109 protein-coding genes and 5 pseudogenes (2 of these 114 cut by a window edge) are annotated in these 115,343 nt (G+C 32.5%); 9 read left to right on the forward strand and 105 right to left on the reverse strand.

Annotated features, from left to right (window positions below; translation table 11 throughout):
- Positions 1 to 128, forward strand: partial view of a selenium metabolism-associated LysR family transcriptional regulator gene (locus HMPREF0391_RS00240; RefSeq protein WP_002834761.1) — the 3' portion only. It extends 772 nt beyond the left edge of the window; 128 of the gene's 900 nt are visible here — the last part of the coding sequence; its start codon lies beyond the left edge, outside the window; it ends in the stop codon at positions 126 to 128.
- 271 nt (positions 129 to 399) lie between these two features.
- Here the strand turns inward: HMPREF0391_RS00240 and HMPREF0391_RS00245 are convergent, their stop codons facing one another.
- From HMPREF0391_RS00245 to proC, 8 genes are all read right to left on the reverse strand, one after another.
- Positions 400 to 1,062, reverse strand: a complete 663-nt coding sequence (locus HMPREF0391_RS00245; protein WP_002834763.1) for a TVP38/TMEM64 family protein — start codon at positions 1,060 to 1,062, stop codon at positions 400 to 402.
- Positions 1,063 to 1,162: 100 nt separating this feature from the next.
- On the reverse strand, positions 1,163 to 2,590 hold the full coding sequence (gene purB / locus HMPREF0391_RS00250; protein ID WP_002834765.1) for an adenylosuccinate lyase: 1,428 nt from the start codon (positions 2,588 to 2,590) through the stop codon (positions 1,163 to 1,165).
- On the reverse strand, positions 2,590 to 7,482 hold the full coding sequence (locus HMPREF0391_RS00255; RefSeq protein WP_002834766.1) for a phosphoribosylformylglycinamidine synthase: 4,893 nt from the start codon (positions 7,480 to 7,482) through the stop codon (positions 2,590 to 2,592). The genes purB and HMPREF0391_RS00255 overlap by 1 nt, the downstream gene beginning before the upstream one ends.
- Positions 7,483 to 7,497: 15 nt before the next feature.
- On the reverse strand, positions 7,498 to 9,003 hold the full coding sequence (purH, locus tag HMPREF0391_RS00260) for a bifunctional phosphoribosylaminoimidazolecarboxamide formyltransferase/IMP cyclohydrolase (RefSeq protein WP_002834767.1): 1,506 nt from the start codon (positions 9,001 to 9,003) through the stop codon (positions 7,498 to 7,500).
- Complete coding sequence (locus HMPREF0391_RS00265) at positions 8,991 to 9,545, reverse strand: phosphoribosylglycinamide formyltransferase (protein WP_002834768.1); 555 nt, start codon at positions 9,543 to 9,545, stop codon at positions 8,991 to 8,993. Before HMPREF0391_RS00265 ends, purH begins: the two co-directional genes overlap by 13 nt.
- 8 nt (positions 9,546 to 9,553) lie before the next feature.
- Positions 9,554 to 10,900 carry an amidophosphoribosyltransferase gene (purF, locus tag HMPREF0391_RS00270; protein WP_002834769.1) on the reverse strand — a complete coding sequence of 449 codons (1,347 nt, stop codon included), beginning with the start codon at positions 10,898 to 10,900 and terminating at the stop codon, positions 9,554 to 9,556.
- Between the two features lies 1 nt (position 10,901).
- Positions 10,902 to 11,600, reverse strand: a complete 699-nt coding sequence (gene purC / locus HMPREF0391_RS00275; RefSeq protein WP_002834770.1) for a phosphoribosylaminoimidazolesuccinocarboxamide synthase — start codon at positions 11,598 to 11,600, stop codon at positions 10,902 to 10,904.
- Between the two features lie 324 nt (positions 11,601 to 11,924).
- Complete coding sequence (proC, locus tag HMPREF0391_RS00280; RefSeq protein ID WP_002834772.1) at positions 11,925 to 12,731, reverse strand: pyrroline-5-carboxylate reductase; 807 nt, start codon at positions 12,729 to 12,731, stop codon at positions 11,925 to 11,927.
- 126 nt (positions 12,732 to 12,857) lie between these two features.
- On the opposite strand from proC, the gene HMPREF0391_RS00285 reads away from it, so the two are divergent.
- A complete protein-coding gene (locus HMPREF0391_RS00285; protein ID WP_002834773.1) occupies positions 12,858 to 13,865 on the forward strand; it encodes a potassium channel family protein in 1,008 nt (335 codons plus the stop codon).
- A 204-nt stretch (positions 13,866 to 14,069) separates the two neighbouring features.
- On the opposite strand, the pseudogene HMPREF0391_RS09710 reads toward HMPREF0391_RS00285, so the two are convergent.
- From HMPREF0391_RS09710 to HMPREF0391_RS00410, 26 genes and pseudogenes are all read right to left on the reverse strand, one after another.
- Positions 14,070 to 14,950: pseudogene (locus HMPREF0391_RS09710) on the reverse strand (NADH:flavin oxidoreductase).
- 330 nt (positions 14,951 to 15,280) lie between these two features.
- Positions 15,281 to 16,120 (reverse strand): alpha/beta fold hydrolase, encoded by an 840-nt coding sequence (locus HMPREF0391_RS00295; RefSeq protein WP_002834777.1) that lies wholly within the window; start codon positions 16,118 to 16,120, stop codon positions 15,281 to 15,283.
- A 54-nt stretch (positions 16,121 to 16,174) separates the two neighbouring features.
- Positions 16,175 to 16,654, reverse strand: a complete 480-nt coding sequence (locus HMPREF0391_RS00300) for an NAD(P)H-dependent oxidoreductase subunit E (RefSeq protein ID WP_002834778.1) — start codon at positions 16,652 to 16,654, stop codon at positions 16,175 to 16,177.
- A gap of 4 nt (positions 16,655 to 16,658) precedes the next feature.
- Positions 16,659 to 17,642, reverse strand: coding sequence for an aromatic acid exporter family protein (locus tag HMPREF0391_RS00305; RefSeq protein WP_002834779.1), 984 nt, complete (start codon positions 17,640 to 17,642; stop codon positions 16,659 to 16,661).
- A gap of 96 nt (positions 17,643 to 17,738) precedes the next feature.
- Positions 17,739 to 18,644 carry a hypothetical protein gene (locus HMPREF0391_RS00310; RefSeq protein WP_002834780.1) on the reverse strand — a complete coding sequence of 302 codons (906 nt, stop codon included), beginning with the start codon at positions 18,642 to 18,644 and terminating at the stop codon, positions 17,739 to 17,741.
- A gap of 12 nt (positions 18,645 to 18,656) precedes the next feature.
- Positions 18,657 to 18,965, reverse strand: coding sequence for a hypothetical protein (locus HMPREF0391_RS00315; RefSeq protein WP_002834781.1), 309 nt, complete (start codon positions 18,963 to 18,965; stop codon positions 18,657 to 18,659).
- 4 nt (positions 18,966 to 18,969) lie between these two features.
- Positions 18,970 to 19,098, reverse strand: a complete 129-nt coding sequence (locus tag HMPREF0391_RS09645; protein ID WP_002834782.1) for a hypothetical protein — start codon at positions 19,096 to 19,098, stop codon at positions 18,970 to 18,972.
- Between the two features lie 81 nt (positions 19,099 to 19,179).
- Entirely contained in the window at positions 19,180 to 19,641 is a 462-nt protein-coding gene (locus HMPREF0391_RS00320; protein WP_002834784.1) for an MgtC/SapB family protein, read from the reverse strand.
- Between the two features lie 255 nt (positions 19,642 to 19,896).
- The gene (locus HMPREF0391_RS00325; protein WP_002834786.1) at positions 19,897 to 21,354 is read right to left on the reverse strand and encodes a restriction endonuclease subunit S; all 1,458 of its coding nucleotides are present in this window, start codon (positions 21,352 to 21,354) and stop codon (positions 19,897 to 19,899) included.
- A complete protein-coding gene (locus HMPREF0391_RS00330) occupies positions 21,354 to 22,823 on the reverse strand; it encodes an HsdM family class I SAM-dependent methyltransferase (RefSeq protein WP_002834787.1) in 1,470 nt (489 codons plus the stop codon). Before HMPREF0391_RS00330 ends, HMPREF0391_RS00325 begins: the two co-directional genes overlap by 1 nt.
- A gap of 1 nt (position 22,824) precedes the next feature.
- Entirely contained in the window at positions 22,825 to 25,167 is a 2,343-nt protein-coding gene (hsdR, locus tag HMPREF0391_RS00335; protein WP_002834788.1) for an EcoAI/FtnUII family type I restriction enzme subunit R, read from the reverse strand.
- A gap of 342 nt (positions 25,168 to 25,509) precedes the next feature.
- Positions 25,510 to 26,514 carry a hypothetical protein gene (locus tag HMPREF0391_RS00340; protein WP_002834789.1) on the reverse strand — a complete coding sequence of 335 codons (1,005 nt, stop codon included), beginning with the start codon at positions 26,512 to 26,514 and terminating at the stop codon, positions 25,510 to 25,512.
- A gap of 422 nt (positions 26,515 to 26,936) precedes the next feature.
- Positions 26,937 to 27,428: a methyltransferase family protein gene (locus HMPREF0391_RS00345; RefSeq protein WP_002834790.1), complete on the reverse strand. Its 492-nt coding sequence runs from the start codon at positions 27,426 to 27,428 to the stop codon at positions 26,937 to 26,939.
- Between the two features lie 13 nt (positions 27,429 to 27,441).
- Entirely contained in the window at positions 27,442 to 28,380 is a 939-nt protein-coding gene (locus HMPREF0391_RS00350) for an alpha/beta hydrolase (protein ID WP_002834791.1), read from the reverse strand.
- A 74-nt stretch (positions 28,381 to 28,454) separates the two neighbouring features.
- Positions 28,455 to 29,081 (reverse strand): L-2-amino-thiazoline-4-carboxylic acid hydrolase, encoded by a 627-nt coding sequence (locus HMPREF0391_RS00355; RefSeq protein WP_002834792.1) that lies wholly within the window; start codon positions 29,079 to 29,081, stop codon positions 28,455 to 28,457.
- Positions 29,082 to 29,108: 27 nt separating this feature from the next.
- Positions 29,109 to 29,717, reverse strand: coding sequence for a class I SAM-dependent methyltransferase (locus tag HMPREF0391_RS00360; RefSeq protein WP_002834793.1), 609 nt, complete (start codon positions 29,715 to 29,717; stop codon positions 29,109 to 29,111).
- Positions 29,718 to 29,819: 102 nt separating this feature from the next.
- Positions 29,820 to 30,806, reverse strand: a pseudogene (locus HMPREF0391_RS09715) (IS30 family transposase).
- 247 nt (positions 30,807 to 31,053) lie between these two features.
- Positions 31,054 to 31,803, reverse strand: a complete 750-nt coding sequence (locus HMPREF0391_RS00370) for a nucleoside phosphorylase (RefSeq protein WP_002834799.1) — start codon at positions 31,801 to 31,803, stop codon at positions 31,054 to 31,056.
- A 259-nt stretch (positions 31,804 to 32,062) separates the two neighbouring features.
- A complete protein-coding gene (abc-f, locus tag HMPREF0391_RS00375; protein ID WP_002834800.1) occupies positions 32,063 to 33,667 on the reverse strand; it encodes a ribosomal protection-like ABC-F family protein in 1,605 nt (534 codons plus the stop codon).
- Positions 33,668 to 34,394: 727 nt separating this feature from the next.
- On the reverse strand, positions 34,395 to 35,009 hold the full coding sequence (locus HMPREF0391_RS00380) for a hypothetical protein (RefSeq protein WP_002834801.1): 615 nt from the start codon (positions 35,007 to 35,009) through the stop codon (positions 34,395 to 34,397).
- Between the two features lie 208 nt (positions 35,010 to 35,217).
- Entirely contained in the window at positions 35,218 to 36,582 is a 1,365-nt protein-coding gene (locus tag HMPREF0391_RS00385) for an ABC transporter ATP-binding protein (protein WP_002834802.1), read from the reverse strand.
- Positions 36,576 to 37,265, reverse strand: a complete 690-nt coding sequence (locus HMPREF0391_RS00390; RefSeq protein ID WP_002834803.1) for an energy-coupling factor transporter transmembrane component T family protein — start codon at positions 37,263 to 37,265, stop codon at positions 36,576 to 36,578. The genes HMPREF0391_RS00385 and HMPREF0391_RS00390 overlap by 7 nt, the downstream gene beginning before the upstream one ends.
- The gene (locus HMPREF0391_RS00395) at positions 37,265 to 37,849 is read right to left on the reverse strand and encodes an MptD family putative ECF transporter S component (protein ID WP_002834804.1); all 585 of its coding nucleotides are present in this window, start codon (positions 37,847 to 37,849) and stop codon (positions 37,265 to 37,267) included. Before HMPREF0391_RS00395 ends, HMPREF0391_RS00390 begins: the two co-directional genes overlap by 1 nt.
- A 59-nt stretch (positions 37,850 to 37,908) precedes the next feature.
- Positions 37,909 to 39,252, reverse strand: a complete 1,344-nt coding sequence (locus HMPREF0391_RS00400; protein ID WP_035109012.1) for an MATE family efflux transporter — start codon at positions 39,250 to 39,252, stop codon at positions 37,909 to 37,911.
- Between the two features lie 11 nt (positions 39,253 to 39,263).
- Positions 39,264 to 40,985 carry an ABC transporter ATP-binding protein gene (locus HMPREF0391_RS00405; protein ID WP_002834806.1) on the reverse strand — a complete coding sequence of 574 codons (1,722 nt, stop codon included), beginning with the start codon at positions 40,983 to 40,985 and terminating at the stop codon, positions 39,264 to 39,266.
- Complete coding sequence (locus HMPREF0391_RS00410; RefSeq protein ID WP_035109015.1) at positions 40,969 to 42,723, reverse strand: ABC transporter ATP-binding protein; 1,755 nt, start codon at positions 42,721 to 42,723, stop codon at positions 40,969 to 40,971. The genes HMPREF0391_RS00405 and HMPREF0391_RS00410 overlap by 17 nt, the downstream gene beginning before the upstream one ends.
- Positions 42,724 to 42,883: 160 nt before the next feature.
- Between HMPREF0391_RS00410 and HMPREF0391_RS00415 the strand changes: the two genes are divergently transcribed.
- From HMPREF0391_RS00415 to HMPREF0391_RS00425, 3 genes are all read left to right on the forward strand, one after another.
- Positions 42,884 to 43,876 carry a helix-turn-helix domain-containing protein gene (locus tag HMPREF0391_RS00415; RefSeq protein WP_002834808.1) on the forward strand — a complete coding sequence of 331 codons (993 nt, stop codon included), beginning with the start codon at positions 42,884 to 42,886 and terminating at the stop codon, positions 43,874 to 43,876.
- 261 nt (positions 43,877 to 44,137) lie between these two features.
- Positions 44,138 to 44,677, forward strand: coding sequence for a helix-turn-helix domain-containing protein (locus HMPREF0391_RS00420; RefSeq protein WP_002834810.1), 540 nt, complete (start codon positions 44,138 to 44,140; stop codon positions 44,675 to 44,677).
- Positions 44,611 to 45,576: an IS3 family transposase gene (locus HMPREF0391_RS00425; protein ID WP_155105095.1), complete on the forward strand. Its 966-nt coding sequence runs from the start codon at positions 44,611 to 44,613 to the stop codon at positions 45,574 to 45,576. The genes HMPREF0391_RS00420 and HMPREF0391_RS00425 overlap by 67 nt, the downstream gene beginning before the upstream one ends.
- Before the next feature lie 229 nt (positions 45,577 to 45,805).
- On the opposite strand, the gene HMPREF0391_RS00430 is transcribed toward HMPREF0391_RS00425, so the two are convergent.
- The 9 genes and pseudogenes from HMPREF0391_RS00430 to HMPREF0391_RS00470 form a co-directional block, all read right to left on the reverse strand.
- Positions 45,806 to 46,975 carry an IS256 family transposase gene (locus tag HMPREF0391_RS00430; RefSeq protein WP_196218489.1) on the reverse strand — a complete coding sequence of 390 codons (1,170 nt, stop codon included), beginning with the start codon at positions 46,973 to 46,975 and terminating at the stop codon, positions 45,806 to 45,808.
- A gap of 388 nt (positions 46,976 to 47,363) precedes the next feature.
- Positions 47,364 to 48,089, reverse strand: a pseudogene (locus tag HMPREF0391_RS09520) (hypothetical protein); the annotation flags it as partial.
- Between the two features lie 30 nt (positions 48,090 to 48,119).
- Positions 48,120 to 49,856 (reverse strand): ABC transporter ATP-binding protein, encoded by a 1,737-nt coding sequence (locus HMPREF0391_RS00440; RefSeq protein WP_035109018.1) that lies wholly within the window; start codon positions 49,854 to 49,856, stop codon positions 48,120 to 48,122.
- A complete protein-coding gene (locus HMPREF0391_RS00445) occupies positions 49,849 to 51,570 on the reverse strand; it encodes an ABC transporter ATP-binding protein (protein WP_002834814.1) in 1,722 nt (573 codons plus the stop codon). The genes HMPREF0391_RS00440 and HMPREF0391_RS00445 overlap by 8 nt, the downstream gene beginning before the upstream one ends.
- Entirely contained in the window at positions 51,570 to 53,033 is a 1,464-nt protein-coding gene (locus HMPREF0391_RS00450; RefSeq protein WP_002834815.1) for an ABC transporter ATP-binding protein, read from the reverse strand. The genes HMPREF0391_RS00445 and HMPREF0391_RS00450 overlap by 1 nt, the downstream gene beginning before the upstream one ends.
- Before the next feature lies 1 nt (position 53,034).
- Positions 53,035 to 53,706 carry an energy-coupling factor transporter transmembrane component T family protein gene (locus HMPREF0391_RS00455; protein ID WP_002834816.1) on the reverse strand — a complete coding sequence of 224 codons (672 nt, stop codon included), beginning with the start codon at positions 53,704 to 53,706 and terminating at the stop codon, positions 53,035 to 53,037.
- Positions 53,703 to 54,293 carry an MptD family putative ECF transporter S component gene (locus HMPREF0391_RS00460; protein WP_002834820.1) on the reverse strand — a complete coding sequence of 197 codons (591 nt, stop codon included), beginning with the start codon at positions 54,291 to 54,293 and terminating at the stop codon, positions 53,703 to 53,705. Before HMPREF0391_RS00460 ends, HMPREF0391_RS00455 begins: the two co-directional genes overlap by 4 nt.
- A 66-nt stretch (positions 54,294 to 54,359) precedes the next feature.
- A complete protein-coding gene (locus tag HMPREF0391_RS00465; protein WP_002834822.1) occupies positions 54,360 to 55,337 on the reverse strand; it encodes a helix-turn-helix domain-containing protein in 978 nt (325 codons plus the stop codon).
- 9 nt (positions 55,338 to 55,346) lie between these two features.
- The gene (locus HMPREF0391_RS00470) at positions 55,347 to 55,931 is read right to left on the reverse strand and encodes a TetR/AcrR family transcriptional regulator (RefSeq protein WP_035109022.1); all 585 of its coding nucleotides are present in this window, start codon (positions 55,929 to 55,931) and stop codon (positions 55,347 to 55,349) included.
- A 456-nt stretch (positions 55,932 to 56,387) separates the two neighbouring features.
- On the opposite strand from HMPREF0391_RS00470, the gene mobC reads away from it, so the two are divergent.
- A complete protein-coding gene (gene mobC / locus HMPREF0391_RS00475; protein ID WP_002834827.1) occupies positions 56,388 to 56,651 on the forward strand; it encodes a plasmid mobilization relaxosome protein MobC in 264 nt (87 codons plus the stop codon).
- A 957-nt stretch (positions 56,652 to 57,608) separates the two neighbouring features.
- Here mobC and HMPREF0391_RS00485 read toward each other — a convergent pair.
- The 9 genes and pseudogenes from HMPREF0391_RS00485 to HMPREF0391_RS00530 form a co-directional block, all read right to left on the reverse strand.
- Positions 57,609 to 58,586, reverse strand: coding sequence for a caspase family protein (locus HMPREF0391_RS00485; RefSeq protein WP_002834829.1), 978 nt, complete (start codon positions 58,584 to 58,586; stop codon positions 57,609 to 57,611).
- 19 nt (positions 58,587 to 58,605) lie between these two features.
- A complete protein-coding gene (locus tag HMPREF0391_RS00490) occupies positions 58,606 to 58,983 on the reverse strand; it encodes a TIR domain-containing protein (RefSeq protein ID WP_002834830.1) in 378 nt (125 codons plus the stop codon).
- 393 nt (positions 58,984 to 59,376) lie between these two features.
- Positions 59,377 to 59,838 (reverse strand): annotated as a pseudogene (locus HMPREF0391_RS00500) (nucleotidyl transferase AbiEii/AbiGii toxin family protein); the annotation flags it as partial.
- Positions 59,839 to 59,905: 67 nt separating this feature from the next.
- The gene (locus HMPREF0391_RS00505) at positions 59,906 to 60,697 is read right to left on the reverse strand and encodes a CPBP family intramembrane glutamic endopeptidase (protein ID WP_002834834.1); all 792 of its coding nucleotides are present in this window, start codon (positions 60,695 to 60,697) and stop codon (positions 59,906 to 59,908) included.
- A gap of 840 nt (positions 60,698 to 61,537) precedes the next feature.
- Positions 61,538 to 62,188 carry a hypothetical protein gene (locus tag HMPREF0391_RS00510; RefSeq protein WP_002834835.1) on the reverse strand — a complete coding sequence of 217 codons (651 nt, stop codon included), beginning with the start codon at positions 62,186 to 62,188 and terminating at the stop codon, positions 61,538 to 61,540.
- 306 nt (positions 62,189 to 62,494) lie between these two features.
- Complete coding sequence (locus tag HMPREF0391_RS00515) at positions 62,495 to 63,244, reverse strand: nucleoside phosphorylase (protein WP_002834836.1); 750 nt, start codon at positions 63,242 to 63,244, stop codon at positions 62,495 to 62,497.
- Positions 63,245 to 63,816: 572 nt separating this feature from the next.
- Complete coding sequence (locus HMPREF0391_RS00520) at positions 63,817 to 65,250, reverse strand: hypothetical protein (protein ID WP_002834837.1); 1,434 nt, start codon at positions 65,248 to 65,250, stop codon at positions 63,817 to 63,819.
- A gap of 40 nt (positions 65,251 to 65,290) precedes the next feature.
- On the reverse strand, positions 65,291 to 65,593 hold the full coding sequence (locus HMPREF0391_RS00525; RefSeq protein ID WP_035109026.1) for a hypothetical protein: 303 nt from the start codon (positions 65,591 to 65,593) through the stop codon (positions 65,291 to 65,293).
- A gap of 197 nt (positions 65,594 to 65,790) precedes the next feature.
- Positions 65,791 to 66,206: pseudogene (locus tag HMPREF0391_RS00530) on the reverse strand (sigma-70 family RNA polymerase sigma factor).
- Between the two features lie 142 nt (positions 66,207 to 66,348).
- Between HMPREF0391_RS00530 and HMPREF0391_RS00535 the strand changes: the two are divergent.
- Entirely contained in the window at positions 66,349 to 67,335 is a 987-nt protein-coding gene (locus tag HMPREF0391_RS00535) for an IS30 family transposase (RefSeq protein ID WP_002834841.1), read from the forward strand.
- 302 nt (positions 67,336 to 67,637) lie between these two features.
- Here the strand turns inward: HMPREF0391_RS00535 and HMPREF0391_RS00540 are convergent, their stop codons facing one another.
- The 41 genes from HMPREF0391_RS00540 to HMPREF0391_RS00735 all read right to left on the reverse strand — a co-directional run bounded on the left by HMPREF0391_RS00540 (position 67,638) and on the right by HMPREF0391_RS00735 (position 105,297).
- Positions 67,638 to 68,990 (reverse strand): MATE family efflux transporter, encoded by a 1,353-nt coding sequence (locus tag HMPREF0391_RS00540; protein ID WP_002834842.1) that lies wholly within the window; start codon positions 68,988 to 68,990, stop codon positions 67,638 to 67,640.
- A gap of 26 nt (positions 68,991 to 69,016) precedes the next feature.
- Positions 69,017 to 70,762 (reverse strand): ABC transporter ATP-binding protein, encoded by a 1,746-nt coding sequence (locus HMPREF0391_RS00545; RefSeq protein WP_002834843.1) that lies wholly within the window; start codon positions 70,760 to 70,762, stop codon positions 69,017 to 69,019.
- On the reverse strand, positions 70,755 to 72,545 hold the full coding sequence (locus HMPREF0391_RS00550; protein WP_004835097.1) for an ABC transporter ATP-binding protein: 1,791 nt from the start codon (positions 72,543 to 72,545) through the stop codon (positions 70,755 to 70,757). The genes HMPREF0391_RS00545 and HMPREF0391_RS00550 overlap by 8 nt, the downstream gene beginning before the upstream one ends.
- Positions 72,535 to 74,004: an ABC transporter ATP-binding protein gene (locus HMPREF0391_RS00555; protein WP_002834845.1), complete on the reverse strand. Its 1,470-nt coding sequence runs from the start codon at positions 74,002 to 74,004 to the stop codon at positions 72,535 to 72,537. Before HMPREF0391_RS00555 ends, HMPREF0391_RS00550 begins: the two co-directional genes overlap by 11 nt.
- Positions 73,989 to 74,702 (reverse strand): energy-coupling factor transporter transmembrane component T family protein, encoded by a 714-nt coding sequence (locus HMPREF0391_RS00560; RefSeq protein ID WP_002834846.1) that lies wholly within the window; start codon positions 74,700 to 74,702, stop codon positions 73,989 to 73,991. Before HMPREF0391_RS00560 ends, HMPREF0391_RS00555 begins: the two co-directional genes overlap by 16 nt.
- On the reverse strand, positions 74,692 to 75,288 hold the full coding sequence (locus tag HMPREF0391_RS00565) for an MptD family putative ECF transporter S component (RefSeq protein WP_002834847.1): 597 nt from the start codon (positions 75,286 to 75,288) through the stop codon (positions 74,692 to 74,694). The genes HMPREF0391_RS00560 and HMPREF0391_RS00565 overlap by 11 nt, the downstream gene beginning before the upstream one ends.
- 123 nt (positions 75,289 to 75,411) lie before the next feature.
- A complete protein-coding gene (locus HMPREF0391_RS00570; RefSeq protein ID WP_004835143.1) occupies positions 75,412 to 76,050 on the reverse strand; it encodes a TetR/AcrR family transcriptional regulator in 639 nt (212 codons plus the stop codon).
- A gap of 71 nt (positions 76,051 to 76,121) precedes the next feature.
- Positions 76,122 to 77,684 (reverse strand): recombinase family protein, encoded by a 1,563-nt coding sequence (locus HMPREF0391_RS00575; protein WP_004835127.1) that lies wholly within the window; start codon positions 77,682 to 77,684, stop codon positions 76,122 to 76,124.
- Positions 77,677 to 78,093, reverse strand: coding sequence for a recombinase family protein (locus HMPREF0391_RS00580; protein ID WP_002834852.1), 417 nt, complete (start codon positions 78,091 to 78,093; stop codon positions 77,677 to 77,679). The genes HMPREF0391_RS00575 and HMPREF0391_RS00580 overlap by 8 nt, the downstream gene beginning before the upstream one ends.
- On the reverse strand, positions 78,086 to 79,648 hold the full coding sequence (locus HMPREF0391_RS00585; RefSeq protein ID WP_002834853.1) for a recombinase family protein: 1,563 nt from the start codon (positions 79,646 to 79,648) through the stop codon (positions 78,086 to 78,088). The genes HMPREF0391_RS00580 and HMPREF0391_RS00585 overlap by 8 nt, the downstream gene beginning before the upstream one ends.
- A gap of 59 nt (positions 79,649 to 79,707) precedes the next feature.
- Positions 79,708 to 79,917: an SHOCT domain-containing protein gene (locus HMPREF0391_RS00590; RefSeq protein WP_002834854.1), complete on the reverse strand. Its 210-nt coding sequence runs from the start codon at positions 79,915 to 79,917 to the stop codon at positions 79,708 to 79,710.
- A 363-nt stretch (positions 79,918 to 80,280) separates the two neighbouring features.
- Entirely contained in the window at positions 80,281 to 82,017 is a 1,737-nt protein-coding gene (locus HMPREF0391_RS00595; RefSeq protein WP_002834855.1) for an ABC transporter ATP-binding protein, read from the reverse strand.
- Positions 82,010 to 83,728, reverse strand: coding sequence for an ABC transporter ATP-binding protein (locus HMPREF0391_RS00600; protein WP_035109031.1), 1,719 nt, complete (start codon positions 83,726 to 83,728; stop codon positions 82,010 to 82,012). The genes HMPREF0391_RS00595 and HMPREF0391_RS00600 overlap by 8 nt, the downstream gene beginning before the upstream one ends.
- A gap of 4 nt (positions 83,729 to 83,732) precedes the next feature.
- Positions 83,733 to 84,323 (reverse strand): TetR/AcrR family transcriptional regulator, encoded by a 591-nt coding sequence (locus tag HMPREF0391_RS00605; protein WP_035109033.1) that lies wholly within the window; start codon positions 84,321 to 84,323, stop codon positions 83,733 to 83,735.
- Positions 84,324 to 84,499: 176 nt separating this feature from the next.
- A complete protein-coding gene (locus HMPREF0391_RS00610) occupies positions 84,500 to 85,309 on the reverse strand; it encodes an N-acetylmuramoyl-L-alanine amidase (RefSeq protein WP_002834858.1) in 810 nt (269 codons plus the stop codon).
- Complete coding sequence (locus HMPREF0391_RS00615) at positions 85,310 to 85,711, reverse strand: phage holin family protein (RefSeq protein WP_002834859.1); 402 nt, start codon at positions 85,709 to 85,711, stop codon at positions 85,310 to 85,312.
- A 1-nt stretch (position 85,712) separates the two neighbouring features.
- Positions 85,713 to 87,092: a hypothetical protein gene (locus tag HMPREF0391_RS00620; RefSeq protein WP_002834861.1), complete on the reverse strand. Its 1,380-nt coding sequence runs from the start codon at positions 87,090 to 87,092 to the stop codon at positions 85,713 to 85,715.
- Positions 87,079 to 88,950 carry a hypothetical protein gene (locus HMPREF0391_RS00625; RefSeq protein WP_002834862.1) on the reverse strand — a complete coding sequence of 624 codons (1,872 nt, stop codon included), beginning with the start codon at positions 88,948 to 88,950 and terminating at the stop codon, positions 87,079 to 87,081. Before HMPREF0391_RS00625 ends, HMPREF0391_RS00620 begins: the two co-directional genes overlap by 14 nt.
- On the reverse strand, positions 88,950 to 89,312 hold the full coding sequence (locus tag HMPREF0391_RS00630) for a hypothetical protein (RefSeq protein ID WP_002834864.1): 363 nt from the start codon (positions 89,310 to 89,312) through the stop codon (positions 88,950 to 88,952). Before HMPREF0391_RS00630 ends, HMPREF0391_RS00625 begins: the two co-directional genes overlap by 1 nt.
- Positions 89,313 to 90,677: 1,365 nt before the next feature.
- Entirely contained in the window at positions 90,678 to 92,378 is a 1,701-nt protein-coding gene (locus HMPREF0391_RS09530) for a phage tail tape measure protein (protein ID WP_002834866.1), read from the reverse strand.
- A 62-nt stretch (positions 92,379 to 92,440) separates the two neighbouring features.
- Positions 92,441 to 92,767 (reverse strand): hypothetical protein, encoded by a 327-nt coding sequence (locus tag HMPREF0391_RS00640; protein WP_002834867.1) that lies wholly within the window; start codon positions 92,765 to 92,767, stop codon positions 92,441 to 92,443.
- A gap of 38 nt (positions 92,768 to 92,805) precedes the next feature.
- Complete coding sequence (locus HMPREF0391_RS09460) at positions 92,806 to 92,970, reverse strand: hypothetical protein (RefSeq protein WP_002834868.1); 165 nt, start codon at positions 92,968 to 92,970, stop codon at positions 92,806 to 92,808.
- Positions 92,971 to 92,987: 17 nt separating this feature from the next.
- Positions 92,988 to 93,344 carry a hypothetical protein gene (locus tag HMPREF0391_RS00645; protein WP_002834869.1) on the reverse strand — a complete coding sequence of 119 codons (357 nt, stop codon included), beginning with the start codon at positions 93,342 to 93,344 and terminating at the stop codon, positions 92,988 to 92,990.
- 2 nt (positions 93,345 to 93,346) lie between these two features.
- Entirely contained in the window at positions 93,347 to 93,943 is a 597-nt protein-coding gene (locus HMPREF0391_RS00650; protein ID WP_002834870.1) for a major tail protein, read from the reverse strand.
- Positions 93,933 to 94,280: a hypothetical protein gene (locus HMPREF0391_RS00655; protein ID WP_002834871.1), complete on the reverse strand. Its 348-nt coding sequence runs from the start codon at positions 94,278 to 94,280 to the stop codon at positions 93,933 to 93,935. The genes HMPREF0391_RS00650 and HMPREF0391_RS00655 overlap by 11 nt, the downstream gene beginning before the upstream one ends.
- Positions 94,273 to 94,653 carry an HK97 gp10 family phage protein gene (locus HMPREF0391_RS00660; RefSeq protein ID WP_002834872.1) on the reverse strand — a complete coding sequence of 127 codons (381 nt, stop codon included), beginning with the start codon at positions 94,651 to 94,653 and terminating at the stop codon, positions 94,273 to 94,275. The genes HMPREF0391_RS00655 and HMPREF0391_RS00660 overlap by 8 nt, the downstream gene beginning before the upstream one ends.
- Positions 94,650 to 94,982: a phage head closure protein gene (locus HMPREF0391_RS00665; RefSeq protein WP_002834874.1), complete on the reverse strand. Its 333-nt coding sequence runs from the start codon at positions 94,980 to 94,982 to the stop codon at positions 94,650 to 94,652. The genes HMPREF0391_RS00660 and HMPREF0391_RS00665 overlap by 4 nt, the downstream gene beginning before the upstream one ends.
- Positions 94,982 to 95,254 (reverse strand): head-tail connector protein, encoded by a 273-nt coding sequence (locus HMPREF0391_RS00670; protein ID WP_002834875.1) that lies wholly within the window; start codon positions 95,252 to 95,254, stop codon positions 94,982 to 94,984. Before HMPREF0391_RS00670 ends, HMPREF0391_RS00665 begins: the two co-directional genes overlap by 1 nt.
- A gap of 10 nt (positions 95,255 to 95,264) precedes the next feature.
- A complete protein-coding gene (locus HMPREF0391_RS00675; RefSeq protein WP_002834876.1) occupies positions 95,265 to 96,455 on the reverse strand; it encodes a phage major capsid protein in 1,191 nt (396 codons plus the stop codon).
- Between the two features lie 2 nt (positions 96,456 to 96,457).
- Positions 96,458 to 97,144 carry a head maturation protease, ClpP-related gene (locus HMPREF0391_RS00680; RefSeq protein WP_002834877.1) on the reverse strand — a complete coding sequence of 229 codons (687 nt, stop codon included), beginning with the start codon at positions 97,142 to 97,144 and terminating at the stop codon, positions 96,458 to 96,460.
- A complete protein-coding gene (locus HMPREF0391_RS00685) occupies positions 97,131 to 98,372 on the reverse strand; it encodes a phage portal protein (RefSeq protein ID WP_196218491.1) in 1,242 nt (413 codons plus the stop codon). Before HMPREF0391_RS00685 ends, HMPREF0391_RS00680 begins: the two co-directional genes overlap by 14 nt.
- An 80-nt stretch (positions 98,373 to 98,452) precedes the next feature.
- Complete coding sequence (locus tag HMPREF0391_RS00690; RefSeq protein ID WP_002834879.1) at positions 98,453 to 98,872, reverse strand: nuclear transport factor 2 family protein; 420 nt, start codon at positions 98,870 to 98,872, stop codon at positions 98,453 to 98,455.
- 44 nt (positions 98,873 to 98,916) lie between these two features.
- Positions 98,917 to 100,506 carry a terminase large subunit gene (locus tag HMPREF0391_RS00695; RefSeq protein ID WP_002834880.1) on the reverse strand — a complete coding sequence of 530 codons (1,590 nt, stop codon included), beginning with the start codon at positions 100,504 to 100,506 and terminating at the stop codon, positions 98,917 to 98,919.
- Between the two features lie 95 nt (positions 100,507 to 100,601).
- The gene (locus HMPREF0391_RS00700) at positions 100,602 to 100,889 is read right to left on the reverse strand and encodes a hypothetical protein (RefSeq protein ID WP_035109041.1); all 288 of its coding nucleotides are present in this window, start codon (positions 100,887 to 100,889) and stop codon (positions 100,602 to 100,604) included.
- A gap of 93 nt (positions 100,890 to 100,982) precedes the next feature.
- On the reverse strand, positions 100,983 to 101,351 hold the full coding sequence (locus HMPREF0391_RS00705; RefSeq protein ID WP_035109042.1) for a DUF7698 family protein: 369 nt from the start codon (positions 101,349 to 101,351) through the stop codon (positions 100,983 to 100,985).
- 71 nt (positions 101,352 to 101,422) lie between these two features.
- Positions 101,423 to 101,638 (reverse strand): DUF4314 domain-containing protein, encoded by a 216-nt coding sequence (locus HMPREF0391_RS00710; protein WP_002834883.1) that lies wholly within the window; start codon positions 101,636 to 101,638, stop codon positions 101,423 to 101,425.
- A gap of 43 nt (positions 101,639 to 101,681) precedes the next feature.
- Positions 101,682 to 102,932, reverse strand: a complete 1,251-nt coding sequence (locus HMPREF0391_RS00715) for a site-specific DNA-methyltransferase (RefSeq protein WP_002834884.1) — start codon at positions 102,930 to 102,932, stop codon at positions 101,682 to 101,684.
- Positions 102,932 to 103,714, reverse strand: coding sequence for an S-adenosylmethionine synthetase (locus tag HMPREF0391_RS00720; RefSeq protein ID WP_002834885.1), 783 nt, complete (start codon positions 103,712 to 103,714; stop codon positions 102,932 to 102,934). The genes HMPREF0391_RS00715 and HMPREF0391_RS00720 overlap by 1 nt, the downstream gene beginning before the upstream one ends.
- Before the next feature lie 3 nt (positions 103,715 to 103,717).
- Complete coding sequence (locus tag HMPREF0391_RS00725) at positions 103,718 to 104,230, reverse strand: NUMOD4 domain-containing protein (RefSeq protein ID WP_002834886.1); 513 nt, start codon at positions 104,228 to 104,230, stop codon at positions 103,718 to 103,720.
- Positions 104,231 to 104,239: 9 nt separating this feature from the next.
- The gene (locus HMPREF0391_RS00730; protein WP_219306823.1) at positions 104,240 to 104,812 is read right to left on the reverse strand and encodes a P27 family phage terminase small subunit; all 573 of its coding nucleotides are present in this window, start codon (positions 104,810 to 104,812) and stop codon (positions 104,240 to 104,242) included.
- A gap of 128 nt (positions 104,813 to 104,940) precedes the next feature.
- Complete coding sequence (locus HMPREF0391_RS00735) at positions 104,941 to 105,297, reverse strand: HNH endonuclease (RefSeq protein WP_035109043.1); 357 nt, start codon at positions 105,295 to 105,297, stop codon at positions 104,941 to 104,943.
- A gap of 188 nt (positions 105,298 to 105,485) precedes the next feature.
- Here HMPREF0391_RS00735 and HMPREF0391_RS00740 point away from each other — a divergent pair, with 188 nt between their 5' ends.
- Positions 105,486 to 105,743 carry an AbrB/MazE/SpoVT family DNA-binding domain-containing protein gene (locus HMPREF0391_RS00740; RefSeq protein ID WP_002834889.1) on the forward strand — a complete coding sequence of 86 codons (258 nt, stop codon included), beginning with the start codon at positions 105,486 to 105,488 and terminating at the stop codon, positions 105,741 to 105,743.
- A complete protein-coding gene (locus HMPREF0391_RS00745) occupies positions 105,743 to 106,009 on the forward strand; it encodes a type II toxin-antitoxin system YafQ family toxin (protein ID WP_002834890.1) in 267 nt (88 codons plus the stop codon). The genes HMPREF0391_RS00740 and HMPREF0391_RS00745 overlap by 1 nt, the downstream gene beginning before the upstream one ends.
- 76 nt (positions 106,010 to 106,085) lie before the next feature.
- On the opposite strand, the gene HMPREF0391_RS00750 is transcribed toward HMPREF0391_RS00745, so the two are convergent.
- From HMPREF0391_RS00750 to HMPREF0391_RS00805, 12 genes are all read right to left on the reverse strand, one after another.
- Positions 106,086 to 106,487: a DUF1492 domain-containing protein gene (locus HMPREF0391_RS00750; protein WP_002834892.1), complete on the reverse strand. Its 402-nt coding sequence runs from the start codon at positions 106,485 to 106,487 to the stop codon at positions 106,086 to 106,088.
- 47 nt (positions 106,488 to 106,534) lie between these two features.
- On the reverse strand, positions 106,535 to 107,878 hold the full coding sequence (locus tag HMPREF0391_RS00755) for a DEAD/DEAH box helicase (protein WP_002834893.1): 1,344 nt from the start codon (positions 107,876 to 107,878) through the stop codon (positions 106,535 to 106,537).
- Entirely contained in the window at positions 107,879 to 108,160 is a 282-nt protein-coding gene (locus HMPREF0391_RS00760) for a VRR-NUC domain-containing protein (protein ID WP_035109044.1), read from the reverse strand.
- Positions 108,118 to 108,375, reverse strand: a complete 258-nt coding sequence (locus HMPREF0391_RS00765; RefSeq protein ID WP_035109046.1) for a sterile alpha motif-like domain-containing protein — start codon at positions 108,373 to 108,375, stop codon at positions 108,118 to 108,120. The genes HMPREF0391_RS00760 and HMPREF0391_RS00765 overlap by 43 nt, the downstream gene beginning before the upstream one ends.
- A 263-nt stretch (positions 108,376 to 108,638) precedes the next feature.
- Positions 108,639 to 110,840 (reverse strand): phage/plasmid primase, P4 family, encoded by a 2,202-nt coding sequence (locus HMPREF0391_RS00770; RefSeq protein ID WP_002834898.1) that lies wholly within the window; start codon positions 110,838 to 110,840, stop codon positions 108,639 to 108,641.
- Positions 110,841 to 111,227 carry a DUF4406 domain-containing protein gene (locus HMPREF0391_RS00775; RefSeq protein WP_002834899.1) on the reverse strand — a complete coding sequence of 129 codons (387 nt, stop codon included), beginning with the start codon at positions 111,225 to 111,227 and terminating at the stop codon, positions 110,841 to 110,843.
- Complete coding sequence (locus tag HMPREF0391_RS00780; RefSeq protein ID WP_004835125.1) at positions 111,220 to 111,420, reverse strand: hypothetical protein; 201 nt, start codon at positions 111,418 to 111,420, stop codon at positions 111,220 to 111,222. The genes HMPREF0391_RS00775 and HMPREF0391_RS00780 overlap by 8 nt, the downstream gene beginning before the upstream one ends.
- A gap of 13 nt (positions 111,421 to 111,433) precedes the next feature.
- A complete protein-coding gene (locus HMPREF0391_RS00785) occupies positions 111,434 to 113,365 on the reverse strand; it encodes a DNA polymerase (RefSeq protein ID WP_002834901.1) in 1,932 nt (643 codons plus the stop codon).
- Positions 113,340 to 113,540: a hypothetical protein gene (locus HMPREF0391_RS00790; RefSeq protein ID WP_002834902.1), complete on the reverse strand. Its 201-nt coding sequence runs from the start codon at positions 113,538 to 113,540 to the stop codon at positions 113,340 to 113,342. The genes HMPREF0391_RS00785 and HMPREF0391_RS00790 overlap by 26 nt, the downstream gene beginning before the upstream one ends.
- Positions 113,541 to 113,549: 9 nt before the next feature.
- Complete coding sequence (locus HMPREF0391_RS00795; protein ID WP_002834903.1) at positions 113,550 to 114,092, reverse strand: DUF2815 family protein; 543 nt, start codon at positions 114,090 to 114,092, stop codon at positions 113,550 to 113,552.
- Positions 114,082 to 115,206 carry a DUF2800 domain-containing protein gene (locus HMPREF0391_RS00800; protein ID WP_002834904.1) on the reverse strand — a complete coding sequence of 375 codons (1,125 nt, stop codon included), beginning with the start codon at positions 115,204 to 115,206 and terminating at the stop codon, positions 114,082 to 114,084. Before HMPREF0391_RS00800 ends, HMPREF0391_RS00795 begins: the two co-directional genes overlap by 11 nt.
- Positions 115,206 to 115,343, reverse strand: partial view of a hypothetical protein gene (locus tag HMPREF0391_RS00805; RefSeq protein WP_035109048.1) — the end only. 159 nt of this gene lie beyond the right edge of the window; only the last 138 of its 297 coding nucleotides appear in the window; its start codon lies off the right edge, out of view; it ends in the stop codon at positions 115,206 to 115,208. The genes HMPREF0391_RS00800 and HMPREF0391_RS00805 overlap by 1 nt, the downstream gene beginning before the upstream one ends.

A 115,343-nucleotide genomic window follows, 5' to 3' on the forward strand; every position in this document is an offset into this window, starting at 1 on the left:
CTTTCAAAATCGATGATTTCGAATCGGTACGTCACTTCTATCTGGTATATCGTTCCAACTCTTTACTCTCAGAGCCAGTTATAGATTTCGTAAAATTCACAAAAAAATACTTAGAAGAGAATTTTTAATTCATAAAAATAACCGCAATAGCTCATACTGTAAGCATTGCGGTTTTTTGTGTATGTTTTTATTAAGTGAGATGAAGTAAGTCATATAAATAATAATGAATGATATCAAAGTATAATGAACGAGTCCTCTGAAAAAAATTTTATAAAATTCAATCGAGAAATTCGTAAAAATTCAACTGTTTGAGCGTAAGCGAGTTATACTTTGATATATTTTAGGACTTACTCACTTTACTTTTTTAGGAGATTTAGCTACTACTCCATCATCATAAAATTACTTCAAATTTTTTTGCTTTTCCTTGTCTTTTTTGTCGATTATTTTCGCAAATATTAGGCTCACGACAGTAAGTCCTACTACCAAAATAATTGCTTGGTAGAATTCCTTGGAGCCAACATTCAACACTTTATCTCCCAAATTCAAATACACAAGTGTTCCAGGAATTATTCCAAGGACTGATGCGAACATGTATTTGGACAGGCTTATGTTCGTCAAACCGAATCCGTAATTGATAAGATTGTATGGAATAAGTGGAATCAATCTGCAAATGAACAAAAGAGTGAACAGTTTTGAATCTGGTGCATTTAGTATTCTATCTCTGTTTTTTTCGGAGAATTTTTCATTAATCATCTTAACAACATAATCGTGTCCAATTTTTCTAGAAAGTTCAAACATAAGCAAGCAGTTCATCGATGCTCCTATAACTGTGTAAATACTTCCTTTCACAAGCCCGAAGCTTACTCCGCCGATTAACGCCAACGCTGGAACTGGGAAGAATCCTATCGGAAGTATCGTGAACAATAAAATATAAACAACTGCTCCCCATGGACCAGATTTTTGTACCAAATCTCTGATTGAATCGTATGGAACGAATACCATCAGTCCCACAGTTAACGCAACTAAAAGAACTATCAAAAATATTTTCTTGAATTTTTCCATATTTCACCTACTAATTATATTTGAATTCATTGTATCGTATAAATTTAATATTATCAACTAAAAAATGCACACAGCTTTGCCATGTGCATTTCAATTAATATTAAACTTTTAAATCAACAGAGTATTCTGTGTCGTATTTTGAAATAACTGGTTTGACGTCTTCTTCGATGAATTCAACCACTTGTTCTGGGCATCTTCCAATGTAAAGCTTGCCGTCTAAAAGTGAATTCAAATCGTCTTTGTTTAAGTTAAACGCTTCGTCTTTTTCCAATAATTCTAATAAATTGTTGTCCAGTCCTTCTTCTTTTACTCTTCTGCCTGCAACCATAGAATATTCTCTGATTTTTTCGTGAAGTTCTTGTCTGTCGCCGCCACGTTTTACAGCTTCCATCAATATGTTTTCAGTCGCCATAAATGGTAATTCTTCATTGACGTGAGCTTTGATTTGGTTTTCGTAAACAACAAGTCCATCTGTTACGTTGATTGCAATTTCCAAAATACTATCCACAGCCATGAAACTTTCTGGAACGCTCATTCTCTTATTTGCAGAGTCGTCCAATGTTCTTTCAAGCCATTGAGTACTAGCCACAAATTGTGGGTTTTGAACCAAACTCATCACGTATTTTGAAAGTGATGAAATTCTTTCACATCTCATTGGATTTCTCTTGTAAGCCATTGCTGATGAACCTATTTGTGTTTTTTCAAATGGTTCTTCCAATTCTTTTCTGTTTTGCAAAAGTCTGATGTCATTTGTCATTTTGTGAGCTGATTGTGCAATTGAAGATAGAACTTGAAGAACGTGATAGTCGATTTTTCTAGTGTATGTTTGTCCACTCACGCTAACCGCGCTGTCAAATCCCATTTCTTTTACGATTTTCTTTTCCAATTCTTTGACTTTGTCGTGATCATTGTCGAAAAGTTTCAAAAATGATGCTTGAGTTCCTGTAGTTCCCTTTACTCCTCTCAATTTCAAGTTTTCTTTTCTGTAAATGACTTCTTCCAAATCCATAAGAAAATCTTGAATCCACAACGTTGCACGTTTTCCAACAGTCACTAATTGTGCTGGTTGGTAGTGTGTATATCCAAGTGTTGGCAAATCTTTGTATTTAATCGCAAAATCAGACAAGTGTTTAATCAAAATCGCTAACTTTTTCTCTACGATTTCAAGCGCGTTTCTCATCACGATAATGTCAGTGTTGTCAGTTACATAACAGCTTGTCGCTCCCAAATGGATAATTCCAGCTGCGTTTGGACACACTTCTCCGTATGTTTTAACGTGAGCCATTACATCGTGGCGAAGAACTTTTTCGTATTCAGCAGCCTTGTCGAAGTCAATGTCTGAAATGTGTGATTGCAATTCTTCTATTTGTTCGTCTGTAATATTAAGTCCCAATTCTTTTTCGGATTTCGCCAATGCCAACCACAATCTTCTGAAAGTTTCAAACTTAACTTGTGAACTGAAATTGTGGCTCATTTCGTGACTTGCGTATCTCGTGTTTAATGGACTTTGGTAAATATCGTTGTTCATTATTTCTCCTTGAAGTATTCTACTGCATTTCTAAAAATATTTTGCTTGTCGATGTCGTAAATATTTTTGTACAAATCGTCTGCTATTCTTTCAGTGTGACACATTCTTCCCAAAATCTTACCATCTCTGGATAAAATTCCTTCGATATTGTAGTCCGATCCGTTTGGAGAAATTTTGTAAGCTGAGAAAACTTGTTCATTATCCAAAAGCTCTTGGAGTTTGTCTTCTTTGATTACAAATCTTCCTTCTCCGTGTGAAATCGGCATTCTGTATGTCTTGTTCAAGTCGATTCCATTTGTCCAAGGACTGTTATTAGTCAAGCACAATGTGTCTACAAATGTCGCAATGTGTCTTCTGTTTGTGTTGAATGTCAAGTTTGGATCGTCTTCTTGTGGTGATGTAACTTTTCCATAAGGAAGAAGTCCAGTCTTCACCAATGCTTGGAATCCGTTACAAATTCCAATTACCAATCCGTCGTTTTCGTTCAACAAATAATCTATCGCACTACTTATTTTCTCATTTCTTAGGATATTTGCCAAGAACTTAGCTGAGCCGTCTGGTTCATCTCCTAGTGAAAATCCTCCAGGAATGGCAAATATTTGCGCTTTTCTGATTTTTTCTGCCAAAACATCGATCGAATTTAATATATCTTCTTGGTTTCTGTTTTTGAATAGAACAATTTCTCCATCCGCTCCATTTTCTTTGAATGCGTTCAATGTATCCCATTCACAGTTTGTTCCAGGAGCTGCCAAGATTACAACGTGAGGTGTGTCAGTTAGTTTCTTGGATTTCATTCTACGTTGTTCGATTTTTTTGTTTTCAATTGGTTTGTATTCGATTTTTTCTTTTGGTGTGAATACTTTATTTAAAACTGTAGTGTAGCCTTCTAATAATTTTTCTGGGTCTAATTTAACATCGTTTACGATAATTTCATCTGCAAAATCACCGATGTGTTCGATTTTTTCGTCGTCATCAATGTATTCAACCACGAAACTTCCATACATTGGATTGTACAAATTATCAAATTTGATATTAAATCCAGTGTTTCCTACAGATTGTTCGAAAATATTTGATAACAAGCCTTTTTTGTCCAAGGCAATCGCAGAAATAATATTTCTGTTTCTGATTTGTTCTGTGATGAAATCGAAATTTTCTTCCAATTTTTCAAGGTTCAATGTTCCGTCTTCTTCGTATGGAGTTCTCACAAGACCGATTTTGCCCTTGCCTTTCAAATCATTTGTAATGATGTTATCCACATCTTCGTGTGTCACTGCAAATGAAATCATAGTTGGTGGAACCTTGATGTCTTCGAAGTTTCCACTCATACTGTCTTTTCCACCGATTGGCATCGCTTTGAAGTGTTTTGAAACAGTGAATGCACCAAGTAATGCTTTCAATGGTTTGGACCAAATCTTTTTGTCTAACATTTTTTCGTAGTATTCTTGGAATGTCAATCTGATTAAATCCTTGTCAGATCCAAGAGCGATTAATTTACTGATTGATTCTACAACTGCGTAGTATCCTCCCAAATATTGAGATTGTACGGACAAATCAGCGTCAAATCCGTAACTCATCATAGATACAGTTTTCATAACTCCATCCATTGTTGGAATCTTTGCAACCATGGCTTGAGAAGGATTCAATTGCAATTTACCACCCATTGGATTGATAACAGTGTTTCGTCCTATTGTGGAGTCAAACATTTCTATCAAATCTCTCTTGGATGTTATGTTAAGCATTTTAACTTTGTCGTAGAATTTGTTCGCATCAGAACATTTTTCAGTCAAAATTTCTGGAACATCTTCTGATACAACTTCAACTTCAGCGTTTCTGTCTGAACCATTTGTGTTTATGAAATCGTAGCTGATGTCTGCAATCAAATCTTCATCGTAGAACATTCTCATTCTATTAGTGTCAGTAATATCTGCAACAACAGTCGTTTCGATATTTTCTGCATCTGCGTATTTTACAAATTCTTCCAAATCTTTCTTAGCTATTACACATGCCATTCTTTCTTGTGATTCACTGATTGCAATTTCAAATGGTTTGAGGCCTTTGTATTTCAATGGAACTCTGTCCAAATAAATATCCACTCCGTCGTGAAGCTCCCCAATCGCAACGCTCACTCCACCTGCTCCAAAGTCGTTACATTTTTTGATCAAACTTGCAAGTTCAGGAATTCTGAAAAGTCTTTGGATTTTTCTTTCTTCAGGTGCGTTACCTTTTTGAACTTGTGCAGATTCTGTTTTAATACTTGTAACTTTGTGGCTTTTTGATGAGCCTGTCGCTCCACCAATTCCGTCACGTCCAGTTCTTCCGCCAAGTAAGATTACGATGTCTCCTTTTTCAGGTTCAATTCTTTTGACATTTTCAATTGGCGCTGCAGCCATAACAGCTCCGCATTCCAATCTCTTAGCAACGTATCCGTCGTGATAAATTTCATCTACAAATCCAGTTGCCAAACCAATTTGGTTTCCGTAAGAAGAATATCCCTTCGCAGCTTCTTGTGTGATTTTGATTTGTGGAAGCTTTCCATCCATCGTATCTTCCAATGAAGTAAGAGGATTACCTGCTCCTGTAATTCTCATAGCTTGGTAAACAAATGCTCTACCGCTTAGTGGGTCTCTGATTGCTCCACCCAAGCATGTACTTGCACCACCAAATGGTTCGATTTCTGTAGGGTGATTGTGTGTTTCGTTTTTGAACATCAACAAGTAATCTCTTGTTTCGTCAACACCATTTACTTCCACGCGAACTTTGATTTTAACAGAACAAGCGTTGATTTCAGATGAAATTTCCAAATCGTCAAACTCATTTTTGCTTCTCATGTATTTGGACAAAATCGTTCCGAAACTCATAAGATTGATTGGTTTTTCTATGTTTAATTCTTCTCTAACTTTCAAATATTCTTCAAAACTGTTGTGAATTGCTTCGTCTAACTTAGTCTTACAGTCAAAGTCGATATCCAAGAAAGTGTTAAAAGTTGTGTGTCTACAGTGATCTGACCAGTAAGTGTCCAAAATCTTGATTTCTGTTTCGTTTGGATCACGGTCTTCTGATTTGAAATAATCTCTGATGCATTTCAAATCTTCGTCATTCATCGCCAATGAGTGATCGTCGACGAATTTTTGAAGCTCATCATCCTTCATATCTCTGAAATTCGTATATGTTTCATTTTCCAAATTTTTTGGATTTTCTTGTTTCAAAGTTGTTGGAATTCCAAGCAAATTAACCTTGTGACTGTCAACAGGATTTACCAAATATTTTTCGATTTTTTCCAAATCTTGTTTGTTAGCGCCTTCGATTTCATAAACTGTCGAAGTCTTACAGTCGACATCTTCATCCAAAATCAAACTCAATGTGTCAAGCACACCTTGTTTTCTTTGGTCGAATTGACCTGGCAAATATTCAACAGCGATTGCGTTTTTCATATCAGCTTGTAATTTCAACGCATCTTCTCCGTAGAACACATCATCTACAGATTTTTCGCTAAGGACAGTGTCGACAATTTTTCCCAAATTATCGTCGCTGATTTCCAAATCGTATCTCTTGTAAATTACGAATTTATCCAAATCAATTCCAAGTAAGTTTTCAATTTGCTTTTTCTTTTCCTTAGATTCATAATCGTATTCGTCTTTTTTTCTGACATAAACTCTTTTAACCCTAGGACCAATATCAGTTCTGTGATACATGTTTTTAAAATCCACCTTTTCTATATCTTCATAACAAGCCTTAATAACATCATCAAAATTCTTTTTAGAATTTACAATATTTAACACACGCCCGCCATTTGTGACGATTTTGCCGTCGACTTTTTTCGTTCCTGCATGGAAAACAACACTGTCCATCTTGGATATTGTAATCTCATCACCTTTATCATAACTTTCCGGATATCCACCAGCACTTAGAACAACGCAAAGCGCCTTGTTGCCATTTATTTTCAAATCGACATCGGATAATTTTCCTTCACTTGTTTTCATCATAATATCCAACAAATCATTGTCGATAAGTTCAAGCACGACTTGAGTTTCAGGATCTCCAAATCTAGCGTTAAATTCCAACACGTAAATTCCATCATCAGTTATCATAAACCCAATGAACAACAATCCTCTGAAATCAATGTTTTCTTCTTTTAATCCTGTGAGAATTTTATCCAAAACGCTTTTTTTGATTCTATCTACAAATACTTCTGCCTCGACATTTGGAGCGTAAGTTCCCATGCCGCCAGTGTTTGCTCCCATTTCTCTTTCAAAAATCTTCTTGTGATCCTTCGCAGTTGGAAGTGGAAGAATCGTCTTAGAATCAGTAAAGCACAACAAACTCATTTCAAATCCGTCTAGGAATTGTTCGATGACAACCATGTTGTCTTTTTCTAGTACATCTTGCAGAATCTCCTTCAAATCATCAGAATTATCTACAATGTAGACTCCTTTTCCAGCTGCAAGGCCATCTCTTTTAACGACAACTTTGCCATTATCTTCCAACAATTTATTTGCAAAATCATAAGACTCATCAAAATCTTTGCTCTCCAAATACTTAGCTGTATTGATGTCGTATTTTTCCAAGAATTTTTTCGTAAATGATTTTGAGTTTTCAAATTCAGCGGCTTTTTTTACAGGTCCAAATATTTTAAGACCATTTTCTTCGAACAAATCTGAAATTCCGTCGCACAATGGATTTTCAGGGCCAACAACTGTGAAGTCTATTTCATTTTTCTTTGCAAATTCAAGCAGACCTTGCAAATCATCTGCTTGAATATCTACGTTTTCTCCGATTTCTTCAGTTCCAGCATTGCCTGGTGCGAAGAAAACTTTCCTATTTTCATCAAAAGATTTTATTTTACGTCCAAGTGCAAACTCTCTGCCACCTGAACCTACAACTAAAATTTTCATAAAACCTCCCAATTTTTAATGTTTGAAATGTCTATTTTTTGTGAACACCATGCTAATTCCGTACTCATTGCATTTGTCAATTGAATCTTGATCTTTGATACTTCCACCTGGTTGAATAATAGCTTTTACTCCTAATTTGTGTGCAAATTCTACGCAATCAGAAAATGGGAAGAAAGCATCTGATGCCAATACGCATCCAGTAAAATCAACGTCCGGGTGATTGTTGGCTATGTTTTCCAACGCCCAAATCCTAGATGTTTGTCCTCCACCAATTCCCAAAGTGTGAGAATCTTTTGCTAGTACAATTGCATTTGATTTTGTGAATTTAACCACCTTCATAGCAAATTCCAAATCTTTTTTGTCTTCAACACTTGGTTTTTCATTAGTAACGATGTTGTATTCGTCAACACCGAAGTCTTTGTCTTGGATTAAAACTTTTCCATTCAAATACTTAATGTCTTCTTTTACTGAATTGTTGTCGAATTTTATCTTAACAAGTCTGATGTTTTTCTTTTTAGTCAATATTTCAAGCGCTTTTTCGTCGAAATCTTTCGCAGCTATAATTTCCAAGAAAATTTGGCTCATTTCTTCGGCACATTTTTCGTCTACAACTCCATTGATGGCGATAATTCCACCGAAGATCGAAGTTGAATCTGCCAAGTAAGCCTTGTGGTAAGCTTCTGAAACGCTGTCTGCAATGGCAACGCCGCATGGTGATTGGTGCTTCAATGCAACACAAGAATTTTCTCCCAATTCGTCAGCTAATTCCACTGCAACATTCAAATCGTTGTAATTGTTGAAGCTCATTGCTTTGCCATGAATAACTTCGCAATCTGTCAATTTGCCGTTTACAAATGGGTCTATGTAAAGATTGGCACTTTGATGTGAGTTTTCACCATATCTAAGTTCTTCTTCTTTTTTGAAACCAAAAGTTCTGTAGTCACTACGTTCTCCAACTTGTTCTTGGAAATATCTTGAAATCACAGAATCGTAGTAAGCTGTCAAACTAAAAGCCTTCATCGCTAGTTTTTCTCTGTAAGCTATGTCCACGTTGTCATTTTTCAATCTGTCGATAAGTTCGTCATAATCAGAAGGATCTGTTACAACTAAAACGTCCTTATAATTTTTTGCGGCACTTCTTATCAAAGTTGGTCCACCGATATCGATGTTTTCAACGATGTTGTCGTGGTCACCTGTTTTTAAAGCGTTTTGGAAATCGTACAAATTAACCACAACAATGTCGATTGGTTGAATGTTCAATTCTTCTACAGTTTTCTTGTGTTCTTCGTTATCTCTCTTGTACAAAATTCCACCGTGAACGTATGGTGACAAAGTCTTCACTCTGCCTTGCAAAATTTCAGGAAAATTTGTAACCTTAGAGATGTCTATTACATTTACTCCAGATTTTTCGATTTCCTTGTAAGTACCACCTGTAGATATGATTTCATATCCCAATTCTTGTAAACTTTTTGCTAATTTAGCTACATTTGTCTTATCCGTAAGTGAAATTAATGCACGCATGAACTATCCTCCAATTTTTTTATAGCATCTTTCAAAATGCCATGTTCTATTTTCAAAACTTTCTTTGCTATCTCATCTTCCGATTTACAATCAGAAATATCCACAGACCTTTGAAGCAAAATATCTCCATCGTCTAATTTTTCATTCACGAAATGCACAGTTGCACCGCTAGTTTTTTCCTTATTAGCAAAAACTTTTTCGTGAACATGGATTCCATAACATCCCTTACCACCGTATTTTGGAAGCAATGATGGATGGATATTTACAATTGTAAACTCATTTATAATTCTCTTTGAAATTTTAGGCAAGAAACCTGCCAATACGATCAACTCTACGTTTTTTGATTTTAAACAATTGATGATTTCTTCGTCATCTTTTGAAATCAAAGTATCCACGTTGAACTCTCTCGCAAAACTAAGACCAGCTGCGTTTTTGTTACTAACCACAACAACAATATCGCTTTTGAAATAATTGTCTTTTTTTGCATCCAACAGAGCTTTCAAATTGGTACCAGTACCTGAAATAAAAACTGCAATATTCATTTAATCACCTATATAACTATCGGATCTACTGGATAATCTCCATCAAAACAAGCCTTACAGAATTTGTCGATTTTGTCGCTGCTAGATTTTACCATTCCTTCCATTGAAATAAACGCTAAGCTATCTGCACCGATTTTTTCACGGATAGCTTCGATATCCATGTTCGCTGCAATCAAATGCTTTCTGGAAGGAGTATCAATTCCGTAATAGCAAGGAAATTTTACAGGTGGCGATGTGATTCTCATGTGAACTTCTGTCGCACCAGCTTCTCTGATTCTTTGAATCAAATTAGCGCTTGTAGTTCCTCTTACGATAGAATCATCTATTAAAACAATTCTCTTTCCTTTTAATACATGTCTTAGTGGATTTAGTTTCAACTTAACAGCCATTTCTCTTTCTTTTTGAGTTGGTTTGATGAATGTTCTTCCCATGTATCTGTTTTTAACCAAACCTTGTGCGTAAGGAATTCCTGTTTTTTGTGCGTAACCTATAGCTGAAGGAATTCCAGAATCTGGAACTGGAACTACCAAATCAACATCACATGGAGATTCTTGTGACAAATATTCTCCGCATCTTCTTCTAAAATTGTATGCGTTTGTTCCATCTAAAGTGGCATCTTCTCTTGCGAAGTACACATATTCAAAAAAACAATGACGTGGTGCTTCATCTGTTGTATACATCGAAGAATTTGCTCCTTCTTTGTCTACGACAATTATTTCTCCTGGTTTAACATCTCTGATTTCAGTTGCTCCGACGATTTCCACCGCTGCATTTTCAGATGCAAATACAACATCTTCGTCATTTTTTCCCATAACAAGAGGTCTAATTCCCAAAGGATCACGAAATGCTACAAGCTTATCTTTCAAGCACAACACAACTGCGTAAGCTCCTTTGATAAGTTTCATTGTTTTTTTGATAGCTTCGACGATGTCACCTTTGTAATATCTAGCAATCAAATACAAAATAACTTCACTGTCAATCGCTGTTTGGAACATCACGCCGTCTTCTTCAAGTCTTGTTCTTAAAATTTGGTGATTTATAAGATTTCCATTGTGCGCCAAGCTCATTTCAATTCCCTTTGCAAAAGCCATCAATGGTTGAGTATTGTAATCGTGAGAACCACCAGCTGTCGAATATCTTACATGTCCAATTCCTACATTACCAACTAAATTATTCAAATTTTCTTCCTTAAACACATCGATAACAAGTCCCATGCCTTTTTCTCTATGTAGGTTTTCACCGTTGCTAACGGTGATACCACAGGATTCTTGTCCTCTGTGTTGTAAGGAGTTAAGTCCGAAAAATAATTTCTTATTAACTTCGGACTTAGAATATATCCCTATAACTCCACACATCCTAGCCTCTCATTCTATTTAGAACTTCTTTGTAGCCTTCAGTCAAATCTCCCAAATCTCTTCTGAAAATATCTTTGTCTAATTTTTTGTTAGTGTCTTTGTCCCACAATCTGCAAGTATCTGGGCTGATTTCGTCAGCTAATAAAATTTGTCCATCGTCAGTCTTACCAAATTCGATTTTGAAGTCAACTAATTTTAAGTTGATTTTCAAGAAAAATTCTTTAAGTAATTCGTTGATTTTCAAAGTTTCTTCTCTTAAATAGTCATATTCTTCTTTTGTGATAACTCCAAGAGCAATTGCGTGGTCTTCGCACATCAATGGATCTCCCAAATCATCATCTTTGTAAGATAATTCGAAAGTTGGTTGATTTAAAACTTTTCCTTCTTCAACGCCGTATCTTTTTGCAAAAGAACCTGCAGTGATGTTTCTAACGATAACTTCAAGTGGCATGATAGTAACTTTTTTAACTCTCATATCAGTATTGTTGATTGTTTCAATGTAGTGAGTTTTGATGCCGTTTTTTTCAAGCATTTCAAAAATCATTGTAGTGATTGCCAAGTTTAGTTCACCCTTACCAGCAATTGTAGCTTTCTTTTCACCATTACCAGCTGTTGCATCATCCTTGTATCTGATGATATATTCATCAGCCTTTTCTGTTGAATAAACTTCCTTTGCTTTACCTTCATATAATTTTTCCATAATACCCTCCTAAAATAAAAAAATAGAGAATTCTAGATAGAATTCTCCTAAATTTTTTGACAAATATACACTTTTTTATTGGACGCAAAAATAGCTATCAATTTGCCTCTCAATTTATTGATAAGGCTTAGATCGTGATTTGTAAATCTCAAATCAAAAAGCTTATTTATGAAATTTATTGAAATATCAATAACGCTCATTATTTTGCCCCCACTAAAATAATTTACAATATATTATATCACAGCCGCCCATAATTTGCACCACCAAAATGCAAAAAAATAACAAACAATTTCATATACTACATTATTGTAAAATCATTGTAAATTATTTCTCGCTCATTTCGCGTGATTTTTCCACACAGGCAAGCTGTCCTTGAATAACTGCATTTCTTAGCCCGTATTTTTCTAAAACTTCCACAGCCTTTATGGTAGTTCCAGCTGGTGAACACACCATATCTTTCAATTCTCCTGGATGTTTGTGAGTTTCCATAAGCATTTTCGATGCGCCAAGAACAGATTGTGCGACGAATTTGTAAGCCATGTCGCGTTTCATTCCAGTTTCAACCGCCGCATCAGCCATCGCTTCCATGAACATAAACACATACGCAGGAGAAGATCCGCTAACTCCAATCACACAGTCCATCAAACTTTCATCTATCACTTCGCTTTTGCCAAACGAATTAAAAATATCTGTCACGATTTTCAAATCATCATCATTTATATTTTCATTCGGACAAATCGCAGACATTCCTTCACCGACAAGACAAGGCGTGTTCGGCATCACACGAAAAATCTTGTGGTCTTTTCCCAGAATTTTTTCAATATCTGAAATAGTAACCCCTGCTGCAACTGAAATCACAATAGTTTCCTTATTAATATTATCCTTGATTTCTTCCAAAACCAAAGGGATAATGTGTGGTTTTACAGCCAGTATCACAACGTCGGAATTTTCAGACGCTTTTTTGTTGTCAGTTGTAGTGTTAACTTTTAGTTTTTGGTTTAAATCTATTAATTTTCCCGCAGATTTATTTGACACGCAAATTTTATTCGCATCTATTATATTTGCATTCACAACTCCTGAAATCATGGCAGATCCCATGTTCCCAGCTCCTATAAAACATAATTTGTTCATTAGCCCCTCCAAAATTTTCCTTAGCTATATTCTATCAGATTTCAATTTTATTTATCTTGTTTTGCTTACAATCGTATAGTTTTTTCTTTTTAAATATATTATAATTTAAACATCAAGGAGTAAGTTATGGAAGAAAAAAGGAAGCTTAAATTTATTTTATATGCATTTGCACTTTTATTAATCGTGGGCGTTATTGGCTATATGTTTTTGCTAAAAGTCGACTTCATAGATGCACTATACATGACGGTTATAACCATTTCGACTGTTGGCTTCGGTGAGGTAGGCACTACTAGTAATTGGTCAGAGGTTTTCTCTATAATTATGATATTTGTGGGTGTCGGCATCGTCGGATACGCATTTACTACGGTTGTTGCTATGTTTGTAGAAGGAAAAGTTAAAGATTTTTGGAAGGGAAGTAAAATGGAAAAGAAAATAGCCTCACTTGACGATCACTACATTATTTGCGGTTCTGGTGAATTGGCAGAAGTAATAATAAATAATTTTATCGATCAAAATTTGAATTTTGTTGTCATTACGGACAAACGTGAAGATCTTGATGTTTACAGTCACCACGATATTTTAGTTGTTGAAGGCATGTCAACTGAAGAAGCAGTATTGGAACACGCAGGAATCGAAAGAGCAAAGGGTCTTGTATCGACGTTGGATTCTGAAGTAGACAATATCGTTACTGTGCTAACTGCAAGAAATCTCAACAAAAACATCTACATAATAGCCAATGCTATTACTAAATCGGGAAGCGAAAAGTTGATGAAAGTAGGTGCGAACAAGACATTGTCTGCTGTAGAAATCAGCGGCAAAAGAATGGCTTCTTTGATGACCAAACCAAATATTATTTCTTTTTTAGATGTGGTTACAAGAATTGGCGATGTCGAGCTTGATTTGGAAGAGGTTGTTGTTAAAAGCGGATCATATCTTGAAAACAAAAATTTAATTGAAGCTCAAATTCCAAATAAAACAGGTCTGATTGTACTTGCAATTAAAACAATTGAAGATAATAAAATGATTTTCAACCCACCAGTAAACTACACTTTCCAAATTGGAGATGTGTTGATTGTCCTTGGTAGAGAAGATCAAGTGGACAAATTAAAACATTTGGGTGATGAAACAAAATAATTTGTGCTTGTGACATAATAATAGCACTTAATAATTTAAAAAATTTTAAGCGGAATGTGAGCTTTACATTCCGCTTAATTTTTATTTTTAGTGTCAATAATTTTTCTATTTTTTATAGAATTTTTTAATTTATAAATCAAAACCAGCTCGATATTTACTGCAACTTTTTTCAATAGATTCGGATTATTCTAATTTCATATTTGTTTATATAAGAGGTTTGATTTCATTTTCAATCCAGTTAGAATCTTTGAATACAGATCTACCGATTCCAACCAAATCACACACTCCGCGATTCAAAATGTCTTCTACATCTTTTCCTGTCTTAACTCCACCAGTCAAAATCACTGGAACATCTACATTTTCATAAATAGGTTTGGATAGAAAATCGAAGAAGCCCGCTCTTTGATCATCAATTGAGAACATGCACATTCCACCGGAAATATCCAGCACATCTACACCAGCTTTTACGAATTCTTGGGCTGCGTGTATGCTGTCTTCTGTTGATAATCCACCTTCGAGGTAATCTCCAGCTCCCATTCTTATGAAAATTGGATAATTTTCTCCTACTTTTTCTCTGATTTTCTAATAATTTCCAAATGGATTTTGATTCTTCCATCGATATCTCCACCGTATTCGTCGGTTCTTTTATTAGTAATTGGCGATAAGAATTGGTTCAATAAATATCCATGAGCAGAATGGATTTCCACTCCATCAAATCCTGCTTTTTTTGCTCTAACTGCTGCATCGACAAATTTTTCAATAATTTGTTCTATTTCTTCAACAGTAAGTTCTCTCGGAATCTCTGTTGTAGATTTGGATGGATTTTTGATAGCTGATGGTGCTACAGGTTTTTGTCCGATAACTTCTTCACTAGCAGAACTACCAGCGTGAGAAATTTGCAACACTACATTTGAATCATTAGATTTTACAAGATTTGCAAGTTTTTTCATCCCATCTATTGTAGAATCATCTGCTATTGATGTTTGGTTTTTGCTAGCTTTTCCCAAAAGGTCCACAAAACAGTGTTCGATAATTACAGTAGAAAATAATTTGTTTTTCGTCTTGTCTTCGTAATAATGTAAAATTTCTTCTGTAACATGTCAGTTTTTATCAGCCTTTGCAGTTGCCATTGGTGGCATTACAATTCTGTTTTTAAAATTTATGTTTTTTGATTTCAATTCATCTGATAATTTCATTTTTACCTCCGTTTGTTGAATAATCAATATTTGATACATTAATTATAATTTCGATAATATGTCTTGTCAAATATATTTTGTTAAAAAATAGACCTATGTGATGTAAACACACATAAATCTATTTAATCATAATATTTAATCCCTTTTGTTAGAAACTTTCTCTTATAATTTGTGACATTTTTTTGAAATTATCCCTGAAAATATAATGACTTCCGTCCATCAAATATATTTTGCCGTTATTTTTTCAAAAGCATTTTGTGTTTCGATGTATCTCCAGTCCTTGTCCTTGTCTTCTTTTTTCTTTAGAAAGAAAATCTTTTTGATATCTCTCGGATAGTGCAAATCTTTAATTTTGTTCCAATTGTCAGCGAAATGTCTTCCTTCATCCAAATTATCAACATTTGCAAAATCCCTGAACAATCTGTATCTGATTTGCGATTTTGCTTCATCTGAATAGTATTGATTATTCGCCATGAACCATTCGGGATGAATTCTAGATGCAATTCTAATCAGTCCAAGTTTGTTTGACCATTTTCTCAAAATCGGAAGAAAAGTATTGCCAGTGTACTCCAATTGATTCGGAACCGATGTGTCCATTCCAATAAATCCTGTAACCTCGTCTTGGTATTTGTCCAAATAATATAACGAATAAACTCCAGAAATCGAATGCGAACACAAAATATATTTCGTGTATCCCAGTTTTTGAATGACTTGATGAAGCTCGTCTGTTATATTTTCTACTGTTCTTGGGCTTCCAATTGTGTCCGAATCGCCATATCCAAAAGGCTCAATCGCAATAACATGATAAGTTTTGGAAAGCTCATCCATAAGCGGCATAAAATCAAGTCCGGGCGCAGTAGTTCCATAACCTGGATCTATGATGACAACCTGATTATTCTTCGATCCCTTCTCAACAATATTAATATTTTTCCCTTTTATCTCGATTTTTTCTCCGTAACCAACTATCTTGTTTATTTCTATTGATAGCATGAATTTATTAATCGAAAATGTAACAATAAAAACTAATATAATTATTGACAAAACCTTCAAAATTTTCATAAAATCACCTAATTTGATTATACTCCTTTTAGTATTTATAAGCAGATTTTATCATTATTTTATTTTCTCCAAAACTTCTTTTGTTTTTTCAGCATCCATGTGATGGTATAATTTGCCATTAATCATAATATTTGGTCCATCTTTACATTTTTTGAAACAGTTTTGCGTTCTAAGTCGAATTTTCCCATCAGCAGATGTTTCATTAAAATCCATGGCAAGCTCTTTCTTCACAGTCTTCAACACTTCCATCGAGCCGTTCTTCGCACATCTCGGTCCCGAACAACACACTATTTCATATTCAACCTTGGATTCTTTGATAGATGGAATGAATTTTATAATCGTCTTGATGTATTTTTCGTCAATTTCAAAAGCTTGTGCGATTTGTTTTTGGTGACTAATCGACACACACCCAAAAAAATCCTGACAATTTCTGATAGACACCTTCGCTCCTTCTTGGCTACCCTTGCCAAAACTTTCCACAGTTTCGTCGAGTTTTTCTTTGAAAATCAGTTCTTCATTTTTTTCTTCACACATATAATCACCCTCTTGTTTTTATCCTAATTTTATTATTTGGTCTTTTCGTAATTTGATTGCTAACGTCTATAAATTGATCCAGACTTCGAAACACTTGAAAAATCGCCGAACGAATTGCAAATTCCTCGTGGGTATCTGGAAGCTTCATCATGTGGTAATGATTTTTGAGAAAATCTATTCTCTCTTTCAATTTAATCATATCCTCACGTTTAGTTAAATTTTGGGATGCTTGAATTAAAATATCAGAAATATATTTGCCGTCTGAATATTCCGGCGGAATCGTCCTCAAATCATCATACATTTCTTGCAACAAATCCATCTCCCTTTCTCTCAAACGCAAATCGAAAAGCAAATCCCTGCTGTTTTCAAACAAATTGTCATTCTCAATAATCGCAATATCTATCGCCTTGTCGATGTCTGCTTCAAGCTCTGAAATCTTGTCCTCGTACAACTTCACATCCAAGTTTTTAACAAGAGATTCTCCGAACAAATTCAATATAAACTTCATATCGTCATCGATGTTTTCGATCAACCTGTTTAATTTGTCTTGCCTAGTAGGAGCGTAGAAATTGGTCAACATTGCAAATCCCGTTCCTATAAACACAAGAGCCATTTCATTCAAAATAATCGCTGCATCAATTTTTCCGAAAGCTAATAAATGAGTCACGATTACACTTGAAGGACCAAGTCCCAGTTCTATCTTCAATAAAAAAGACACAGGCACAAATAAAAGCAAATACAATCCGAAAACCCAAGTTTTGTATCCTATTTTTTCAAATAAAAATCCTCCGATTAAAAGAGCAATTATTGCGGACAAAGTCCTCTTCAACCCACCTTCTATCGTAGCTTTTCTCGTATCAAACACATTTAATATCGCAATAATTCCCGCCGCAGCTGCAAATTCAAGAGAAAGTTCCTGCGAGACAATTATCGCCAAAAGTGAAGCCAAAGCAGTCTTGATTGTTCTAGATATTATAGATTTTCTCATAATAAACTCCTGTATACTTTCGTTGTATTATTTATACCCAATTTGTGATTGAAATGGTAAATTTGGACATAATAAAAGCACCTACTAAGTAGATGCCTAATGATTATTTTCAATATCTATCAAACTCAAAACCAACGTCATTATCATAATGAAAAATGTAAAAAACGCGTATAAAAAATTGGCACTCATAATATTGAGATTAAAAAGCGCAGCAATACAATAAACATATATACTAAACCAGAAAATAAATAGTGACCAATCCTTTTTGTTTTTGAACGTAATTGATTTGTGATGACTAATTAAAATTGATATCAATTTTATAAAAACAAAAATCCAAATCAACAAAAATGCAATGCACGAAAACCATTCATCAGTTATTTTATCTAAAACGAGAGAAATTCCACTTGCAACCGCTACGAATAATACTGCGCAAATTCCTATCAACAGTGATTTTACAATACTAAAATCTGATTTGCCGAAAGATTTGTCCCATTGTTTCAAAGTCATAAAAATAATTGCTGGCACTTCAAACATATATCCCAAAAAATTAACCCAAATTACGCTCATGAACATATGATGATTGATATCAAGAGTGATTGGGCGTCCATCCCACACCCAGAAGCCTCCGTTTAACCTTATGGCTACTACATCCAAAAGCAAATCCATGCTCACAATCAACCAACCACTCAACAAAGCCTTCATTACATTGCTGATTGAAAACTTGTTTGCGATTCTAAGCGCACACACGCTGATTCCTCCCCACATCAAACCTCCGAAAAAAGGAAACTGATACGGATAAAAACCAATACTTATAAAAAAATCATTGCTATAATGATAAATATCTGTAAATCTCACTGCCAAAAGTTCCAAGCAAAACCCAGCTAATGCCCCCGAAATCAAAAGACCAAGCTCCCTGTAGTTTTTGCTTTTCAAAATATCGACAACCAAGATAAATACAATAAAATAGCATACAAGCTCGAAACTATTAATCCAGTTCATCATTTTCTCCGAGGATTATTTCAATCTGCTACCTACGAAACATCCCATCAACGAAATCGCCCCGTAAATAAATATATAAATCGTGGCACTTTCATTCATATACTTAATCACGTAAGGCACGAAAATCACCATAACTAAAAGAGGATACAGAATGTCAAAAGAATTCTTCTTTCCACACATTATTGCATTCACAAAAGTTATAATAGGAATTGCAAATAATAAAATAAACATTCCACTGCCCGTATCTTTCACAAGCATTGTCAACAAATAAAAACAGATTATATTAACCATTAAATATGGCAAAAGTTTTTTAATTCTATTCATAAATCTACCCCTCATCATCAATCGATTTTACCGATTGCAAATTATATTCTGACTTTAATTTTTTGAAAAATCCGTCAATATCATAATTTTTATTAAAAGAAAAAGTCACCTCAATCATAGATTTGTCATCCATTTCCTCGTCAATAATATCTAGTTTTCTAATTTCAACACCTTCTTTTGAAGTAAATTCATAAAAACTATCCTGATTAAAATTCTAAGTATCGAAAATCATTGAATATGATTTTATAGTTTTCTTGTTGATTAAATCACTGATTTTATTGAGTGAAATCAAAGTTACAAGACAAATCACAGTCGCAATAATTGCCCCTTCGTAATATCCAATTCCTACCGCAAGCCCAATCGCCGCAGATAGCCACAAAGTCGCAGCCGTAGTTAATCCTGTCACTGCATTCTTTTTTTGAAGAATAGTACCAGCACCCAAAAAACCAATACCACTTATAACTTGTCCTGCAATCCTCGCAGTGTCCCTGGCAGTGTCAGATGAAAACTTACCAATACCGTCAATTCCAATAAGCATAATCAAACACGCCCCAACACTAACAATAATGTGAGTTCTAAAACCCGCAGCCCTATTCTTGATTTCTCTCTCTATTCCAATTACAGCTCCCAGTATCGCTGCTAATATTAACCTAGTTGCCACCAAAAAAACATCCATAAATTCCTCCTTATATATTTATACCCAATAATTTTTGTGGATAAGTCATTTATGGAAACTAAGGATAAAAAGAATTTACACAAAAAATATTTGAACTAATTAACGAGCTGAAACCAAAATTTTACGGGTGATGCTTAAAAGCGTCACCCGATTTTCTGTACAAAATATTTTATTAAGAGTTATTAAAGCAAGAAAACTGTTCTGATTAATTTATTTTCTAATTATTTCGAGCTTTAATTCAAAATTTGATATTAATTAAATTATTTTCAGAAGTTCATCACAATATGCTAGCATTTCATCAAGTTTTTCTACAATGCGTTTTTGTTCTGCTAATGGTGGGAGGGGGATTAAATATTCCCTTAAAAATTTTAAAGAAACAAATGACTGAACCGCACCATAGGCAATTTTTTTCATGTTATCTTGAGAGATATATAAGAACCAAAATAAATAATCCATGTTAAAATTATTTTTTATTGGCTTAAATAGAGCCATGTTCTTTATGCTAAACTCATTGTCATCTCTAACTTTTACAGGATTTCCAATGCTTCCAATCATAGCAAATAATATGTCATTTACATCTACTTTTGAGCGCTTTGAAATTTTTATATGATCCTCTTTACTTATAAATTTACAATTAGAAAAATCTATCTTTCCATGTTTTAAATTTTTACTAGTTACAAGAGGATACCCTTTTGCAATATACTTTGGCGTATCATGTGTGCCATCTCTAACATCTATACATTCGTTAAGTCTTGTCCACTTCCAGTTTTCAGGAATATCAAAGGGAATTTCCTCTTCAGTAATTTGAGGAAGTGCTTTTTGTTTTTTTATTCTTCCTTCTTCTACGAGTTTCTTTTTTTCTTTTTGTATTTTTTCAAATAGTTCTGCTCCCGTTCCTTCTTCTTTTCTTTGTTCTACCAATTTGCCTTTTATAGCTTCTTGTAATAGAGATTTCTTCATATCTTCAGGGAATTTTTTGTTCAATTCTTCTAGCTTTTGCCAGTTTTTTTCGTACTTATCTACAAGTGGCATAAGCTCTTCAATTTTCTCTACTATTCGTTTTTGTTCTGCAAGTGGTGGGAGGGGAAATACAATTGAACCAAGAGCTCTTGTTGAAAGTCCCTTGATTCCTATTCCTTTACCACCTATCAATCCTGCATTCTTGTATAGATAAAATAAATAGTAAAAGAAGCGCGTGCAAATACTGTAATACGCTCTAAGTCTATGAATGTGATTTTGAATCATAACGCTAGATTCATATTCCCATATAGCAGCTCTTCCAACATCACCACCTTCACATACAAGTAAATCTCCTTTCATTACACCATATTTTTTTAACTCTATTTCTTTAAAGTACATTTTTTTTAAATTATCAAGTTCAAATCTATCCCAATACAAATTTGAAGTTGTGATATATTCTAATTCAATGCCTTCTCTATTCGCTCTATTCAAAGCCTTTCCAGTGTTATGTTGAAAAATTGTTCCAACTCTTACCCATTTCCAAGTTTCTGGGATATCGAATGGAATTTCATCTTCATTTATTTCTTCTTGTGATTTTTGTTTTTTTATCTTGCCTTCTTCTACAAGTTTCTTTTTTTCTTTCTGTATTTTTTCAAAGAGTTCCGCTCCTGTTCCTTCTTCAGGTCTTTGGTCTACTAATTTACCTTCTATAGCTCTTTGTAATATAGAATTTTTTAATTCTTGCGGTGTCATTATTGCTCTCCAAGTAGTTTTGTTATTTGATCGAGTATTTTATCAATATTTGCATTGAGGGTTTGTCTTTGTTCTTGATATTCATAGATCAAATCCATCGGGTCTAGAATTATTTCTTCTTCGTGAGGGTATCCGCATTGGTCGAGGTTGTAGTTTTGGTCTACTATTTCTTGGGCTGTGAATTTCTTGGATTTGTAGAACCCATCTATTTCTATTTCTTCACGATTATTCCACCAGTCAACAACTTTATCAAAATGTTCCAGCTTCATTGGTTTTGTCTTGGAGAAATTCTTGTAGCCTTCTGGCATGTCCATTCTATAATACCAAGTTTCTTTAGTTTTCCCTGTATTGTCGAAGAAAAGTATATTCGTTGTTATTGATGTATATGGTGCGAATACACTGTTAGGCATCCTTATAATTGTGTGCAGGTTGAACTTATTGATAAGATTTTTTTTGATATTTATTTTTGCATTATCTGATCCAAATAAAAATCCATCTGGTAGTATGACTGCTGCTCTTCCATTTTCTTTTAACCTGTACATTATTACCGACATGAATAAATCTGCTGTTTCAGAACTTGCCAAATCTTGTGGAAAGTGGTTTTTTACGTCTTCTTTTTCTGACCCGCCATATGGTGGATTCATCAGTATTACATCAAACTTATCTTCGTCTGTGTAATCTAATATATCTTTTAGTAGTGAATTATCATGGTAAATATTGGGTACATCTAGGTCATGTATGAGCATATTCGTGATACAAAGCATATATGGAAATTGTTTCTTTTCAATTCCATAAATAGAATTGCTATAAGCTTCTTCATCAGCAACTGTTTTTACTTGTTTTTTTAATTCTTTTAACCAAGAAGTCAAAAATCCCCCTGTTCCACATGCGAAATCCGCCATTTTTTCCCCAATTTTTGGTTTAATCATTATAGCCATCAAATCTGTAACTGCACGTGGAGTGTAGAATTCTCCTGATGATCCAGCGCTTTGAAGTTCTTTTAAAATAGATTCATATATATCACCAAATGCATGGCTTTCTTCATAGTCTGAAAAATCTATCTCATCAATTACATTTATGACTTGGCGCAAAAGTACTCCATCTTTCATATAGTTATTTGCATCTTCAAAAGTAGTTTTAACAATAGCTTTGTTGATCGGTGTGTCCATATCTACTTGGAGATTTTTCAAGGTTGGAAACAGTCCATTATTTACAAATTCTAATAATTCATCTCCTGTCAACGCTTTTCCTGTTTTGTCATCGTGTGCCCAATTAACCCATCTATATTCATCTGGGATAATAGATTCGTAATTTATATTGTCTATCTCCCAATCATCTTCTTTACTATCGTAGACTTTTAAGAATAACATCCAGGCAATTTGTTCAATACGTTGTGCGTCACCATTTATACCTGAATCGTTACGCATTATATCTCTAAGCTTTTTTACAAAGCCACTTAAATTTATCATTTTAACCTACCTCATTTTCATATATAGCATTCTGTAAATCAATGATTGCACTATTGTATAAATCCCTACCGCCAAACTCTTTAATGATTTTTGATGGTTTTCCAAGTCTAATAATTGGATCTAATTTTAGTACATCAATGCTTGTAATTTCTCGTATTCCTTGATTCATATATTTATCTAACAATGCTTCTAAAACTTCTCTTGCTACACCACTATATTTGCTAAAGAAATCGTGTTTTTTTACATTATCTGCTCTTTCTTTTCTTGTCAATGGTTTTTTATCATAAGCAATGTGACAAATAAAATCAAAATCATCAACATTTTCCATGTTGTTCTCTTGCTTCAAAAAGTCTATATCTATTCCTGATTCTTCTAACATTTTTCTTATAATCTCTTTTTTTGGATCTTTTCTCCAGCTGCGAATAAAATCATCTAAATCAGCATATTCTCCTCGTATGTTTTCTTTAGTATAATCGATGATGCTTTCGCGTCTTAGCAACTTGGAGTTTGTATCATAAATAGAAACTGTCTTGTTGATTATTTTAACTTTCAGACCATTTTTATCTATAGTAGGTACGCTTCGTTTATCTTTATCGAATCCGTATGTCTCATCTTTTTCACGTACTCTATCTGATTGATGTTTATTAGGATCAAACCCTGTATCAACAATAATCGGTCCATCCCAGTCGGGATCTGCAAATAATCTAGTTACATTTCTAAAATCCATTACTACAAAATGTGTCTTACCTTCGTTTTCTCTAATCCTTGTTCCTCTACCAATAATTTGCTTGAATTCTGTCATTGAGTTTAGCATTTGGTCTAATACAATCAGTTTAACCATTTTCGTATCTACACCAGTAGATAAAAGTTTGGATGTAGTTGCTATTACAGGATATTTTGAAGATACTGATATGAAGTAATCTAATTTTCCTTTACCAATTTCATCGCTACCTGTAATACGAACGCAATAGTCTGGATGATCTTTAACTATGTCAGAATTTAAATTGACAAGCGCTACTCTCATTCTTTCTGCCGCATCTTCTGTAGGACAAAATACAATTGTTTTTGCCATTCTATCTGTAGCTTTTAAATAATCCGTTATTTCCTTTGCAACTTGCTGTGTTCTGTCTTCTATTACAATATTATAGTCATAGTCAGTATTATTGTATATTCTGTCTTCTATTTCTTTGCCATATTTATCTAGTTGATTTTTGAATGGGCGCCATCCTTCTCCAATATCTGTGGTAATGTTGATGACTTTAAATGGAGCAAGAAATCCATCTTCAATGCCTTCACGAAGTGAATAAGTATATATCGGTTCCCCAAAATAATGAGTATTAGATACGTATTTTGTTTCTTTAGGAGTAGCAGTCATGCCGATTTGTGTCGCAGAATTAAAATATTCCAATATACGTCTCCACCTAGAATCTTCTTTTGCTGATCCCCTGTGACATTCGTCAACTATTATCAAGTCAAAAAAATCTGGATTAAATAATTCAGAGAAATGTTCCTTGTCGTCATCTCCGACTAATTGCTGGTACAGAGAAAAATAAACTTGATGAGATGTAATTGTTGTAGGATCATCTTTCGCAACATTAATCTTGTGGACAACTTTTTTTAATGGCGCAAAGTCTTGCGAAATTGTTTGATCAACTAAAACATTTCTATCTGCTAAGTATAATATTTTTTTCTTTTGACCACTCTGCAATAAACGATACACTATTTGAAAAGCAGTATATGTTTTACCTGTTCCTGTTGCCATAACAAGAAGCAATCTATCTTTTCCTCTTGATATTTCTTCAAGAGTTCTATTTATCGCAATTCTTTGATAATATCGTGGTGGATAAGTGTTTTGACTAGAATAGTATGGTTGTTCAATAATTTCTTCTTCTTGTTCTGTAATTCCCATTCCATTATTTTTTTCGTTTTTAAATCGACTAATCAATTCTTCCTCAGTAGGGAATTCAGACATAGAAAGCTCGCGCTCTTTTCCTGTCAAAAAATCATGCTCCATGAAACCATCCCCATTAGAACTATAAGCAAATGGCAAATCAAGCATCTTTGCATATTCAATTGCTTGTTGTAAACCATAAGAAACACTCTTTCGATTGTCTTTTGCCTCTACAACAGCGATTGGATTGTTGTTATTTAAGTATAGTATATAGTCAGCTCTCTTTGGTCTTTCTCTAAATATTAGATTCCCACGAATATTAATCTTTCCGTCTGTAATTTTAGTTTCCATAGTAATCTTATTTTTATCCCATTTAGAGATAATAGACGGTGTAATATAATGAAGTTTAATATCTTCTTCGGTCATTTGTTTTTTATTTAATATTTTACTCATTTCATCACCACCCGTAATTCTTAAATTTATGCAGTTTATTTTCGATGTATATTTATATTATATAGCATACCTTCTTGAATAAGATAGTCCTGATAATACAATTTAAAAACTTTTGAATCTTAATCTGTATAGAAGTTTAATAAAAATTAATTCGAAACATTAGTTGTTTTATATCCTTTATAAATAATATATTTGAATAAGTCGTGTTTTGATCTTTTATAGTATATTTTTCAGTAATACGATTTTAAATTATTTTCTATTCTTCTATGTTTTCTGAATTTCTTACCATATCTTTTTATTATATGTTGTTACTGTATAGGTTTTTCTGTTTTTTTTATTTATTTAAAAAATATAATCATAAATTAAGTCACAATTACCCATAAACCACTCATACCAAGAAATAGGATTTTTTATTACTATTCTTTCTTTGTTTTCATATTCCAGAAACTTGATTAACGTTATACGTACATTTTCAATTATGGATTCATAATTATACATATGAATTTCACTGAAATCCCACCATAAATTCCTTGCTGGATGAGCGGCAAAGCCACATCTTAGGTCATATATATAATCTAAATACTCAGCTGTTGTATTATTAATTTTTAAAATATTTTTAAGAATTTGGTGCATGTCTTTTCTCTTTGTTGTCGGCATCTTTTTCCTTTTTTTGATAAATTGAACTATTATATCAATACAATTATCTAAGGATATTATAGCTTCTTCTTCGTATAAGTTAGTTAACAAGCTGAGCGATTTAGAATAATAAAAAATAGCTCTATTAACATATGGATCGAGTGCATTTATTTTTCTCATTATATAAGAAAAAACTTTCTCATTTACATTCGTATTATGCTTTCTAATTTTAATTTCGTCAATAAACTCTTGGTAGTCATCAATAATATTATAATGACCATATCTAAACATAGTTCTTCCCATAAAAGAGCTTGAAATTCCATATGTCAATGCTAAAGCTCCTATAATATTAATCATGTAACTCCTATAAACATATTGATTTGATGAAAACATATAATTTTCTATAGTATCAGATATATGTTTATCAGATGATATATTTCTCCAACCTTTTTCCCAATCAGGAGCTACTAAAGCAACTAAAAGCGAGTTTTCGTGAAAATCATATTTGCAAGATATATTATCTGATACATAATTTAAACCTATAGTTTCATCACAACTCATATCCCTAATCATTATTAATCTATCATCTTCCATATCTTTTAGCCTCGAAGGAATTCTGTCCAAGGAATTTTTTAATTCTTGTCTATTAATACAAAAATTTGATTTTATAGCATCATTTATAAACTTGTTTTTAAATTCTAAAAAGCTCATTATTTCCTCATCTTAACTAGTAATTAAAGTAAAATTTACATAATATTTTTATTTATTCCGTCAACTCAATACTACCCACGTGCCTTAATCGTCACTATAAATACATATTCTTACTTATATTATACACAAAACAAAACCCTACTTTCACGTAGAGTCCTTAGTCAAATTAACTTTTATTTATATCCCTACCTTTAAATTCAACAAGTATTTGTCCATTTTTCATTCAAGTCTTTGGCAAGTTTTCATTCAAGTATTTGTCCATTTTTCATTCAAGTATTTGGCGTGTTTTCGTTCAAGTATTTGACAGTTTTTCATTCAAGTATTTGGCGGTCTAGATTTATATTTTTCTGTATTTACTATCTCTTCCTAAAATTATCCATAAAAAAGCACCTACAACTGTAGATGCTTGTATAGAATTAATTTTATTTTCTTCTTATCCGTGGTATTACTCGATTTACTTGTTTTAAATATATTTCATATTCTTCTCCAAATTCATTTTTTAACCATTTTTCTTCTGTATTTTTCATTAATATTGTTAAAAAAGCCCAAAATACAAATGGAAGTATTAGCAAAATATAGTTTGCTGTAAATAAAAGTAGACCTGTGAATATAAATATAAATGCTGAATAAACAGGATTTCTTACTATGCTGTATACTCCTGTTGTTATCAACTTTTTTTCTGTAACTTTTTTATTTATTTTCTGAACTATTACTGCTTGTATCCATAAATATATTCCTAAAAGGATCATGAATATTGCTGCTATAATAAAAAACATTTTGCCTTTAATGATTTCTCCTTGATAAATGTATCCATTGAGATAAAGCCATATCCCAGCTATTGTAAGGATTAGACAAGTAATTACATATATTGGCCCGACACCGAATATGGGCATTTTAAATTCTTGTGATTTCATTGTCTGCCCTAAATTATTGTCCTAACAATTCAATAATCTCATCCTGTGCTTCTCTTCCTTCTCTAAAAAATCTCACCAATGGATAGCAGTGGCACATTCTTTTTCCGACAATAATTTCGTATGGAACGTGGTATTTTTCCATTGCTTTTTTAAAGGTTTGCGCAAAGGCATAGAGACATTCATTTTCGCCGTAATAATAATAGATTTTCGGAAAGTCGGTAAAATCTCCTACAGTTCCGTCTAGCATATATTCAGGTATGTCTTTATCTCCTTTTGCGATTTCTCTTGCAGTTTTAATGTATGTCGGATCAATCATTACGTCCTTGTAGTTAAGTTCTTCTAATTTCTCCCAAATTTCTTTGTTTTCATCGACAGTTACATCGAAAATTCCTCCCGGAGAAACTGAAATGATTTTGCCCGGCATTGGAAGTGGTCTTCCTAAAGCATTATTATGTAGAAAAATCCCAAGTGATAGACAAGCACCTGACGAAAATCCAAGTACGCTGATGTTTTCTGTCTTGTAACTTTCTGTCATCAGCCTATAAGTTTCAAAACAAACTTCGTATGTCTTATCGATTTTTACATTTTCTGAACAAAGTGGATAAAACAAAAACCAAACATCTTTGCCGGTTTGTTCCATTATTCTTTCCGACAAAACAAAGTCCAATTTGTCCGGTTGTGTAATCATTCCTCCGCCAAATAGATAAAGAACTGCACCTTTTGAATGAATTTGATTTTTTTGATATGAAATCAGTCTGTGTCCCATAACATCTCTATCAGAAAGATAATAATTTTTTCTCGTAGCCCTTTCCTTAGCCTTTTCTAAATCAAATACTAATTTTGCATTTTCACTTTTTGCATACTCAAGCATCTCTTCTTTGTTCTTTAAAAACATTTTCTTGATTCCGAGAAGTCTTACAATTTCCGATGCAATTTTATAAGTCAAACTCATTTTACTCCTCCATTAATAATAAATTAATCACAAACTTACAAGTTTTTCCAATTTCTTATTCTCATAAAATCGGTTCATTCTCTATCACCTGTAATAAAATAATCACAACAATCTGCTCCACTTGCTATAGTGCCTTTTCTATGTAAAACTCCATGTTGAAGACTTATCATAACCTCATCCAATTCACAGAATAGCGGCATTAATTCATGTACCCCAAGCTTTTTAGTGTATGTGCAAATAGGGCAACGAGTAATTCTGTAATAACAAGCGCCCTCATATGGTTCTCCCTTAAAATCGACCTTAAATGATGTTGGATAGAGTTTTTCTTTTTCTTCTGTATACCATTTATAATACTTAACTATATTTTTCTTATTGGCTTCTTTTCCTCTCTTAGTATTTAGATTAGTTAATGAAAAAAACCATTTGACAAAATACAGAGAGCGACGCATCATTTCCTGGATAGTCTCTGGAGGAATTTCTTTTTCGCTTGCTAAATATGGTGCAACAAATACAAGAGCGAACATCTCATTGTATGCCATTGGATTATCATCTCCGATATCATCTGCTTCTTCTACTAGTTTTCGATAAATTTTTTTGCTTTTTTTGAGGATATTCTTGGCATACTCCCTTCCATATTTTTCCACCAAAACTTTTTTCATAGGATGTTGAAACTGATAGAAATAAAAACTGTGATATTTCATTTTTATCCTTGCCTTTCTTTATCTTATCTATTTTCTTGCGATAAATACGACTTGTTGTTTTCTATCTAAATAATATTCAAAATTAAATCCCAATTTTCCAAGCATTCTTGTTAAGTCGTCGGGTGTGTATACTTCCATTTCTATCATATTCGCTAATTTTTTTACATCTCTTCTTTTCATAGATGATATTTCATTGCATATTAAAAACTGTCCGCCTTTTTTTAGCACACGATAAATTTCTTTGAAACATTCTTCTATGTCATTCCAAAAATAAATAGTTTCAAAAGCTGTGACGACATCTATCGATTCATCTTCAAAAGGAAGTCTCTTTACATCTCCAAGTGAAATCTCGCATCTTCCAGACTCAATCGCTTGTTTGTTTATCTCGCTTGCCATTTTTACACTTGTTTCTGAGTGGTCAATTCCATAAACTTTTTTTGCTTTGGTTAAAAAATATTCTATGTTACGACCGCCGCCGCATCCCAAATCCAAGACAATATAATCGTTTTCAATATTTATGTAAGACCTTCCCCAACTTGCTAATTTTTCATGTCCTTTATTCATACTTTTTAACATAAATCTGCCGCCAAAATTATCCTTTGGCTTTCTAAAATTTTCAAAAAAGCGCTTAAACATTTCAGCCTCCTATTGATATCTGTTCTCACCTATATTATACCACGTTTTCTTTTCTTAATTTCATGTTTTTGTGCAGACTAATTGTCAAATCAAATGCAACACCTATGGTAAGAAACCAAAAAGTTCTTCTTTAGGTGTTTTATATTGTATACATTTTCTAGGTCTATTATTCATTAAACTTAAGTTATAATTTAAATCATTAATATTTACTTCCGATAAATCCATACCCTTAGGATAAAACTCCCTTAAAAGTCCATTACTATTTTCATTTGTACCCTTTTGCCATGCACAGTAGGGGTCACAAAAATAAGTTTTACATCCTAACTCTTTTTCTATTTTCTCAAATTCTGAAAATTCTTTACCTCTATCAAAAGTTATTGTTTTCACTAATTCTTTGGGAAAATCTTTTAGTGCATTGATTATTGCAGGTGTTACATTTTCTGATTTTCTATTTTCAACTAGAATTGCTATATAGTATCTAGATTTTCTTTCTGCTAAAGTTACGAAACAGTATCCACTTTTTCTTTTATGATCGAACCTGCCTGATTCTACTGTATCTGCTTCCCAGTGACCTAGCTCTTGCCTTTTGTATATTTCTTAGGGTCTTTTCTTAATAGTTCTGCCTTTATCGTTAAATTTTCCTCTTTTTTCTGCTGGTCTTTTAAATCTTCCTTTTCTTCTCAAATTTTCCATACTGGTTTTGGCAGGTTTTTTTGCGTGTATAAGCCTATATATAGTTGATGTAGATGGTATATGATTAATAGAATTTGTATTTCTATTTGATATTTGTTCAGGTGACCAATGTTCATTAATTTTTATAGTTAAATACTCAATAACATCTTTAGAAAACTTGGTTTTCCTATGACAATCTTTCCTTCTATGACGATATTTGTCATTTGCCTTTATTGGGAAGTATTTAGTGTAACTTCCTCTACTGGATTTTATTTTAGAAGAATTTCTTTTAATTTCTCGAGATATTGTACCAGGTGACCTTTTAAGTGCTTGTGCAATTTTTCTTATACTCATTCCTAAATTTAAAAATTGATAGATACAAGATCTCTCTTCTATGGTAAGATGGTTATAGCTCATAGTTAATCGCTCCTTTTAATATGTTTTGTTTGGTCACTTACATATTAACACAGCTGATTAGCTATGAGTTATTTTATGTTGCACTTGTTATGATAAATTATCTGCAAAATAAACCGGTGTAGATGATAGATTACAACTGCCACAACAAACATAAAATTGCTTTTTAAAAAATAAAAAACAGCTTTTAAGATTTCTTTTAAATCCTAAAAACCATTTATTTCAATACTAATCTCTTGATTTGTTTATCTTAAATTTCTTTTAAAAATTTTAATGCCAAATACAATTTCCCAATATCATGGTTGGCATTATGAAGTCCTTCGACCTCATAACAGCTCTCATTTAATACATCTCCTGCCTCAAGAAAGTCATAAAGTTCAAATCCATAAAAATCACAAGCTGCTTGAACACCTGCAAGTTCCATTTCTACTGCTATACATCCTTCTGACTTTCTCTTTGAAACAAGTCCGCGTGTCTCACGAAGCATAACGTCTGTAGTCCAAACTTTTCCCTTAGTATATGGAGCTTTTTCTTTGATAAAAAATTCTTCAAGCTTATCATGATTTTTAATAGCAATGTAATCTGAAGGCGCCGCATAATAATAAGATGCTCCCTCACCTCTATAAGCCTCTGTTGGAGTAATGTACTTCCCAAAAGTCTTTTCCTCGTCAAGACTTCCGCAGGATCCAAACATAACAAATTTATTTGCACCTGTAATCCAATTAACTTCTACACAATCTCCTGAAGCAAGGGCGGAACCAATCATAGTAAGATAAAATACAAATTCTTGACTTTCAAATTTACTTTTATATATTGGCCTTGACCCATTTGCAGATCCTATTTCGCCAATTTCTTCGCATTCAAAATTATCAAGCAAATATTCTAGTATGCTTTTTGAAAATATTATCAAGCATTTCTCTGCAATATTTTTCTTTTCTCCATAAAAGTCTTTTAGACTGATAAGTGGCTCTGTTTCATTATCAAAACTATCTATTATCATAGTTTCACCTCTTAATTCTTATATAATATATTATAGCATTCTCATTTTCTTGACAACAACACTATTGATTCCGCCTTCTTGAGGGGCCAGTATGGATAAAATTTGATATTTTTCAAAAGCCTCGTATCTGGAAACAGGTTAATTAACTATTTATCCTCTCCTCATCTTTGGGTTTAACTCTAGACTAAAATAAAATTTTAAAAATTTACATTACCAGCCCCTAAAATTAAGTATAAGAATAGCACCTACTTTGTAGATGCTAAAATCTATTTTTTTCTTCAATAAGATTATTATATTCTTCTTCAAGTTTTTCTCTTTCCTCTTTGGGTATCTCCATTGCTAGTCTAGAACTGATAGATGATATTCTAAAATCAAGTAATAAACTATCTCTATCCTTGCTAATTTTTGTCTTCTTTTTTCTATTTTTGTATTGTGATAAATTACCTTTAAAATTTTTGATTCTTTTATTTTCTATAATCAGAAGTGTATCAGCTATTTTATTTATAAACTCCTCATCATGACTTACAAAAATAAATGGTCTATCATAAGATTTCAGTAAATTTTCTAAACTTTCTATTGCTCTTATATCCAAAAAGTTTGTCGGTTCGTCAAATATAAGGTAATTAAAGTCAGATGTTAAAATTTTAGCCAATTTTACCTTAGCTTTTTCTCCATCGCTTAATACGCTTATAATCTTGTATACATCGTCAGTCTTAAATCCTAATCTTGCAAGAACAATTCTTGTCATTGTTTCATCATATATAGACGTATTTGATACATTTTTTAAGATGCTGGAATTTTCTTCAAGAATATCACTCATTTGACTAAAATAACCTATCTTAAGATTTGGATGTACCCATATATTTTCTTGATTTAGTATCATCTTTAAAAGGGTAGTTTTCCCACTTCCATTTTCTCCAATGAGCGCTATTTTAGAATTGTTGTTGATTTGAAAATTGCATTTTTCAAATAATGTCTTATTTTTAAATTTTTTATTCAGGTTTTCCGCTCTTATCAAAACTTTAGAATGAATTCGTTTATTATCTGGAATGGATAGTTGTATCTCTTTTTCTTCTTTAGGTTTTTCTTTCGTTTCAAGTTGGTTTATCCTTGATTCTACAGCTTTTACTTGTTTGTCTAATTTTTTCTTGTTTTTTTGACCACCCATCTTATGGAGTCTTGCTTCTGAATTCCCCATCCTTTTAGGCGTGGTTCTTACTTTAGATGATTGTTCATTTATATTAATAGCTAGATTTTCTAGTCTTCTTTTTTCTTTTATAAAATTCGAATACTCTTTATCTTGAAACTTTTGTCTTTTTTCTCTTTCTTCAAGATAGAAATTGTAGTCTCCATTATATTCTTCAATTTTTTCATCCTTCAACTCTAGAATCTTTTTACAAGTTCTATTGATGAAATCACGATCATGCGAAATTATAAGGTACCCTGTTTTTCTTGAATTTAGCTTTTCTATAAGTTCTTCTTTTTGCCCTAGGTCTAAATGGGATGTAGGCTCATCTATTAAAAGAAACTTAAAACTATCTGATAAAATATCTGTTAATTTTAATCTTTGTTCCTCACCCGGACTATAATCGGCATCAATCTTTAACTGAGATTTGGAATAGATTTCATCAGAAAAATTCTTAGCTTGAATATCATAATTTAATAAATATCCTAAATCTCTATCTACTCTTACTTGACCAGTATAGTCGTTATCAAGTCCTAATATTATTCTTAAAAGAGTAGTTTTGCCTGTTCCATTGTCACCTATTAAGGCTATCTTATCATTTTCATTTATTGATAAACTATCAATTTCAAATAGCTTTCTATCTGGTAAAGTTTTTATTAAGTTTTGTATATATATCATAAATCCTCCTATGTTTTTTTTTGAGAGGATTTTTTCCTCTCTTAGTTATTTGTAAGACTATATCTATTGTTCATTTGTCTGTACCTCCTAATACTACTTAATAATTTATACCCATAAAAACAATCAATTCCCTGTCATCATAAACAGATTGACTTGTCCATTTCACACCTTATTGCTCACCATAGCAATAACTCCATCTATCTTTTCGGTAGATTTTTCTTTGTCTGCCTTTGTGTTTTCTGTGTAATTTGTTTATATAAAGATTTGAAACCTTTAGTCCATGTTTTTCAAGAACATACTCTTTGATTTATAAAATCAGTTACCCTCTAAAAATTGGAGATGGTTTGTTGATTTTAAATTGATTAGTATGTGCTTGATAGTACATTTATCCTGTTAAATATAACTTTACTATATTTTGCTTAAATTCGAAAGAGTAACAATTGTTTTTCTAGAACCTTTTAACCCTTCATGTCTTTGTGATCTAAATAAAGTAACTCATCTTCTGACTATTGAATAATCATTGAGTCCATATTTATCAGTTAAATATTTATATTCTTCTTTATTTAAGTATTCTTATACTATTTTCATCTTAAATTCTATACTATATTTTGTCATGAAAAAAACTGACCTCTCTAAGTTGGTTTTAGATCCAACTTTTTAGGTCAGCTCAGAATTTTACTAGTTTATCTTAATATTATTTACTATTTTACACGAACAATACACTCGTCTATTCACACTCTATACTCATGTAATATTCATCGCAAAACTTATCCCACTTAACTGTATAGTCATCATGTGTGAGCAAGGTCAAGTCTTTTGCTGTAAATATATTTCTTTTTCTTGCTTCATCAAAGAAATAGTCAAATCCACAGAAGGTTTCACTAAGATAGGCGTATACGTACTTGAATCCAAGGCTATATGCAAGGTAGAGGCGTGTGTGTCCATCTAGGGACGCGTATGTGCCTTCGCGTTTTGTAACTGGGATAATCACGTCTTCTTCTCTATTGACAAAGCTCTTAACTGCCTCTAATTTATCACTATCTATAAAGAACTGTATCGGCTGGATTTTATCTAGATCAAGCTTAAAGACCTCCACGTCTTTGAATTTCTTAATAAGCTTACCACTTTCATCATAAAAATTTGTGATGTGCTCTGCATTAAATCGAAACTCTTCAATGACCTCGTCAAAATATGCTCCTTCTCCTTTTATAAGCGCCTCGGTCTGTGATATGATTTTAATTTCTACAGGCACATCGCCATCTACAATGTAGCAACCGTGCTGATATAGTGCCTCTTGACTGAATCGATTGTCAGCATATGTATTGATTCTATCTATTCTCATTTATTCTCCTTGAATAGTTTTCTTTGAAGTTTTGTATAAATGGCGATTTCTTCACGTTATTACTCCTTATAATCAAAAGACCCGACTTGGTACGCATTGTTAAGAGGCGTGTCGGGTACTGTTGCCTATATAATATAGTAATTACCTTGATTTGTCAATTTTTTCAAACCACCATCCAGTTCTATAGACAGGTTTAACAGACTCTATTTTACAATTCAAAAATCTCATCTGCCACTTCATTTAAAAACTCAATATCATGAGAAACTATAAAAATTATTTTATCCTTATTTCTATATTTTTTAATCAGTTCAGATATTTTTATCATATTGGAATAATCCATACCACTTGTAGGTTCGTCGAAATAGACAAATGGAGAGTCTTTACACATAACAGAGGCTATTGCAAGTCTTTGCTTTTGTCCTCCTGATAAACTCATCGGATGCCTTTCAACAAATTCGTCCAGGCCTAAATCTTTTAAAATGATTTTTGCCTCTTCTTCATCAAAATTTTTTACTCCTAGACTGAGTTCCTTGAATACCTCATCTGTAAATAATTGATGATTTACATCTTGCATAACAAGCGAGGAGTTTTTCAGTCTATCTTTTTTAGATAGTTTTTCTCCCTTAAAGTATATTTCTTCTTTTGATTTTTTCTCAAGACCTATTAAACATCTTAAAAGCGTTGACTTTCCACGTCCATTTGATCCTATTATGCCATATATTTTTCCAAGCTTAAATGAGATGTCTGTTAAACTTAAATAGTCATCATCAGTAAATTTGTAGCTAAGATTTTTTATCTGATACTCTCCCTCTTCTTTCAAATATGGAACTTCCAACTTAGTTAGTTTCTTGTCTCTTAAAGCTAAGACATTTAACTGTTTTGTGTCTAACTTTAAAAATTCACTTCTTGTATAAGTTTTTTGAAGCTTACCTTTATCTATTAAAAAGACTCGGTCAACTATGTCCATTAAATAATAAATTCTATGCTCTGCTACAATTATGCTTATGCCTTTGCCTTTAAGTATTTTAAGCATATTTGTCAAAACATCTATGCTTTTAATATCCAAATTTGATGAAGGCTCATCCAATACAATAATCTTTGTGCCTGCTATATAAGAAGCGGCAATGCAAAGTATTTGTTTTTCTCCACCCGATAGGTTAAATATATTTCTGTCCAATAGATTTTTTATTGGGAAAATTTCAAGCATATCATTTAAACGTCTGTCCATCTCTTCTCTTGCAAGCCCTATATTTTCCAAATAAAATAGTAATTCTAAGGTAGTATTAATATTAAAGAAATAGGTCTTAGGATTTTGAAAAACTGTTGAGACAAGCATCGAAATTTGATAAAGCTCCAAATCTTTTATATTTTTGCCATCAATAATTATTTCGCCCTTCGTCTTTGCGTTATCATATCTTACGGCTAAGCCATTGATTGAGTTTATTAAAGATGATTTTCCACTTCCGCTTTTTCCTGTAAATAGCACGCATTCACCCTCGTCTATGGATAGTGATATATCATCTATTATATTTTCTTCGCCATAATCAAGGCTTAAATTTTTTATTTCTACCATATTAAGCCTCCCACAATAAGTCCAGCAACTGCTAATACATAAACAAAATCAATTAGCTGTATCTTTACTCGAATATATCTAGTCTTGGCGATTGGATTTTCTATTGCCTTTGTTTCTGCCGCTTTTGCAATGTCATCTGCTATGTTCGAAGATATAATTAGTAATGGCACTGAAACATATTCAAGATATTTAATTGGATTTTTAAAGTTTATTCCCCTTACTCTCATAGCCATTTTGATGTTTTTCTTCTCTTCTTTAAATGATGGAAAAAATCTAAACATAACCGCAATAGGTATGGATAGATTTTTTGAAATCTTAAGCTTGTCCATCGATGAAATTATTGTGCCTACGTCAGAAGTTTTTATCATGAAGCTAGCTGCCATAAATGGCAAAATAAACATCCTAATCACAATAGGTATACTTAAAAACATCTTAATTATTGGGTTTAGTGTAGATAGAATCATAAAATTAGGCAAGGAGTAAAGTATTCCACATAAAACTATCCATTTGAAAAGTGTTTTTTTATATCCATTCAAATAAAACAAAATTGAAAAAATACAAATTATTGCCAATTCAAAACGGATATTTATGCTATGCACAACAGTTAATCCCGTAAAGAATACAACTAATATCTTACTGATGGGATTTGGATTAAAGGGAGCATTTGAAGAAAAAGTAGGCATTATACAATGCCTGCTTTTTCAAAGTGTTTTTTCAATAGAGCCTTGCCTATATATGCTCCAATTATTCCTCCTAGAAAAGCACCTAAGGCTACTAAAGCCATGTGAGGATATGTTATTAGATTTTCCAATGCATCAGCATATTCTTGTCCCATCATGCCAACAGACATTTCTATATACTTTTCTTTTGCTAAAAGCATCTGCATCATAGAGCTGCATATCCATGTGCTAAATACAGCGTAAGAAAGCATATTGTATTTAAAGGAATTATAATTACCAATCTTTCTAATTAATTCTGCTATTATCATTACTATAAGCGATAAAACTGCAACGACGTAAGTATGACCAGCCGCAAACATAACAAGTGGTGATATCATTCCGAATATAAATAATGCCCATGGTTTTTGAACTTTACTCATAAATAACATAACTACTGTTCCTGCAATTATGCCTAAAACTGTTGGGTATATTAAAAACAATATTGGAATCATGCCCATCATGCCAATTCCAAACATCAAGGCGAAATAAATTACGCCAAAAACGCCGATACTTACCAAATCTTTTACTTTTAATTTTTTATTATCCATTTTATTACTCCTAATATATAAATTCTTCTGTCATTTTTGTTTTTCTCTTTATTTTATTTTTAATCATTTACATTCATATTTGAAAGAGCCTTGGCTTGCATTGCTAAACCTACCATTATCATAGTAAAATCTACAACTGGTTCTGTCCACCAAACAGCCCCTGCTCCAAATATTCTTGGCAATATAAGTAAGGCTGGAGCAAGTAGTATTAACTGCCTTAGCATTACAATCATTCCAGCTTTTTTCCCATCCCCAATCGCTTGAAAAAAAGTTATTGTCATAATCATAATTCCATAAAGAATAAATACTGAATAGAATATTCTGAAATTATTAACTCCGCTTGAAATTATATCCTGACTTACTTTAAATAAACCAAGTAACTGTTTTGAAAATACTTGTGCTGGTAACCAAAAAATTGCTGCAAGTACTGTTCCTCCTATAGAAAATATCTTCATAGTTTCCTTTACTCTATTATATTGTTTTGCTCCAAAGTTTGTGCCAATAATCGGCTGTAACCCCTGACTCATTCCCCAAATTGGTATAAATGAAAACCCATAAAATCTCAAAGTTGCTGACATTAATATTGCATTTGGATCTCCTCCGTATTTAAAAGCTTGTCTATAAAGCAATGTTTGCTGAACCATGAAAAATACTTGCATGATCATAGCTGATACTCCTACTCCAAACATTTCCTTTGATATATCTTTTTCTTTTTTTATTTTCCCTATTTTTACATTTTCACTTTTATTTTTAAAATAATAAAGAGTAATGACAGCTTGAATTATTTGTGCTGTTACAGTGGCTATAGCTGCTCCCTCAATGGCATAATCACCCATTAATTTCATTAGTATTGGATCAAGAGCTATATTGATAAAGGCACCAAGTCCCATAATAGTCATTGCTCTTTTCATAAGACCTTCACCACGCATTACCATATTAGCTGACTGGGTAAAGTTTACAAATATTGAACCTATAAATATTACTCTTAAATACCTTATTCCTAATGCCTTTATTTCTCCTGTTGCTCCAACTAAATCTAAAAAATATGGTCCTAGAAGTATTCCTCCTATTGTTATAATCGTTGAAAAAAAGATAACCCAATAGATAAGATTTCCCATAAGTTTGTCTATAGTATCTTTATCACCCTTTCCCATGGATCTTGATAAAATTGATGCCGAACCTATCCCTATAAGCGTTGCAATCCCATTATTAAAAAATGTAAGTGGCATAGCTATTGAGCAGGCCGCCATAGCATTCTCACCAATTATTTGTCCAGCAAATATTCCATCCATAAGTGGATATAGTCCTATAACTACCATCCCAATTACTGCTGGTATAGATAGTTGAAACATCAAAGACAATGGCTTCTTGGTTAACAACTGTTCTTTCATGTTTTGTTTCATTTTTAATCCCCTCAATAAATAAATTCTTCTGCCATTTTTGTTTTTTCTATTAAATTCTTGTAAACTTTTGATTTTTGTAAAAGCTCTTCATGTTTGCCTTCACTTTCTACTTTTCCGTTTTTAAGAACTACTATCTTGTCTGCATTTTCTATGGATTTCATTCTGTGTGAAATGATGACAACAGTTTTATCTTTAACTAAATTATTTAAAGACTCTTGAATCTTTTTCTCGTTGTCAACATCAAGGCTTGCTGCTATCTCATCTAAAATCAATATCGGCGCATCTTTTAAGAAGGCTCTGGCTATTGATAACCTTTGTCTTTCTCCGCCTGATAGCTCAGCGCCGTTCTCACCAATAACTGTATCGAAACCCTTATCCATCCTTTCTATAAAATCTGTGCAGTTTGCAAGTTTTGCTGCCCTTTTAACTTCTTCGTCACTTGCATTTTGCTTTCCGATTCTAATATTTTCCATAACGCTTTGATTAAAGAGAACTACATCTTGGAAAACTATTGAGACCTTGTCAAAAAGAGATTCTGTTGATATTTCTTTTATATCTTTGCCGTCGATTAGGATTTCTCCCTCGTCGTAATCATAAAGTCTTGATATAAGTTTCAAGATAGTTGTTTTACCGCATCCGCTTGCACCTACTAAAGCAGTAACCTCTCCCTGCTTAGCTCTAAAGCTTACCCCATTTAAAACTTTTGCGTCTTTATTGTAGGCAAACTCAACATCTTTTAGATCAATATCAAATTTTTTCAAATTATAGTCTTCGCCTTCCTGTAAATTTTGATTTTGAATTTCTTTTAGTCTTTCAATTTTTGGCGATAAATAAAATATCTCCATCATGCCCTCTTTAGATGCATCTAGAGAGTCTTTTAGCTTTATCGCCGCTAGTAAATATCCTACAAGGTAGAGAGGGCTTATCTCTTTACTAATAATTAGATTTACGCCAACAAATATTACGACAGCAAGGGAAATAAAACTAAATATTGAAGATATAGACATAGTTAAAATTGTAGTTATTTCCGCTTTTAAGTGCACTTTTTCACTTTTATCCATTTTTTCATATAGCTTTTCTTTCATTTCCTCTGATAAGCCGTATGCTTTAATCTCCATTTGCATTTCTATATTTTCCTGAAAACTTTCTGAGTTTTTTCTTAGAATATCATAATATCTTTTATGTCCCTTAACCTGATATTTTTTAGATAAGGGTATGAATATAAAGCTTAAAAGAGATGGAATAATTACAGCTAAGCCCATCTTGACATTACCCATTAGCATCATGACGGATATAAGCGGGAAGAAGAGTGCCATGCCGCCTACCTTTGGTATTGAATGGCTCATTGCATGCTCTATACCTTCAATATCAGACATGATTGTTTGTGAAAGGTCGGAAATGTCATGTTTAGAAAAGTATGATAGAGGCAGTTTTGATAAATATTCCGCTGTCCTTATTCTTAAATCTGCACTTTCTTGATAGGTTGTGCTATATAATTTATCGTATTCGATAGAAAGCAAAATATACATTGCTAGCAAGGTCAAGGCTGAGAATACTATATAAAAGCCCTTGCTTTTGCCCATATTTTCCAAAACTTCCTGAGCAAAAATCATAAGTAAAATGGCAGGAAGCATGTTTATACAATAAACGAAAAATGAAGCCAGTGTTGCTTTGCTTAAATTTCTTGCTCCTTTATCTGTAAGAGCAAATCTTTTTTTATAAAACTCCTTCATTCGAAACCCTCCATTCATTTGCACTGTTAAACATCTCTTGCAGTCTCTTATACCTTGTATCTTTTGACATTAATTTTTTGTCAGAGCCTCTTTCTATAATTTTTCCGCTATCCATCACAAGTATTTCATCAAGGTCTTTAATTGTAGATAGTCTATGTGCAATCATGATAACTGTTTTATCCTTCATAAGATTTTTGAAAGCTTTTTGTAGTTCAAACTCGTTATCTGGGTCAATTGATGCTGATGCTTCGTCCATAATAATAATTTTGGAATCCTTTAAAATTGCTCTAGCAATTGCAATTCTTTGTTTTTCTCCACCAGATAAATAAACTCCTTTTGATCCTATGATAGTATTTTCTCTTTCTGGGAACTTGTCTAGTATCAAATCGCATCCAGCTAATTTTAAGGCTCTCATAACGTCATCTTTTGTAGCTTCTTTATTAGCTAAAAAAACATTGTCATAAATACTCTTTTTGAATAATTTTGAATCTTGAAAAACAAAGGAAATGGCTTTAATCAAGGCTTCGTCAGAATATTCACTTATTGGTATACCACCTATCTTTATTTTTCCTTCATTAACATTGTAAAAACCTGATATAAGTTTTGCTACTGTTGATTTGCCTGATCCAGATGAACCAACTAGTGCATAGGACTTTCCCTCTTCTAATTTAAAGGATAAATTTTCAATGACAGCTTTATCGTTATAAGCAAAGCTAACATTCTCAAATTCTATATTATAGTTTTTAAAATTATTGACATTGCCATGCACCAATTTGTCTTTTTGCATATCTTCGTAAAGCACCTCTAAAGTATCTACTGCATAATTGCCTTGAGAAATGTACAAGGAGTACCACATCATTCTCATAAATGAAACAAAGAGAACTCCCGATAAAAATAAAATCATTATAAGCTCAAGTAAAATTACCTTGTCGCTACCTAAGCTTGTCATAAAATAAACTATAGGAATAATTAAAATTGCAATCAGTCCAAAAAATAACCACTGATACCAAACATACGGCTTTTTACAAGATAACGAATAATCATAAGCATATTTTGAGTAATCTTTTATAGCCTTATAAAAACTTTTAAATGACTCAACATTTACTCTAAATATTTTTACAACTTGCATTCCTCTAACGTATTCAACAGTCTCAGCACTTAGTTTAGATAAGGCTTCTTGGTATATCTTCATAAATTCTTGTTCACCCATCATTGCCCCTAAAATTAAGCCACCAATTATTGTAAGAGCAAGCAAGGTTATGCCAACTCTTATACTTACTATAAAGCCTAGTACAAGGACAAGTATAGGTGTAACTATTGCCTGAGAGCTATCTGGAATCATGTGAGCTACAACCTGATGAGTTTGTGCGGCATTGTCATCTATGATTTTTCTAATTTGACCAGAAGGATTCAAGTCAAAGAACCTAAAACTAGCTTTCTCTAAACCATCGATCCCTCTTTTCCTCAAATTTGTTTCAAGCCTAAATCCCAAGATGTGTGAAAACATTCCTGAAACAAAATAAAATACCGCTCCAATTGTTAGTGTAATAACAGATTTTAATGCTAAGCTCTCTGCACCCGATAAATTCGAATTAATTATTAACTTATCCAGAAATTTGTAGATTAAATAATATCCATATACCGTAAGTACAGCAGATATAGCAGAAAAGACTATAGCTAAAACCCCAAGATATTTTTTATCCTGTACATAAGCAAATAGTTTTTTGTAAATCTTCATAATCATCTCCCCTTTCTTTGATGTTCCTTTTAGGTATAAATTTACTTAGCTGATAATAGCTATCATTGCGTTTTTATTATACATCGGCTATAATTACTAATACAATGGTTTTTAATTAATAAGGCTAATTGGAATATTGTCTAAAAGGGATAGGTGTATTATGACATATTACGATTTTGTAAAAGATTATATGAAAGTAGATGAGTGTAAAAACAATAAGAAATACTCAAGTGCAGGGCACACTTTTTGTTGGAATAAGGAAGACTTAACTTACGCAGAAGGCCTGTATTGGTTTTATGAAGGAGATGGATTTATTATTGATGTCCATGATTTTTATATCAAAGAAGAAGTAGTTCAAAATAGCACGTATAGTATGGCAGATTATGTGTCAATATATTCAAGCTACATTGTCAGCGCAAATGGAGAAAAGTTTAATCCATATCAAACTTTGACGGCAAACTCATTATGTACTCTTGATTTTGATAATATAAAAGATGACTTCCTATTTTTATTACATGAGAACTGCTATTATCTTGCTGTTTCTATAGGCTTTAAAAGAGAACTTTTGGAAAAGCACCTATCATCCATTAATATTGATCCAGAATCTTTTTATTCGAACTTACTTCAAACTAATCAAATTATACTTACAAAGGCCCTAGAAAAAGTGGCAATGGAAATCTTGAATTGTAAGATGAATGCCCCTGCTGCCGATTTTTTCTTTAAAGCCAAAGCAAATGAATGGGTGAGTATAGTTATTGACACATACTTAAATAGGAAGAAATATAAAATTGAGTCTGATGATAATAAAGCACTTGAAGATGTAGCAAGATTCTTAGATGACCATTTCGCCATGAATGTAAATCAAGAAACTCTTGAAAAAATATCTAAAATGAGTGGAACCAAATTAAAAAATTTTTTCAAAGAAAAATATGGTCAAAGCATTACAGAATACACTCAAAGAAAAAGAATGAATGTGGCTGAAACTCTTCTCTTAAATACCGAACTTCCTATAAAGGAAATTGCAGAATCTGTTGGATATTCATCTGCTAGCAAATTTTCCATTTATTACAAAAGGTACAAGGGAAAACTTCCTAGTGAGGTTCGTAATTTAGCTTGCAAACATCACAAGTTAAAATGCGATTATTGTGATTAAAATTATTTTTTTACAAGCCATGTTTTTATATGAGTTTATAGATATTTGTATAGGTATGTATAAGTTTGGTAAAAAGCAAAAAAAGAGCAGCCTTTTTAGCTACTCTTGTAGAAAGTACAAAATGAGTTAATTATATTTTTTTTGTTTCATCATACTAGTCTCAAAACTACTCTTACATCCATGTAGTTTTTTTTGAGTCTTTTTTACATATGCTTCTGAGCTGAACCCCAAAATCCGGAATACGGATGGAGGGGTTTTTGTATGCCAAAATACACAAAAGAATTTAAAATAAAATTAGTACTAGAATATTTATCAGGAAAAACAGGGGGTCATAAAAGTGTGGCTAAAAAATATGATATTCCATATTCAACCATGCGGAACTGGATAAATAAATACAAATCTGGAGGATTTGATAACTTATCTAAAAAGTTAAAAAATAATAATTACACTAGTGAATTTAAGTTATCTGTAATACAATATAGGCAAATCAATAATACTTCGCTTAGAGAGACTGTAGAGCACTTCGACCTTGTAAATGAATCTATGGTATGCAGATGGGAGAAAACTTATCAAGAACATGGTCTTTCTGGGCTAGAAGATAAAAGAGAAAGGCCTAAAAAAGACATGACCAAAACAAATAATAAGTCTAAACTTAACACTCCAATAAACGAAACCGAAAAAGAAGAATTAATAAGGTTAAGGGAAGAAAATAGACTTCTCAAAATGAAGATAATATACGAAAAAAAGCTACGAGCCTTGCTACTGGAAGAGGAAGCAGAAGCAAGGAAAAGACAAAGATAATCCTCAAACTTCTAAAAGAAAATCCACAAAGTAAAGTAAGTGAATGGCTAAAAATAGCTAAATTACTAAAATCATCATACTATGAATGGAAAATAAAACTAGAAAATCCAGTAGATAAAGACAAGGAAGTTAAAGATGAAATTAAAACAATAATAGAAGTGTCAAAAGGTAGATATGGCTATAGAAGAGTAACTATGGTATTAAAAAATAAAGGATTTAATATCAATCATAAAAAAGTCTTAAGAATAATGAGAGAAGAATCCTTGCTATGTACTAAATTTAAAAATAGATCAAGAAAATACTCATCATACAAGGGACAAATAGGTAAAGTAGCAGATAATATTGTAAGAAGACAATTTAGCGCTACTAAACCAAATCAATTATGGTTAACAGATGTAACAGAATTTAGATTGAGAGGCAAAGAAGAAAAACTCTATCTATCACCAATACTAGACCTATACAACAGCGAAATAATTAGCTATACATTAAGCAATCATCCAACAACTAAATTAACCAATACAATGTTAGAAAAAGCAATAAATAAAACAAAAGATATAAGTAAACTAATAATACACTCAGACCAAGGATTTCATTATCAACACAGTTCTTGGACTAAAAAACTAGAAAAAATGAATATTAGGCAAAGTATGTCAAGAAAAGGGAATTGTCTAGACAATTCTCCAATGGAGAACTTCTTTGGAATATTAAAACAAGAAATGTATTATGGAGAGGATTTTACTAGTTATGATCATTTGATAAGTGAGATAGAAAAATATATTAAATGGTACAATGAAGATAGAATTAAAACAAAATTAAACGGAATGTCCCCTGTTATGGGGTATGTGAAAAGTTTTGTGTATCAGCTCCTCCTGATAGGTTGTGAGCTGATATTTTTTTGATTTTTAAAAAATATACTTTTATTACTAAAATCTGAAAGTTCAGATATTTGTAACCTAATTTTGGCACAATTAAACTAAAAGGTCAAGATTTTTCTAAAAATCTCCCTTTTTGCCTAATTGTATTTCTTAAAAATTTGAAGATTTCTGTCAAGAGCTGGTCGTCAGACCAGGGCTATACCTTTACTCTTGATTGAATGATTCAAATTTTTTATTATCTTTATGGCAAAATTTAGATTCTGCCTTCAAAAAATATTGATAGTTGTGACAATATTTGATCCCATCCTCTTATTCTACTCGTCCATTTACTTGAAGCATCTACCATCGCTAGATACAAGCTTTTTTGTAGGGCGTAGTCACTTGGAAATATTGTTTTGTTTTTTGTTACTTTTCTAAGTTGTCTATTAAAGTTTTCTATGCTATTTGTTGTATATATTAGTTTTCTTATTCCTTCTGGATATTTGAAATATGTTGATAATTCAGCCCAGTTATTTCTCCATGAATTTACACACATTGGGTATTTTTTGCCCCATTTTTCTTCAAATATATCTAGATTACTTAGTGCTAGTTCTTCTGTTGATGCTTTGTATACTGTTTTTAAGTCTTTCATTAGCTCTTTTATATCTCTATATGATACGAATTTTGTTGAATTTCTTATTTGATGAATTATGCATTTTTGAATTTCTGTTTTTGGATATACACTTTCTATTGCTTGGCTAAATCCTGATAAATTATCTGTTGAGACTATTAATATATCTTCTAATCCTCGTTCTTTTAATTGATTTAATACCAATAGCCAGTATTTACTTGATTCATTTTCTCCTACCCACATTCCAAGTATTTCTTTGTATCCTTCTGTATTGTATCCTAGTGCTATATATACTGCTTTTTTTACTACTATGTTATTTTCTCTTACATGATAGTGTATTGCATCTAAAAATACAAATGGATATACTTTTTCTAATGGTCTATTTTGCCATTCTTCAATAGTTGGTAGTATTTTATTTGTTATTTTGCTTACCATGGATTCTGATATTCCAAATCCATAGATTTCTTTTATGTGTGTTGATATGTCTCTTGTTGTCATTCCTTTTGCATACATAGATATTATTTGGTTTTCTATGTTTGATATGTCTTTTTGATATTTTTTCAATGCTTGTGGCTCAAAGGATCCTTCTCTGTCTCGTGGGATGTTTAGGTCTATGTTTCCGTATGATGATTTAACTGTTTTTTTACTTGATCCATTTCTTGTGTTTAATGACAGTGGTTTTTCACCATATTCATAATCTAGATGTTCATCTAACTCTGCTTTTAACATTTGTTCCATTGTGTCTCCTAGAAGATCTTTCAAAGCTTCTTGTAAATCTTGTACTGTTTCTGGTTGATATTCTTCAATTAACATCTTGGATATTTTGTTGAGTCTAGTTTCTGGTCTTTTTCTTGGCATTTTAAAATCCTCCTGATTACTATTATATCAGGAGGATTCTATACACAAACTATTTCACAGTCTCCTGTTATGTACAGATTACATTCCGCTTAAAATATTAATAAATTATTCCGTGTTTACGGGTTCAGGTCATTCTTCAGCTTTTTCAAATACAAAATGCTTATTAAACTGCTTAAAATGCAGGATTTCTAAATTTACATCTTTTGTATCAACGCTATAGCTTCAGCAGTCGATTTCTGCCAATCAAAGCTTCCTATTCGGTCGCTTCTCTTGGAAAATCTTTGCATAAGACCTGCCTTACTTTTGAGTGTAGCTTCGCTTCTTGACAAGTATGGCTAGGGCTTCAACGTGCGTTGTCTTTTACTTGGGAACATATTTTTTTATCCTCGTCATTCTTGTGGAGCACAATTTATCAATATCATTGTCTTTGGCATTTTTTCTTTTATCTTTGAAATTATTTGAATCTAGACTATCTTTTACTCCTGTTTTGAAATAGAATGTTAAGTCATATGGATGGACTGTTCCTTCTTTGTCAATTCTGCCTACCACAACTTTTTCAAATATGCTTTCAAATACTGTTCTGTTAAATTCCTCTATAATTTCTCTATTCTCTAAGATCTTTTTAAATTGCTTTAGTCTTTCTTTAATAAAACTTTCATCTTTTATTGTTAGTTCCAGTGTTTTCTTTTCATCAAGTAATTCTTCTTTTTGTTTTGTAAGTTTTTTATACTTTTTAGTATAAACTTCTTCATCTATATTATCTTCTAAATGAAGATCAACTAACTTTCTTTCTTGACTAATGATTCTATTTAATTGGTTTTCTAACTTTTTCAAATCTTTGACTAAAGTATTATCATTTATTTCTTCTTCTTTTATAGAGATACTTTTTGTTGTAGGGTCATAATCATAACTAAGCCAACCTTGAAAACCAATAAGCTCCCCCTTTTCCATTTTCATTTTCAATCCTCTTTTTTACATGGGCTGAGTTATTTTCTACTTCTTGTTGAGCTACTGAACTTAATATTGTTAATAGTAATTCTCCATTCATTGTCAAAGTATCTATATTTTCTTATTCAAAGACTTTAAATATTTCTTTCCATCAATTATTTAATCTCCATGTTTCCGCCTTAGCTTTTGTATTTATAAGGTCAGAATAAAGTCCATTATTTTTAATCAGTTCTTCGTGATTTCCACGTTCTACTATTTCTCCATCTTTTAAGACTAAAATCTGGTCAGCATTTCTAATTGTCTTTAGTCTGTGGGCAATCATAATTACTGTTTTGTTTTTTGTTAATGATTCTATTGCTTCTTTAAGCTTATCTTCATTTTCTGGATCTATACTTGCTGTGGCTTCATCAAAGATTATGATGTCCGCATCTTTTAGCATGGCTCTTGCTATGGAGATTCTTTGTTTTTCTCCGCCAGATAGACTTGCTCCGCCTTCTCCGATGATAGTGTCATATCCTTCTGGTAAAGCTTCTATAAATTCATGACATCTTGCTTTTTTAGCAGCCTGAACTACTTCTTCATGGCTTGCATTTTGTTTTCCAAATTTTATATTGTTTTCAATTGTATCCTCAAATAGATAGACGTCTTGAAAGACCATGGAAATTGAATTCATAAGATTTTCCATCTTATAATCCTTAATATTTTTTCCACCTATTAATATTTCACCAGAATTCACATCCCAAAATCTCGCTATTAGATTACAAAATGTTGTTTTACCAGATCCAGATGGACCAACTATGGCAGTCATGGTATTTTCTTTTATCTCTGCTGATACATTTTTTAAAATTGGTCTGTCATCATAAGAAAAGCTGACATTTTTAAAGACAATATCATGATTTTTTATTGGATCTGTAATACTTCCTTCTCTCATATCAGGCATAGAGTCGATAAAACCTACAGAATCTATGGCATTTTCGCAAGCTCTTAGGATTGCAATGTTTGATCCTGCCCCGATTAAGCCTTCAAAGATAATAAAGGACGCCATAATCATAAGAATTGTTTCAGCAAGTGGAAGTTCACCAGATAAATTTAATTTTAATGATACATAGACCATAGCTACTGTTGTTATTCCCATTACAATTCTTTGAATAACTGTGTATGGTGCTACAGATATTTCTAAATCTAAAAGTATATTTGATGTATCTTTTATAGACTTTCTCAAAGCTCTGTTATTTTCTCCACCAAGATTATAGGATTTTATAACCTGCATTCCTTGTAAAGTTGCTAATACTTCTTTTGTAAGTCTTGTTTGTGTTTCTGTCATTTTATCTGCATTAGCTGATGATTTTTTCTCCATCATTGATGTAACGATGAAAAATACTACCACACCTGCTACAGCAACCAGTCCTACCTTTACGTTAAAAATTAAAGTTCCAAGGACAAAAACTAAAGTATTTAAAACTCCACCAAGTACAAGAACCAAAAGCATAGGCACCCACATTTCTGCTTGGGAAAGTGAAGATGTAGCAATAGTAGTTAATCTTCCTAGTGAAAAGCTTGAAAAGAAACCCATAGGAACTCTTTTTATTTTTTCTCCTATTTCTATCCTCTTATGAGCTGCCATAAAATATCCAGCGTGTGTTTGTGCCATTTGTGATGATTTTTGTGTCATTATCTTTCCAACAAGGGATATAACTAATATTCCAAGACAAACAAAGATAGCCTTATAGTCTAAAGTTTTAGAGAAAATATTTACTAGCATATAGTAAATTGCACCAAACTCAAGGGCATTAAATACTGCGTGCAAAAATCCAGCGAGAATAGATTTCTTAATATATACCTGTTCTTCTTTTGAAAAATTCCATATCTTTTTAAACACATTAAGCATTTTCATCACCCCTTAAATTTGCAGCATACATTTCCTTATAAAGTTCTGATGACTTTAATAGTTCTTCATGAGTACCATAAGAATTCAATTTACCATCTTTAATAACGAATATCCTATCGGCATCAACAATTGTCTTTAACCTATGAGCGATTATGATTAAAGTTTTACCCTTAACTAGATTTGCCAAGGCGTTTTGTATGAGAGCTTCATTTTCAGGATCTATATAAGAAGTTGCTTCATCTAAAATTACGATTGGTGCATTTTTTAGCATGGCACGAGCAATAGATATTCTTTGTCTTTCTCCTCCAGATAGATGACCTCCACCTTCACCAACTCTTGTATCATAACCATTAGATAGATTCATAATAAAATCATGGCAGGCAGATTTTTTACATACATCTGTAATTTCTTCGTCAGAGGCATTCTTATTTCCAAGCCTAATATTTTCCTTTATAGTCATATCAAAGAGGAAATTGTCTTGGGATACAAAAGAAATAAGTGAAGACAAGTTTTCGAGCGACACATCTTTTGTTTCTACTCCGCCAATTTTAATAGATCCCTTATCTACATTCCAAAAACCAGCAATAAGTTTTGCTATTGTTGACTTGCCTGATCCCGAAGGACCAACGAGGGCTGAAACAGAAGATTCTTTTATTTCCATAGAAAGATTATCTATAACCTTATTTTTTCCATCGTAAGAAAAGTCTACGTCTTGAAGTTCTATATTATAGGATTCTATTTTTTCTCCCTTGTCAATATTTTCTAACTCTCTTGAATCTAAAATCTTTCCTATTTCAGAAGTTATAGTTGATATTCTTGACATATCATCCATATAGTTCATGATTTTTAAAATGCTAGAAACTGTAGCAAAGGATAAGACGATTAAGGTAATTAAATTTCCTAACTCAATACTTCCATTTATATAAAATAAAATCCCAAATGGTATGATTGTAATAATTCCCATAGGAGAAAGTAATCTACCTATGGCAACCCTATTCATAGATTCACCCATCCAGTTATAATAAAAGCTTGCATTATCATAAACTGCATCAGCATATTTTTTATAAGATGATTCGCTTTGATTAAATGTCTTTATTACTTCTATCCCATTTATATACTCAACAATGGAATTATTCATATGTTGACCAATGGCAACTGACTTTCCAAACATTTCCTTATAATGAGCATTCATAACAGACATCATGGTAGCCATTCCTACTACAAAAGGAATTAGTGATAGCAAGGTCAATCGCCAATCTAAGGTAAACATATAAATAAATAATAGAACAGGTCCTACTAAGTTTGCCGTAAATTCTGGAACAAGGTGGGCAAGTGAAGTTTCCATAGAATCAACTTGCTCAACTATAATATTTTTTAATTCTCCAGATGTTCTTGATAATACATCTCCTAGTGGCATCTTAAATAATTTTTTGGAAATATCATTTCTAATTTCTCCTAATGAATTAAAGGTTGCCGTATGGGAAATACTTGTTGATATTCCTGCTGCCACTTCTTTAATAACAAATGTTATTAAAATACTTATGCAAAGTGGAGTGTATAAATTCATGTCGCTTACGCCATTAATCAAATTCACAACAATTTTCGCCATAAAAATATAAGAAAAAAGCCCAGCCACTACTCCAATTATTGCCAGTAAGATTGACATAAAATATGAGCCTTTTCTCTTTTTTACATATTGTTTTATTAGATCCATCAAATCCCCTCCTTAATATTAAATTTTTTTCCCATTAATATAGCTAATATTTTTTCTTTATCCTCCTTTGTAGAAAATTCCTCAAAAGAGTATCCGTCTAGATAAAGAATTTTATTGCAGGAATTACACAAAAATTCATAATCATGGGAAATTATAAGTATAATTTTTTCTTTTTCTTGTAATTTCTTCATTCTTTCTGAAATAATTTGCATATTATGTCCATCTAAACCACTTGTTGGCTCATCAAATAAATAAACATCTCTTTCTAAAAGTTCTGCTGAAGCGATAGTTAATCTTTGTTTTTGTCCGCCTGACATGATTTGTGGATGGATGTCTTTTACATTTTCCAAGTTAAAATCAGCTAATATTTTATCTGTATCTGCATCTTTATTATTTAGTTTTAACTCGTCTTCTGCTGAAACTTCAAAAAGATTACTATCAGGATTATTTGACAGGTAGTATATTCTTTTTTGCCTATTTCTTTTGTTTAATTTTTCTCCATTTATAGATATAAAACCACTATCTTTTTTCATAAGTCCACTTAAAATTTTAAACAGAGTAGATTTGCCTATGCCATTATCCCCAATAATTCCATAAATATTTCCACTTTTAAATTCGTATGTCAAATCTTTTATAAGGACATTCTTATTATAGGAAAAAGAAATTTTTTCTAAGTTTATAGAATTTATTTCTTTTAACTTATTTATTTTAGGAGATATTTTATTTAAAGAAAAGAATCTTAATCCTAACTTATTGAAAAAATCTTCACTTTTTGATAATAGTTCTTCCTCTGTAAAAACATTGCTAATTTCCCCATTTTCAAGATAATAATATTTATCCACTACTCCTCTAAGGTAGTATAGCCTATGCTCTGAAATGATTATTGTCTTTTTATTTTTCTTTAATAAAAGCATAAGTTTTCTTAAAGCTTCTACACTTTTCATATCTAGGTTAGCAGACGGTTCATCAAAAACATAAATAGGTGGATTAAGTGCATTTATTGAAGCAATTGCTATTTTTTGTCTTTCTCCACTTGAAAGACTAAATAAGTTTTTATCTTTTAAATTTTCTCCATTAATAGATTTTAAGGAATTATTGATTATTTCATCTATTTTTTCTCTTTCTATCCCATAATTTTCAAGCCCGAAGGCAATTTCATCTTCTACATTTTCTGCAAAAAATTGACTCTTGGGATTTTGAAAAATAGATCCTACTTTCCTTCCTATTTCATATAATTCTTTTCCCATGGGATTTATTCCATCTATGGAAATTTCCCCCTTTAATTTCCCTCCATAAAATTTATAAGCAAGACCATTTATAAGTCTTGTAAGGGTAGTTTTCCCACAACCACTCGCCCCTATAAAGGCAACACATTCTCCATCATTAACTTCCAAATTAATATTTTTTAAGATGTTTGCTGAATCTTTACTGTAGGCAAAGCTTACATTTTTTAAATTGATCATCTTAATAACTCCTCTCCAGGAAAATCATGCTCATTGTGATAAATATGGTGATTAAACAAACAATAACATCAAGATTTCTAAATTTTATTTCTCTTCTTGAGCTATGTTTTCCAGATGCAGAAATTCCTCTTACTTCCGATGCGGCGGCAAGTTCTTCAGCTATTTTTGAAGATGAAAACATCATAGGAACAAATAAATATTCCATCGTTAAAAATGGTTTTTTAATAGAAATTAATCCCCTTAATCTCAATGAGTCGATAATTTCTTTAAACTCACTTTTAACTACTGGGAAAAATCTCATCATGAAAATAAGTGGCAAAGCAACATTTCTATGAATTTTCATTTTTTTCATTATTGCCATTATCTCTCCTGGAGGTGTTTTTAAAATTGGTATTACTGATAGAACTATAACTAATGTTCTTATAACCATAAACAGAAACATATCTGGAATCAAAATGCCAAAACCTTCACCATTTGAGACAAATCTCAAAAAACTTAAAACACCCATTGCAATAATTAGTTTTATAGTAGATTTGCTATATCCTTGCAGTGATACATAAATAACTAGAATGGCGGCTAATAAAAAAAGTACAGTATCTTTGGACAATACTGAAACCAAAAATACTGTACTTAAAAATACTACTAATTTGGAACGTAAGTCCAAATGCATCATTTTATTATGCCTGTCTTTTTAAAATGCTTTTCTGTCATCTTATTTCCTAAATAGCAACCAATAATTGCCGCCACAATAGTACATGCTAAAGAAATAAGAATCCATTTAGGATTTGTATAATACTGAGTTTGTATTTGAACTTGTTCTGGAGATACGCCAGACTTAATGAAAGCATCTTTAAAAAACCATATTTCGCTCATACCATGAGCCGCTCTAGTTAATGATGTAATTATCCAAGCAATAGTAATTCTTTTTATATTCCTATAGCTATCTGTACCAAGCATAGATAACTCTGCAATTATCCCGCCACCTACAAACCATGGAATCATAAAAGGACCCATAAAGACAGTTGCTAATATAGCTTGTATAATATTATAAATTAGTGCAACTCCCGGTTTGCCTACTTTCATAGCCATATAAACAAAAAATGGTCCTAAAATTAGTGCAGTAAACACAGCATTAAAAATCATATTGAAAAATAATGATGCCCCTGTGATCATTGAAAAAGCAATGAATACAACAATCATGATTGCAGAAAAGATTCCTATGGTTGCCAAATCTTTTATAGTTAATTTTTTACTTTCCATAATTCAACCTCCTTAGTTGATAGCTGTTATCATTCTATAATAGACTAAGCTTATTTTCTTGACTATTTAGACTAAATGTGCTGTTTTAGATATTTTTCTATATTCTGAAGGAGTGAGATTAAACTTATTTTTAAAAGTATTTGAAAATTTAGCATGATCTGTGAAACCTACCCTAATAGCAATTTCCGTAATTGAAATTGATGTATTATTCAAAAAATCAGCTGCTACCTCCAATCTTTTACTTGTTATAGCTTCCTTAATTGTTTGCCCAAAAACACTCTTATAGCAAGATTTCATTGTGGTAGAATTTATCTTAAAGATTTCTGATAGTTTATCATAAGTTATATTTTTTTCGTAATTATTCTTTATAAATTCATCTATTTTCTTTACAATATCAACATTTGTCTTAATAAAATATTTCCTATCGCTTACCTTGTTACTGGTATCAAGGCTTGAAATATATAGGAAAAGTTCTTGAAATTTTATCCTTAGATATTCAATTAGAATTTCATCTGGAACTTTATAAACTTCATAAAAAATATGTTCAATATGCTGAGTAGCTCTTTGTACAAAAACTTTGTCCTTATTGCATAATTTTCTTAAAACAACTTCAAATTTAATCCCTAACATTTCCTCTAAAAAATATATTTCGCTATCAAATTCTTTTGGATTAATATAAAAAGTCACACCATGATAATGAGATATAGGAAAAAAAGATTCCTCAGAGCTGTTACTACTTTCATTGATTGCAAAATCTCCCGATTCCATATAAGTAATAGTTCCATCGCTTAACACGCATTCAAATCTTCCTTCTCTACAATGATTAATCTCATAGCTTTGATTTAAATTTTTTGATAATTTTTTCTTTATGACAGAAGTGTGTATATCATTATAAAAAACTGTTACCCCTTTGAAAATTTCGTACTTCGAAACTATATACTTTCCATTTTCCAAATTATGAAATTCGCAAATTCTCCCTTTAGAATTTTCTATTATTTTTTCTAAATTTCTTCCATAAAGATGGCACATTAACTCCTTACCCATAAAAATCTCCTAATTAATAAGTTTTTCTCTCAAATAACCTTCCACCATCTTTTTAATTGTTTCTCTATTTTCAATAAAAATTTCTTTTTGATTTAAACTTTCATATCCTAAAATCAAAGTATTTACAAAGGTCACTAAAAACTCATCTTTAAAAATAGATGAGAGCTTATCGTTTGAATCAAATGCAGACGATAAAATTTCTGTGTTTGTTTCTTTTAAATTTTCAAACATTTCACACAATCTTTTATCTTCATTTTGTAGTTTCAAAAAAATTGCATATATGCTTTTAAATTCATTTTCATCATAAATTCTTTCCATCATCATCTCAGTAATTGCGTCTAAACTCGTTAACTTAGATGTGTCGATAGTTTTGTTTTTTTCTCCTCTATATTTGATACCTAAGTTCATAAAATCATAAATCATTTCATAGGTTGAGCCATAATAATAGTAAACACCACCTTTACTTAAACTTACTTTTTCTATAACATCTTCCATAGTTGTATTTTGGAAACCCTTATCTAAGAAACATTTTTTTGCCGCTTCCAGAATTTCTAACTTCCTTTTTTCTCCTACTTTCAATTTTTTATCATTCAAAATTTTATCTCCTGTCAATAAACATTTCCGACGATATCGTCAGTTTTATTGTAACTCATTTGATAATTAATTTCAATACATGAATTATTTTAAATTTTATTAATATTATTTAAGATATTTGCTTGAACGCCCTTTATACTTCTTTATTAATTTCTTTAAATGCGGTATAATTAATAAAACCTAATACAAGCTTAACGCTTATAACTTTAATAGCTTTAATAGCAAGCACAGTAAGTGTACGGACACTTACGAAAAAATTAATGGAGCAGACCTTTACGGAATGCTCCATTTTTTTCGCACCTAACCACACGAAAGTTTACTTGAGTGTTTGGTAGGTGCTATGCAAGGAATTTCCAAGAGCTAATATAGTTAGCGATTGGTTGAAGTCTACTGCTAATTTTTACCTTGTTATGGAAACCCTAAGACCCCGAAATATATTTTATAAAGGAGAATAAAATGGCAAATAGATTTAGAAATGAAAGAATAGAAATAAAACTAACTAAAGAAGAAAAAGAAATTTATGTAGTAGATTTAGAACCATTCAGAAACCTACAATGGCTACTATCAAATGCAACAAATAATATAAACCAGATTGCAAAAGCTACTAATACAACTAGAGTCATTTATAAGAATGAAATTGAATCAATGAACAAAGAAATAGAAAAATTATCAAGAGAAATATGTCAGATCCATTCCCTACTTCTTAATAAAGCAAAATAAATCTTGCGATATAAAATCAAGATTTAAGTGTTATGAATCTCCAAATCATACAAAATCTAATGCCTATATAAGTCATTAAATATCAGATGAGTAATATTACATTCTAAATAAAAACTATGTACATCAAATAGCATTTTTAATGAAAATGATTATTTTTTTATTTTTCTAATCAATCTACCAGATTTATAAAATTACATTCAAAACTCGCGAATTAAAAAAATATTTTTAGCAAATTTTTTAAAAAAAGAATACTCTTACTCAAGAGTATTCTTCCTCAACGTCCAATATGAACTACATTTCCAAATACGTAAAATTATATAATTTATATGTCACAAAACTGAAGATATAAACCTCAATCATGTAATTATTGTTTTAATATCTTCTTAGTTCCACTCCATATAACCAGTTCCCAAGAGAAGTATATCGACTACTGTAGACTTGATCTATAACCCAAAATTCATAAGTACTATTTCCACTTATTTTTTCATATTCTATGTATGGATAAAGACCTAAATATTCAAGACCTATAAAAGTGTAAGATTCCTCCAATACTGGTAAAATACATGATTTCCCATTTACATGCCTTCTGCCAAACCCAATCCCCACCGACACCATTTTGAATTAACAATATTCCCAGTGGCGATATAAGATAAGCATTTACAATTAGATATTCTATTTTTAATAACATTAGCCGTTTCAGATGATACATTATTTCTATCCAAATTTTGTCATTTATCCAGTCTGCATAAACGGAATAACCTGCAATGTTAAATAAATCCATCAGTGTCAGTATCAGTTTTTATCTAAAAAACTATGTGCTATAAACAAGTCGTATGAATTTTTTTTTAAAAAACGGAGTGATTTTTATTTAAAATCCTTGTTTCAGATTCATATCCAATGTCTCTTTTTATAGATTCTATTATTAAAATTCATTTGTTAAAATCATAAAAATTTTACCTAAAATCTTCTATCTTTTGACAATTTCCAATAATGTAACCCCAAAGGAGTCAACCTGCACGACTTACAATTCATTGCCGCAAAATACATATGTTCTTCTCCGACAGGTTCAATCAAACCAACACTCTCATATAGTTGTAATTCTTTAAATTTTTTAACATTTTCATCTTTTGCATAAGGTTCTTTAATTTCAATTTCATACTCAGGATTATTAGTAAACTCAAAAGATGGGTCTAAGGAATATTCACTATCAGGATTTTGAAAATAATAACTTAACTTCCTTAAAACTTCAACAGGAACTTTAGGTTTTATTTTTCTGATAGGAAGAAATCTAGATATATTTGTTTTAAAAAGAGGTCGTTGTTCCCATGCTCCCAACGACTGATCAACAAATGAATATAAACTTGCTGGTGTAATATTTCCGCCAACATCAGCAGCACCACCCAACAATCCCTGAATTAACAATTCAGTAAATACTCCATGACCAGTGATTCCATCTTCTACAGCGTATTGGTCTCTACTACTGGCAGTCATAATTGTTACACCTTCTCCTAATACTGTTTCATTTGATGAGACAACTTCCAACTCTCCAAATTTGCCTGAAAAACAGCAATCCAATATAACAACTTTGTTTTTACTTTTTGATTGTTTTAATAAAGCCAAAATATCTGACATTGATACTCCCATATCTCTGCCTTTAAAATCAGGTGTAACTATCTTCCCCGTAAATTCATCTGTTCCATGACCTGAAAAGTAAAACAATGAGATGTCAGAATCTCCTTCACAAAAAAGAGCATTTAGCAGATCCAAAAGCTCATCCTTAGTCTGGATATTTGGAGCATACTTAACTTCAAAATTAGGAGAGCCATCTCCATTTGTTTCAAGTAAGCTTTTTATTTCTTTTGCATCATTTACACATCCTTTTAAAGGACAACCCGGATAATCATCAATACCAACAACGAGTGCTTTTCTACTCATCCTATAAACCTCTCTTCAATTATATATTCTCAATCCACTTTGAAATATTTGACCATGTCCAGTCCATTAGTCTAATATATCCGCATTCACTTGGAATAGTAACTCCAGAGTGACTATCATTTCCATATATTCCAACTATTGGAATACTTTCATCTTTTGCACACTTCATTTCCCAAATTTGTCCATCTGCATTTTTTGTGTTCTTTGTGACTATTGATATCACTCCATCACATCCTTTTATTCTTGTTCTACAATTTGTTTTCCACTGTGAATCCCATGGTTTTTTAACTGACATATCCACAAATTCAAAGGGGCTATTTTCATTTTTCGCTTGTCCTTTTAAAAAATCTCTTAAATGTTCATCCTCAATTGCAAAACTAATAAAAATTCTTTTCATAATTATTTTACCTCCTTAATGTCGTTAATTTGTATAGTATCTTCACTATAAAAATTCAAAGCATTCCAAATTCTAGGCAAAATATCTGTGGTTACGATTTGCCCATTATTAATTTTATAAAATGTATTTTTTACCAATCCTTGCTTTTTTATCAATTCACCATTTGTCATATCTAAATCTATTAGTTATTTAAATAATATTTTATACCTAAAAGTTCTCAATATACACTATAACGAAGACTTATATTTATTATATTATACCATTAAATGTCGGTTTAATATAAAACGTTCTCTTTAAAAGAACATTTAAATTTATAAACAGTAGTATATTAACCCATATTCTTTAATCCTTAATATTTTCTTGTCTATAATATTCCAGACAGTGTCTGGAATATTACATCTCATTAATTCTATTTGATAAAATTACAGCTACACCAACAACATTATCAAAAGACAGATCCCCAATGTACTTATTTTCACTGAGATATACTTCCCACAAGGATCTTAGGTATGAATCTTCTTTCATGTCCTCGATTATTTCCTCATAGCCTTTCATTATCTCCTGACTTCCTCTCATGTTTGAAGTTCTTTCTATTGCTTCTTTTAAAATTTCATAATCTATCTGATCTTTTTTTAGCTTATAGAGGGTGTATAGGTCGTAAAAGTCTCTCATTCGTGTTGTCGTTATATTTCTTCTGATTATGGTTTCGTATTTTTCTGCTAATATTGTTTCTAATGGATATGCCATTATTTTTATATCTTCTTTGCTAAAGATACAAGGGTAGATGTATTCTATTTCTCTTGGTGTTATTGCATCACCTGTTGTCAGGTCAAGTTTCATAGCTTTTTTTCTCTTAGGCATCAAAAAAGCATCTACATATTAAGTAAGTGCTGCAAGTATATTTCTTTATTTAAAATGAAGTTCACGCTTTCTTTGTGTTGTTTTTGTACCTTTTATAAAAAATTAATATTAGAATGATATTTACTATTAAAACGACAACACTCCCTTCTATCATACAATCTCCTCCAGATAAAATCTGATTTTTTGAAGGTGTCATTGTAATAAAGCTTGGATAATCGTCAGCTAATCTAACTCCTCCCAAAATAAGTCCACCTATTATATTCCATAGTGCATGGCTCATAGTTGGAGCTAAAATAGTACCCTCCGCTTCATATAAAAATGTAGTGAATAGACACATTGTTATAACATTCAACACAGGAATTATTCCTGCTTCAAAGGCGCCTCCATGCAACAATGTAAATATAATTGTGGTTGCAGTAATTGCAGCTGGCAAATTATACTCTTCTTTTATAAGTTGATAAATGTAACCTCTAACAAGAAGTTCTTGCATAACAACATTTATAAAGGCTGATATTATCCAAATCCATAACATAGGAACATTATTTATTTCAGTTATTAGTAAATAATGAGTTAGTATAAGCAAACCAGCAGAGAAGCCAAGCCATAAAATACCGACAAATATCCCCATGAGTAAACCTCTTAGCGAATTATCATTAATTGGAATTCTTAACTTTTGTTTCTCAATTCTAATAAAAAGCCAAGTTAATATAATTATAACTACTAAAGGAATTAATTCAGCGATAAATCTCCAAATAACAGGATTTTCGACAGGAATATCTATCACAGTGGACAAGACTGCCCATACAATAAAAAATATTATTACTTTTGAAAATGTTAATATAGCTTTTTTCATTAGCACACTCCGTAATTTCTAATCTTAATACTATACAATTATACCATAAGTAGATTAAAATCTATCAAATGCCTCTTCAGTAATTACTTCCTTGCATTTATAGTCGTCGTTAAATTTTCTCCTGTAATCATGTCATTCATAAGTCCAACCGTTAGTAGGTACAAATCGGAAATAAAAAAACAAAGTTATAATGAACTTATATTAAGATTCTTCTTAACTCAATATTACTAATATTATTATAGTTACTCTCCAATTTTCAAAAGTCTGGACTTCTGCTTTTCGGAGATCCTATTTTGTATTATTAATAATATTTAAAATTTATATGTACCTACTTTTTAATAAAAAAAGAGCAGCCTTTTAAGCTACTCTTGTAGAAAGTACAAAATGAGTTAATTATATTTTTTGTGTTTCCTCATACTAGTCTCAAAACAACTCTTACATCCATGTAGTTTTTTGGGTCTTTTTGACGTATCCTTCTTCATCTTTATCGAAGACAAAATGCTTATAAAACTGCTTAAAATGCAGGATTTCTAAATTTATATCTTTTGTATCAACGCTAAGGCTTCAGCAGTCGATTTCTGCCAATCAAAGCTTCCTATTCGGTCGCTTCTCTTGGGAAATCTTTGCATGAGACCTGCCTTTACTTTTCAGTGTAGCTTCGCTTCTTGACAAGTAGGGCTAGGGCTTCAACATGAAACGAGTGAACACTAAGTATGTCAAGTAGCTACGTTCGTATGTAGGAACATATCCATGAACTTTTTAACAATAGCTTAAGGTTATCGTTAAAAGGTATTACCTCGATAAACTGGAATTTATTATGTTATTTTTATATATTATTCTTTACGATATTCTCCATTTGCCGTCTGGGAATTGAGTTAATGATCCTATTTCTTCTGAAATGAGATTTCCCGCCTTGTCTTTAACACGTATTTTTTCATAGTAAGTGCAGTCTTTTGTTATCTCATCATTTTCAACACCTTCCTCAATCCAGACACTTATGTAAATTTTTTCATCATCTATACAAAGAACACTTTCATTTACCTCTAATTTTATTTCAAAAGATTCGGGATAATAGCATACAAAGCTTTCATCCTGACTCGTAATATGCACACCTTCTCCGATTAATCTAATGTTGTAAAGATTAACTTCATCAATAGATAAATCTGTTATCTTTTCTAGTTCTAAACTTGATGATACTCGATATAGATTAACCTTATTATCATCATAGTCTACTTGTAAAAAATAAATCATACCATCACTAAATAATGGCATTTGATAAATTACATTTTTCTTTTTCTTAAATGGGATATAAACTTTGCTTTCTTGTAAATCATATAAATAGAGTACTGAACCTTGATAACCTCCATGTTCTTGCCAATCTTTTAATTCCCAGCTATCTGTAAAATCACTTAACCCGTAAGCATAGCGTTCTGTTCCATTTAATAAATCTGGGGTTATTCCATTTATAATAGGTAGTCGAATAATATCCATATTTGTCTCCTTGCGTTTTTATAGTTTATTTTTTCAATATAAATTCAAATTTATATCATCCTTCTATACTTCTTGATGCTACGACATTTTCACAAAATTTCTAACTATATATTAATATTTAGTACATCAATTTGATATATTTAAACCATTTTATCAACAAATCATGCTGCGATAATATTTTGTTTAGTAGAAAAATATGTAAAAATACTACTATTCTTTTGTTTGTATTGTTGTCGTTTATTTTTCTTTAGTACATGAGTTTATACTCAATACATTTAATCTCTTATAATCTCATTATAATTTATCTTATATTTCTTTTAAAAATTTTAATGCCAAATACAATTTTCCAAGATCATGGTTGGCATTATGGAGTCCTTCGACCTCATAACAGCTCTCATCTAATACATCTCCTGCTTCAAGAAAGTTATAAAGTTCAAATCCATAAAAACCACAAGCTGCTTGAACACCTGCAAGCTCCATTTCTACTGCTATACATCCTTCTGCCTTTCTCTTTGAAACGAGTCCGCGTGTCTCACGAAGCATAACATCTGTAGTCCAGACATTTCCCTTAGTGTAGGGAGCTTTTTCCTTGATAAAAAATTCTTCAAGCTTATCATGGTTTTTAATAGCAATATAATCAGAAGGCGCCGCATAATAATAAGATGCTCCTTCACCTCTATAAGCCTCTGTTGGTATAATGTACTTTCCAAAAGTTTTTTCTTTATCAAGACTGCCACAAGATCCAAACATAATAAATTTATTTGCACCTGTAATCCAATTAACTTCTACACAATCTCCTGAAGCAAGAGCCGAACCCATCATAGTAAGATAAAATACAAATTCTTGACCTTCAAATCTACTTTTATATACCGGTCTTGACCCATTTACAGATCCTATATTTCCAATTTCTTCGCATTCAAAATTATCAAGCAAATATTCTATTATGCTTTTTGAATATATTATCAAACATTTTTCTGCAATATTTTTCTTTTCTCCATAAAAGTCTTTTAGACTGATAAGTGGCTCTGTGTCTTTATCAAAACTATCTATTATCATAGTTTCACCTCTTAATTTATATAACTTTTCACGTTTTTATACTTCCTTCTTTATATCTGATTTATTACTAATAACTTAATCTTATACTCTAATTATCTTTATAACGTTATTTTTGAATTTGAGATTTCATTTTCTCGACTATATCCCATAGTTCTTCATCTAATACCTACATCCATACCGTTAAGCTATTTGCTATTGTTTCACCTCATTTTCTCTTGACATCAATATTACAGTCTCCACATGGCTTGAGTGGTCAGTATGGATAAGATTTAGTATTTTCCAAACGCCTCGTATGTGGTAATAAATCCATAACGAATCAGTTAAGTTATTCATTATAAGTCTAAACTTTCCTTGTTTAACAGAAAGTCAAATAAATTAATAGTGAGTATTCCATTTTCATCTAAATACATCGTTACTATTTCCATTTCTCAAAAAAATTTAATCAATCAATATTACTATTTATTGTGAAAGTCCCTCATTTATCTGTATCCTCTAGACTTGAATATTATCTTTTTATAAAATGTGTGTGCTGTTTGTTAGTCTATTGTCCAAAAATATGTTCTCTTCTATTGTTAATTTAATTGTATAATTCCTTTTGAAATATCTTTAAATCCTTTATCTTGATAAACTTTATGTATAATACCCCTGTTGTCGAATTCAATAATATATTTAACTATTTCATTAACTCTTTCACTTAAATCTTCTCTTGATAATAAATTAATTACTTCGCGAATATTCTTTGCTTGTACAGAATCCCCTCTATTTATAGAAATCATATGTCTGTTTAAATCAGATAAAACATATTTAATTTGTTCTTCTGTCAACATTTTCAACAAAGAATCATAATATTTAATCGCACCTTGAGAAACTCCATTATAATAATCTACTTCTCTACCAATTCTACATTCCAAAAATACACTAATTAACTTTGATTCTATTTCTTCAGGAATATCTGATGCTGTTGTAATATACTTCATTATTTCTTTAGCTATTGGTGGTTCATGATAATAATTATTCCATCCATTATGGGCATTTAGGAGATCATCACATAAAGCACTAATTTCAAGACTTCGTTCTGTAAACGACAAATACGATAATCCATTGCAATTCTCCAAAAATTTATATGCTAAATCTTCTTTATCTTTTTGGAGATTGTTACGATAAAGAAGTTTCTTCTCACCTAAATCGTATTTTATATCATCAGTACAATAATCCCAAATTCTTTTTGATAATTTCAAAATATTTGATCTAGCTATCATACTAGTGTTATCACCTACAAAAATACTAAACAAAGAACGTAAAAATGTATTCGAAATTGAGGATGAATACTTCTCAATTGCATTTCCTATAGAATCAACAGTTATATCATCTAATGAAGCCGTACTTTTTTTTATACTCTCGAGTATTTCTTTTGTATGAATAGCTGAACTAGAAGGCTGATCATTAATTACTTCGGAAATACATGTTTTTAACCATCCTAATAGTTCATAAGAATTAATATCATAAGAATTCGGATGAGATGCTCCAATTTGATTTCTCATATCTAAAATATGTTTAAGTTTTATATATACAATGTTAGAAATCCATTCTAATTTCTTGAGTGTTTCCAACATCGTTCTATCTTTAATTCCAACAAGATCTTCTTCATTTTCATACTGATCTCTAAATTTACTACCTACAGCATTATCGAAAAAAGTATCGATACCATAAAAACATATCTTTTTACGTAAACTAATAACTACTTCATTCCAAACATAATTTAAAGAAGCATCAAACAGACCTACTGCTGCACTAGCAACAAATCTAGATAAATATGTTGCATCTTCCTTTTGACTAATAGGCATTAATTTCATCATGCCTGGAAGCATTTCCATAATATTTTTACGTTCTTCTGGTGAAGCTATAATATTCTCACTGGGTAATCCCAAATCATTTAAAAAGTGTTCAAATCCCGTATATTGTTCAATAGGATTACTTTTATTCTTTTCAATCGCATTGTCTGACATTTTTCCTCCAAATATAACTATTATTATTCTTTATGTTTCACTAATCTTTCTTAATCCCAAACCACTTCAAAGCCTCTTCTATAGCCTTTTCCTTTTCTGGTGGACAGTGTGTAATTACTTGATCCTTCTTTTCTTTCTTACTTACATTATAATTTTTTCTTTCAATCAATCCATTTTTTCTTTTTACCTGTGCTATATAGAGATTTGAAACTTTAAAGCCGTACTTTTCCAACACAAATTTTTGTATTTCTTTATAAGTTGGACCTTTTGAAAATTCAATTTCTGATATTTCATCTTCTCCAAATTCAATCTTTATATGATCGTCGACATCTAGTTTGGACAACAGAGCTACCGTCTCCACATGGCTTGAGTGGTCTGTATGGATAAAATTTGAGATTTTTCAAAAGCCTCGTATGTGGGAATATATCTATGATATAAATTCCTTCTCTCACTGCATAATATACTATTAATAAGCAAAGAAAAATAGCCCTATATCACCTTTACTTTATAATGGAAAATCTGCCCTTATCTACAAGTCGATTATCTTAAAAAATCTTCTAATAACAACTTCAGTTTTTTCAATATATTATTCTTACGCCATTGTATAGCTTGATAACTCACTTTCTTTATTCTTGTAATACTCGAAAGAATTTCATACTGAAAGTACAAACGCTCAATGATGCCCCTTTCTTCTGCATTGAGTCTTGAAATTGTATTTCTGACTGCTTCAATCATCATCTGTGTTTCAACAATCTTTTCTACATCAACACTTTCATCAACAATATTATCTACAAAATGTCCGTCATGATCCAATGATGAAAAAAGAGCAAGTGGTTTTTTCTTTCCACCTGCTCCAAATACTTTTCGTGTTCTCTTTCTCGCCAGTAGACTTTATAAATATCTTCACTGACTTTGACCTTTTGTCCGTTGATATAAAGGTAATATTTTTTTGGCATATATGCTTCCTCCATTTCTTTTTGTCTGCGTTTTAAAACAGATAATTTATCATAACAAGTGCAACATAAAATAACTCATAGCTAATCAGCTGTGTTAATATGTAAGTGACCAAACAAAACATATTAAAAGGAGCGATTAACTATGAGCTATAACCATCTTACCATAGAAGAGAGATCTTGTATCTATCAATTTTTAAATTTAGGAATGAGTATAAGAAAAATTGCACAAGCACTTAAAAGGTCACCTGGTACAATATCTCGAGAAATTAAAAGAAATTCTTCTAAAATAAAATCCAGTAGAGGAAGTTACACTAAATACTTCCCAATAAAGGCAAATGACAAATATCGTCATAGAAGGAAAGATTGTCATAGGAAAACCAAGTTTTCTAAAGATGTTATTGAGTATTTAACTATAAAAATTAATGAACATTGGTCACCTGAACAAATATCAAATAGAAATACAAATTCTATTAATCATATACCATCTACATCAACTATATATAGGCTTATACACGCAAAAAAACTGCCAAAAACCAGTATGGAAAATTTGAGAAGAAAAGGAAGATTTAAAAGACCAGCAGAAAAAAGAGGAAAATTTAACGATAAAGGCAGAACTATTAAGAAAAGACCTAAAGAAATATACAAAAGGCAAGAGCTAGGTCACTGGGAAGCAGATACAGTAGAATCAGGCAGGTTCGATCATAAAAGAAAAAGTGGATACTGTTTCGTAACTTTAGCAGAAAGAAAATCTAGATACTATATAGCAATTCTAGTTGAAAATAGAAAATCAGAAAATGTAACACCTGCAATAATCAATGCACTAAAAGATTTTCCCAAAGAATTAGTGAAAACAATAACTTTTGATAGAGGTAAAGAATTTTCAGAATTTGAGAAAATAGAAAAAGAGTTAGGATGTAAAACTTATTTTTGTGACCCCTACTGTGCATGGCAAAAGGGTACAAATGAAAATAGTAATGGACTTTTAAGGGAGTTTTATCCTAAGGGTATGGATTTATCGGAAGTAAATATTAATGATTTAAATTATAACTTAAGTTTAATGAATAATAGACCTAGAAAATGTATACAATATAAAACACCTAAAGAAGAACTTTTTGGTTTCTTACCATAGGTGTTGCATTTGATTTGACAATTAGTCAACAAAAAAAGGAGGACTCCTGCACCTTGGCATAAGAAGTCCTCTAAAACGAAAGAAACTTGTTCTTCCTTTAATTATATTTAATTGTTTAGACGAGCATATGGAAAGACAAACAGCTATAAAGCTTATAGGAAAAAGGACTATTTTTATTGTGGTTTATTCTTTCAAATAAATATATAGACTTTTCCATTTCTATCCCTCCATTTTATAGCTAACTATTTTCCATAAATTAAGTCCTTCTAATGTTTCAAATTCTAAACACCTAATAAGAAATTTTACGCTTGAACTTTTTCTTTCCCCATTTTATTCAGTTCCGCAATCATCATGAAAACGCCAACAACAATCATAATGAAATCAACAAGTGGCTGTGTAAACCAAACAGCTTTTACTCCAAATATCATTGGCAATAAAATCATGGCAGGAACAAACAAAAACAGTTGTCTAAGCATTACGATTATCCCAGCTTTCTTTCCGTTTCCGATTGATTGGAAGAAAGTAACAGTCATAACCATTACTCCATACAAAATAAATACGGAATAGAACAATCTAAAGTTTCCAACACCCTGTGCAATGATGTTTGCTTCTACACCGAATAAAGATAGTATTTGACTTGAAAGCAATAAAGACGGAATCCAAAAGATTGCTGCAAGAACTAAACCGCCAATAGAAAAGACCTTCATAGCCTGTCTTACTCTGTCATACTGCTTTGCTCCAAAGTTTGTTCCAACAACAGGTTGTAAGCCTTGACTCATTCCCCAAAGAGGAATAAATGAAAAGGCATATACACGAAGTGATGCCGCCATCAAAATTCCATTGGTATCTCCGCCATACTTAAATGCCATTTTATAGAGCATAGTCTGTTGAATCATAAACAAAAGCTGCATCATCATAGCGGATGAACCGACAGAAAACATTTCTTTTTTAATTTCCGCATCAGACTTTATCTTATGGATTTTAACAACTTTACTCTTTTTCAAGAAATAATGTAGTGTTGCCACTGCCTGAACAAATTGTGCTGTGATGGTTGCAAGGGCAGCACCTTCAATCGCATATTCACCCATAACTGTCATTAAAATCGGATCAAGAATGATATTCAGTAATGCTCCAAGTCCCATAATCGTCATAGCTTTTTTCATCAGTCCTTCGCCACGCATAACCATGTTTGCGGACTGTGTGAAGTTTACAAATAGAGAACCTATAAAAATTACTCTAAGGTATCTAATACCATAGGCTTTGATTTCACCCGTTGCACCGACCATATCTAAAAAATGCGGAGCAAGAAGTATTCCTCCAACTGTAATAATTACAGAGAAGAAAATCACCCAATAGATTAGGTTACCCATAATTTTATCTACAGTTTTTTGATCCCCTTTACCGATTGCTCTTGAAAGTACAGATGCAGAACCTACACCAAGTAAAGTTGAAACACCGCTGTTGAAAAAGGTAAGTGGCATTGCGACACCACAGGCAGTCATTGCTGTCTGTCCTATAATTTTCCCTGCAAATATTCCGTCCATTAACGGATACAGACCGATAACAATCATTCCGATAACTGCCGGAATAGATAACTGAAAGAGTAAATCTATCGGTCTTTTTGTTAATAATTGTTCTTTCATATCTTGTTTCATTGCCTTCTCCTCTCTTAGACCAATTTTTATATAATTTTTAGTCCTTTATTTTTTTCTTGGAGCTCTACCATATTTTTATAAATCCCATTTAAAGCAATTAGCTCATTATGGGTTCCTTGTTCTGCAATATTCCCTTCCTTGATTACAATAATACTATCGGCATCTCTAATAGTATTTAATCTATGGGCGATAACTAATAATGTTTTATTCTTTACCAATTCACTGATTGCTTCCTGTATATAGCTTTCATTGTCCACATCAACACTTGCTGTTGCCTCGTCAAGAATTACAATAGGAGCATCTTTTAATATGCAGCGAGCAATAGAAATTCTTTGCTTTTCACCACCGGATAGAGTTGCTCCTCCTTCTCCAATCATTGTGTCAAATCCATCAGGAAGTGCCATAATGAAGTCATAGCATCTTGCTTTTTTTGCGGCTTCTATAACTTCTTCTTTCGTCGCATTTTCTTTCCCCATGGCAATATTATTAAAAATCGTATCTTGGAATAAATACACTCTTTGGAAAACCATACTAATTTCCGACATCAATTCAGATAGTGAAACATCCTTTATATTCACTCCTCTAATCAAAATTTCACCGGAGTCTACATCCCAAAATCTCGCTAAAAGGTTGGCTACTGTAGATTTTCCTCCACCAGATGGTCCAACTAAAGCTGTCATTGTATTCTTTTTCATTTCAAAATTCATATCATGCAAAACCTCTTTTTCTCCATAAGAAAATTTCACATGATTAAAACTAATTTCCGGCTCACCAAACCTAGCCTTTAAGATATGTTTTTTACCTGTATCCTGTAGTTCTGTCTCGTTTAATAATTCTTCAATACGATCTAAAGCAGCATTCATAACTGTTAGCCTACTTGCTTCTCCATAAAGAGTTTTTAATGGACTAAATAAGTCAAATACAAATAGTATCAGTCCTAACACATAAGGAAGTTTCAACATTCCTTGTAAATGAAGATACAAAGCAAGTGCCAAAATAAATGTAATTCCGATACCATAAATGATGTTCAATCCGCTTGTCCAAGGTGTCATCTTCTTTTCAAACTTTATAGAAGTGTCTCTTGATGAAGCAAAGCTGTCTGTAAGAGCCTTTGAATTGTCTCCTAAAAGGTTATAGCTTTTGATTACACTAATTCCTTCTGCAAATGACAAAACTGCATCTGTTAGCTTCTCTCCTTGCTCTTGCCTGATAACAGCTTCAGATAAAGACATTTTATTCATTCTGCTTGCAAGTAATGTTGCTATTAGAGTTACACACACAGACACAAGACCTATTCTATAATCCAAAACAAACATGAATATAGTAAGCACAACGGTTGAAAGCACATAACTCATCATATTAGCTATGGTACTCATGGATACTTCCTCAATGAATGCCATATCTGAACTTAAAACAGAATTGATTTTTCCTAAATTTCCTGATGTGAAATATCCCATAGGAAGTTTTCTAAGGTGATTTCCAAGCTCCATCCTTTTGTCTGCAAAAATCAGAAAGCCGGCTGCACTTTGCAATTTATCGCTTAAGAAATGAACCACCGCTTGTAATAAAACCACTAAAACAAGTCCTATTCCTACATATAGAAAAGTTTTGGAGGTATTCGTTTTTTCATAAAATCCTATCAAAACGGTAAATGCAATAAATATAGGCATTTTACTTAATATGGATTCAACGAAGGCAAAAACAAATGCCCCTTTAATTCTATTTTTATACTTTCCTGACAAGTTTAAAATTCTTGATATTAGCTTAAACATTCATTTCACCTGCCTTTCTATCAATTTTCCATTCCTTACTAAATATTGTCGCATTCCATAATTTACGATACTCTGCTGATGATTCTAACAAGTCCTTATGTTTTCCATTTGCAACTAAACGACCATGATTCATTACCAATATTTGGTCTGCATCTACAATTGCCGGAAGTTTATGAGCAATTACAATCAATGTTTTACCTTTTACAAGTTCAGCAATCGCAGCTTCCATCTTTTCTTCATTTTCAGGATCTGCATAGGCTGTTGCCTCATCAAGTACAACAATCGGTGCATTTTTTAAGATAGCTCTTGCAAGGGATATTCTTTGTCTCTCTCCACCTGATAACATCTTTCCTGCCTCGCCAGCCAAAGAGTAAATACCATTTGGGAGCTTATCTAAAAATTCCATACACTGAGCTTTCTTTGCAGCTTCTATCACTTCTTCATCGGTAGCTGACAAATTTCCGATACGAATATTTTCTAAGAGTGAAGTATTAAATAAATATTGGTCTTGAGATACATAAGAAATCTCTTTATTCAGTGCCTTAAGACTCATATCCTGTAAATTTTGTCCTCCAATGCTAATGCTTCCCTCTAAAACATCATAGTAATGAATTAAGAGTTTCGCTAAAGTGCTTTTACCTGAGCCTGATTCTCCAACAATGGCTGTCTTTTCTCCAACTTTTGCTGTAAAGCTCACATTATGAATCACATTTTTAATGTATGTTTCAGGTTGTCCATTCTCTCCCATCTTGCTTAGTTGATAACCAAATGTAACATTGTCATAGGAAATAGTATGATCTATACCTTTAAACCTGTTTTCACCTTGTTTTAATGGTTCTATATTTAAAGCATCTTCCAATGCAGATATTTTATAATTAAGCTGTGGCATTGTTGGTAAAAATCCCAAAGCCTTTAAGAGTGGTAAGCCAATACTCAAAGATAGGCATAATACCAATATCAAATCAGAAAGACTAACATAGCCCATGTAAGCAAAGTAACCGCCAAGCGGCAATGTTAATATAATCGTGCATGGGAGCAAGGCACTATACAATGCCATCCATGGCCATGCAGTCTTATACCAAGCGAGTGCATAATCTCTATAATCTCCAACATCTTTAGAAAATCTTTGATATGATTCCGTTTGCTTGTTAAACACTTTTACTACTTCCATACCATTCACATATTCAATAATGGTATTATTCATTTTTTCACTCGCCATATAATATGGTCCCATTTTTTTCATTCCTGCGGAATACATAATCATCATAGCGACAATGCTTAGTGGAATGGATGCCAAAGACATAAGTGCCAGTCTCCAGTCAACGAAAAACATTGCAATATATACCATTACAGGCACAATTAAATTGGCAATTCCTTCAGGCAATGAGTGTGCCAAAAGAACTTCCAAACTACCAATATCATCTACATACATCTTTTTAATAGCACCTGTTCCCTTTTCTTCAATAGCTCCTAAGGGAAGATTCTCCATCTTTTTTTGTAGAGATGTTCTAAGTCCAAATAATGTGTTATATGCTGCCTTATGAGACATATTAAGAGCCAAACCACCTAATAATGCTTGCAAAACCAAACATATCAAAATACCGGCAAGCAAAATAACTAACCTTGTGAACTCCAAATTTTGTCCTAAAATCAAGGGATTTATAATCTGATAAGCAAATAGAAATGGCACAACTCCCATAATGACACTTAATAGCATAATAAAACTCGCTAAATGTATTGTTTTCTTATGCGAACCAGCATACTCAAAAACCTTATTTAACATCATTCTCCTCCTTAATCAAAGATTTTTTATTATCCATAAAATCCATAATCACTTGTTCATTTCCTTTTACAGATATTTTTTTATAATTTTCACTGCCAATCATTAAAACAGAATGGCAAGTTTTGAATAGTAGTTCCAAGTCATGCGTAATAATGATAAATGGAACTTCCTCTGATTTTTCTGTAATTAAATCAGATATAATACTCATACTTCTATAATCAAGTCCAGAGGTCGGTTCATCTAAAACTATCAATTTTCGATTGGATAAAAACGAAGTAATAATCGCAAGTCTTTGTTTTTGACCACCAGACAATTTTTGTGGGTGGCTTACTTTCTTATGCCACAACTTTGTTTTCTTTAAGTAATCTCGTATTTCTTCTAAATCACTTTCCGTATTCTTTTCTTTACAAAATATCAGCTCATTTTCCACAGTGTCTAAAAAAATCTGAGCATCAACATCTTGCAAAACTAAATAAGAATTTTTCAATCGTTCCTTCTTGTTCTTTCCATAATTCACATCTAATCTTTTTTCTGAAAGCCCACACAAAGAATTTGCTAATGTTGTTTTCCCAATTCCATTAGAACCAATAATTCCCATGATTTCTTTTTCTTTAATGTCAAAAGTCAAATCTTTTATCAAAGTTCTTTTTCCTTGGTGAATATTTGCATTGTCGACTTTTATATAGCTTCTGGTTTTTAATGGCTCTTTTTCCGACACAAGTTCTTTTTCATTTAATGTTCTTAATTCCAGTTCTTTACACTTCCGGTTATCGAGTTCACCTTTTTTAAAAATATTTTCTACCGTTCCATCTTTCATATAGACAAGACGATCAAAAATATTTTTAAGGTAATACAATCTATGTTCAGCTATTACAATTGTCTTGCCAATCGCTTTTAACTTAACAAGTATGTTTTCAAATTTCCTTATACTGTCATAATCAAGGCTACTTGAAGGTTCATCGAAAAAGATAATGTCTGTATCATAAATAAGTGTTCCTGCTATCGCCACCTTTTGTCTTTCTCCACCAGACAATTCAAAGATAGATTTTTTTCTTATATGACCTATCTCCAGTAAATTTAATGCTTTATCTACCTTTTCTTTTAATAAGTTCCCATCTAACCCAAGATTTTCTCCTACCAAAGCAACTTCATCTTCAACCACATCGCAAAAGAACTGATCCTTGGGATTTTGAAATACATTTCCTATATATTTTGCAAGTTCACCTTTCTGATACGAAGAAATTTCTTTTCCCAAAAGCTCAACATTACCTTCTAAATTTCCTTCGTAAAAATATGGAATGAGTCCATTTAGAAGTCTTAAAAATGTTGTTTTCCCACATCCTGAAAGACCTGTTAATACAACTATCTCTCCTTTTTTTACAGACAGTTTTAAGTCTTTTAGTACTAAGTCCTCTCCGTATGAAAATTTGCGTATATTTGCTTCTAACATATTTTCCATACACTCACCAAAACCAAAATTATTCCAATCATTAACATTACAATATCGATAAAAGTAAATTTTACATCATGAAAACTTGTTTTTTTACCATCATATTCAATGCCTTTTGATATGATTGAACAAGTTAAGGTATCGCTTATATCTATGCACTTATACATAAGAGGAACAAAATATAATTCAAATGTTTTAATTGGTTTGAAAATACTTGCTTTAAATCCTCTAATTTTCATGCCATTGTTTATTTCCTTCATCCTAATAGAAATTTCCGGAATAAAACGAAAAAACAGTGTGATTCCTATACCTATTCCACCATCAATACCAATTTTTCTAAATGCAGCAATTAGATGCGAAGAACTATATGAAGACAGCACTTTTCCCAAAATGAAAAGTGGAGCAAATTTCAACACTATAAGTAGCATTGTATATATAGAACCAACCAAAACATTTCCTAAGTGGGGTTTCAGCAAATAAATAAGCCCCCATACTATAAGCAATGAACATATCGTTCTAAATGCCTTTCTTATAGAAAATAAGAATAGTAGTCCTAAGACAAAAATAAGGGAAAATAAATATTGTGATTGCTCTCCAACAGTTAGAATAACTGAAAATAGTAAAATCAACCCAACTATAGTAAGTGGGTTGATTTTATCTAATAGTTGGTACCCTTCTATATAGTTTTTTTCACCTTTACAAAACACTTTTTTTCTTCCTGTTGCTAAAGAATTTGTTGTAAATATATGTTCCAAAATTAGCACCAATAATTGATGCAACGATTGCGATCACTACGCAAATTGCAATGTTTTTAGGGGTGTAAAAATTATAAAGAAATGTTGCATAGTCTGTTGTAAACATCTTAGGGAATTGTTTTGTAAGACCTTCTACTCCAAATACGAATGTGAAATACATCGCATGAAGCGAATATATAAACATACCAGCACCAAAACCAAGTCCTACTTTCATATTATTGCCTGAGTAATTTTCCTTTTTACCAATCACAAGCTCTGCTAATATTCCTGCAATTGCACAAACTACTATTACAGGCCACATTCCCATAAGAGCATAGAACACGCCGAGTAATAAGAAATATAAGAATGCTGTTCCTCTTTGTGCGACTTGTTTACACATTATTACAAAAACTGGTGCGGCAATAATTGTTGCAAGTGCCGATGATAAATACAAACTCGGAATCATTCCAAAAGAAGCTGTCAAAAATCCTAATCCCATCGTAAGAACAAATCCAATAACAGAAAATACTGCTATTTTTACAATACCTTTTAAATTCATTTTTCTCCTCCTTGAATACATATAATATTTTTTCTCTGCTTATAAAGCAGCATGTTGCCAATTTGTATAAAATTAAATCTTTAATATAACTAAGTTATATTTGATGCAAAAAAATTTTCCATTTTACAAACCTCTTATTTTGCCCCATCCTTCATTAAAGAATTTTGAAATTAGTTTGGCATTTAATTCTACTTCTTCTCTGCTTTTAGAATGAACAGCAACTTCAGATAAAGCATAATAATATGCATGGTTAATTAAGTGAATTCCCATATCGGTTATTACACTACCGACACCATCTTCACCATAAATCATGCTTAATATTTTGATGTGATTTTTATCTTCTATTTCCACGAGTTCATCTAAAAAATTACTGTATTTTGTTCCATAAGAACCAAACACTAATAACTCAAACGCATCTTTATTTTCAAAAAAATACAAGACCATCTTAACAGCACCATGTGCTTTAGAGTCTAAAATTTTATAAATGGTTTCTTTCCCAAGCGGAACTTCCTTTTTATATGTCTCAAAACTCTCATCCTCATACATAGCATAGTATTTTCGTATTTGGCTTACAATCGGCTCAACTAACTCAGAAAAAAGTGCTTCCTTATCCTCAAAATGACCATAAAACGCCCCAGTAGTAACACCTGCTTCTTTGCAAATAGCTCTTAAATTTGCCTTTTCAAATCCTTGTTCTTTGAAAATTTTCTTACCGCTATTAAGAATCCTATTATGAGTTACTTCATAATCTCCGTTTGCCACGATTTGCCCTCCTTTCTTCAAATATAACTTAGTTATATTGTAGCACATGTTATATTTGAAAGTCAAGATGTTTATACACATACATTGACTTCAACTCCTGACTTGAGCACTATCTTTAGTTCCTCATCATATACAACTACCTTATCTACAAGTTTCCTTACCAAGTCTTCATCGTAGCTTTCTATTTCCAATTCCTGATTATCTAAAAACTCTTCTAATTCCTTTAGCCTGCTTTGTTCATTCTTCTCTTCCGCTAAATCTAGAAGTATCTTTTCTTTTTCATTCCTTAATTCTTCCACTCTGCCTGCAAGGTCTGTGTAGTCTTTCTTGGCATTGGCAACTTTTAAAAGTTCTTCTTGCACTTTCAACATTTCTTTGTCTATTTCTTCTATTCCACTACTTCCATCACCTGTGATGGCTTTTTCTATATTCTCTTTTATTATTTCTTTTAATTCATTGCTTTCAGATATAAGTTTATTGATGGCTTCTACGACTGCTTCTTGTAGGTCTTCTTCCTTAATAGTTCTAGCATGGCAGGCATCTGGCCCATGGGTTACTCTTGTACAACATCTCCAAACTGTATATTTTTTCCCTCTGTTGTTCCATGCTATTCTCCTGTAAATATCTCCGCATTTAGAGCAATAGACAATACTTGAAAGGGCGTATTTGCTGGAATAAATTCTTCTTTTCCCTTTGCCACTTACCATATTAGCTCGTCTGTACATTTCTTCTCCAACTCGCATGAAGATTTCTTTAGGTATAATGGCTTCGTGGTTATTTTCTACATAATATTGAGGTGCTATTCCATCATTTTTTACTCTTTTCTTATTTAGAAAATCCACTGTATAAGTCTTTTGTAAGAGAGCATCCCCCATATATTTCTCATTAGTTAATATTTGATTGAGGTTTGACACATGCCATTTCTTATTTCCTGCTCCATTTACTATCTTATCTTTTTCAAGCCCTTCTTTTATATCTCTTAGGCTTGCTCCTTCTAAATATTCTCTGTAGATCCTTTTTATAATTTTTGCCTCTTCAGGAACGATGACAAGTTTTCCGTCTTCGTCTTTTGTATAGCCTAAGAACCTATTATGGTTTACTTGGACTTGCCCTTGTTGAAATCTATATTGAAAGCCTAACTTTACATTTTGTGATAAAGACTGACTTTCCTGTTGAGCAAGAGATGCCATAATGGTAAGGAGAACTTCTCCCTTGGCATCCATGGTGTTGATGTTTTCTTTTTCAAAATAGACTGGGATGTTGTTTTCTTTTAGTTTACGAATATACTTTAAGCAGTCTAGTGTATTTCTGGCAAACCTCGATATGGACTTTGTAATGATATAGTCGATATTTCCTTCCATGGCTTCTTCAATCATTTTGTTAAAGCCAGCTCTTTTCTTTGTGTAAGTTCCACTGATTCCTTCATCAGAAAAAACTCCCGCAAATTCCCAATCTGGATTTCTCTTTATATAATTTGTGTAATGGTCTACTTGCGTGTCATAAGAAGTTGCTTGCTCATCACTATCTGTTGATACCCTCGCATAGGCTGCCACTCTCAGTTTCTTCTTTTCTGATTCCTTGATGGAATTTCCTTTTTTCTTTTTCGCTGGTATGACTATGACCTTGTTATTCATCATCTATCACCTCGATTAAATTGTACTGGTGGCTTGCTCGTTCAAAGGGTTCTAGTGGTAAAACTCCTTCTTCTTTATATCTAAACTTACAAGGAACTTTAATAATCTCTTCTTCCTTTTCCCAAACTCGTCCCATGGCTACTGCCCTTTCCTTTAACATTTGACCTGCCTTTTCAAAACTCTCTCTATCTATTATCTTGGGATAGATTTCATTTCCTAAATATTTTTCATTAGTCAACATTCTTTTGACACTGGAGCTGTTTTTCTTCAAGCCTGCAAGGTCTGCCGACTTTATAAGAGCGTTGCCAGCAAGATAATTTTTAAAGATTTTTCTTATATTCTCGGCTTCTGTTTCTTGAACTTCTAATCTTCCATCTCTTATGGTATAGCCATAACATAGTCTAGACATCTTCTTTCACTTCCTCTCTTAGTACAAGTCCACACTTTAAATGAAAATCAAGAGTCTCTCTATTGACAACTTGAATGTGGACAATGATTTCTTCAAATAAGTCACCTTCAAAGTGATCTAGCATTTTGCTTTTTCCCAAGATTCCTATTAGCTTTTCAAGCTCTCTTATTTCTTCATCATTTCCAAGAATGGCTTTTTTACTTCTTTCCTTTTCTTTGAGTAAATAACTTTCTTCACTAGAAATTTCACTGCTTTCTTTTGCGTAAACACTTGCATCTAAAACTCCCGAAGTTATTAGTTTGCTTAGAACCTCTTTTCTTTCCTTTAGTTTTTCTAAGCCTTCTTCTATTTTATTTATCTTCTCGACTTCTTTCTTGCTGTCCACTCTCTTTAAGGATTCTAAAAGCGGTGTAAGGATACTATCTTTTCCAAAGACTAGCTTGTTTACTAAAGTCACAAATGCTAGTTTTATGTCCTTGTCTTTAATAAACTTCATGGAACACTTATGAATATCTTTTAGGTGCTCACTACAAGTCCAAGCTATATATTTTTCTTTTCCATTATAGTGATGCCTTCTTTTAAAGGTTGAACCACACTCGCCACACTTGATTTTCCCCGATAGGCTATATCTATTTTGATATCTTTTGGTGTTTTCTCCATTTCCTTTTGCTATAGCCCTTATCTTTATTAGGTCTTGTACTTTTTCAAAATCCTCTCTACTTACAATGGCTTCATGGTTATCAATAATCTTATACTGGTCTTCTTCTCCCTTATTCTTGTGTCTCTTATAACTATCGTCTGTATAAGTTTTTTGGTAGATGACATCACCTGTATATTTTTCATTTTTTAAGATGCCGTTTATAGTCGAACCATGCCAGCTTGCTCCTTTTTGTCCTTTAATCTTTCTTTTATTTAAGTCATCTGCTATTTTGTGAGTTCCCTTACCTGAGAGATACTGTTCAAATATTTCTTTTATTATTTTTCCTTCTACTTCATTCACTACCATCTTTCCGTCTATGTTCTCATAGCCATAGGGTGGGCTTGATATAATAAACGTTCCATTTTGAAATCTTTTCTTTATGGACCATTTGTTATTTTCTGATATAGACCTGGACTCACTTTCTGCAAGGGATGAAAGTATGGATAACATCAACTCGCTTTCCATTGTCCTGGTATCAATGTTTTCTTTTTCAAAATAGATACCAATATTTAGGTCAAGGAGTCTTCTTACGATTTCCAAACAATCTGTTGTGTTTCTTGCAAGTCTTGAGATGGATTTAGTTAGGATAAAGTCTATTTTCCCGTCTTCACAGTCTTTTAGCATTTTTAGAAGTCCATCCCTACATTCTTTCTTTGTTCCAGTTATGCCTTCGTCAAAGTATAGACCTGCAAAAGTATATGACTTGTTCTCTGCTATCATCTTTTCATAGTGTGCCTTTTGTGTTTTAAGACTCACAAGCTGAGCTTCCTCATCTGTCGATACTCTTGCATAGGCAGCAACTCTTAATATAGATTCTTCTTTTTGATTCGCTTCTATTTTTGTTATCTTTTTCATCCATTCAACCTCCTTTCTGCTAGTGCTATATTCCCGTACAAGTGAGTATTTATCAAGTCTTATAGCAATAATTCTGAAAGAATAGGGCTAAATTTTTTAATGTTTTCTCTTCTAATTTTTCTATATTCTTCATGGCTAATTTCATCTAAAAGAAAGAGATCCTGGATGAACTTATCTGATAGATAGAAATTAAGCTCTGCCTTTAAATCCCTTTCTGTATATTCAGTCTTTATAACTTCTTTTTCACTTTCAAGCTTTTCTACTCTCATACTCCACCTCCTATGTCACAGGCAAAGAAATTAAGGCTATTTTTAACCTTAGTTTTCTTTCCTCTATATTCCTTAGGACAAAGGAAGTGTTTTTGAGTAAAGTTTATTGCCATTAATATAAATACTGAAATAGACAGATTAAATAAAAAGAGAACAACGATAATTACTTCATGAATAATAGTAGTTTTAAAGTAATTGTCCCGCTCTTTAAAGCGTGTACTAACCCTCTCTATTTTGATGCAATTTAATTGATTGGCTTTTTAAATTAGTATCTTATGTAAATCCACACCTCTATTAAAAAGTGTTGATAGGTCAAAAAAAAAAGAGACTAGCCTAATACCAGTCTCATTATCTATCGTTTAATCAATTATTTAATTTCCATGATTCCGCCTTAGCTTTTGCATTTATAAGGTCAGAATAAAGTCCATTATTTTTAATCAGTTCTTCGTGATTTCCACGTTCTATTATTTCTCCATCTTTTAAGACTAAGATTTTATCTGCATTTCTTATTGTCTTTAGTCTATGGGCAATCATAATTACTGTCTTATTTTTTGTTAATGATTCTATTGCTTCTTTAAGTTTATCTTCATTTTCTGGATCTATACTTGCTGTGGCTTCATCAAAGATTATGATGTCTGCATCTTTTAGCATAGCTCTTGCAATTGAGATTCTTTGTTTTTCTCCACCTGATAGACTTGCTCCACCTTCTCCAATTATAGTGTTATATCCTTCTGGTAAAGCTTCTATAAATTCATGACATCTTGCTTTTTTTGCAGCTTGAACTACTTCTTCATGGCTTGCATTTTGTTTTCCAAATTTTATATTGTTTTCAATAGTGTCTTCGAAGAGATATACATCTTGAAATACCATGGAAATAGAATTCATTAAGTTTTCTATCTTATAGTCCTTAATATTCTTTCCACCTATTAAAATTTCGCCAGAATTTACATCCCAAAATCTTGCAATAAGATTACAAAATGTGGTCTTACCAGATCCTGATGGACCAACTATGGCAGTCATGGTATTTTCTTTTATCTCTGCTGATACATTTTTTAAAATTGGTCTATCATCATAGGAAAATGATACATTTTTAAAGACTATGTTGTGATTTTTTATTGGCTCTGTAATACTTCCTTCTTTCATATCTTCCATATCATTTACATAAGAATAAGAATCTAATGCATTCTCAACCATTCTTAGCATAGCCATAGCAGAGCCAGATGTTATAAGCCCATCAAATATTACAAAACTTGCTATAAGTATCATAATAGTATTGACTATTTGACTGTTTTCAACAAAATATAATTTTATTGATATAAATAACATCAAACAAATTGTTATAGCTATTATGATTTTAGCTAATAAACTATATGGCATTATAGTTTTTTCTAAATCAAAAGAATATTTACTAGCACCATCAAAGCTTTTGTCAAGTTTTTTATTATTACTTCCTCTCAGATTGTATGATTTTATAATTTGCATTCCTTGCAATGTTGATAAGACTTCTTTGGTAAGTGATACCTGAATCTCATGAATCTTATCCGCATTTTTACTGGACTTTTTTTGCATACGAGCAACAATCAACAAAAATACAATAGACCCAACTATTGCTACAATACCTACCTTATAAGAAAACAAAAATAAGGATAAGATAAAAACAATAGCATTAAGCATGCCACCGAAAACCATAATACACAAAGTTGGAACCCAAGTCTCTACATTATCTAAGTTAGTAGTCGCAATAGTTGTTAAATTTCCTAAACTTAAACTTGAGAAGAATCCCATGGGAACTTTTTTTATTTTTTCACCTAATTCAATTCTCTTGTGTCCAGCCATAAAATATCCGGCATGTGTTTGTTTGAGCATAGAGGAATTTTTTGAAATAATTACTCCGGCTATACTAATTAATAAAAATAAACTTGATATTCCTATTGTTTTAAAGCTTATATCCTTGTTTACTATCCCAAAAATCGCATAATAAATGGCTGCAAATTGTAGAGCATTAAAAATAGAACCGAAAAAATTAGCAAAGATTGATTTTTTTATATACACTTGTTCTTCAATAGAAAAATTCCATATTTTTTTAAAAACACTAAGCATTTTCTTCTCCTTTCAAGGCAGTTTCCCAAAGATCGTGATAATCTTTTGATTCCTTCAAAAGCTCTTCATGACTTCCTTTACATGAAAGTTCTCCATTTTTAATTACAAATATATTATCTACATCTGTTATTGTCTTTAAACGATGGGCAATTATAATTAGAGTTTTCCCTTTGACCAGTTCTGATATTGCATCTTGAATTAAGGCTTCATTTTCAGGATCGATATAAGAGGTAGCCTCGTCTAAAATAACTATTGGAGCATTCTTTATCATAGCTCTTGCAATTGATATTCTTTGCCTTTCTCCTCCAGACAAATGTTTACCAGCTTCTCCTACTCTTGTATCATATCCATCTGACAACTTCATTATAAAATCATGGCAGGCTGCTTTCTTACATACTTCAATTATTTCCTCATCACTAGCATTTTTATTTCCTATTCTGATGTTATCTTTAATTGACATATCAAAAAGAAAATTATCTTGTGCTACATAGGAAATAACAGTAGATAACTTTTCAAGGGACATATCTTTAATATTTACATTTCCTATACTTATAGAACCACTATCTACATCCCAAAATCCTGAAATTAGTTTTGCAATAGTCGACTTTCCCGAACCCGATTCGCCTACTAAAGCATTCACACTTCCTTCTTCTATATTTATATTTATATTGTTTAGGACTTGCTTATCTTTTTCATAAGAAAAATCTACGTTTTTTATCTCTATATTATAATTTTTTATATCCAAATTTTCATTTTTATGAGATAATTCTCTCGCAGAAAGTATATTTTTAATCTCTTCGAAAATAGTTGACATTCTTCCAATATCATCTTCAAAAGTCATTACTCTCATAATATTTTGGATAGTCCCAAAAGAAAGGATTATCAATGTTAAAAATACACCACCATCTAGTGAACCATTCATACAGAAATATAAACCAAATGGTATAATTGTCAAAATACCAACTGGAGCAATAGACATACTTATCGCATAGTCTCTTGTATTTTCTCCCATCCAATCATAATAGTAATTTGCCTTTTTATACACATTGTCCCTGTATTTTCTATAAGATTTTTCGCCTTGATTAAATGTTTTAATAACCTCTATTCCATTTATATATTCAACCACGGAATTATTCATATCTTGGCCAATTTTAACTGCTTGTGGAAACTTTACCTTCATTCTTTTCATCGGCCCTGTCATAAAAAATCCACCAATAACTAATGGAATTAAAGATATTAAACTTAGTCTATAATCTAAAATTAACATGTAAACAAATAATATTATAGGTCCGATTAAATTAGCTGTCATCTCAGGTATCATATGAGCCAATGTTGTTTCAGTATTATCGACTTGATTTACAATTATGTCTTTTAACTTACCAGTGGACTCATTCAATATATCTCCTAATGGCATATTAAATAATTTTTCCATAAGGCTTTTTCTTATATCTCGTATTATTTGATAGGCTGTTTTATGAGAAATCATTGTTGACAAAAACATAACCACTTCTTTGATTATAAGACATGAAAGTATCAAGAAAATTTTATTTATATAGTAATGAAAATCTTGGCTACCATCAATCAATGATATAATCATCTTACTTAGAATAATATATACAAAAAGATTTGAAATTACTCCAAGTATTGCAAACAAGACAGAAATAAAATATGGTGCTTTATTTCTCTTAATGTATTTTTTTAATAGATCCATAAATTTAACTCCTTTCATCATCTTTTTTCATAACATTTGTAAAATAAGTCTCTATCATTTCAGTTAGATATTTCTTATTTTTTACAAAATTCTCACGTGTGTTCAAAATTTCGCAAGCCATCAATCCAGAATTCATAATATTAATCATAAATTCAAATGTATCATCAGAAGGTAGCTCGTTAAACAAAGTAGAAAACAATTCTTTAAATGCTTGTATGGACTCTTTTTTTATTTTCACATATAGTTCTTTCAAATCATCATTTTCTTTTAACTCACATAAAAACATAACATAAAGCTTTACATAATCATTATCTGCAAGTATCTTGTCTATAATCATTCTCGAAAACAACTTCGGACTTAGTATTAAACCTTCATCATAAATTGATTTTTGAATAATATCCCTTCTATTTAAATTACCTTCTACCATAATGTCATATAAGATTTCATAGGTAGAGCCATAATGATGATACAAACCACCTCTAGAAAGCCCAGTAGCTTCCATAATGTCATTCATAACTGTATTTCTAAACCCTTTGTCCAAAAAGACTTTCATAGCCGCTTGTCGTATTTCTTTTTTTCTATCTTCTTGAGACATTCTTTGATTAATAAAACCACCTCCTACCGACACTTATGTCGGTTAATTTGATTATACATTATATGATAAAGATTTTCAATGTCAAAACGCAAAAAAGAAAACAATACATAAAATTTATGTAAAAAAGCCTGATAAATTCATCAACTAAGAATCTATCAGGCTTATATCTTAATCTATTAAATTAATTCATTTACTCTTCTCTGAACTTCTTTATAATCATATCCAGCGTTAGTCAATCTTCTTTTTCTTTCTTCTCCATTACCCCATTTCCCACTTATAACCTCTCTAGCTAATTGGTCGATTGTCTTACCAACTGGGTATGCTATCTTGCCATTAGCATCGAATACTTTTAATCCGAATTTATCTGCACATCTTTTAGCATTATCTAAATTTCTAAATGCACCTTTCTGGCTTTTTACATCAGACCAGAATTTTCTAACTCTATATAGTCCACATGTTGGTTTGCTAACAGCCTTATTGCCTCTTAGTCTTTTATTAACCTCATTTGCTATATAAGGAAACTTGCTTCCAAGATATGGTCCTGGACAATTTGTATTGGAATACCACTCATGTTTTTGAAGTACACCATCCTTACCTCCAGTATAGGTACAAGGATAGATTCCATTTCTTCTGCAGATGTCTGTAACTAAATCAATTAGTCTGTTTAAAACATAATCAGAAACTAGCCACTGAGGTCCCCTAGTAGAGTTTCCTACTTCAATTGTTACTGCTTGATTGTCACACCATCCAGACGATGTTGTCCAGGCTCTATTGGCTTCATCAACTCCTAAAACAATAACTCCGTCAGATCCTAAATTATAGTTAGCTGAGGCTTGCCTTGATTTAGGCACAAAAATTCTTGCCAAGTTCCTACCACTTATGACTCCTGCTGCGTGGTGTATAGCAATTTTCGTTATCTTTTGATTTCTTTTTCCGCTATGGTTTGGTGAGAGAATCGTTGCTTGTATTAATGAACTATTACTCATTTATTTTTCCTCCTTGAATTGTTTTAATATTTCCTTTAATTTTTCTGGTACTGGCAAGCCTAAAGCTACAGAGTTTTCCAAGATGGAAAGACCTTCATTTGCGATATAAAAAAAGATGATGGCTGTTCTTATCATTGTTCCATCACCTTTAATTAAATTTACATCGCATAGGTTTGCTATGCCTACAACTATAAAAATCATAATCTTTTTAGCTATTCCCTTGAATCCTATGGATGAGGATAGCTTTCTTTCTACTCCTGCTCTTAAAACTCCTGTTAGATAATCAGCAATTACAAACGCTAGTAGCGTATAAATAAAAGCATCCACGCTTCCAAGGAAAAATCCTAAACATCCTCCAATCGCTGTAAATAATACTTTCATTGTTTCTAAGAATTTATTCATTTTACTCCTCCTCTGTTAAGGTATAGGTTATTTTCATTGTCTTATCTGCTGTTTTTAATATTGGACTAGATAAGTTATTAATTGTTCCAAGATAGGGAGTGTGAAGAAATAATAGTTTATAGAATCTTTCCTCATAACCTCCAAAACCTATTGCAAATGGACCAATTGTCTGTGTCTCCATCATTAAGTTACCTATTCCACTACCATTATATGAATCAACATTATTTACAATTACTTGGTCTTTCTTATCAATTACAAATTCATAACCTAATATATAGTCTCCCCACTTGTAAAGATAATTGTATTCTCCTCCATATTTCGAAGAGCTAACCTCTTTACCTAAAGAAATAACTGTTATATCTACTGGATTATTTATATTAACCTTATAAATTTTATTTGTTCTGTAAGGACTTATCGAATACAGGTATCCATTTTTAACACAACTATATTTATACCTATGGCAATAACTTCTATCTTTTTCATTATAACTTCCTAAACTTCCAAGCCTTATTCCATTAAGTGACCAAGTATCTGTACTAGTAGAATAGTCATTCTTATTTATTTTTACTCTTATTAAATTGTCTCTATTGGCCCCAAATCCATACCAATATCCATCCTCTCCATCATAAAAACAACATTCATACCAGGTGCCTATCTTGCTGAAAAACTCTGATACATCAATAGTAATCCTCTCTTCAGCTTTGTAGCCTTTAGTATAAATAGGATCATTTAAGCCTATACTTGTTAATGGCTCTTTTAGTTTTACCAATTCAATTGATTTGTCATTTAATGGCCATATTGATACTATTGTGTTTGACTTGAAGTCTATCTCAATACAGCCATTATAACAATCTGAGACCTCACGCTTTTTATATAAGGATGTGCTATTTAATAATAAAAATGGGTCTTTTCCATGTGTATCTCCATAAAAGTATTTACCACCTCTGTAGTGAGTAAGTGCTATTGATGATATTCTTCCATTAGCTTGAGAAGTTGAAAAGTCCCATACAAATTTATATCCATTTTCTAGTGGAATTGTTTCTGTTAAATTAGCAGAACCTCTTCTAGGAGCATCTGTCTGATTCACGTCATTTGATGCATAGCCAATTATCTGATTATCAGATGGTGCAAATATCTTTTCTGGATTTTCTTCCAATTTATCTTCAAAAAGAAGAACGCCTCCATAGCATTTATTAGCTATAGGAAATATCTCCTTCCAAAATTCAACTTTTTTACTATCATCTATCGGGTACATAAGTCCCATAGGATTCAATCTTAATAAATCTGGGACTGCATTAGTTATTAAGTTTTCATCTTCATATATCTCCTTTTTATTTGTTCTAACATCAGTTAGTTCGATGACTGATTTACCTTTGAGCATTTTCTTCCTCCTTATCTTTAAATTCTGTAGTGATTTCTTCCTTATATTTACCAAGCATCAATCCTTGATATTTAAATCTTCCTACCTCTTCATTAAATACTAGTGGGCTTGGAACTTGTCTTTCTACTTTGTATTCAGCTTTCAATTTCCTAAGCAGGAATGAATGACTAAGTTCTATTCTCTTCCAAGATTCATCAACTTTAATCTTTCCATCCCAAGCCTCTGTAGAACCTAAAGATTGACCAGATATAGCTGCGATAGCATTATCTTTACCTATCATAGCCTTACCTGATTCAAGTCTAATAAGCACTGAGAAATTGTTCATAGTTTTCTCTTGTAGTTTAGTTAATGGATAAAAAAGATTTAGAATATGGTCACCACTTAGGTAGGTTTCTTTTGGAATATGATGTTCTATTTTTGTATCGTTAAAAATGTAAGTAACAACAAGCCTTGTAGGTATTTCTATATTTTCAATAAAGTCAAGTTCTTCTACTTCTTCTTTCTCTTCATACTTTGGAGGATTATAGGATTTTCCATCATTATTTAAAACCTCTACTTGTTTCTTGACCTTTCTTGATATCTTTCTAGTTTTTTCTTCAGTATCACAAATTATATTTAACAAGATAGATGCATTAAAAATTGCCTCCGTTTCTTTATTGGAGGCAAATTCTATACGAATTATTGGAGTATCTGTTGTTGAAATATTAAAGGCAGAATAGTTGGAGTAGGCATGAACTACTAATTTTTCAGATTCAATCTGATTTAACAGTCCTGCTATATTCTTATCATTCTTGCTTTTAGCCCTAGATAAGTATGGGTTCTTCCCTACACCAAGAATTCTATGTTTTCCATTTATCTTGTATTCAATGTCAGTAATAAGCCCCTCAATCTTTTCTTCTTCGTAAGAAATAGCTATTCTATCTCCTACATCGAGGCTGGGGTCTCCTATGGTTACCATATCAAAAGGTGTGTGGTGAATCTTACAAATTTCAGTAAGAAGAACTTCACACATTCTTTTTCTTTTTTCTGGAAGTCCTAACTGCATCAGTGGATTTATTCCAAGATTCATAGTTAGGCCATCATCATTTTCTAAAGAGTAGTATTCAGCTATTTTAGTCTTTGCATTTGTTGAGCTGATGGCTGTATATCTTGTCTTGAAATCTGATATTGATGAAGAAAATCTTTCTCTCGTTTTAATTTCAGTGGATATACTTTCTGCATACTTTTTTAAAACCAATTTACCATCACGAGAGACCTGTGCAAAAGCACCAAGGGTTGATGCTATATAGTGAATAAAGTCTCTATAGGTTTCTATATCATGGTCTTGATAAATTGCCAAAACTTCCTCACCATTTACAAAAGCTTTTACCTCATCTTCTGTCATACCTAGTTCTACCTTGCACTTTTCACATGATAATGTAAGTAATTCAAAAGCTGTACCAAAAGTATCTGTTACTGGAAAGTTCTTATCAAACCTAAGCATATAGTCATAGCCTTTTAGTTCTAAAATTTTCTTAGACCTATTTGCTTCAGTGACATCAAAGATTCCCATTGGTATAGTTTCTATCTTTTTATTCTCTAATTCTTGATGGTAAAAAAGTTCTAGCTTTGCATCCTCTAAAGAATACCTATCTATATCTAAAAGAAGGCTAATTCCAAACTCTCCAGCATAAACTGTACCTATTTCAAGTTCAGAAGATCCAGAGCATGAACGATGAATGTACCCAGACCCTTTTAAAATATCCTTATTCGTAAAATGTATGGTGCTTTCATCTTTTAAGATGAGATTTCCCGTCCAGTAAAATTTACGAGAATTCTTTTTGATTGCTGTTTTATATTCATTGCTTGTTGGATACATCAATATTCCTCCAATGAAAAAGATACTTCCCACAATCCTTTATAAGAAGTATCTTTTATTAGTTTGACTTTAAACTTGTCTAGATACATTTGTGTCTCTTTTAGTTCCAATGTTTCTGTATCTAAGTATTTAACATTAAGATTAGACTTATTAGAAAAACTACTCAATGTCTTTACAAGTTTAGGACTGCAAGAAAAACCTACAGAAATACTTGCTACTTTGTTTCTAACAATATCCCTCTGAATAGTTCCTGCCTCTGTCTCTCCTCCAGTATCTGCCTCGATATCTCTAAACTCCAAATCATAAGAATTTGGTAAAGGTAGGTCTACTCCTTCAATAATTAAATATGATTGATATTTCATTACCTACCTCCACTTCTTAAATTCTTGCGCATAGATGCATTGACAATAACTTCATCAAGGAGAGTACCTCCAAGATAAACTGGGATGACTATATCGCCAGTATTTTCTGATTTTAAATTAATATTTGCAAGTGCATCAGATATTTGTCTTCCTATATCAATCCCATTTACAGCAGATTCCTTATCATATCCTCCCATACCGACTGCTGATATATTTGGATTTAAAACCATATCGCTTGCTACATTCTTCATAGAAGATTGAACTAATCTCCTACTCTTTTCTATCCCCTTAGATAGACCTTCCATAAAGTCTGGCATCCATGATTCGTAGTCGGTAAGTGGACCAACATCTGGAACTGAAAAGTGCAAGTAAGACCTAATAGTTGATGCCACATTCGATACAGCAGATATTACATTACCTATTGCATTTGAAATTCCCCTTGCAATTCCATTAATCATATCGGCTCCCCATGTGTAGGCTTGTGATGCTAGATTTCTAATGAAGTTCACTGCATTATTAAATCCATTTCTAATGCTATATAAAATATTCGACATACTAGAAGAAATAGCTGACTTCATCGAATTAAAGGCAGATGTGACTGCTGATTTTGCAGAATTCACTGTTGATGAAATAGTAGATTTGATACTATTCCAAACATTGGACACTAATGTCATAATTCCATTTAGAACTCCAGATATAAAGGATTTGATGGCATTCCAAACATTCATAACTATTGATTTAATAGTATTTAAAACTGTTTGAATTACTACTTTTATATTGTTCCATGATGTGGATATAAATGTTCCTATGGCAGTGATTACTGTAGTCAAGAACGTTTTTATCCCATTCCAAATAGTCTCAGCCTTTACTTTAATAGCATCAAGAACAGTTGAAATTAAAGTCTTTATACCTTCCCAAGTAGTCCTGATAAACTCTCCAACTGCTGTAAATACTTCTGTAGTTATAGTTGAAATAGCTGTCCATATATTTGTAAAAGTTGTTTGAATTCCCGTCCAGAGACTTGTAAAGAATTCTCCTAAACTTTGCCATAGACTCTTGGCTCCCTCAATAAAGGTATTCCAAGATTCAGTTAGAAAAGTTGTTATAAATGTCCAAATACTGTTCCATCCTTCAGAAAGTCCATTCCATAGATTGGCAAAGAAGTCCTTGATGCCTTTCCAAGTATTCTTAACTCCTTCAATAAATCCAGACCAAAATTCTGATAGAAAACTTGTGATTTCAATCCAGGTACTTGTCCAAGATTCTGATATTCCTTGCCAGAGGTTTACGAGGAATTCTTTTATTCCATTCCAAATGGCAACAGTTGATTCCTTAATAGTTTCCCATATGAAAATGACTCCTTCTCTAAACCAGTCGCACTTCTTCCATAATAGAACAAGACCAGCTATTACTGCACCAATAGCAATAGGAACAATACCAATGGCTGATACTACTGCAGTTATTGCAGGTATAAGTGGTACCTGTAAATATTCCAACTATCTTAGTAATTCCTCCTATTATTAGAGGTCCTTTAGTCATTATTGTTCCTATTGACCAGACAAGCTTTCCTATAATCATAAGAACTGGACCAAGAGCAGCTATAAAAACACCTATTCCTGCAATGACACCCTTTACTGGAGCAGGAAGTGCATTAAGTCCATTTACCAGTTTAGTTAATATATCAACTACTTTTCTAACAGTTGGCATTAGGAGTTCACCAAAGGATATGGCTAATTCTTCTAAGGCCGATTGTAGGATCTTTAATTGACCACCTAAGTTATCCTGCATAGTAGTTGCCATTTTTTCTGCTGTTCCATCTGCATTATATATGGCATCACTTAAACTGTTGTAGTCTTTTTCACTGGCATTTATAATTGCAAGCATTCCAGACATGGCATTTTTACCAAATATCATGGATGCTGCTTGTGCTTTTTGAGTTCCGTCTAAATTAGCAAAGGCAACTCTAAAGGTGCTTAAAGTCTCATCAAGTGAAAGGCCCTGTACATCTTCAATAGATAAGCCCAACATGGACATTCCATTAATAACTTCTTTAGTTGGTGATGCGAGTCTTGTTAGTCCAGACCTTAAAGCTGTCCCTGCTTGTGAACCTTTTATTCCTGCGTTAGCCATTAAACCTATAGCTACAGCTGTATCTTCAACTGAATATCCAAGTGTACCAGCAATAGGTGCAGCATATTTAAAAGTTTCACCCATTAATGAAACATTGGTATTGGCATTAGATGATGCAGCAGCAAGAACATCAGCGAAGTGAGAAGAGTCTTCAGCTTTTAAACCAAAGGCTGTAAGGGCATCTGTTACGATATCTGAAGTAGTGGCTAAGTCCTCACCACTAGCCGCAGCAAGGTTCATGACTCCTTCAATACCACCAATCATGTCTTTACTTTTCCAACCAGCCATGGCCATGTAGTTCATAGCCTCTGCCGCTTCAGATGCTGAGAACTTTGTCTTGGCTCCCATTTCACGAGCCTTTTCCCTTAGTGCATCAAAGTCGGACCCTGTTGCACCAGATACTGCTTTTACCTTTGACATACCAGAGTCAAAATCTGACGCAGTCTTTACAGCTGCTACTCCAAGACCTGCTACTGCAAGAGATACTGGCATCATTTTTCTTCCTACATTTTCTATATTTTGCCCTGTGTTTTGCCATTTTTCTCCAGTAATAGCTATATTTTGAAGAGTTTGATTAGTAGTTGCCCCCTGCCTCTCTAGAGACTTTAAGGCTTGTTCTGTTTCAATAATCTCTCGTTTAAGGGCATCATATTGTTCTTGGGAAATCTTACCTTCTGCAAGAGCCTGTTCAGCTTGTTTCTGCGCCTCTTTTAAAGAGGTTAATTTGTTCTTTGTTTCTTCTAAGGTCTGTCCTAATAGCTTATGCTTTTGTGAGATAAGTTCAGTGTTGCCAGGATCAAGTTTAAGAAGTTTGTTAACATCACGAAGTTCAGATTGAGTATGTTTAATCTCCGTATTAACTTGTTTTAGTGCAGTCTGCAATTTGGTAGTATCTCCACCAATTTCAACAGTTATCCCTTTTATTCTATTTGCCAATATCTCACCTCCTTAATTTTGAGCATCAAAAAAGCACCTACCTTTTTGATAGATGCTAAAAATTAATATTCACTATAAATATCATCGTCAGTGTAAAACCAAAATTCTAATTCATCATTAATCGCCTTAATAATATCTGCTTGATTTATTTTGTCTTTTTTGTTTTTTCTTCCACCAATAATAAAAAAGATATTTCCCTCATCAAAGTTTACTTCTCTTTTTTCGATTGAAGAATCTATAGCCAGTAATGTTGATTCTTTTTGATTGTAATATATTCTTACCGTTTCGGGAGACCTATTATATTTTCTAACAGCCTCTTCTCTGTCACTTTTTGGAATTTCGTTGATATTGATTTTTGGACTTCGACCTTTGTTTTTCTTCTTACCCACTGTATCACCTCTGTTACAGTGATTATACCATAAGTAGATTAAAATTTATCAAAGTCTTCTTGTGTAGCTACTTCTTTGTATTTATATTCATCGTTATTCTTTTCTGTGAACATATCATTTACAAGTCCAATTGTTAATAGGGATAAATCAGAAACAGAAAGACCCAATTCTACAGCCCTTAATAGAAACAAGGGTGTGGTCATTAGTCTTTCTGTTGGTCTTACTTTTTTTTAGGAACTTCTTCCGATTTTATATTAAGTCCCCATAACTCAATTAGCTGAGGTAGAATTTGATAAATTGAAAAAGTTGAGAAATTATCCAACCATTCTTCTGGACTATCTGGAACAGATTTATCTCCATGCTTTGCCATTACATAAGCTATATTTTCAAATAACTCAAGTGAACCTATATCAAGATTAGATTTATCTTCATCATTTTTCTTCATGGACTTTTCAAGTTCCATCAAGTCTTTGAAGATATCTCTACCAAATTTAAGTCTATAGATTCTTGGGATAGCTGCTGATGCACGGAAAATAACATCTTGCCCGTCAATTTGAATTTTCTTTGTTAGTGCCATATTTATTTACCTCCAACACTTACTCTTGAAGGTGTTACTGTCGTTTCTGTTGGCATATAGACTGACTTATACCAACCATCATAAGTTTCCTTCGTAGTCTCTTCACCTGTTCTAGCCTTTACATTTCCATTTGGAAGTGGTCTTGCTTGGATAGATAAGGTTTCTGGTTGGACTTCTCTTGATTCTTCATTAGTTTCTCCTTCGAGAGTAGGTCTTGCTGCTGAGCAGTTATACATGACATGACGGATTTTCTTTTGATCACCATCAAACTCAAAAAGAAGTGCAAAGTTTGCTGTTTCAGAATTTGAAGATTCAATAAGAACTTTATTTGAATCTGATTTTTCCATCAAAACATCAGTCCTAAAAGATTCTGGAATAAGGGCGATTTCTAAATCTCCATCATAGCCCATATTGTTTGAAATAGTGTAGTATTCAATTCCATCTGCGTAAAAGCTTTCAGGCTCTCCATTTGGATCTAATGAAATTGAAACAGCACCAGGCATTGGCACTGGTGTTTTATATTTAATAACGCCCTCTTCGGTTTTATCAAAGAGAGCGTAGTGTACGTTACAAATATTAAATTTAACTTTATTGGCCATTATTATTTACCTCCGTAATTTTTAAATTAAGTGTGAATTCATACAAAACTTCATAGAGTCTTTCTGATTCAATCCAAACTTCAGATTTTTCATAATAGATTTCTTCTCTATCAAGTATCTCTTCTATTTTTTCTTCTAGTTTTAAATCTTTCTTATCAGTGTAAAGTTCTAAGTCTATCTGGGTGTTTTTGTAAAAAACTACTCCATCTGCTCCAAAGTGTTTATTCTTTGGAAATAGATAGACTATAAATGGTGGATCTGGACTTTCTCCTTCAGCAAAGTGCGAGTATGCAAATGGAAGTCCTATTTTTTCAATTATTTTTAATAGCCTATCCATCGTTTAGTTTCCTCATAATATTTTCTTCCAATTCTCTGATTCCTTTCTCCTCAGCTGGACCAATGTGTGGCTTAGCAGATACTCTTCCTCCCTGCCTAAGAACATGACCTTTTTCAAGTAGATGAGCCAGTTGATATCTATTTCTTGAGTGAACTACGAGTTCTATTGAGTTTGATGTTTCTTTCATAGTTTTTACAGACCAGGACTTAGAATATTTCTTTGTCTCCCCTACAGGTGCATTTTCTTGTATGTCTTTTCTAATATTGCTACCAGCCTTTTTAACTTCCTTTTTGACTTCATCTGTTGCCATATCAGAATATTCTTCTAAGCCCTTCATTATTTCACTGGCTAGGTTTTCAATTTTTACATTCATCTACTCACCTTCCTACATCTAAACTTTATAAGTCTATTTTTATAGTTCATAAAGTCAATTGAGATGATATTGTAAATTTCATCATCAAATAGAATTCTGTACTCTGAAGTATTAATGTTCTTCAGACTATTTTGAAATCTTACAGTAAAAGAAATATCTGACCTGTCTACTTCCATCCCAAGAAATATTTCTTCTCCTTTTCCTTGAAAAGATATATAGGTTGATGTTGTTAGATAGTCCATCCATACTGATTTATGGTTACCAATTTCATCTACCTCAACATTTTTATTTTGAAAGGTTATTTTTCTATTTAAATCCGATATCCTCATTAGAACTCAGCCTTTCTCATTCCAAACAATAAAGCCCTTAGAGTTAAGTTTAGTTCAGAATAATCTGCCTCTTCTCTATGCTCATAAAGATACGCTGTCATATATAAGACAGCTATCTTTCCATTTGGATTTTTAGAAAGTTCTTCCTCACTATCAACTCTAGCTACATCCATGGAGTGCTTTATTGATGATTGGATGAGAGATTCAATCATCTCATCCTCATCATCAAAATCCACCCTTAAATAGGACTTTGCCTCCTCAAGAGTAATCATAATTTACTCCTTAGGCAGTAGTACCGATTTTTAATAGTTTAACTGCTTCTCTTAAAACTAAGATTCCATCAACTCTTTCTTTACCTAAGAAACCAACCATGCCATTACCAGCAAATAGTTCTTTTAAGTCTTGGAATGACCTATTTCCTCTATCTCCAATCTTGTAGTATGAAAAATCGCCAAAGGCTACAGCAAGTTTTCCTTTATCAGCTTTTGGAGCAAAGGCAGATGTGTAGGCAGGATATCCTAAAAGTCTATCCGGTTCTCCATCTTTAAGTGATGGTTGCCAAATATATGCACCATTAACATCTTTAAGTTTTCTAATTTGAGCAACTGTTGCATCATTTAAAATGAAGGCTGCTTTCTTTCTATAAGGTCTGTCTAAGGAGTAGACTAAATCAATTAGTTCATCTGCAGTAATTGTTTGAGCCTTTGTTGTACCTCCAAGTTCTCCACCTTTTTTAGAGTCAAAAATTCCTGTAGGCTTATTTACTCCATCGCCATTTAAGAAAGCATCCTCTTCAGCATTTGCTAGTGCTCTAGTAAATTCTTCAGTGATGTATTTTTCTAAATTAAAGGCTGCATCATAGAGAAGTTCTTCAGTAACTTTAATACCAACATGGAGTTTATGTGCATCAAGAGATACTTGATCGAATGTACCATCTCCAAAGGTAAGTTGACCACCTTCTTCAACCCATAGGGCTGCTGGTTTAGTAGCTGCAATATTAATTTTATGAAGTCCGGAAGTTTGAACTTTTGTAGCTAATTTTCTTACAATATTTTCATCTTCAAGACCATTTACAATATCTACTTCCATTTCTTCTGGAACTAAATATCCACCACTTTCATCTGTTCCTACTTTTAATTCATTAGAAATATCTCTAAAGTTAGTTCTTAATGCTTTCATCATAGACTTCTTATAGACATTTCTTGCCCTCATTGGCTTTTCTTCTTCATTAAAAGTAGCAGGTTCATTTGTTAATGCTTGAGTAGTAGGTTTTTCTAAAGTTTTATCCATTTCTTCTTCCCTCTTCTTTCTATCAATTTCACGAGTGTAATTCTCGATAGTTCTCTCCATCTCTTCATATGTCTTAAAGTCTTCATCAGACATTAGACCATTTTCATCTTTCTTAGATTCGGCAAATGCCTTTGCCTCATCCCAAGCTTTAGTTCTCTTTTCTAAAAGTTCTTTAATATTCATAATTACCTCCAAGTGTTTTTAATTTTGTTTAATCTTTCATCTACTTCTCTCATTGAGTGAGTCTTCACTTCTTTATTTATCTTTGTTAAAAGTGAGTTTGTAACTGCTCGCCTTGAAAAGACCATGTTCGTAACTTTTTCATCTTTTCTTTTATCGGTTAGAGTTCCATCACAAAAACCCATCTCGATGGCCTTATTCTTATCAAACCAAGTCTCTCCATCCATTAGATTAGAAATTTCTTCTCTTGATAAACCTGTCTTAATCTCATAGGCATTGATGATTGATTCCTTGACTTCCTTTAACATGTCCATAGCTTTTTGCATTTCTTTTGAGTCACCAATGGCTACAGTTAAAGGATTGTGAATCATCATTAATGATGTAGGACTCATCAATACTTCAGTTCCTGCCATAGCAATAACTGAAGCTGCTGATGCTGCGAGTCCATCAATCTTTATGGCCACATTTCCCTTGTGTTCTAAAAGCATGGTGTAAATTCTTGATGCTGCGATACAATCTCCACCAGGGGAGTTGATCCACACAGTTATGTCTCCACTTTTATTTTTTAATTCTTCAAAAAAGAGCCTTGGTGTGATTTCATCATCAAACCAAGACTCTTCTGCAATAACTCCATCTATATAGAGTTCATTTGAATTCTTATTCCAATTCCAAAATATTTTATTGTTCTTCATTAGTATTTATTTCTTCTCCTTTCTGCTGATAAAAACTACCTGCTTTATCAAGTGGTAGCATATTTCCATTTACAAGGTATAAGTCACCACCTTCTTCAGCTGATATCCTATCTAGGTTTTCTAATTCTCTTATGTCATTTGCACTCATCCAGCCATTTTGTCTTCCTACAGCATATCCATTCATCCTTGATTCATAGTCTCCCCTCAGAAGTCCATCAAGATTAAATTTAATAAAGTAGGATTCTTTTTCTTTCTTTGTTAATAGTGCTCTTTCCAAAGATTGCTCCCAACGAACAATCCAAGGGTCAAGAGTGTATTTAACAAATTCAAGCGACTGCTGTTCTATATTTGAAAATGACGACTTCTCCAAGTCTCCAATCATGTGAGGTGGTATTCTGAATATCCTTGCTATCTCATTTAATTGAAACTTTCTAGTTTCCAAAAACTGGGCCTCACTTGGTGCGATGGCTATTGGTTGGTATTTCATCCCTTCTTCAAGTACAGCCACTTTATTGGCATTTTTAGGCCCTTGAAATGCAGCATTCCATGACGCTCTAACTCTTTCTGGGTCTTTGATGATTCCTGGATGCTCTAAAACCCCACCAGGCTGTGCTCCATTTTGAAAGAATGACGCTCCATAATCTTCGCAAGCCATAGCCATACCAATTGCATTTTTTGCCATTGTAATTGGTGAGTATCCAATAAGACCATCAAAACCAAGTCCTGGTATATGAAGGACATCTTCTTTTAAAAGATAAACTTCTTCTGATTTATGACTGTATTTATAGAAGATTTCTCCATCTTCACTTCTCATAACCGTCATCTTATTCGGCATTAATGGGTAAAGTCCTATGACCTCATTTCTTCCATTACGAATTATCTGAGCGTAGGCATTACCCCAAAGTAATAGATGGGTCATTAGTGTTTCTCTAAAAACAAATGAAGTCATCTCTATATTTGGTTCATCGTGCAAAAGAAAATATATGGCATGGTCTTTTGCTTTTTCCTTTGAGTTTGAATCTCCTCTTTTATATAGATGAAGAGGAAGTCCTGCTAAGGTTTCAGCAAGCACTCTCACACATGAATAAACTGCAGTCATTTGCATAGCAGTAAACTCGTTTACATTCGTACCTGCTGTTGTCCTTCCAAATAAAAAAGACGATGAAGATATCCTCTCCCCGTCTTTAGGTTTATCTCTCGACTTAAATATTAAATTTAAAATGTTTATATTACCACCTCCTAAAAGTTGGTATGAAAAAAGCACCTACTAATGTAGATGCTAAAAAAAATATCATTAATAAATATATGTTAAAACCACTTTGACTTTTCTTTTCTAAATTTAGGAATCTCTCCATAAGCATATGGATTATAATTATCTATATTACATCCAAATTCTTTTAATTCTATTATTTTATTATCAAAATCCCATTTAACCAAAGAAATTCCATTAAATTCATCAATTTTCCCATTATTCATCACTGATTTAAAATGCCATTCCACAATTGATTGGTCTTTAAAGTCTAAAAATTGTACAATATCCCATGTTTCAACTTTTGCACGACTGTTCCATTCTTTAAACCATAACTCGAGTGTACTGCGATTATTATACTTTGGCCCCCAACTTTCTGTATACACAATATCATTAGCAAAAATATCTTTAATTCCTAAGTCTTGTTTTTTTATCCACATATCAAACCATAAACGAATAATATCTTCTCTATTCCTCATGAATATCACCTCAAAAATGTTTCTATTTTATTTATATACCCATATTAAAAAACAATCAATCCCCTATCATCATAAACCGATTCACTTGTATCATTACCACATCTTATTGCTCTATCAAGGGCCATGATTGTAGCAATAACTCCATCTATTTTTTCTGTAGACTTTTCTTTGTCTGCCTTAATGTTTCCAGCAGGATCAGTTTTTATAAAAATATTATCCATCATCCATCTTAGGACGGGATGTCCTCCATGGGCTATTTTTCTTTCAAGTGTTAGTTTCATTAATTCTTTTGTTGGTGGAGACATATCCTTAAATCCTTGACCAAATGGAACTACTGTAAAACCCATGCCTTCTAAGTTTTGAACCATCTGAACTGCTCCCCACCTGTCAAAGGCAATTTCTCGTATGTTATATATCTCGCCTAAGTCTTCGATAAATTTTTCAATAAACCCATAGTGGACTACATTTCCTTCTGTTGTCATAATATAGCCTTGTTTTTTCCATAGGTCATAGTTTACATGGTCTCTTTTTACTCTTAGGTCGAGGTTATCTTCTGGTAACCAAAAGTAGGGTAATATTTGATATTTATCATCTTCGTCTATTGGAGGAAAGACTAAAACAAAAGCTGTAATATCCGTTGTGCTTGATAGGTCAAGACCACCATAACAGACTCTGCCCTTTAGTTCTTCTTCATTAACAGCAAAGTTACATAAATCCCATTTTTCCATAGGCATCCATCTAATTGCTTGTTTGACCCACTGATTTAATCTTAACTGCCTAAAGGCATTCTCTTCAGTTGGATTTTGCTTAGCCGATTCACAGGCTTGTCTTACTTTTTCTATTGGAACTGTAATTCCTAGAGAGGGATTTGCCTTATGCCATACTTTTTCATCTGTCCAATCATCTTCTCTGTCTGCTCCATAGATTACAGGATAGAAAGTTGGATCCGTTTTTCTTCCTTCAAGTATGTCGACTGCCTTTTGATGCGTTTCGTAGCAGATTGATTTCGTATCTGTTCCTGCAGTTGTAATAAGAAAATATAGAGGTTGGGTTCTTGCATCACCAGACCCTTTTGTCATAACATCAAATAATTTTCTATTGGGCTGAGTATGAAGCTCGTCAAAGACCACACCATGAATATTAAATCCGTGTTTAGAATAAGCCTCTGCAGATAAAACTTGATAGAAAGAATTGGTCGGCTTATATATCATTCTCTTTTGAGATGCTAGAATCTTTACTCTTTTAGATAAGGCTGGACTCATCCTTACCATATCAGCTGCAACATCAAAAACTATAGTTGCTTGCTGTCTATCGGCGGCACAACCATATACCTCTGCTCTTTCTTCTCCATCACCACAAGTAAGAAGGAGTGCTACAGCAGCTGCAAGTTCTGACTTTCCCATTTTCTTTGGTATTTCAATATAGGCTGTATTAAATTGTCTATATCCCGTATCTTTCACTATGCCAAACAGATCTCTAATGATTTCTTCTTGCCAGTCAATAAGCTTAAAATCTTTACCTGCCCATCTACCTTTTGTGTGTTTAAGACATTCTATAAAGGTGACGGCATAATCTGCCTTGTTTTTATCATAATGAGATGTAGGTAGCATAAATTTTGTTGGTTTATATTTCATTTGACCTCCTTCCTTGAAAAATAGGCATAAAAAATAGCCACTTGCTAGTGACTTCTACTACAACAAATAGAGCCTAAACTCTATTTGGAATTTTTTTATCTTTGTCTTGCTATGTTTAATTCTTTGTAAGCTTTCTTTAATTCTCTTTCTAGTGTTTCTGATTCTGTAAAAAGTTGGAATTCTTCATCTGTTAAATTTCCTTTTGATACTTCCCAAAGTTCTTCATGAACTTGGTCTGCACATTTCTTTGCTGTTCCTGCTATGTCTAAAAGGTTAATGGCTGCTCCAGTCTTGCCTTCTTTTGATTTTTTTATTGAGCTTTCTGCGTATCTTTTGCAAGCTTTAACTTCTGCTTCTAATCTTTCTAAAAGGTCTTTTTTCATGGTAATGTTCTCCTTCTCTTTTGTTGTACACATATTCCCGTACAAGAAGAGATAAGTCAAGCAATTATCTTGCTCAACTCTCTATTTTTATTATTAATTTCTCTTGAAAAGGAGGGCTGGTGCATATTCTTTTTCCTCTTTGCTCTCTTTGAAATTCCAATTAGTCCTTCCTGTATCTATTTCAATTAAGTCTATAGGAAAGTAACCTTTTCTTTTAAAACTTTTTAATCCTTTCATAAGACCTGTTGACTGGTCTGAAATTGTAAATTCTTGTATTCCAAATCTTTCAAGATTCTCTATCATATCTTCGTGATTATCTACAAATCCAATGTCATCAAAGTTTATGATGTCTCGCCCTATCCTTTGGGATTCCCTATATGCCCAATAAAATCTGTAACTGATTTTATTTTCTTCGAATTCTTCTTTTTCTTTAATGTTTTCTAACAATTCAATCTTTTTCATTTTTGTACCTCCTCTTTTGTTGTACACATATTCCCGTACAATAGAGGAATAGTCAAGCAATGTATGGTTATTTAATTAGATTTTTCAATAATATCCTCCCTAAAAATTACATTTAACATCGAACCATTATCCCATTTTACTAGGATTGATCCAAGGGCATCTACTCCATAAACTGTACCTAAAGTTCCAACTGGAGGTGCTTGGTCATCTTCCATTTGGATTAGTTTCACTCTTGTACCTACTGGATACGTCTCTTTCAATTTTTGTATAATTTCCCTTGAAATCATCTAATCACCTCACATACATATATCACTCAATCTAGGATTTATATCAAGTCAGATTAATAACATCTTCATACTTATATTTTTTTCCATCTCTTAAAAGGCTTATATCTTCATCACTACCCACTAAATTTAAATATCTTTTTACTGCTACATCAACAAATTTAGGTTCTATTTCTATTCCATAGCAGATTCGATTAAGCTCCTCACAGGCAATTAATGTAGATGCACTTCCTAAAAATCCATCAAGGACTAAGCCATTTGTTTGAGTTGATTGCTTTATTAAATAAGCAATAAGTGGTACTGGTTTTGATGATGGATGACCACATCCTTCTTTTTCAGAATCTTTAATTCCATCAAATTCAAAGACTGCTGTTTGCTTTTGATCTCCATACCAGTTATGTTTTCCATCTTTTCTCCAACCAAAGATAATAGGCTCCATATTAAATTTCCAATCTGTTCTCATGAAAGGAGCTCTTGGTTTTTTCCAAATCAGTCCTGCACCAACTTTAAATCCAGCATCTTCAAAAGCATCATAGAAAACTCTTGCCTTCATCGTTGCATAGAATTCATAAATAGATGCATCTTTGGCCATTGCATCTTTGAAGTTAGTAAATACCTTCATTAAAAATTCATAGGCTTCCTTATCATTAAGATTGTCATTTTTAATTGTTCCCGATTTATTTTTCAAATCTACAAAATATGGTGCATCTGTACATACTAAATTGACCTTAGTTTCACCTAGTAACTTTTCAAAAGTATCCCATAGAGTAGAATCTCCACAGATAACTTTATGTCTTCCTAGAGCCCATATATCTCCTTCTTTAGAAAAAGTTGGTTTATTTAGTTCTCCCTCAATATCAAAGTCATCTTCTTTTGCTTCACTACCTAAATCAAAAAGCTGACCCAGTTCTTCTTCCGAAAAACCTGTCAGCTCTACGTTAAATCCATATTCTTCTAATGATTCTAGTTCGATTTTTAGTAATTCTTCATCCCAACCAGCATCAAGACTTAACTTATTATCAGCAAGAACATAAGCTTTTCTTTGTGCCTCTGTGAGATGATTTTCTAAAATACATGGAACTTTCTTTAGTCCTAGTTTCTTAGCCGCTAGAAGTCTGCAATGTCCTGCTGTAATAACATTCTCATCTGAAATTAAGATAGGATTTAAAAATCCAAATTCTTTTATAGATGCAGCTACCTTATTTACTTGTTCGTCAGTATGCGTTCTAGCATTACTAATATATGGGATGAGTTCATCTACATTTTTTAATTCATATTGTAATAGTCCTTCTTTCATTAGATGAGCCCCCACTTTGCAAATTCCTCAAAACCACCAATAGATTTTACATAGTCTTCGGCAATTTCTACTATTTCTTCATAGGCTTTATCACCAACAAATTCATCTCCAATGGCACAGGATAATTCTATATCCCTATTTTCTTTTTGTGCTTTTAGGTGGGCGTAGATATTGACCGATACATCTGCCTTAGATAGGTCTTTACCATGTAGTCCACCACCAGTTACAGCTCGACCCATATCTGAACCTAGCTTTCTATTGGTTGCTCCAGTATCTACATTAAATCCTCCAGTCCAATCTCCTAATGGATTTACAATTGCTCTTGGATAAATTGATTTTAAAATTTCCGTAGATACATTTGACTGACAAATAATAAGTTTATCCCCATCGAGAATATATTTCCCATCATATGGGTAGTCCCTATAAATTTCTCTGGCTATAGTTGAGAGTTTCTTTTCTTCTTCAGATGTAGGCACTCCTTTAAATATTCCATTATCCCCACATCTAATCTTTTCTTTTTGATTGTTCGATAAGTGAATGTCTTGCTCTACAATTTTTACATCGGCTTTTACTTCTCCTGCTATTCTATTAATAGCTGATTTGATTTCTTCAACATCTAACTTGCAGTCCGTTTCTATAATCACATGACAGTCTCCATGTCCCAGTAAAACTTCAACTGCTATTTTAGGATTATCTTTTTCTTTATATGCTAAATCTACAATTGCACCAGCAATACAATCTGCTATTTTATCAACGTGTGATGGATTCACTTTTTCAAACATATATTACACCTCCATGTTTTTTATCCTTCCAAAATTCCAACCATTAATTAGAAAATTGTTCAACGTATTCTCTTTTACACATTTTTCTAATTTCCCGTTATTTATCCATTTCCTATTTTTGCTATTCTCAGAAAGTTTTTTTCTACTTTTTTCAGAAATCACTTTTCCTTTATGTGATTCAGATATTTTCTTCTTAACATCTCCATAATTCATATTGTATGAATGAGTACACCATTCTAAATTTTCTAATTTGTTATTAGCTTTGTTTTCATCAAGATGATTTACTTCCTCATAGTTATTTGGATTAGGCAAAAAAGAAAGAGCCACCAATCTGTGAACGAGCAAATTTTTTTTGCTACCATTCTTCCAGAGGTAAACTCTTTTGTATCCATTAGGTTGAAAATCTCCCTTTAATATTAAATTATTACTTTTTATGCTTCTAATATTACCTAGAGTAGATGCCTGATATTCATCTTCATATCCAGGAATATCTTTCCATACTTCTATTGAATTCAATGAAACCTCTTACTTTCTACTTCTTAGAAGTTTTTCCATCATATCTTCTCCATAATCTTCATATACTTCCGTGCAGTTTTCTTTAACTATGTCATAAATCTCGTACCATAGAAGATTGGCCGTCTTTTGAAATTGTGAAGACATCTGTACAAAGGGAGAGGCAATAACTCCACCAGTTGTAGGATGCTTTCCTAAAAGTCCAAATTGACTTATTGCCTCTTCACATTGAATGTATCTTGCAAAAGCCTGGGAGTAGGATTCTAATAATCTTGGATTTACTAAGTTTTCACAGTTTCTCTGTTTTAGCCATCCCCAGGTCTCTTTATATATTTCATCAGCACCAAGTGGTATACCATTTTTTTGCTTTGCAGATAGATAGTCACTAGGAGCTGGCATATCCGTTCCATCAAGAACAGCACCGTCTGGTAAGTCAACTGCATCTATTTCTTCTGGAGTAAATGTTGGAATATCATTCATTAGTATTTCTACTTTTTTACCTTTTTCTATTTTTTCAGCAGCAGGCTGTGGTTTCCCTCCTGCTTTTACTCTTCTTCCACCTCTGTATGTTCCGTCTTTAGCGATAGTATCACCTCCTAGTTTATTATTTTCTTTAATAGGGCCTTTGAACCCGTTTTTTTGTGCGTGAGAGGGCGGCACCGTTGGTATGGAAATCAGCTTTTAAGGTAACGACTCCCCCTCCCCACGTAAAACTATCCTCCAAACCTATCTCCACTCTTTGCATGAATCTTTGAGTGACAAGATTTACAAAGACTCATAAGATTGTCTTCGTTATTAGTTCCACCACGAGAAAGAGGAAGTATGTGATGTACTTCCTCTACCTTTGTCATTCTATTCTCTTTTAAACACATCTCACAAAGTGGATGCTCTGCTACATATCTTTTTCTAATAATTCTCCACGTTTTTCCATAACGCTTATGAGTTTTAGGATCTCGTTTATATTTTTCATAGTTTCTGTTGTATTCTTTCTCATGTTTCTTACAGAATCGTCCATCAACTAATTCAGGACAACCTGGATGTGAACATGGTCTCTTAGGTTTTCTTGGCACTTTATCACTCCATAAAGAAAGCCCTGAAGATTTTATCTCCAAGGCTCGTTTTATTATTCTTTTGCTATTCTAACTATACTACAACTACTTACTCTCATTCTATCAACTTTACTCTCCACTTGACTTTTTTCTCAGAAGAAAATATAATTTAGTTAGAAAGTATGAATTTCTAACTAAGGAGGTTTTTTATGTTAGTTGAACTAAAAGCTAAATCACAAGTTACTATCCCAAAAGACATAGTAAACTCTATGGAATTAAATCAAGGCGACCAATTTGAAGTCATAGAAGATAACGGAAAAATTGTACTTGTTCCAGTTGCAATCTATCCAGAACACGTCATAAAAAATTTAAAAGCTGAAGTAAAAGAAATTAAAGAATCTATAAAAAATGGGACTCAACCTGTTTTTGATTCTATCGACTCTCTATTCGAGGAGTTAGACAAGTAATGTCCTATAAAATTACTTATTCGAAAGCCTTTAAAAAACATTACAAAAAACTATCTGATACTGAAAAGAAACAAACGAAAAAGAAACTTAAATTTTTCGTAGAAAATCCTACCCATCCATCTTTAAGAACTAAGAAAATACAAGGTACAGATGGAATATGGGAGTCCTCTGTTAACATGGATATTCGCATTATTTGGTTCTATGAAAACAATGAGCTGATATTCCTTTTAGATATTGGACACCATGATATCCTGGATAAGTTTTAAAATTAGTACTATAATAAAAACACGAATTGAAAACGAAAGTTTTGCGGGTGATGCATTGATGCGTCACCCGATTTTTTTATATCTCTATATTTTTCAAAGCCTTACTATGAAGTCTAAAGATATGTTGAATTGAGTAATTCATTTCAACTGCTATCTTCTCCCAAGATTCAAAACAAAGATATCTTTTTTCTAAAACCACTTGAAGTTCTTTATCTTCAATCTTTTTTATTGTTCTTACGATTTCTTTTTTCAAGTCTACCAACTTATCTATATCCCTATTGATTTCTTCTTGGAGATCTACAATCTTAATAATAGTATCCTCAAGTTTAGATGTTCCTCTATTAGGACTCTTAGGCATATCGGATAAGGTTGATGTAGCTTTTGTAGCTAGTGCATTGAGTGACTCAACTTGCTCCAGCTTGCTGTTAATTCTTTTGTCTAAATAAAAAGCTTGTTTTAAATATTCTTTTGCATTCATTTCTTACCTCCATATATTTTGAGGTAAGTTCTCTATAGAACCTCTACTCATTTTAGATTTGCTTTTACTGCATCTATAAGTGCAGCTTGTGTTTTATTCTTATTTTCCAACGCCTTCATCACATCTTCATCAATAGTTCCTTTAGCTAGGATATGATGAATCACAACTGTTTCTTTCTGACCCTGCCTATAGAGTCTGGCATTGGTTTGTTCATAAAGTTCTAATGACCATGTAAGGGAAAACCAAATAAGTGTTGAACCTCCAGCTTGTAGGTTAAGCCCATGACCAGCAGAAGCTGGATGAATAATGGCAACTGGAATATTACCTTGATTCCATTCTTTTAAGTCTTCACTTGCCTTAAGTTCTCTTACATCAAACCTATCTTTTATTCTTTTCAAATCTGACTTATACCAATAAGCTATTAATACTGGTTTACCATTTGCACCTTCTATTAAATCTTCCAAGGCATCAAGCTTTCTATCATGGATATGAATCATATTTTTATCTTCATCATAAACAGAACCCGATGCCATTTGAAGTAACTTATTAGAAAGGGCTGCAGCATTAACTGCATCTATATCTTTATCCTTAATACTAACGACCAAGTCTTTTTTTAAGGTTTCGTAGATATCTCTTTCTTTATCTGATAGATTTACAAAGACTTCATTATTTATCTTCTTTGGCATTTTTAGGTAATCTTCAGCTTTCATAGAAACTGTGATATCTGATATCTTTTCATAGATTGCATCTTCAGCAAAAGGAAGTGGCTTATAGGAATAAATGATTGGTCCGTTTCTCTTATCTGGTTTGAAGTATATTTCCCTGTACTGACCAATAAATCTTCCAAGTCTCTCTCCCATATCAAGCAGTCTAAACTCAGCCCATAAATCCATTAGACCGTTAGATGATGGAGTTCCAGTAAGACCAACTATTCTTTTTACCTTTGGTCTAACTTTCATCAAAGCTTTAAACCTCTTTGACCTATGAGATTTAAAGGATGATAGTTCATCAATTACGATCATGTCGTAGTTAAATGGTAGTTCGCTCTTATTTATTAACCAGTCTACATTTTCCCTATTGATTAGATAAATATCTGCTTGTTCTTCTAATGCTTTTATTCTTTCTTTTTCACTTCCTATGGCTACTGAATATTTTAAGATATCAAGGTGAGACCATTTTTCTATCTCTTCCTTCCAGGTATCTCTCGCAACCCTTAGTGGTGCTATGATTAAAACTTTAGAAATTTCAAAAGAATCAAAGAGTAAGTCTTTTATAGCCGTTAAGCTTATAACCGTCTTGCCGAGACCCATGTCCAGTAGAAGTGCTGATTCTTCATTTTCTTTAATAAACTCAGTAGCATATTTTTGATATTTGTGTGGAGTGTATTTCAATTAGTCACCTCCAATCCTCTTTATTATTTCATCAATGTTTTCTTTGGAATCAAGAACATAAACCTTAAAACCTAAGTTTTTAAATTGCCTTATTCTCTTTTTCTGGATTGGTCTTGGTTCTCCTCCAGGTCTTTTTGTTTCAACAAATCCAACCTTTCCTTTAGGAAGAAGTATTATCCTATCTGGTATTCCCGTCATTGAAGGAGATGTAAACTTAAGACATAGACCCTTATTCTCTTTTACTCTTTTAACAAGGGCAGATTCAATCTCTTTCTCTCGCAATTTTCATACTCCCTCCATGCGTTCTCAAAAGTCATCATACAATCATAACAAGCACCCTGGCTTTTTAAATAATTTTTAATCAGTCTTTTCCAGCCCTTAAATTTCCCTGTTTTATTTTTAGGAAAGTCTCTATCTTGCTTCATATCTCTTGCTAAATCTCCTCTTGGAGACTTTTCATTTAAGTGATTTTTCATCATGTAATTATAGAAATTCATAAATCCTCCATTTTTTTAAGTGTTGTATAGTGTAGCTTTATATAAACCTTTTACACGAGAGAATAAAAATAATATATAAAAGAAAGTAGGCTATAACTATTCACACCATACAAAATGCGTATATTAAGCCATTTTACTGTTAAGTCAAGTGTAAATAGTCATGTCTTTTTGTAGTTTAGTGTATACATTTTTCATTAATTAAGAAAAACTTTTTTCTCTACAATCATCTTTATTTAGCCTATAAATGCTACACTAAGATGCATTTATAAAAAGTCGTCTTCCGACTCCATTAAATCATTGATGGTTATACCACCCCATTCAATTCCCCTATTTGTCCTTTTCTTTTCATAACCTTCTGCTATAAGGGCTCGTGAAAAATCTCTATTATTCCTAATGTATTCTCCATTTGAACCAGCCCACTCACGATAAACTTGATATAACCTTGCACTCATTTCTTTATAATTTGTTCCTTTTATGCATTTATCTGAAATAAAATGGTTTATCCAGTCATTTTCTTCTTTATATGATTTTTTTGCATCATCTACTACATTACACTTTGGATATTTAAAGCCTGCATCTATATATTCTTTTGCTCCTTCAATCATCCACTGTAGAATTGCCTCACCTGCTTTTTCTAGGAGCTTATCTATATAGTCTGTCTTAGGATTTTTAATGGCGACAGAAAATGGAGCCACCACAATTCTTCTCCAGGTACCTCGATCATTAGATCCTACCTTTGGTAAATGATTTGTATAGAGAATAGTAGAATGCGTTGGCGTAAATGAAAATGGTGCATAGTATTTTCTTTCTGCTGAAATATCATCAACACTTGCTATCTGCTTTAGCATTGAACTTGACAGTCTTTGACCCTCTTCTGTTTCAGAGGCTAGAATAAATCTCTTACCACATAACTCTGCAAGATCAACCTTCACATTCTTTGCTCTTGTTGTTAAAGACTCAGCTGGGATTTTACCTGCATAGTCTCCAAGAACGTGAGCCTCTGAATTAAAGACTGTAGACTTCCCATTTCCTCCATCTCCATAAGCTATAAGGAGTGCTTCTTCATAAACATGACCTATTAATGTCGACCCTGCATGGAACTTTAAGAAATTAATAAACTCATCATCTCCACCAGTTACATCCCTTAAAGTAGCTATCCACATATCCATATTATCCTTACTTGGAGCTAGGGCAGTAATCTTCGCGCAATAGTAAGATGGGTCATGCTCTTTTATTTCACTTGTTTTTAAATCAATAACTCCAACAGGTGTATTTAAAATAAAAGCATCTGCATCAAGTTTTTCATTTTTAACTTCTAACAAAGACTTAGCTAGTTTTAATATTCCAGATACTTTTCCGTGGTCGTTCATTTTTTTAGCAAAATTGAGATAAGCTTTTGCACTATTTATTTTTAATTTTGCTTGTGCTTTTTCTTCCTTACTTCCCATCATTTCAGCATCTGCTAATTCTTGATAGGTCTCTTTAAATTCAATGCTTGCATTTTCTAAAACTTTTTTGGCAGTCTCCATATAAAGACTCATTACTTTTAGCTCAGAATCTTCCCACTTCTTGCCCGTCCAATAAAGCCAGCCTTGAGATATCGTGTAGATAGCTTTATCTTTGTTATGCTTAGTAAAGATTTCAGCCATTGCTATATCTGTAAGTTTCTCTGGCTTATATTCCTCATATCTTTCATTGTATTCTTCAGGTGGCACATAATCTTCACTTGCCGCCACCTTTTTATAGAACTTACAAGCTGACCTCCATATTTGTTCCAGTTCATCATCTGGGAGTGGTGGTGAACAAAGACTAGCTTTTTTATCAAATAGTTCTCTTGCCTCATCTGTATTTCCATATCGAATTAGAATCCTACCAGCAAAATGGTTCATAGTTGAATTTCTAGAGCCTTGCTGAATCAAGTCTTGAGAGTTATCAAAATCCTCAAAGTCGTCTTTTAGGATTTCTGTCACATATTTTCTCCCTCTAACTATTTCAACGGCAGGATTCTTAACTCCAAAGAAAAACCTCGCTCCATCTAAGGCATTCCCATCAAAAAAAGTATAAGTCTGCGCCAGCCTTTCTTTTATTCCTACATATTCAGCTAAATTTGTGATCTTAGGAATTGGGAAATATATGTGCATTCTTGGTCTTGCAGCTTTTCCATTTTTTTCTTTTCTATGGTTTCTGCTGTAAACTATGGCAAATTTAACTCCGTCAAAGATTCTTTTTAAATCATTAGCTGAAATCCAGTCATCTGGATTTTCTGAATGATCGTTGTCTATATCCATGGGAACACATTCCGACTCTATAAAATTATCATTGGACCTGTAGGAGTTTTTATACTTAGCCATTACATGATCAAAACTTGCGGCTTTCTCAAATGACCTAACATCTACTGCATTAACTTCATTTGGATAAACACAGTTTGACTCCACTCCCATTAAGTTTGAGGTGTATATTTTCAATTAGGATACCTCCTTTATATAACGAATCTTCATTTTTCTCTTCTTAGCAATTTTTATTTCTTCTGCCATTCCAGGACTTATATGATCACCAAAAGCCCAGACTTCTTCACATTTTCCAAGAAGGACATAATTAAAATGCATGGCAAGTCTTCTCTCACTTTCATCACTCATAAACTGAGGAAATAAAAGATGTGGTGCTATGGGAATATTTCCTTTATCTAAGGCATATCGAGAATACTTCTGTGCCTTGATGACATTATTTTCTAGATCTTCAGAAAATGGACTGCAGATATATACCAGGGGATAGTATCTCTTCTCTGCATTTTTAATTGCTTGATAAGGAGTGGGATCCTTGCACCCACTCCCGTTGTATAGTTCCTTATTCATAAATATCCCTCATTGTTTCACTACAAGTATTACAGCAAACTTGAGTAGAAAATAAATCGCCATCTTCCAATACTTTATTTAATTCTACTCGAACTTCTTTTCCACACTTTGGACAGGTGCAAAAGACATTCTCATCATTTATTTCAATGCTTATTTCCATAGAATCATTTATTTTTTCTTTAACATAAAACATGAATAACCCTCCATTAGTCTTTTTTATAAAATTCACTTTCAAATCCATCTGCATCTAAGATAAGTCCAGGTGCCCAACTAGGAACTAAAGACATAATTTGATTTATTTCTTCGATACTAGATGAATCACTTTCTATTACAACTTCATCATGAATATGCATGACGATATTAAATCCTTTTTTCTCAAGTCTCATCATAGCCTCTGCTAAAATATCTCTGGCTATTGCTTGAACTATATTTTCTACAAATTTTCCTCCGTAGGATTCTATCTTGTCCCACTTATTTCCTACTACGATTCCCTCATAGACTATTGACTCTCCACCAAATCGATTCGTCCCTATCTTTGCCTTTGGATAAGCAAGTCGTCTTTTTGAAGGAAGTTCTATGAAAAGAATGCCTTTTTCATAGCTAATAACTAGGCTCTTATATTTTTCTTTAGTTCTAGTCTTTACAACTCTTTTTACGACTGAATCTATATCCCACCACAAGCTTACGATGTTAGGATTAGCCTCTCGCCAGGAATCAACTATTGATTGAAGTTCATCTTCAGACAAACCCATCTCAATACCACCCATTGCTTTAAGAGCACCTAAGGCCCCTTGATAACCACAAGCTAAAGTCGCTATCTTTCCTTTTTGCCTGAGATGTCCATTAACTCCATGTTTTTCAACTGGCACTCCAAACATCCTCGATGCTGTTCTACAATAGATATCTTCTCCATTTTCAAAGGCATCCAATACCCATTGTTCTCCTGCAAGCCATGCAAGGACACGAGCCTCTATTGCTGAAAAGTCTGAAATAATAAACCTGGTGCCTTCTTTTGCTATAAAGGCTGTCCTTATTAATTGGGATAAAATATCAGAAGGAGATTCATAGAGAATTTCCATAGTTTCGTAATCTCTATTTTTTACAAGACTTCTAGCTAGGTCTAAATCTTTTAGATTGTTTCTCCTTAAGTTTTGAACTTGAATAAGCCTTCCTGAATATCTTCCAGTTCTATTTGCACCATAAAATTGGATCAGCCCTCTTGCTCGATTGTCTTTTCCTTTTACATTTTTCATAGCATCATATTTTCTAACTGAAGATTTAGATAATTCCTGTCTAAGTTCCAAGACCTCTTTTATATCTCCCTCAGTATTTTTAAGAGCAGATTCTACATCTTTTTTAGCTAAGGAGTCTATCTCTAAGCCTTTTTTATTAAGCCATTCTTTTAGCTGTAATGGAGAGTTTGGATTTTCAAGGCCAGTTAGTTCTATGGCTCTATCCATGTTTTCTTCTCGTAAGATTCCGTCAAATTTAATAGCTGAATCGACTAAAACTTCATCAATTAAAATTCCTCTATCGTTGATGTTTTGATCTATCCAGTAGTTTTCCCATTCTGAATGAGACATAGGAAAGGCTGATAGTTTTTTCTTAATAGCCATTTCTGTTTCCACATCTCTTTGGTTATATTCCTTAAATGTAGACCACTTTTCTAAATCATGATGTGATAGATTTCTTATCCTCATACCATTAGTCTTAGTTGGTTTGCAGGGAGTAGAAAAATATCTAATAAGGGCCTTGCCTTCATTCATCTTTTGCTTATCAAGTTTCAAAACCTCTCCTACTTTTTCAAGCGATAGAGGTAACCCTAGATAGGCTGACCAAATCATAGTGCAGTACCAACCTTGAGGTTTTAGTCTCTTACCTAAAAACCTAGATAGACACACCCTTTCAAAATTTGCATTAAAGGCCCACTTTTCTACGTTTTCATCACTAAGGGCTGACAATATTTCTTCAGGAATAATCTCTCCATTTGCCAAATCTATGACCTTAACTTCTCCATCATTAATAGAATAGGCAAAGAGGAGGATTTCAAAATCCTCACTCTCGGCATATTTGTATACACCACTTTTGCCTAAATCAACTGAAGAATAGGTCTCAAGATCTATGGACAATTTCTTCATAGCTATCACTAAGCTTTGTTAATTCTGCTAAATTATTTTTTCTATCTTCTTTTATTTGCTTTTCTATTTTTCTGATATCTCTATCTAGTTCTTTTAGCTGAGCTTGTAAAAATCCAAGCTTATACCATAAAAAGGACCAAATAGCTAAAACTATTGCTGTAATTAAATAGTCCATTTCTACCTCCTATGCTAAGAAATCTTCATCATCGTCCATAGCATCAAAGTCATCTGCTGCATTAGACCTATTTCCTAAAGGTTGACCATCTCTTAGTTTTTGAATATTTCCAAGGCCAACGGCCACTCCTTTATTACCATTTACATTGTAGGCGTAGAAGTTAAGAGATACCCTCGCATAAACTCCTGAGTAGACTTCACTTCTATCAAGAATAGGTTCTACATTTCTATCCACAATTTGAGGTGCTGTCATAGAGTTGGCATTTAAGAAGTATGCATCTGCATAAGCCTCATCATCTTTTTCTGTGTCACCATCTCTTAATGGAAGTTTGATAGCTTTCTTATTTGGTTTCTTTCCATTGAATTTAGAAAGTCCTTCATCAATAGCAGCATCTACTGCTTTTTCAATTTTCTCAATTGTCTTTTGGTCGCTCTTTGGGATAATGACAGATACTGAGTATCTTTCTTTACCACCATTGATTGACTTTGGTTCCCATCCGTTAAAATATGATAATCTAACTTCACCTGTAATTACTTTTGTTTTATTTTGCATTATTAAATCCTCCAAATTCTTCTTTCACATTTTCAATTACAACTTCTTCTCTTTTATCATTAATGTTCACTAAGGTAAGTTTGCCTTTTGGTTTTTCTAATAAGTCGCTGATATTTTCATCAAAGACTTTCTTACCTAGTAACTTAGTCATAGCTGTAATGCCAAGTAACTTCTCTTCAAAGGGATTAAATCCCAGTTCTTTTACTTTTTTTACAACTTCATCTTCATCTCGGTATTTTCTATTAGACCTACCTTCGACAAGTTTTAGATCCTTCCATCTATGACCCTTCATTGCTCTTTCTAAAGCGTAAGCCTTGATATCTTTGACCCATTGTTCCAGTTCGTCTAATCTTGGTAGAATCTCTTCAATTTCATCATCAGATAGTTCTGGTGGTAGGATAAATTCTTCTTGTGCCAGTTTTAGGTTTTCTTCTGCCCTTTTCCTACATTTATTCTTAGCTTTACAGAAGATGCACCATTCTCCACAAGAGAATTCCCCCTCGCCTTTATATGCTTTCTCAGCAATCTCTCGTACAGATTCTCCCCACTCATATAGTTCTGTCTTTTTAATTTCATAAGTTGATATGTTACATCTTCTTGGTTGATAGATGTGAAGTATTACATTTTCGATATCATAAATTCCATCAAAGAGAATTAGAGCACCAAGCCCATATAACATTAGTTGAGTATTTTCCCTAGCATCTACTAAAACTCCCTGACCATACTTTAGATCTATTACATGAAGTTCTTTTCCTCCAACAACTACACAGTCAGCAGTTCCAAAGGACTCCTTAACATAGTCTGATAGGTCAAGTCTTTCTTCCACAAAGACGGCTGGGCTTTCGTACCTACTTATTACTTCTGTCACATATGAAGCATATCCCTCAGTTAGCTCATCCATTTCCTCATCATAAAAATCTAAATCCTCTGTCGGGTCTTTAGTATCTAAACCTAATAACTTCTTTAGTTTATATTCTGCTAAGGCATGAGCCGATGTGCCTTCAAGTGCATAAGGACTAACCTCATCTTCATATTTTTCAGAAAGCCTAACGCTTGGTGGACAGTGAATCCACCTATTAGAAGATGATGCTGATAGTATTGCGTGAGCACCCATTACAACTTCTCCACGTCTGCTACCAAGTCTTTATAGTTACTTGGTTCAATCTCAGATAACTTTTTAGCTCCATACTTTTCTAAGAGTTCTCTTATCTTAGCTGTATGGCCTAATCTTGATTTGTCGGCTAGTATCTT

Source organism: Finegoldia magna ATCC 53516, from assembly GCF_000159695.1.
GTDB classification, from domain to species: Bacteria; Bacillota; Clostridia; order Tissierellales; family Peptoniphilaceae; genus Finegoldia; species Finegoldia magna_F.

Coding starts and splice junctions, on each gene's coding strand:
- HMPREF0391_RS00245 (WP_002834763.1), bottom strand. CDS start 1,062: ATGGAAAAATTCAAGAAAATATTTTTGATAGTTCTTTTAGTTGCGTTA.
- purB (WP_002834765.1), bottom strand. CDS start 2,590: ATGAACAACGATATTTACCAAAGTCCATTAAACACGAGATACGCAAGT.
- HMPREF0391_RS00255 (WP_002834766.1), bottom strand. CDS start 7,482: ATGAAAATTTTAGTTGTAGGTTCAGGTGGCAGAGAGTTTGCACTTGGA.
- purH (WP_002834767.1), bottom strand. CDS start 9,003: ATGCGTGCATTAATTTCACTTACGGATAAGACAAATGTAGCTAAATTA.
- HMPREF0391_RS00265 (WP_002834768.1), bottom strand. CDS start 9,545: ATGAATATTGCAGTTTTTATTTCAGGTACTGGTACCAATTTGAAAGCT.
- purF (WP_002834769.1), bottom strand. CDS start 10,900: ATGTGTGGAGTTATAGGGATATATTCTAAGTCCGAAGTTAATAAGAAA.
- purC (WP_002834770.1), bottom strand. CDS start 11,600: ATGGAAAAATTATATGAAGGTAAAGCAAAGGAAGTTTATTCAACAGAA.
- proC (WP_002834772.1), bottom strand. CDS start 12,731: ATGAACAAATTATGTTTTATAGGAGCTGGGAACATGGGATCTGCCATG.
- HMPREF0391_RS00285 (WP_002834773.1), top strand. CDS start 12,858: ATGGAAGAAAAAAGGAAGCTTAAATTTATTTTATATGCATTTGCACTT.
- HMPREF0391_RS00295 (WP_002834777.1), bottom strand. CDS start 16,120: ATGAAAATTTTGAAGGTTTTGTCAATAATTATATTAGTTTTTATTGTT.
- HMPREF0391_RS00300 (WP_002834778.1), bottom strand. CDS start 16,654: ATGTGTGAAGAAAAAAATGAAGAACTGATTTTCAAAGAAAAACTCGAC.
- HMPREF0391_RS00305 (WP_002834779.1), bottom strand. CDS start 17,642: ATGAGAAAATCTATAATATCTAGAACAATCAAGACTGCTTTGGCTTCA.
- HMPREF0391_RS00310 (WP_002834780.1), bottom strand. CDS start 18,644: ATGATGAACTGGATTAATAGTTTCGAGCTTGTATGCTATTTTATTGTA.
- HMPREF0391_RS00315 (WP_002834781.1), bottom strand. CDS start 18,965: ATGAATAGAATTAAAAAACTTTTGCCATATTTAATGGTTAATATAATC.
- HMPREF0391_RS09645 (WP_002834782.1), bottom strand. CDS start 19,098: ATGGATGACAAATCTATGATTGAGGTGACTTTTTCTTTTAATAAAAAT.
- HMPREF0391_RS00320 (WP_002834784.1), bottom strand. CDS start 19,641: ATGGATGTTTTTTTGGTGGCAACTAGGTTAATATTAGCAGCGATACTG.
- HMPREF0391_RS00325 (WP_002834786.1), bottom strand. CDS start 21,354: ATGACACCGCAAGAATTAAAAAATTCTATATTACAAAGAGCTATAGAA.
- HMPREF0391_RS00330 (WP_002834787.1), bottom strand. CDS start 22,823: ATGATAAATTTAAGTGGCTTTGTAAAAAAGCTTAGAGATATAATGCGT.
- hsdR (WP_002834788.1), bottom strand. CDS start 25,167: ATGAGTAAAATATTAAATAAAAAACAAATGACCGAAGAAGATATTAAA.
- HMPREF0391_RS00340 (WP_002834789.1), bottom strand. CDS start 26,514: ATGAGCTTTTTAGAATTTAAAAACAAGTTTATAAATGATGCTATAAAA.
- HMPREF0391_RS00345 (WP_002834790.1), bottom strand. CDS start 27,428: ATGAAATCACAAGAATTTAAAATGCCCATATTCGGTGTCGGGCCAATA.
- HMPREF0391_RS00350 (WP_002834791.1), bottom strand. CDS start 28,380: ATGAGTTTGACTTATAAAATTGCATCGGAAATTGTAAGACTTCTCGGA.
- HMPREF0391_RS00355 (WP_002834792.1), bottom strand. CDS start 29,081: ATGAAATATCACAGTTTTTATTTCTATCAGTTTCAACATCCTATGAAA.
- HMPREF0391_RS00360 (WP_002834793.1), bottom strand. CDS start 29,717: ATGTTTAAGCGCTTTTTTGAAAATTTTAGAAAGCCAAAGGATAATTTT.
- HMPREF0391_RS00370 (WP_002834799.1), bottom strand. CDS start 31,803: ATGATAATAGATAGTTTTGATAATGAAACAGAGCCACTTATCAGTCTA.
- abc-f (WP_002834800.1), bottom strand. CDS start 33,667: ATGATATATATACAAAACTTAATAAAAACTTTACCAGATAGAAAGCTA.
- HMPREF0391_RS00380 (WP_002834801.1), bottom strand. CDS start 35,009: ATGAGAATAGATAGAATCAATACATATGCTGACAATCGATTCAGTCAA.
- HMPREF0391_RS00385 (WP_002834802.1), bottom strand. CDS start 36,582: ATGGTAGAAATAAAAAATTTAAGCCTTGATTATGGCGAAGAAAATATA.
- HMPREF0391_RS00390 (WP_002834803.1), bottom strand. CDS start 37,265: ATGCCTACTTTTTCTTCAAATGCTCCCTTTAATCCAAATCCCATCAGT.
- HMPREF0391_RS00395 (WP_002834804.1), bottom strand. CDS start 37,849: ATGGATAATAAAAAATTAAAAGTAAAAGATTTGGTAAGTATCGGCGTT.
- HMPREF0391_RS00400 (WP_035109012.1), bottom strand. CDS start 39,252: ATGAAACAAAACATGAAAGAACAGTTGTTAACCAAGAAGCCATTGTCT.
- HMPREF0391_RS00405 (WP_002834806.1), bottom strand. CDS start 40,985: ATGAAGGAGTTTTATAAAAAAAGATTTGCTCTTACAGATAAAGGAGCA.
- HMPREF0391_RS00410 (WP_035109015.1), bottom strand. CDS start 42,723: ATGAAGATTTACAAAAAACTATTTGCTTATGTACAGGATAAAAAATAT.
- HMPREF0391_RS00415 (WP_002834808.1), top strand. CDS start 42,884: ATGACATATTACGATTTTGTAAAAGATTATATGAAAGTAGATGAGTGT.
- HMPREF0391_RS00420 (WP_002834810.1), top strand. CDS start 44,138: ATGCCAAAATACACAAAAGAATTTAAAATAAAATTAGTACTAGAATAT.
- HMPREF0391_RS00430 (WP_196218489.1), bottom strand. CDS start 46,975: ATGTTAATTGAAGAATATCAACCAGAAACAGTACAAGATTTACAAGAA.
- HMPREF0391_RS00440 (WP_035109018.1), bottom strand. CDS start 49,856: ATGCTTAATGTGTTTAAAAAGATATGGAATTTTTCAAAAGAAGAACAG.
- HMPREF0391_RS00445 (WP_002834814.1), bottom strand. CDS start 51,570: ATGGATCTAATAAAACAATATGTAAAAAAGAGAAAAGGCTCATATTTT.
- HMPREF0391_RS00450 (WP_002834815.1), bottom strand. CDS start 53,033: ATGATCAATTTAAAAAATGTAAGCTTTGCCTACAGTAAAGATTCAGCA.
- HMPREF0391_RS00455 (WP_002834816.1), bottom strand. CDS start 53,706: ATGATGCATTTGGACTTACGTTCCAAATTAGTAGTATTTTTAAGTACA.
- HMPREF0391_RS00460 (WP_002834820.1), bottom strand. CDS start 54,293: ATGGAAAGTAAAAAATTAACTATAAAAGATTTGGCAACCATAGGAATC.
- HMPREF0391_RS00465 (WP_002834822.1), bottom strand. CDS start 55,337: ATGGGTAAGGAGTTAATGTGCCATCTTTATGGAAGAAATTTAGAAAAA.
- mobC (WP_002834827.1), top strand. CDS start 56,388: ATGGCAAATAGATTTAGAAATGAAAGAATAGAAATAAAACTAACTAAA.
- HMPREF0391_RS00485 (WP_002834829.1), bottom strand. CDS start 58,586: ATGAGTAGAAAAGCACTCGTTGTTGGTATTGATGATTATCCGGGTTGT.
- HMPREF0391_RS00490 (WP_002834830.1), bottom strand. CDS start 58,983: ATGAAAAGAATTTTTATTAGTTTTGCAATTGAGGATGAACATTTAAGA.
- HMPREF0391_RS00505 (WP_002834834.1), bottom strand. CDS start 60,697: ATGAAAAAAGCTATATTAACATTTTCAAAAGTAATAATATTTTTTATT.
- HMPREF0391_RS00510 (WP_002834835.1), bottom strand. CDS start 62,188: ATGGATATTATTCGACTACCTATTATAAATGGAATAACCCCAGATTTA.
- HMPREF0391_RS00515 (WP_002834836.1), bottom strand. CDS start 63,244: ATGATAATAGATAGTTTTGATAAAGACACAGAGCCACTTATCAGTCTA.
- HMPREF0391_RS00520 (WP_002834837.1), bottom strand. CDS start 65,250: ATGTCAGACAATGCGATTGAAAAGAATAAAAGTAATCCTATTGAACAA.
- HMPREF0391_RS00535 (WP_002834841.1), top strand. CDS start 66,349: ATGAGCTATAACCATCTTACCATAGAAGAGAGATCTTGTATCTATCAA.
- HMPREF0391_RS00540 (WP_002834842.1), bottom strand. CDS start 68,990: ATGAAACAAGATATGAAAGAACAATTATTAACAAAAAGACCGATAGAT.
- HMPREF0391_RS00545 (WP_002834843.1), bottom strand. CDS start 70,762: ATGTTTAAGCTAATATCAAGAATTTTAAACTTGTCAGGAAAGTATAAA.
- HMPREF0391_RS00550 (WP_004835097.1), bottom strand. CDS start 72,545: ATGTTAAATAAGGTTTTTGAGTATGCTGGTTCGCATAAGAAAACAATA.
- HMPREF0391_RS00555 (WP_002834845.1), bottom strand. CDS start 74,004: ATGGAAAATATGTTAGAAGCAAATATACGCAAATTTTCATACGGAGAG.
- HMPREF0391_RS00565 (WP_002834847.1), bottom strand. CDS start 75,288: ATGAATTTAAAAGGTATTGTAAAAATAGCAGTATTTTCTGTTATTGGA.
- HMPREF0391_RS00575 (WP_004835127.1), bottom strand. CDS start 77,684: ATGAATAACAAGGTCATAGTCATACCAGCGAAAAAGAAAAAAGGAAAT.
- HMPREF0391_RS00580 (WP_002834852.1), bottom strand. CDS start 78,093: ATGTCTAGACTATGTTATGGCTATACCATAAGAGATGGAAGATTAGAA.
- HMPREF0391_RS00585 (WP_002834853.1), bottom strand. CDS start 79,648: ATGAAAAAGATAACAAAAATAGAAGCGAATCAAAAAGAAGAATCTATA.
- HMPREF0391_RS00590 (WP_002834854.1), bottom strand. CDS start 79,917: ATGAGAGTAGAAAAGCTTGAAAGTGAAAAAGAAGTTATAAAGACTGAA.
- HMPREF0391_RS00595 (WP_002834855.1), bottom strand. CDS start 82,017: ATGCTTAGTGTTTTTAAAAAAATATGGAATTTTTCTATTGAAGAACAA.
- HMPREF0391_RS00600 (WP_035109031.1), bottom strand. CDS start 83,728: ATGGATCTATTAAAAAAATACATTAAGAGAAATAAAGCACCATATTTT.
- HMPREF0391_RS00605 (WP_035109033.1), bottom strand. CDS start 84,323: ATGTCTCAAGAAGATAGAAAAAAAGAAATACGACAAGCGGCTATGAAA.
- HMPREF0391_RS00610 (WP_002834858.1), bottom strand. CDS start 85,309: ATGAGTAATAGTTCATTAATACAAGCAACGATTCTCTCACCAAACCAT.
- HMPREF0391_RS00615 (WP_002834859.1), bottom strand. CDS start 85,711: ATGAATAAATTCTTAGAAACAATGAAAGTATTATTTACAGCGATTGGA.
- HMPREF0391_RS00620 (WP_002834861.1), bottom strand. CDS start 87,092: ATGCTCAAAGGTAAATCAGTCATCGAACTAACTGATGTTAGAACAAAT.
- HMPREF0391_RS00625 (WP_002834862.1), bottom strand. CDS start 88,950: ATGTATCCAACAAGCAATGAATATAAAACAGCAATCAAAAAGAATTCT.
- HMPREF0391_RS00630 (WP_002834864.1), bottom strand. CDS start 89,312: ATGAAATATCAATCATATTTAATTATTGAAGGAGTAGACCTACCTTTA.
- HMPREF0391_RS09460 (WP_002834868.1), bottom strand. CDS start 92,970: ATGACCACACCCTTGTTTCTATTAAGGGCTGTAGAATTGGGTCTTTCT.
- HMPREF0391_RS00645 (WP_002834869.1), bottom strand. CDS start 93,344: ATGGCACTAACAAAGAAAATTCAAATTGACGGGCAAGATGTTATTTTC.
- HMPREF0391_RS00650 (WP_002834870.1), bottom strand. CDS start 93,943: ATGGCCAATAAAGTTAAATTTAATATTTGTAACGTACACTACGCTCTC.
- HMPREF0391_RS00655 (WP_002834871.1), bottom strand. CDS start 94,280: ATGGATAGGCTATTAAAAATAATTGAAAAAATAGGACTTCCATTTGCA.
- HMPREF0391_RS00660 (WP_002834872.1), bottom strand. CDS start 94,653: ATGAATGTAAAAATTGAAAACCTAGCCAGTGAAATAATGAAGGGCTTA.
- HMPREF0391_RS00665 (WP_002834874.1), bottom strand. CDS start 94,982: ATGAGGATATCGGATTTAAATAGAAAAATAACCTTTCAAAATAAAAAT.
- HMPREF0391_RS00670 (WP_002834875.1), bottom strand. CDS start 95,254: ATGATTACTCTTGAGGAGGCAAAGTCCTATTTAAGGGTGGATTTTGAT.
- HMPREF0391_RS00675 (WP_002834876.1), bottom strand. CDS start 96,455: ATGAATATTAAAGAACTTTTAGAAAAGAGAACTAAAGCTTGGGATGAG.
- HMPREF0391_RS00680 (WP_002834877.1), bottom strand. CDS start 97,144: ATGAAGAACAATAAAATATTTTGGAATTGGAATAAGAATTCAAATGAA.
- HMPREF0391_RS00690 (WP_002834879.1), bottom strand. CDS start 98,872: ATGAGGAATAGAGAAGATATTATTCGTTTATGGTTTGATATGTGGATA.
- HMPREF0391_RS00695 (WP_002834880.1), bottom strand. CDS start 100,506: ATGAAATATAAACCAACAAAATTTATGCTACCTACATCTCATTATGAT.
- HMPREF0391_RS00700 (WP_035109041.1), bottom strand. CDS start 100,889: ATGAAAAAAGACCTTTTAGAAAGATTAGAAGCAGAAGTTAAAGCTTGC.
- HMPREF0391_RS00705 (WP_035109042.1), bottom strand. CDS start 101,351: ATGAAAAAGATTGAATTGTTAGAAAACATTAAAGAAAAAGAAGAATTC.
- HMPREF0391_RS00710 (WP_002834883.1), bottom strand. CDS start 101,638: ATGATTTCAAGGGAAATTATACAAAAATTGAAAGAGACGTATCCAGTA.
- HMPREF0391_RS00715 (WP_002834884.1), bottom strand. CDS start 102,932: ATGAAAGAAGGACTATTACAATATGAATTAAAAAATGTAGATGAACTC.
- HMPREF0391_RS00720 (WP_002834885.1), bottom strand. CDS start 103,714: ATGTTTGAAAAAGTGAATCCATCACACGTTGATAAAATAGCAGATTGT.
- HMPREF0391_RS00740 (WP_002834889.1), top strand. CDS start 105,486: ATGTTAGTTGAACTAAAAGCTAAATCACAAGTTACTATCCCAAAAGAC.
- HMPREF0391_RS00745 (WP_002834890.1), top strand. CDS start 105,743: ATGTCCTATAAAATTACTTATTCGAAAGCCTTTAAAAAACATTACAAA.
- HMPREF0391_RS00750 (WP_002834892.1), bottom strand. CDS start 106,487: ATGAATGCAAAAGAATATTTAAAACAAGCTTTTTATTTAGACAAAAGA.
- HMPREF0391_RS00765 (WP_035109046.1), bottom strand. CDS start 108,375: ATGAATTTCTATAATTACATGATGAAAAATCACTTAAATGAAAAGTCT.
- HMPREF0391_RS00775 (WP_002834899.1), bottom strand. CDS start 111,227: ATGAATAAGGAACTATACAACGGGAGTGGGTGCAAGGATCCCACTCCT.
- HMPREF0391_RS00780 (WP_004835125.1), bottom strand. CDS start 111,420: ATGTTTTATGTTAAAGAAAAAATAAATGATTCTATGGAAATAAGCATT.
- HMPREF0391_RS00785 (WP_002834901.1), bottom strand. CDS start 113,365: ATGAAGAAATTGTCCATAGATCTTGAGACCTATTCTTCAGTTGATTTA.
- HMPREF0391_RS00790 (WP_002834902.1), bottom strand. CDS start 113,540: ATGGACTATTTAATTACAGCAATAGTTTTAGCTATTTGGTCCTTTTTA.
- HMPREF0391_RS00795 (WP_002834903.1), bottom strand. CDS start 114,092: ATGCAAAATAAAACAAAAGTAATTACAGGTGAAGTTAGATTATCATAT.
- HMPREF0391_RS00800 (WP_002834904.1), bottom strand. CDS start 115,206: ATGGGTGCTCACGCAATACTATCAGCATCATCTTCTAATAGGTGGATT.